This is a genomic window from Alistipes montrealensis (genome assembly GCF_018362775.1).
GTDB classification, from domain to species: Bacteria; Bacteroidota; Bacteroidia; order Bacteroidales; family Rikenellaceae; genus Alistipes; species Alistipes montrealensis.
The window spans coordinates 1-115,343 of record NZ_JAGYXY010000008.1; the positions used below are offsets into that span (position 1 = coordinate 1).

The window sequence follows — 115,343 nt, forward strand, 5'->3', positions numbered from 1 at the left end:
CTCAGCGAATCGGAGATCGCCTCGGGCTGGGAATTGCTTTTCGACGGGAATAGCCTTGATCAATGGAAAGACTTCAACGGGGACTCTCTGACGCAGCCGTGGCACGTTGTCGACGGATGCATCCAGGCTAACGGCGACGGGAGCGACCTTTCGGGCTATATCGTCACCAAGAAACAATACGAAAACTTCATCGTAGACTGGGACTGGAAGCTCTCCTACGGAGGCAACAGCGGCATGCTTTACCACGTCGTCGAGAATCCTTATTTCAAGGTTCCCTACGTCACGGGTCCCGAGTACCAACTGATCGACAACGATGGCTGGGAGTCTCAGAACGCTCCGACGAAGCTCGAAGAGTGGCAGAAGCTGGGCGTGGACTACGCGATGCACCTTCCGACTGCTGATTCCCTGTTTGTCAATCCGCAGGGCGAGTGGAATAATTCGCGCATCGTGTGCGACAACGGGCACGTGGAGCATTGGCTCAACGGGCACAAGATCCTTGAGTTCGAAGCCTACACCGATGACTGGTTCTCACGCAAGAACAGCGGCAAATGGGAGACTGCACCCGAATACGGTCTGGCGCGGCGGGGCGTTCTGTGCCTGCAGGACCACGGCTATCCGGCCTCTTTCCGCAACCTGAAGATCAAGGAGCTTCCCCGCAAGGCAGGCCGCGAAGTGGAACTCTTCAACGGCCGGGACCTTACGGGCTGGGAAGCCTACGGCACGGAGAAGTGGTATGTGGACAAGGAGGGCTGCCTGGTCTGCGAGAGCGGTCCCGACAAGCAGTACGGCTACCTGGCCACGCGCGAATACTACGATGATTTCGACCTCACGGTCGAGTTCAAGCAGCTCTCCAACGGGAACTCGGGCGTCTTCTTCCGTTCGTTCATCGAGCCGCCGGTGAAGGTTCACGGCTGGCAGTGCGAGGTCGCTNCCGAAGAACCACGACACGGCGGGCATCTACGAATCCTACGGCCGGGGCTGGCTGGCCCGGATCCCCGACGAGAAGGAGTCGATCCTCAAGGAAGGGGATTGGAACACGCTGCGGCTGAAGGTCCAGGGAGACCGTGTTCAGACGTGGCTCAACGGCGAAGCGATGGTGGACCTCACGGACGCGAAGATCGGCGCAGCGCAGGGACGCATCGCGCTTCAGATTCACGACGGCGGCGGCATCAAGGTCCTGTGGCGTAACCTCCGGCTGACGACGCTGTAAAACAGGGCCGGGGTTTCGTTATGCGGAATCCCGGCTTTCAACCTCTTCAAACTAGCACCTAAAACAAAGAGATAAAATGAGTAACCGCAGAGATTTTCTGAAAAAGGTAGGCGGACTGGCGCTGCTGACTGTTGTCCCGCGCAGCGTTCTGGGAGGCTCCAGATTCGTCGCCCCGAGCGACCAGCTCACCAAGGGCATCATCGGCGTGGGCGGCATCGGCAAGAGCAGCTACCACTTCACGTCCTCGGACGCGTGCCGCCTGGTTGCGGTCTGCGACGTGGACCGCAAGCACCTCGAAAGCGCCGTCGCGCTGGGCCGCAAGAAGTTCGACAAGACGCTCGAAAGCTACCACGACTACCGGGACCTGATTACCGATCCCAACGTCGACATCGTACATATCGCCACCCCGCCCCACTGGCATGGCATCATGGCCGTGGAAGCGGCCAAAGCCGGCAAGGACATCTGGTGCGAGAAGCCCATGACGCGTACCATCGGCGAGGGTAAACGCGTAGTGGAGGCCGTCCGGCAGAACGGGCGGATCTTCCGCCTGAACACGTGGTTCCGCTTCAAGGATACCTTCTACGGACTGGGCACGACGGTCGAGCCCCTGAAGAAACTCGTCGACAGCGGCCTGCTGGGCTGGCCCCTCAAGGTGACCATCTCGGGGGCTACGGGCTTCACGTGGAAATTCTTCTGGGTGGGGCAGGAAAACCTCCGGCCGCAATCCGTCCCGGAAGAACTGGACTACGACATGTGGCTGGGCCCGGCGCCCTATAAACCCTATAACAAACACCGCGTGCACCAGACCTTCCGCGGTTACTGGGACTACGACGGCGGCGGACTGACGGACATGGGCCAGCACTACATGGACCCCGTTCAGTACCTGCTGGGCAAGGACGAGACGTCTCCGGTGAAGATCGAGGTCGACGCCCCGCAGCAGCATCCCGACGCCGTGGGCATCTGGCGCAGGATCGTCTACACCTACGACGACGGCTGCCAGATCGTGCTCGAAGGCGAAGGCTACGAGAGCAAAGGCAAGGTTCCCTATATCGAAGGTCCTTTGGGCAAGGTCTACCAGGGCTTCGAGTGTACGATTCCCGACGTGATGGAGAAGATCGCCGAGATGCCCGACCCCGAGCCTCAGAACACCGACTTCCTGCAGTGCGTCCGCAGCCGCGAGCCCTTCGCCCTCGACGAAGCGAAGGGACACCGCAGTTCCACGCTGGTCAACCTGGGCGCGTGCGCCCTGCGGCTGAACCGCACGCTGCATTTCGACCCCGACAAGCAGCTCTTCGTCGGCGACGAGGCCGCCAACCGCCTCATCGACCAGCCGATGCGCACTCCGTGGAAAATCTGATAACGTCCAAACCTGAAAAAACCATGAAGAAGTTATTCATCGCCATACTCCTGCTCGCCCTCGTGCCTTTCGCCGCCGGAGCGCAGGATGCCCGCCAGCGTACCGCCGAAACGATCGTGGCGGATGCCCTGGCCCAACTTCCGGCCCAGACGCCCAAGGCGTTCGACAGCCTGATGCAGGAACTCGCGGCAACCGGAGCCGACGGAATCCGGATGATGGCCGGGATGCTCGTCCCCGCCTCCGAAGGCAAGAACGCCGTGGTCGAATACGCCCTCGGCGGCGTAGTGAGCTACGTCTCGGCCCAAGGCCGCGAGGCGCTCGCCCGGGAGGTCCGCACCGGACTGGCCGACGCCGTCGCCGCCTCGACGGACAAACCCAACCAGGCCTTCCTGCTCTCGCTGCTCCAGTTGTGTGCAACGGCCCGGGAGGCTCCCGTCTTCGTGAAGTACGCCGGGGACGACTACCTTGCGGATTACGCCGTGCGGGGCCTGATCTCCACGCCGGGAACCGAAGCGACCCTCCTGGCGCTGATCGGCGAAAGCCCCGCTCCGAACGCCCTGCTGGCTTATGCCGCGGCGGAGAAAGGCCTTGCGGCCGCGGAGCCCGCGCTGCTGAAATGGGCCGCCGACCCCACGGCCGACACCCCCGCCAGGCAGGCCGTTTACAACGCGCTGGCCAAATGCGGCACGCACGCTTCGATAGCGCCGCTCGCCGCAGCCGCCAAAGCCGACGGCTATGCGTTCACGAAGAGCGACGCCACGGGGGCTTACGTGAACCTGCTGGCACGGCTCGCCGCAGCGGGCGGGCAGAAGGCACTCTCCGCGGCCAAAGCCCTGCAAAAACCCGCCCTGCCGCAGAACGTCCGCGCCGCGGGATTGGAAATCGTCCTGGCTGCGGATGCCAAAAAACGGACACAGACGGTGCTCGCCGCGCTCAAAGACGCCGACAGGGCCTACCGCTGCGCTGCGCTCGATTACGCGAATGCCTTCGCCGACGAGGCGCTCTATGCCGCCCTCGTCAAGAAGCTCCCGTCGCTGAGCGACGCCGCGAAAACGGATGTCGTAAGCTGGCTGGGAGCGCGCCACGCCGCATCGCAGAGCGCCGCCGTGGTTGCCGCCATGTCGTCGCCGGACGATGAGCTGGCCCTGGCAGCCGTCCGCGCCGCCGGGAAGATCGGCGGACAGCAGGCGCTCGACGCATTGATAGCACAACTGGGAGGCGCACATGCCAAAGAGGCTTCCGCGGCCCTCGCGGCTTTTAACGGAAAGCCCAACGCCGCATTCGTCGCGGCCCTCGACGGCGACCCCGCCACGCAGGCCAATGCGCTGAAGCTCGTCGCCAAGCGGCGCATCACGACCGCGGCCGACAAGGTATTCGCCCTGCTCGGATCCGGCGACAAGGCCGTACGCACGGCAGCTTACGACGCGCTGGCCGGCGTCACGACCGCCGGCGATTTCGACCGCCTGTGCGACCTGCTGGACAAGGCGCAGGGAGACGACGTGAAGGCCCTGCAGGCCGGACTGAGGAACGCCCTGGCGCCGGCGGCTCCCGACATGCAGTACAAACTGGTGGCGGGACGCATGGCCGCAGCCCCGCAGAAGGCCCGCTACTACCCCCTGCTGGCGCAGGCCGCCACCGATGAGGCCATCGGCGCGCTGCTGAAAGCCGACGACCCGAAAGCCGCCTTCGCAGCCCTGCTCACGGTGAAGAACCCCGTGATGATCGACGTGCTCTACGAACTGGCCGGGAAGAACCCCGACTGGACCGATGCCGCCATCTCGCGTTACACCGATTTCGCAACGGCCTCCGACAATACGCCGATGCGCAAATACCAGCTTTACCGCAAAGGACTGGAAGCCAACCCTTCGGCCAAAACGCAGAACAAACTGCTCAAAGCGCTCTCCAGGACCCCCGTATTCCCCGCCCTGGTACTCGCCGTGAAGTATATGGACGCTCCCGCGACGGCCGAAACAGCGGCATTGGTCGTGAAGACCGTCGCCGCGAAGAACCCCGGCATGGGTGGTCAGACGGTAGCCGCAGCCCTGAAAAAGGCCCTGGAAGTGTACGTCGAACTCGCCAAGGCCGACGCCGATGCAGGATATGCCGTAGACGAGATAAAGGGACTTATGGCAAAACTCCCCGAGGCCGGATTCGAGCCCCTGTCGCTCGAACCGGAGAACCGGAAAGCCGTAGTCGGAAACCCCGAGACCCGCAAGGCCATGAAGCCAAAGGCCCTGGCAAAGGCACAACTGGAGGCTGACGCAGCAATGGCGCAAAAATGGGTCCTGACAGACGGTATCCTCACGGCCCAAGCAAACGCTCCCGCGATCCAATTCCCGAAGCAATACGAAAACTTCGAAATGATTCTCGACTGGAAAACTCCTGGAGAAGCCGGTATCGCGGTAAGGTCTATTCCGCAGATCGCCCTCGGCGGCAAAAACTCCGGAGCCCTGACGGGCAACATGCTCCACGACAACACCGCGCCCAAGGCGGCCGCGAACAAGCCCGGGGAGTGGAACACGATGCAGGTAAAAGTGGTGAACGACCGCGTAACGGTCATCCTCAACGGCGTCACGACCTGCGAGAACGTCATCCTCGAAAACACCTGCAACCGCGAAATTCCGGCATATGCCAAGGGGCAAATCCTGTTGATCGCCGGCGGTGCGCCCGTCAGCTTCCGCGAAATGTATATCAACGAACTGCCCGCCACACCGCGCTTCGAGTTGTCGGCGGAAGAGGCTGCTGAAGGATTCGAAGTGCTTTTCGACGGTCGGTCGCTCCACAAATGGACCGGCAATACCACCAACTACGTTCCGGTAGACGGTACGATCTACGTGACGGCGCAATACGGCGGCTCGGGCAACCTCTACACCAAGAAAGAGTACGACGATTTCATACTGCGTTTCGAATTCGCATTCGACCGCGAGGGCGTCAACAACGGTATCGGCATCCGAACGCCGATGGGTGTCGACGCCGCTTACCACGGCATGGAAATCCAGATTCTCGACCACGATGCGCCGATCTACAAAAACCTGCGCGTCTACCAGCAGCACGGGTCGGTCTACGGCATCATCCCGGCCAAACGCGTGAAATTCCCCGCTCTGGGAACCTGGAACGTCGAGGAGATCCGCGCCGTGGGCGATCGTATCACCGTGACGGTCAACGGCGAGGTGATTCTCAACGGCAACATCCGCGAAGCCTGCCAGGGCCACAACGTAGCGCCCGACGGCGCCAAGGAGAACCCTTACACCGTGGACCACAAGAACCACCCCGGACTTTTCAACACCTCGGGCCACATCGGCCTGCTCGGCCACGGCGCAGGCATCAAGTTCCGCAACATCCGCATCAAGGAACTGCCTGCACCAAAGCGAATAAAGTAAATTGCACACGGTCCGGCGAAAACCCGTCCGAAATTCGGACGGGTTTTCCCGGCCTGCAAGTGCAGCGAATCGCAAAAATAGTGTTATATTTGCGGAAAATAGGCCGGACAGAGTTCCGGCGTTATCGAATTCCGAATAAGAAACCTAAAAGAAAAAACTTATGTTTATCCCTTGCGCGATCGGTTACGGACAGGTCATCGTAATCGTATTGGTAGTCATCCTGCTCTTCGGAGGTAAAAAAATTCCCGAACTGATGCGCGGACTGGGCCGTGGCGTCAAAGAATTCAAGGATGCCGTCAACAAAGACTATACAGCTGATGACAGCAAACCCGGGGACAAATCCGTTTCCGACAAAAACGAATAATCACCACAACTCCGCTGCGGCAAAAAACTGAACATGAAAAAAAAGGATCCAGAGCCGTCGGAGATGACTTTTTTCGAGCACATCGACGCCCTGCGCCCTCATCTGGTGCGGGGTGTGATGGCAATCGTAGTCATCGGACTGGTGGCCTTCTTCTGTAAGAGCTTCATTATCGACACGGTGCTGTTCGGCCCCCAAAGCCCGGACTTCCCTACGAACCGGATGCTGACGTGGGTCGGCGCCCAGTGGGCGCATATCGCCGAATGGATCAACGGGGTGCTGGGCACGTCGTTCGACTCTAATCCGGAAACCTTCCGCATTGCGAACGACCGTTTCTCGATCATCAACACTTCGCTGTCGGGGCAGTTCAACCTCCACATGAAAATATCGCTGGTGACGGGTATCGCCCTCGCCATGCCCTATGCGCTGTGGGAGTTCTGGCGCTTCGTACGCCCGGCCCTCACGCCGAAGGAGATCGACGGAACCCACTGGTTCGTCTTCTGCGTATCGCTGTGTTTCTTTTCGGGGCTGCTGTTCGGCTACTACGTCATGGCGCCGTTGTCGATCAACTTTTTCGCCAACTACCAGGCCAGCGCCGCCATAACCAACATGTTCGACATCAGCGACTACCTTTCGACGGTCATCGTCGTCTCGCTGGCCTGCGCCTTCATGTTCGAGCTGCCGCTGCTGATTTATTTCCTGACCCGCATGGGACTGGTTTCGGCAACGTTCCTGCGCAAATACAGGCGCCACGCCTTCGTCGTGCTGCTCGTCGTCGCGGCGATCATCACCCCGCCCGACATTTTCAGTCTGGTGCTGGTGATCCTGCCCCTGTACGGACTCTATGAACTGAGCATCAAGCTCGCATCGCGGACCGAGCGCAACCGCAGCCACGAAGACCAGCCGGAAACCGCGGAATAGGAGGAACGATGGAGAGACCGGGCGAAGCGAAACCAATCACGATCGTAGCCATCGGAGCAGGCAACCGCACCAACAAATATTTGGAATATGCGGTCCGGAACCCCGACCGGCTGAAATTAGTGGGCGTCGCTGAACTCAACGACATCCGCCGCCATGCCGTCGCTGCGAAATTCGGGCTGGCTCCCGAATGCTGTTTCGCCGATTACGACCTCTTTTTCGAAAATCCCGTCCCGGCGGACGCCGTGCTGATCGGCACGCCCGAAAACATGCACTTCGAACCCTGCATGAAGGCCATCGAAGCGGGTTACAACGTCCTGCTCGAAAAACCGATCGCCCAGTCGCTGCCCGAATGCTGCCGGATCGCCGAAGCGGCGCAGCGCAAAGGGGTCATCGTAGGGGTCTGCCATGTCCTTCGCTACCACCCTTATTTCATCAAGATCAAGGAGATCGTCGATTCGGGCGAACTGGGCGAAATCATCTCGATCAGCCACCTCGCCGCCGTGGGACTCGACCGCACGACACACGGATTCGTCCGCGGCATGTGGCGCAGGGAGGAGATCACCAATCCGATGCTGATTTCGAAATGCTGCCACGACATCGACTTCCTGCTGTGGCTCACCGAAGCCCGCTGCCGGAAACTCTCGTCGTTCGGGTCGCTGCGCTGGTTCCGCTCGGAGAACACCCCGGCGGGGAGTACCGCACGGTGCATCGACTGCCCGCTCGAAAAGGAGTGCCCCTATTCGGCCGTGGACCTCTACTACAACCGCCGCGACTGGATTTCGAATTTCGACATTCCCGAAGGTTCGACGCTCGACGAGGTTATTCTCCGTGAATTGCGTTCGGGCGACTACGGACGGTGCGTGTTCCGCTGCGACAACGACGTGGTGGACCACCAGATCGTCTCGATGGAAATGGACAACGCCGTCACGATCTCGTTCTCGATGGACGCCTTCACGCTGGGCGACCAGCGCGAAACCCACATCCGGCTGACAGCAGGAGAGATCGACGGCGACGAACGCACGCTGCGCGTGCGCAAATTCCGCGGCGGGAAAGAACAGATCTACGACTTTTCGGGCATCCTCGGCAAGCCCTTCCACGCCGGGGCCGACCTCAACCTGGTCGAAGATTTCGTCGACACGCTCAGCCGCCGGGAGCACCATTTCCGTACGACGATCGGCAACTCGGTCGAAAGCCACCGCATCTGCTTCGAGGCGGAGCGGAGCCGCCTTACGGGGCAGACCGTCATCCTCGAAGAGCGCTGACCTGCCGACCCTAAAAAAAGCGGGCTGTAACCGAAGTTACAGCCCGCTTTTTCGTATTCGGATTATTCGATCGTCAGCACCCGGTCGATCTGGTCGGCCATGTAACGGCAGAAACTGCGCGTATCGGCCAACGGGGCCGAGGCAGCTCCCCGCCGGTACATCGCTTTCATGTCGAGCAGCAAGCCGTAGAACAGGTGTTCCCTGAAAGCCGGAATCACACGCGGCGCCCGGTAACCGTAAGCAGCCGCCCGTTCGCCGCCGAGGCCGCGCGGCGCAAGGTCGTCGGCCCCGCGTTCGGGCGATGCGGCCCAGAGCAGGTCGTCATCGTCAGCCAGTGCAAAGGCGCTGCCCGATCCGGAGGTCTCCTTACCCTTGACATTGGCAACGGAAATCGTCGACTTGAGCAGCGACTGCTGCAAATTGCGGGCATGGGCCGTGAGGGGTTCGCGCGAACGTAACTGCTCTTCGAACCAAACGATGAGGTCTTTCGCCATGCGGTCGGCCGTATAGGGATTATCGCTCTTCGAAACCGCAAGGTCCAGCCTGCCGAGCTTTTCGAGCAAAGCCCGTGCGGCACGGCGCTGGAGATATTCGCACGCCAGCACGCGGTTGTAGACATTCTTCGACACCCCCTGCCGGTCGATCCAATCGAGGCCGGCAGTCAGGCCGAGTACCTCGCGCAGGGCACGCTGCTGTACCTCGCGCGGCACGGCCGTGCAGGCCGGCTGTACGGACCCTTCGTAAACCGGATTCATATAGACGCCTCCGATGTAGCGCATCAACTGCGAGGAGAGCGTATTGACCCGCAGGACCATCTCCATGAGCAGATCTTCGCGAAACTTGTAGTCGCCGTCACGCCCCGAAAGCCACTCGTCGCCATGTTCGGCAACGTATTTCAGGTTGGCAAGCTGGAGGGCTACGCCCTTGAACAGGTCGTCGCCGAGGTCCTCCGTGCCCACACGGGGGTCGTAAGCCCCCGAAGCATACTGCGCGAAGAAATAGCGCGGATCGCCCTCCTTCGCGGCGAGCCAGCGGCGCAGCTCCGGAGCTTCGTCCTGCGGCGTCGCGGCTCCCGGAACAGGCTTGTAAAGCCACTCTACGGCCAGATAGTCGTAGGGTCCCAATGCATCGGCCACCAGTTTCACTCCGCGCTCCTTATCGCCCGGCTGCGCGAGGATGTTGTAGAAAACGTCGTCGGTGATCGACGCCGCCAGGCCGTTTTCCTGCGTGAACGAGGGCGAACGCAGCGAGTCGGTCGGATAGGCCGACGAAGCGGCGTAATTGGGCATTACTCCCAAAGCCGAAGCCGCGCGGCGGGCAATCGAAGCCGTCAGGGCGTCGGCGACCTGCCGGGCCGAAGGCTGCGTGGTGCGCGCCTCGGGATCGGCGGCCGACAGCGTAAGAAGCAGTTGGCGCTGGATCGCAGCCGTGAAATTGAAGGGTACGAAGATATCCGTTCCGAGAATCTCGCCGCTGCGCGGGTCGACCCACGAAGCGGTATAAAGCTCCGAATTGGAGGTTCCCGTACGGCGCACGCAGTTGTTGTAAAGGCTGTTGTCGTTGAAAGCCGGATCGGCCGGGAACGGCTCCACCCGGATAACGTCTTTGTAACCGATCTTTGCGAAAGCATCGTTCCACAGCAGGATGCCGCGTTCGACGGCAGCATAGGCCGAAGCGTCGAAGGCCGTGTCGACGTAGAAAACCACGGGACGCACATTCCCGGCGCTGTCGAGAATCGAACGGCGGCAGGCGTAATAATCGGTCTTGGCCTCCTGCTCCTTGTCCGAGAAGCGTTTGACCGCCTTGGCCGCAAGGCCTAACCGCTGATCGCAGAGGCGCATCCGCCGTTCGGGATCACCCAGCGGGCGGAGCGTGCGGCGGGCGACAATCGACTGGGGTTTGTCGGTCCACAGGTCGAGCAACCCGAGGAAACTGACCGTCGTGCCGAAGGAAAGTTCCCCCACCACCGACACGCACCCGTTCCCGCCCGTCACACCGGTCAGCATCGAGCGGTCCTTCTTGTATTCGGCCTTGGCCGTCATCCAGCCGCCGTAGGTATTGCCGCCGTCGGGGTCGATGGGCCGCAGGCGTTTGGTGTCGCCGACAAAAAGCGCCGTCAGGTCGACGACCGCCGCCTGCTTGTCCGGCGTGCGGGCTTTCACGGCATACGAAGCCACGATCGGGCCGATGTTGCTCCGGTCGACAGCCTCGCGCATCGCGGCGCTGCCGTCGACGATCACCACGGGAGCGAACTCCCGCATGTAGAGGAGCGTGTCGCTCGCACTACGGCTGAATTCGACCATATAAGGCGGCACAGGCTGTTGGAGGGCCAGTCCGTCGCCGGGATCGCCCGTGCGTTCGATCGTCGTCGTAATCATCAGTCCCCTGTCGAGCAGCGAATCGGGCAGTTCGAGGTAGAGTTTGTCCTCGACCAGGTGCAGGGTCAGCCCGCCGCCGCGGACGGTTCGGACTTTTTTATCCTTGAACAGTTTTTCGTAGGGAGTCGTCTTGCGGACGGTATCCGCCTCATGCTTCTTTTTCTTGCCGCGTTTCGGTTCCTTCGCCTTGGCTTCCGCGACGGCCGCACCGGCCGCCCGGACCGGCAGGGCCGGCAGGGCCGCTACGGGCAGCAGCATCCCCGCCAGCAGCGAAAGAAAAGCTATTTTAAACAGTTTCATCATAATCCGGGGGAGTTATTTTTTCAACGCTTTCTCGATGTTGCGCAACAACAGTTCGTAGTGCAGGCGGGCTTCGCCGGTCGACGACGCGCTCTTCGAGCGGAGCATCGCGCGCAGTTTCAGCAAGGCGGCATAATCCCCGGCCTCGGTATTGCGGGGATCGTAGTAGTTCAGGCGCGGGGAACTGTAACCCAGCAGCGGCGCAGTATCGATCCGGTGCGCCGCGGAGAACGCCTCGAAAGGGTCGTGGCAGCAACATCCCCCGCAGGCAGTAAGCCCCGCCGTGCGGGCCGCATGCTCCTCCAGGAAGGCGGGAACGGGGATCAATCCTTCGTCGGAGACGATTTTCTTCTCCTCGCGGGCTCCAGTTCCGGTGTATTTCAGCCCGGCCGAGAGGCTCAGGCTGCGGACGTATTCGCGCTGGAGCATCATCTCGACCGGGTCGGGCGTGCGACCTTTCAGTGTCGGGGCCCATACGAAATCGTAAACATCCTTACGGCACTCCCCGGGCGTGTAGGCATCCTTTTCGGCCAGTGCGGCACTCAGGGCCACGCGTGCCGGGGCGGCCACGGCCACGGCCACCAGCGAGGCGGCAATCGATTCGGCAGGCGAAACCATCAGCGGCATGTTGCGCATCAGTTCGGCATTATCCAGCCATTTCAGATCCTTGAGCTGGGCGAGGCAGAACAACAGCGACTCACGCTGGCGTTCGCGCGGCACGCTACGGTAGGCCTCCACCGGATCGCCCTCCATCTTCTCGGCGAAGTAGATGCCGCCGACATTAGCCAGAACGTGGTTCAGGTAGCGGATATACTGGGTGAGGAGCTCATCGTAAAGGGTTCGCCGCTGGGAGAAATCGGGGTCCTGGTCCCCGATCCAGGCATTCATGTTGCCCAGAATGTATTTCAGGTTGGCGATGCCGTAGGTCGAGGCCTTCACGGCGTCGTCTCCCAGGTCCTCCGACTGTGAGCGGGGATCGATCGAGCGGCTGAACTGCTGCTTCCCGAAACGGTAGACCGAATCGACAGCCGCCTCGGTCATCCATTTCGAGGTGACGGCATATTCGTCGGCCGCCGTCGCCGTGTCGGGCAGCGGTGTGTAGAGCCATTTCACGGCATAATAGTCGTAAAGGCCGAAGCGCGGCGGGGTGAGCCGTACGCCGCGCTCCCGGTCTCCGGGCTGGGCCACGTAGTTGAAACGGGCATAGTCCATGATCGAAGTGGTCGTGCCGTACTTCTGCGTGAACGACGGCGAGCGCAGCGAATCGACCGGAATCACCGCCGAAGCGCTCATGTTGTGCATGTAACCCAGGCAGTGCCCGACCTCGTGGGCCAGCACATAGCGCAGCCCGTCGCCGATCACCTCTTCGGGGATGGTCACGGCGCGCACCCGCTCGTCTGCCTGCGCGGTCTGAACGAAGAGCCAGTTGTTCAGCAGCTTCATCACGTCGTGGTAGACGTAAACCGAGGCGTTGAGTATCTCGCCGCTGCGCGGATCGACCCACGAGGGACCCATGGCGTTGGCAATGGCGATCGGGGCATAGCGGATGCAGGAGTATTTGATGTTGTCGGGGTCGAATTCGGGATCGTCCGCCGGATAGGGTTTCGCGGTGATGGCATTTTTGAACCCGATACGTTCGAAAGGCTCGTTCCATTGGTCGACGGCCTCGAAAATGTGCTTTTTCCACATCTCCGGGAATCCGTTGTCGACGTAGAAGACGATCGGCTTCTTCGGCTCGACCTTCTCGCCGCGCTTCCACGCAGCCATGTCCGACGGCTCCAGCCGCCAGCGGTGGGCGTAGTAGATCACCTTGGCGCGCTGCTCTCGCTCGCTGAAAAGCACCTTGCCGGTCGGGAAAACCGACATGCGGCTGTCAGTGATGCGCGGACGGTAGGCTTCGCGCGGCAGCAACACCAGCGAACGGGTCATCACCGCCGTCAGCGGCTGGTCCTTGACGAGCGTCGTGCGACCGCGGTTGAGCGAAAAAATGTAGCTCAGCGTACTGCGTATCACCACATTGTCGCTGAAAGCCTTGATTTCGCCCAGCATCGAACGTTCCTTCTGGAAGGTTTTCTTGAGTTCGAAAGCCGTATAAAGCCCGTAGGCCGAGAACGGGGACATCTCCGCCACGTCGGCCACGAACAGGTCCGTAGCATTGACCACTACGGCCGTGCTGTCCTTGTTCCAGGCTTCGATCTTGTAGTTGCGCAGGATGGGGTCGGCGGTGTTCCGTTTCACGGCCTCGGCCAGTGCGCGGGAGGCCCCCACCTCGTCGGTGATGTTCTCGCAGTTGACCGTCCGCAGTTGGACCGAGCGGTCGTTACGCGTGAAGACCACGTGCAGCGGGTAGTCCGACTTGGAACCGGTCGTCGCGGCAGCGTTGTCCGAGACCTCCGAAATGGTCGATCCCAGCAGCATCTCACGGCCGAAAAGCGAATCGGGAATTTCGAAATAGAGCTTCCCCTTGACATCGTGCAGGCGGAACATGCCGTCGGCAACGGTGTGTTTCTCTTTGAAAAGTTTGTCGTAGTCGCTTTCCTTCGGTTTCTCGGCCGAACTCTCCGTCTTCTTCGAAGCGGAGGATTTGGGCTTTTTAGCCGTTGCCGTCACAGCCGTGAAGCAGAGCAACAGCACCAATAGTTTTCGGATCATCTGCTGAAATTTAGAATTGTGTTCGAGGTTCTTTCGTCCCGGTCTTGCGGCCGGTCTATAATAAAGAGGGGATTTGCCCGGAAACGACATACACGACGACCGAAAAAAATGGGCCGCGTCTTACGACACGGCCCGCTCATCCCTGATTCTCAGCGGATCAGTACATATACTCGGTTTTGGATGGGTTGCCTCCCAACTGCGACCACGACGCGGCACAGCCCTCGGCCGAGCCCTTCACCGCGAAGACGGTGGGTTTGTCGTCCTTCATGCCGCTGACGTAGATCGTACCGTCGGAGGAGATCGCCGGGGACGAACGCAGTTCGTCGGCCAGTTTGATCTCCGCCACGCGCGAACCGTCCGTCGGACGCAACTTCACCAGCTTGCCCGTGGTCTTGTCATTGTAATAAACATAACCCTGGTCGTCGACGGCCGGAACGCCGTTGATATCTCCGTCGGCGGCATGTTCCCAAACGACGGAACCCATCGGGGAGATGGCCGTGACGTGGGCGGCGACATCGCCCGTTTTCTGCGTCGAGGCGTAGACCGTGCCGTCCTCGCCCAGCACGACACCCATGCCCGACTGTCCGCAGTCGCCCTTGAGGCCGCACACCCATTCGGGAGCCGGTTGAACCCCGACTGCGGCCTTCTTCGTGTCGTAGCAATAGACAATGGCTTTGGTCGTGGTGGGAATCTGGACCCCGCTGCTATTTTTATACAGGATGTAGACCTTCCCCGAAACGTCGGCCGCCGGCTGGCTTCCGTTCGACTCGTCTTTCCAGCCATAGTTGTAGCCGTATCCGGCATTGGTTCCGTCGGGCGACAGGTATTTCCAGGCGCCCTCACCATTGGGCAGCAGCACGCGCGAGCCGTATTTACCGCCCGTTCCGGCAACGATGATCCCGCTCTTCAGGGCGAGAAGACCGCCGTAGGAACCGCTGTTGCAGTGCAGGTTGACAACCAGTGCACCCGACCGTTTATCATAGACGTGAAGCTGGTTAGACGGCGCGTTGCGGTCGAGCGTTATCACGTATTTTTCCGTAATGACCGGCGAGAGGAAGCGGAAAGAGGTGTTCACGCCCGTATTCGTATACCACAACTGCGAGCCGCCCGAAGCGCCGCCGCTGACGGCGTAGAATGCACTGCCGCCCTGGCCCTTGTTCGGCTCGTTGAAGCCTGCGAGCGCATAGACCGTACCGTCGGCGTCGACCGAAGGCGTCGGCGACTGGACCTTGATCGAACCGTTGTTGTTCTCAGCCGAAGCACCGTCCTTGCCGATGTCGAAGGCCCAGAGGCGCTCGCCCGCCTTGGTGAAGCAGACCAGCGAATAGCCCGTCGAGGTCACATAGACGTACTCGCCGTCGGGGCTGACCGCGGGCGACGTACCATAGACATAAGCATCTTTCGTATCGTCGTAGGGATACGACCAGAGTAGGTCGAGGTTGATGGCGCCGCGGCCCACCTCGATGGTCACCGTCTTGGTATTGCGCCCCTTCTTGTTGTCGGTCACAGTGAGCGAAACCTCCGTGGAACCCTGCGCCGCAAAGGTGAACTCGGGGTTCTGCTTGTCGGAAGTCGTTGTTCCGAATTTCCACTCCCAGGCCACCACTTCGCCGTCCTCGTCGGTCGAGAGATCGGTGAACTGCACGGGTTCCCCGGCCACGACCTTCTCGGGCGACCAACTGAAGTCGGCCACGGGCCGGATGTTGTTGTCCACGACGACGATCGTCTTTTCGAACGACGATTTCTTCACCCCGCGGTCGGAGGTGACGGTCAGTTTGATGACATACTCCCCGGCCTGGTCGTAGGAGATATTCTCCGGAGTGGTTTCATAGGAGACGACGCCTTTGCCCAGTTCCCATTTGTAAATGGCGATCAGGGCATTCTCAGCCGTCGACGTGTTGGTGATCACGACCGGATCGCCCACGTCGTAGGACTCTTTGTCGGTGGTAAAACCGGCATGGACCGCTACCTCCGCATCCGGTTGGCAGGAGGTCGCCCCCAAAAGGGCGAAAGCGGCCAGCATATAGATAAATCGTTTCATTTCAATCGGTTTTGAGTTTTAGCTATCTGTTTACTTGAACTCCAGCACGGCCACGATGGGATAGTGGTCCGAAATGTAGGGAACCTTCTCGTAACGCTGGTCGATAGTGGCGAAGCGCAGGGGCGTGAATCCCGAACTCGAACTGAAGATGTGGTCAATGCGCGGATAGTTGGTCGTACCTCCGAAATTGTTGAACGACGCCTTGTTGTCGGAAACGGGAGCGTTCGTGCGCGCGTCGAGCATGAATTTCTTCACACCGTCGAAGATCGGGCTGTCCAGCATCTTGTTAAAGTCGGCGGTCAGCAGCGTCGGGTAGTTGCTCGGATTGAGCGACTTCATCTTGGCCTCGATCAACTCCATCGACTTCTGGGCCGCCACCTGACCGACGTGGTCGATGTGGGTATTGACGTAGAAGAACTTACGACCCGACTTGTAGTGGGTGAACAAGGCCCAAGTCGCCGTGCGGTAAGTCGAGGCATCCCAGCCTACGGACGGCGTGTCGGGTGTCTCGGAGAGCCAGAAGGTCCCCCATTTTTCGAGTTTCACGGCATCGCCGAGGTAGTAGATGGCCATAAACTCGCCGGCATTCTTACCGTCGGTACGGCCCACGCCGACGCTCTTGTAACCCGCACAGTTCTCGTCCATGTAGGTCTTCTGGTCGAGGCGCGCTTCCTGTACGCCGAGCACCGTCGGCTGCTGGTCGGCGAACATCGCCGGAACGGCCTTCTTGCGGTTGTCCCAACTGTTCGCGCCGTCGTCTCCCGCGCTGTAACGGACATTGAACGACATGACCTTCAACTGGTTGTCCTCAAGGCCGGGATTGATCGGCTCCTCCGGCCCGTCGCCGGGCTGAGGCTTATAGAACTCCGAGTAATCGGGCTTCGGATCGCTGCACCCGGCGGCGAAAACGAAGGCGAAACTCAGCGAAAACGTCAGTAAATAACGGAATATCTTCATGGTCTGGCTTTTTATTTATTCGTTGTTCCACTCGGGATTCTGCGAGATCGTATAACCGGCATTTCGGTAATCCCGGATCACCTTGGCGGGAATCGGATAGAGGTACTGGCGGCCGTCGGGATACCAGTAACGGTCGCCCGCACCGGTCTTGTAGACCAGGTCGCAGCCTCCTGCGGCATTCGGCTCGGCATAGAGGCCCACGTTGTCCTGGTTGACGCGGATGGCGATATTCTTATAGGACGCGGGGGCCGACGCGACCTCACCTTCGGTGAAATAATAGTCGTTCACCCCGTCGCCGTTGACATCGACGGGCTGTTCCAGCCCGGGGATGTGGATGCCCGTCCACGGCAGGGTTTCCATCAGCGAACCGCATTTCCAGCGGCGCAGGTCGTCGAAGCGCATGCCCTCGGCAACGAGTTCGATGGCCCGTTCGCGGCGGATTTCGAGCAGCACGGGATCGGTCACGTCGGGATAGAACGTACTTTGCAGATAGCTGTCGACAGCCGTAGGCAGCGACTCCGTGCCGCCCGTGATGCCGGCGCGCTTACGCAGCGCACCGATCGTAAACGCCCATTCGGCATCGGTCAGCACACCCAGTTCGGCCTGCGCCTCGGCATAGTTCAAAAGCACCTCGGCATAGCGGATCAGCGGAATGCTGTTGATGTTCTTCGCACCGCCGTCGTACTTCGACTCGTCGAGCGTGTACTTGATCACCTGGTAACCCGTGAGCGAAAGGTTTTTGATGTCGGCGACGGCGGCCTTGCCGTCCCACAGGAAACTGCGCCCGCGGACGGTCTGTTCGAGGCGCAGGTCGCGCCCCTCCATCTCCTCGGCAAAGGACTTGGCCCCGTAGCCGGGCACGGCGGTGAAAGGCGTGCCGTCCTGTTTGAGGTAGGTATGGACGAACGAGCGTACAAGGCTCCAGCAGAGCCCGTAGGAGCGGGCGTTGAACCACCAGTTCTGCTCGCCGAAGATGCCCGACTTCTCGTTGGCGCAGACGGCGAGGATCACCTCCTGCGTCAGCGGCGTTTCGCTGTAAAACAGGTCGCGGTAGGCGCCCTTCTTCCCGGCGGCGGTATTGAGCGAGCACCCGCTGTTGTCGATCACCAGTTTTGCGGCTTTGGCGGCCTCCCGATACAACTCCTCGGGAGTCATTTCGAGCCCCGTGAGGTTGTGGTAACGGCGGTAAGCCGCTTCGAAGAGGCAGACGCGCGACTTGAGCGCTGCGGCGGCCCAGCGGGTGAGCGTCGAACTTCCGGTCGACGAGGTGGCCTGGATGTGCTCGTAGGCGAAATCGAGGTCGGCGATCAGGTTGCGGATGATCACGTCGCGGCTGTCGCGCTCCTTGTACATCACGTCGTTCTGGTAGGACTGGATGTCGTTGGGGAACCAGGGCACTTCGCCGTAGGTGGTCAGTTTGTCGTAGTAGAACCACGCGCGGAACCAGCGGGCGATGCCGAGGTAGTTGTCGCGCGTCTCGGCGTCGACGGTGCAGTATTTCGGATCGTTGCAGCCGTCGATGAAATAATTCACGTTCTTGAGCGTCCCCCAGCTCCAACTGGTCGCAGTCTCGGTGTTGTAGGCTCCCTGCTTGATGAAGGTGTCGGTATTGCTGACAGCCCCTACATCGCACATTTTGTCCTGCATAAAACCGTTCTTGAGCGTCGGCAGGGCTTTGTAGAAGGAGTTGGAATAGAGTTCGAGGCCCGATTTCGATCCGAAGATCATCGACTTGTCGGCCTTCACCTGCACGTTCTCCGTCAGGTCGCACGAAGTGGCGAACGCAACGCAGCCCACGAGCAGACTCCATATATAGGTTGATCTTTTCATAGCACGAAACAGTTTAATAGGTGATCGAGATGCCGAAGCTGAAGCTGCGCATCACGGGATAGTTATGTCCGTCGCCCTTGTTGTCGGAGGAAGAGGTCTGGAGGTCGGTGTCGGACTTCTTGTTGGCCACCGTCACGTCGAAGTCCTTCGTATAGCGGTAGAGCGGCGACCAGCTCCAGAGGTTCTCGCCCGAGAAGTAGACCGAGACCTTCGAAAGGCCGATCTTCGAGATCCACCGTTTGGGCAGTTCGTAGCCGAACTGGAAGTTCTTCAGGCGGATATACGACACGTCCTGCAGGTAGCGCGTGTTGATGTTGGCCGTACCGGCGTTCATCGGGCCGTAGTAGCCCACGTAACGCGGCAGGTAGGCGTTCGGGCGCTCTGCGGTCCAGTAGTTTTGCAGATGCCACGTCGGAACCTGGTTGTAGGGACGGTTGTACATGCCCCAGAAAAGACTCTCGTCGCTGGGGAACCACTGCTGCTTGCCCACGCCGTCGAACAGCGCCGAAAGGAAGAACCCGTTCCAGGAAGCATTCAGCGAGATCGTATAGAGATAGCGCGGATCGGAGTTGCCGATGATCTTCCGGTCACCCGGGTCGTCGACCGTATCGCTGCCGCGGTCGATGGCGTCGTTACCGTTCAAATCCTCGAAACGCATGTCGCCCGGATAGGTGATATACTTCTCGGAGGTCTGCATGATGCTGTTCGTGTAGCCCTTGCCGCCGAATGCCGCGTCGATCTCGGCCTGGTTCTGGAACAGCCCGTTGCAGACGAAGCCCCAGATTTCGCCGACGCGCATACCTTCGTAATACTGGTAGGCGCCGGTTCCCAGCTTGCGGGCCGCGTTGTTGTATTTGTCGATGACGGAATAATAGTCGGCCAGCGTGGCTTTGATACCGAAATCGAAAGGCTTGCCCGCCAGCTTGAACGAATCGTTGTAGCTCAGCGAGATTTCATAGCCGTAGGTGCTCATGTCTGCGTAGTTGCCCTTGGGAGCCGAAGCGCCGAAGGTGTCGGGAAGCGTCGGGCCCACGGTGTACATGTCGACCGTCTTGCGAATGTAATAGTCGGCCGTGAGGTTGATGCGTCCGTTCAGGAAACCTGCGTCGAGGCCCACGTCGAAGGTCTTCGAGGTCTCCCAGCCGATGTTGTCGGGAATCTGCCCCGGAAGGCTCGTGTAACGCAGTTTGGCCTGCCCGAAGAGGTAGCGTGCGGCATCGCCCGAACCGGTTCCGAAGGTCGACAGGCCGAAGGTTTCGAGGTAGGTGTAGGGATCGACGTTGCTGTTGCCCAGCGCACCGTAGGAGGCGCGCAGCTTGAGGTTCGAAACGGCCTTGGGGCTTACGTCCCAGAACTTCTCCTGCGAAACGCGCCAGGCGGCCGACGCCGAGGGGAAGAAGCCCCACTGCGAATTGTTGGGAAACTTCGACGAGCCGTCGTAACGGCCGTTGACTTCCAGAAGATAGCGGTCGTCGTAGGCGTAATTGAGGCGGAAGAAAGCGCCCACGTAACGCCAACGGCTGCCGCCGCCGGTAATCGACATCACGTCGCCCAGGGCGAAGTTGATGTTGCCGGCATCGGGCATCAGCAGGCCGTTGCGCTCGGAATAGGTCGACTTGTAGTCCTGCTGCTCGTAGTTGTAGCCGGCCAATGCCTTGAAATAGTGCTTTTCAGCAAAAGTATCCTCGAACTCCGCATAGGCGTTGGTGGCGATGTAGGTCGTCAACTGCAACGATTCTTTCATCACGTCGTCGGTCTCGGGCGTACCGAGGTAGATGGTTTCACCCTCGTAAGCGCTGTAAGGAATAGCCGTGGTCTTCTTGGTCTCGGTGTAGTCCTTGGTACGGAACGAGAAGTCGCCCGTCAGGCGCAGGCGGTTCTGGAGCATCGTGACGTTGAACGTCGTCGTATTTTTCAGCGTCTTGGTCGTGCGGTCGAGCCAGTTGTTGCCCGTGACCAGGCCGCCGACGGCGTAAGCTCCCGACTTGGTGAGCGTACCGTCGGGGTTGAAGATCGGCGACGAGGGGTGTCCCTGGTCGTTGACCGAGCGCCACAGCACGCCGCCGCCCTCCTTCGAGTAGCCCATCGGCTGGCGGTACTTGTCGTGCGTATAATCGAAGTTGTTGGAGATTTTCAGCCACTTGAATACCTGCGAGGAGACCTTCGAACGGAGGTTCATCGTACGGTAGGTGTCGGGCGTGAAATTGAACAGGCCGTTGTAGTCGTAGAGACGCCCCGAAAGATAGTGGCTGATTTTGCCGTTCGAACCGCTGATCGAGACGTTATGCGTCTGGGCGATCACCGTATCCTTGTAGAGCGCGTCGTAGTAGTTCGTGTTACCGTAGTAAACGTATTTGCCGTCGGGATCGACGGTCGTTTCGAGTTTGTTGCCCGCGAGTTTGCGCTGGCGGAAGGTATCGAGCCACGCACGCGAAAAGTCCTGCGAGTTGTTGAAACCCGTCGGTTCGTTGAAACGGTAATTATACCACGCGTCGTAGAAGAGGCGCGAATAGACATAGCCGTCGTCCACGACATCGGGAACGGCCGTCGGCTGCTGGATAGCCACGTTGCCCGTGTAGTTGACGGTGAATTTGTCGGTGAGTTTACCCGGGTCCTTGGTGGTGATAAGCACAACGCCGTAAGGAGCGCGCGAGCCGTAGATGGCTGCCGAAGCGGCGTCTTTCAGGACCGACACCGACTCGATGTCGTTGGGGTTGAGCATCGCGGGGTCGCCCTCGACGCCGTCGATCAGGACCAGCGCCGATCCGCCTGCGCCGATCGAGGTTTTACCGCGGATGTTGTACGACGCCGAACGGTTGGGTTTACCGTCGGCCAACGAGATATTGAGGTTGGGAACAGCGCCCTGCAACAACTGCGTGACGTTGGCTACGGGGCGGTTTTCCAGGAGTTCCGAAGAGACCTGGTCGACGGCGCCCGTCAGGTTGGCCTTCTTCTGCGTGCCGTAGCCCACGACCACCACTTCGTCGACGAGCGTGGCATCCTCTTTCAGTTCCACCGCGACGAACGAGCGGTTGCCGACCGGGATTTCGGCGGCGGCGTAACCCAACGCCGAGACCTGCAGCACGGCATTGCCCGCCAGGTCGTCGAACGAAAACGAGCCGTCGGCTCCCGAACTCACACCGCGGGTCGTGCCCTTGACAATCACCGCAGCGCCGATCACAGGTTGCCCCGCGGCATCCTTGACGACGCCTTTAACGGGTTGCGACGAAGAGGCTTTCCGCTGCGGAGGGGAAAGATAAATCTTGCCGTCGCGAATTTCAATCTCGACCTTGTCGGCTGCCAACAGTTGTTTCAGGGCCGCCCGCACGTCGACATCCTCGACGGCGATGCTGACGACCTTGTCGGGATTGACCGTCGGACGCGCATAGTAGAACGTATAGCCCGTCTGCTCGGTAATCCGCCCGAATACCTGTTCGAGCTTGGCATTCCGGAAATTCAACGTCACTTTCTGCGCCCGGGCCGTCAAAGCGGTCCCGGCAACACAAAGCAGCATCAGAAATAGTAGTCTGATTCGTTTCATACAGATTAGTTTAGGTAGTTGTTTACTAAAAAGCCCGTTTGCGCGCTTTTCGTATAATAGACACGCAAACGGGAAAAAACGATGAGCCGGAACTCTTTTTTTTATCTGAAGCTAACCTTTATTTCGGATTTAGAGCGTTCGAAGCGTACCGGGGAGATCAGTTCCATTTCGCGCAATACGTTATCCAGCAGCGTATTGTCGGTCGTAAACGTATAGGATATGGGGCGATCGGGCTGTCCGTCTATTTCGAACCGCACGTCGTACCACCGCGACAGGATTTCGAGCACCTCTGCAAGGGGCGTATCGCGGAACGAGATCACGTCGTCTTTCCAAATCGAATAACGCATGGCGTCGGCGCCGCGGACGATCCGCCCCTCGCCCGAGCGACGGTCGTAAAGCAACTGTTCCGAAGGCGCCAGTTCGAAACGCCCGCCGTGACGGTTGTCGAGCACCACACGGCCCTCGTCGAGCGTTACGGCGACGATGTCGTCGCCGTGGTAGGCCTTGACATTGAACGATGTGCCGAGGACCTGTATTTCCCCGCCCTCGAACTCCACGACGAACGGCCGCCGGGAGTTGTGCTTCACCTCGAAATAGGCTTCGCCTTCGAGGCGGATGCGGCGTTCGAACAACCCGAACTTCACGGGATAGTGGATTTTCGACTCGGAATTGAGGTAGGCGACCGTGCCGTCCTGGAACAGGCACTGTGTACGCCGGCCCCGGTCGACGACGAATTCGCTGTACTCCGCGCCCGAGAAGATGCCCCCTACCTGCCGGTCGAGGCGCAAGGCAACGGCCAGGATCAGCGCGACGGGAATCACAACGGCGGCAACCCGGAAAAGGATGCGCCGGCGGCGGCCGCGCGTGAGGGCCAATTTGATCCGTGCGAAGATGCGGTCCGAAGCGACCTCGGCCTGTTCGTAATCGCCGCACTCCTCCTGCCGGTCGAAGTCGCGGCCGATGTAGCGGCTGGCCCACGCCTGGCCCGAATCGGTGGCGAGCCATTCGGCAACCAAAGCAGCCTCCGCAGGGGTAGCGCTGTTTTCGAGCGTCTTATGCAATAGTTCTTCCGAAGGTCTGTTCATAAAAATAGGGTTTGCAAAGTAACGATTAACAGGATAATATGGCCGAGCCGGCTTTTCAGGAGTTTGACACCCTCCTGGTAGTGCGAACGGACGGTGTTGACCGAGAGGTTGAGCATCTCGGCAATTTCGGGATTCGAATAGCCCGCCTTGCGCAGGTACATAACCTGCCGCTTCTGGGTCGGGAGTCCGGCGATCACCGTATCGAGCACCTCCGAAAGATTTTCGCGTTCGATCTGCGCATCGAGCGGATCGGAAGCTACGGGTATAAGCTGCGCCAGGCGGTAGCTGTGCACCAGTTCGGTATTGCGGCTGCGCAGGTAATTGAGAATGTAGTTGCGGGTCATCGTGTAGAGGTAGTTCCTCAGGCTGAGCATCACGGTCATGTCCTGCCGCCCGGTCCACAGTTTCACGAAAACGTGCTGTACGGCATTCTCCGCGGCGGAGTTATCCTTCAGCATCTTCAGGGCCACGGCGTAGAGTATCCGGTGGTACTTCACGTAGACCTCCCGGAAAGCCTCTTCGCTTCCCTGTTTGATCTGTCGGAACAGCTCCTGATCCTGGTTTTCCGGGATGAAATTTTCAGTCATAATTATGGCATAGACAGCACAGGCCAAGTGCAGCGGCAGGTATCGGAACGCGGAGAGCCGCCGGTCCAGGCAAAAGGTTATCTTTTCGGCAAAGATAACATTAATTTCAATTTTACAACTTTCGGCCCATAAAACAAAAAGGCCGCAACCCGGAAGTTGCGGCCTTTTCAGCCTATGGTCAGCGGATTCCGTATTTCTGGAAAATTTTACGGAGCTGCGGTTCGAGGTGGCGCGTCATGTACATGAAACCCTGGTCGGAAGGGTGCGAACCGTCGACCGTTCCGAGATGATCGGAGCCGATCATCCCCTCGGAGTCGATGAAGTAGATGTTCTTGTCGGTCTTCATCAGCCGCCGGATGCCGGCTTCAGCCGCAGCACGCTTGTCCTCTTCGAACTTCCGGGCCCGGAGATTGAAATTCCCGGTCTCGCGGACCTCGGTCTGGATAAAGATCAGCGGTGTGGCGGGATGCGCCTTGCGGACGGTCGCTACGAACGAGTCGAGCCGTTCGTCGATCTCCTTGGCGCTCGGGTTGGAGAAAGCGTCGAAAACGAAGGCATCGGCCTCCATTTCGGCCAGCATCCGCGCAAACTCGGGTTGCAGCTTACACTGCCCGCTGTAACCGAGGTTCAGGAAATCGAGCCCCATTTCGCGGGCCAGCCGCGCTGTCCAGGTCATGCCGGGGCGGCCGGCCGAAGCTCCGTGGGTAATGCTCGACCCGAGCACCACGATCCGGTGGCGGAATGGGTTGGGAACAGCCTCGATGCGGCTGCCTTCGTCGACTCCCACCTCCAGCGACAACACCTCGTCCCACAGGGGCAGGTACAGCAGGCAGGTTTTCTCGCCCTCGTCCATATATTCGACCAGCGCACTGTCGTGATTGTCTCCCTTGGGCCATCCGAAACCGGCGTAGACCCACTCCCCGCCGCGCTCGATGTAGAGGTCGAGGCCCTTGCGGGCAATGGCGGTCATGTTGTGGCCCAGTCCGTAGCCGCCGGTTTTCCATCGGGCCCGGATGTTTTTGCTGTCGGTTTTAAAGACGACGGCCAGCCCCGTAGAGAAGGCCGAATAATTCTTTACGGGCTGCCACAACTCGTAGCGTGCGGTATCGACCCGCTGGTAGAGTTTGGGCGTAGGCATGGTCTTGCCGATAACGGTCAGCGTCGAAGCGTCGACATAACGGATCGGAGCCTTCGCCTGCGCGCTGGCGATATTCGACGCCAGCAACAGCGACAGCAGCGCGAGACTGCGGAAAATCTTCGGAAAGTTCATCATTTATGCGAGTTTGGTTGTATCGAAATTATCGGCCGACGGCCGGATTCACAGTTTGTAGAGTGCATAGACGGGATTGTGGTCCGAAAGGAACGGCACGCCGTAGCGTTCGGAGTCGGTAAGGGTACGGTAAGCCAGCACACGGGCGTTACGGCCGAAGATGAAATCGATCCACAGCGAACGTTTGCCGAAGTCGTTGAACGTCGGCAGTTCGTCGGTCACCGGAGCCGCATGGCGCGCCGACTGCATCCACGCTTTCAGCGGGTCGAGCAAGGCATTGTCGTAGGTCGTATTCAGGTCGCCCGAAAGGAAAACGGCGGCCTTTTCCCCGGCAATCTCCTTCATCCGGGCAACCACCATCCGCGCCGATTCGACGCGGGCCTGCTTGCCGACGTGGTCGAAATGGGTGTCGAAATAGAAAAACTCCTTCCCGGTTTTCCGGTCTTTGAGCCGCACCCATACCGTGACGCGGCGGCACATGGCGTCCCAGCCCCGCGACGGGCATTCGGGTGTGGGGCTGATCCAGAAAAATCCGCTGTCGACGAGAACGTATTTCGAACGGCGGTACATGATCATCAGATGCTCGCCGCCGTCGGGTTTCTTTTCGATGTCGGTCGCGGCGTCACGCCCCATGTCGACCTCGGCGTATTCGGGAAGGTTGACCTTCAGGTAGTCGATCTGGGGCCGGTGCGGCTCCTGAAACCCGACGACATCGGGCGACTCCGCACGGATCATCTCCAGGCAGGCAGCGCGGCGCGCAATCCAGCCGTTGTCGCCGTCGGCGCCGGGCTTGTAGTAACGGATATTGAACGACATCAGTTTCAGGTCGGCTTTCGCCGCAGCGGCGGCCAGCGCCTTGTCGTCCTGCGCCCGCAGGGGCATCGCCAGCCCCAGCAGCGCGATAAAAAGCAGTAACTGTTTCATGATGAGCAAAGATAATCGAAAAAAAGCGAAAATGTGCAAACTCCTTTCTGCTTTTTTTACACAGCCAACGAACCGCCGTTTGTTGCAACGCATCGTAAACCAGGCCGGTACACGGCCCTGCACCCGGGCCTGTCTTCGAGAAAAGCTGTCGGCAGCAGCACCGGAACTTGCGGGCGGCAACCGGAGACGCAAACGTTTTTTTCCGCAGAAAAGACTCTGATTGTCCCGAAAAATTGCTACCTTTGTGAAAAATAAACCCGATTTATACTATGGAATTCGAAGGAACAGTTTTCAAAATACTGCCCGTGACGAAAGGAACGTCGGCACGCGGTGAGTGGCAGCGTCAGGACGTGGTTTTCGAAATGAACGAAGGTTCGTTCGCGCGTAAAATCTGCGTTACATTCTTCAACAAACCCGAAGACGTGGCCCGCCTGCAGGAAGGTTCGACCTACAACGTCTCGGTGAACGTCGAGTCGCGCGAATACAACGGCCGCTGGTACACCGACATCCGCGCATGGCGTCTGCAACCCAAGCAGGAGACCGCAGGGGCCGCCCCGATGCCCGACATGCCGCCCATCGCCGAGGAACCGTCCTATGCGTCGTCGCCGGCGCAGGTCGACGACCTGCCGTTCTAAATACGGAGGGGAGGGGCTGAAAGAAGGCTGCCCAAAACACGGAATCCGGGTTCGGCAAGAATCCGCCCGCCTGAAATTCAAAAACTCCGGTCCCTGAGGACCGGAGTTTTTCATATACCTTATTATAAAAAAATCCGGATGCGCACACGGCACATCCGGATTCGATTTATTCCCGGGAATTATTTTGCGGGAGCAACTTCGGGAGTCTCGGCCGTTGCGGTCGAATCTGCCGGAGCGGGCTCTTCGTAAGGAGTAACGTCGACCAGTTCGACTTCGAACTCCAAAGCCTCGTTGGGACCGATGTCACGGCCTGCGCCGCGTGCACCGTAAGCCAGGTCGGCGGGAATCCAGAGCGTGATCGTACCGCCCTTGCCTACCAGTTGCAGACCCTCGGTCCATCCCGGAATCACACGGTTGAGCGGGAACTCGACGGGTTCGTCCTTGTCGAAATCGTCGGGACGCTGCTTCTTGAGCATCTCCTGCTGCTCCTTCGAGCGGTTGGCGAACTTCGAGGTATCGAATACCTTACCGTCGCGGGTGCGGCCCGTATAGTGAACCTTCACCACGTCGCGCGGATCCTTCGGCATCACCGAAGCGTCGCCGGCCTTGGTAACCTTATAAAGCAGGCCCGACTCGGTCTTCTTCACGCCCGATTTCTTCTCCATTTTCTCCATCCACGCCTTCGAAGCCTCGGCATTCTCGGCCGGACGCTTTACCATGAAATAGTACTGCAGGTACTGGTTTACCTCGTCCTCGTTCATCTTGGCATTGTTGTCGCGCACGTTCTGCATAGCCTCGCCGATCCAAACCAGTTGGATAGGCATGCCGCTCTGTGCGATGTTGTAACCGATGTCGTTACCGAAAGCATAGGAAATTTCGGCACGCTCCTCTTCGCTCTCGAACATTTCGGGATCGGCTGCGGGATACTCCACCTTGGTCGAGTCGCCGCCGGCCAGGCGTATGCTGTCAGCCTGGGCACGCTTCTGCGCGATAGCCTGGGCACGCTCGCCGCGCTTCGACATGAAATACTCGCGCAGCATATCGAGCGATTTGTCGTGTTCCTGGGTAGCCTTGCCCAGGGCTCCTTCCTGAACACCCTTGTCAACGGCCTTGAAGTCGAACGGAATGTCCTTCATTTCGTAGCTCAAGCCGTAGCCGATGTTAGCTCCGAGCGAATACGACAACGAGTCGAATTCGGACAGGCTGCCCATCTGTACCCCGCCTTTGTTTCCTCCGCAGGAGGCGAGCATTGCAGCACCCGCAAGCGCCGCCGCAAAAAAGATTTTTTTCATTGTTGTTTTTACTATGTTTTGATGTTTGGCTTTTATCGCAATTCGTATGCGCAAAGATAGTGCAAGCCGGGCGCAGAGGTGAATTTATTCGACTCTGCCGGGGCGCCGCCTATCTAAGCGGGGGTTTATTCCACGCAAAGATATAAATTTTTTGTTAACGAAATGATTCTTAGCAACTATATTTTAAAGAGCCCCAAGCGGCGACAAACACGAATGCCGCCACGGCCCGGCGGTTTTTCCGGGTTAGCGCCGCCGCGACCGGATTGCATATTTGTCGAGGTCGACGAGTTCGATCTCGTAATAGAGCGTCGCATTGGGAGCAATGCCCAACTCCTTGTCGCCTTCGGCGCCGTAGGCTGCCGAAGAAGGCATCCAGGCGTTGATCTTGCCGCCCTTGCCGATGAGCTTGACGCTCTCCTGCACGCCGCGCCGCAGGTCGCGGACCAGCGAACGCACCGTATCGCCCCGCTCGTAGGAAGAGGCGATCTCGTCGCCCGCCGCCGTGCGGATCACCCACCGCAGAGCCACGCTGTCGCGCTCGGAGACGGGAATCTGGTCCTGGTCGCCCACCGCTGTTACCGTATAAGTCACGCCCGACGAAGTGCGGGCATAAGAGCGGTTCGACTTGGCGATGTCCGCCAGGAACTGCTCTTCGTAATTGCGCGCCTTCTCGGGAAGGGCGTAATTCACATAGCTCAGGTAGAACGTCTCGGCATCAGCCGCCGTGAGTTTGGGATTTTCGCGAAAAACGTCGCGGATACCTTCGCAGACAGCGTTCACATTGATCGTCGAATCCATTTTCAGCAGGTTCATGCCCACATTCATGCCGAGGACGTAAGCCACCGAATCGGTATCGCTCTTGAGTTTCACACCGCCTCCGCCCGAATTTTTCGAGCAGGCTCCGGCCAGCAGCAACACGAGGGCCGGAAGGATCGGGAAGGTCTTTTTCATAGTTATCAAACTCCTTTTTTTACAAAAATAGTGCAATCTGCGGCAATTTATACTATTTAATCCGGCGTTTGCGTCCGGAGAAGGCCAGGATCAGCATGCAGCCCAGAACGGCGGCCGCCGTCGAACCCATCAGGATCGCGATCTTGCCGCGGTCGACCAGGTCGGGATCGGTATAGGCCAGCGAATCGACGAACAGCGACATCGTGAAACCGATACCGCCCAGGCAGGCTACGGCCAGCAGCATGCGCCACGTCGCCCCCTCGGGCAGCTCCGCAAGTCCGGTCTTCACGGCGCCCCAACTGGCGAGAAAGATACCCAGCGGCTTACCGATGACCAGTCCGAAGAACACGCCCATACCGACCGAACCGATCTCGGGCGAATAATGGAAAATATTGAGGTATTCGAGCGACGAAATCTCGACGCCGGCATTCGCCAGTGCGAAGACGGGCATGATCAGGAACGTGACGTAGGGCGCAAGGCCGTGCTCCAGGCGGTAGCTCATGCCGACCGAATTGGACGAAAGGTCGTGCATGCGGCGCAGGTAGAAGCGCTGCTCTTCGTTGGGGAAATCCTCATGGGAGGCGGCCCGGAGCATCAGCGCATTGAGCCAGCGCATCTTATGGGCGAAATACTCCTTGCTGTAACGCGGCTCCATCGGGATCAGCAGGGCCATCGCCACACCCGAAATGGTCGAGTGAACGCCCGAGTAGTAGAACAGCCCCCAGACCACAAAGGCCGGGACCAGGTAGGAGAACATGCGTTTCTCGCCCATCTGCTTCATGAAGTAAACCCCGAGCATGATGACCAGCGCCACCAGCAGACAGCCGATCTGCACCTTGCCGCCATAGAACAGCGCGATGACCAGGATAGCCCCGAGATCGTCGGCAATAGCCAATGCCGTAAGGAAGATTTTGAGCGATACGGGAACACGCTCGCCCAGCATCGAAAGGATGCCGATGGCAAAGGCAATGTCCGTAGCGGTGGGAATACCCCAACCGTTGGCGGCCATCGTTCCGTGGTTGAAAGCCGTGAAGAAGATCGCGGGGACGAGCATGCCGCCCGCAGCGGCCAGCACCGGGAGAATGGCCCGCCGGGTGGACGAAAGCTGCCCGCAGACAATTTCGCGTTTGATTTCGAGCCCCACGGCGAAAAAGAAAATCACCATCAGGCCGTCGTTGATGAACTTCTCGACGGTCATTCCCCGCGGGAAGATCCAGTCGATCACTCCGTCGGGCGAGCGGACCATCAGCGAAAGGTCGGTTTCGAGCAGGTGGTGGTAGTAGAGTTTGGTCGCTGGCAGGTTGGCCAGCAACATGGCGGCGATGACGCACACCAGCAGCACGACGCCTCCGGCCCAGGGAGCTTCCAGGAAACTACGGCCGCGAAGCCCCATCATGTGTCGCTGGCGAACCCAGCGGTACATTGAAAACAGTCGCATTTATCGTTCGTTGTTTTTGGCGGCCGACCTGAGCGTCTGCCCGCAGAGCTTCCACAGCATGCGGGCGCCCGTAATGGCGTCGATTCGTTCGTCGGCTACGGGACACACCTCCACCACGTCGAAGCCGATGATGCGGCGTCCCGAGCGAACCAGCGTGTCGAGCAGGTAGACGGCCTGGTTGAATGTAAGTCCGCCCGAAACCGGCGTACCGGTATGGGGGCAGTTTTCGAAGGTGAGTCCGTCGATGTCGAAACTCACGTAAACCTCCTGCGGCAGCACGTCGACGATGCGGCGGCACTGCGCGTCCCACGTCTCGCCGCGAAAAGCGGCGGCAGCGAGCGAAAGGTCGTCGAAGGAGGCGATGCGTTCCGACGAGGCCGCCAGCGCAGCCTCCGTCTCACTGAAGTCGCGCACGGCGACCTGGGCGATCTTCACGACCTGCGGCACGTCGCGCAGGACGTTGAACATGATCGAAGCATGGGAAAACTCGAATCCCTCGTACGCGTCGCGCAAATCGCAGTGGGCATCGACATGCAGGATGCCGAACTCCGCGTGCCGCGCGCCCAGCGCCCGGATCAACCCGTAGGGGGTCGAATGGTCGCCGCCGACGAGCCCCACCGTCTTGCCGGCGTCGAGCCAGCGTGAAGCCTGCGCCTCGATGTTGGCGTTCATCGCCATACATCCCTCGTTGACGCGGCGGACCTTGCGCACGACATAGTCGTCCTCGAGGCAACCGCCCCCTTCGAGGTGGTCGATCACCCGCGTAGCGTCGGCCCGCAGGCGCTGCGAAGATTCCTGCAGCGAATAGTCCACGTCGGCCGTGGCGATACCGCGGCGCCAGGCGCCGGGAGCCAGCGGATCGTGGAAATCCAACTGTGTCGAAGCTTCGATAATGGCATCGGGCGCATAGGCCGCTCCCGCTCCGTAAGAGACCGTTACGTCCCACGGCGCCGAAATCAGCACCAGTTCCGCCGTTTCGGGATCGAACGGAAGCCCGAAATAGGTCCCGTTGTCCACACCGACACCATCCGGATCGAAGGGTTTCTGTTCCATAACGTTCATCATTCTTTTGCCGTTTTCGCCGTCAGCCCGGGACCATGCAGGCCCGGACTTTGCATTCACCCGGCGAAAACGTTCCGTTTTGAACGGCAAAGGTACGAAAATTTTAATTTTTACCTATCTTTGTTCACCCGAATGACGAGAAACGGAGATAAATACACCAAATTATGAAAATCATTGCCGACAGCGCCATACCCTTTCTGCGGGGTGTCCTGGAGCCGTTCGCCGAGGTGGAATACCTCCCCGGGACGGCAATTTCGGCCGCCGACGCACACGACGCCGACGCGCTGGTGATACGCACCCGCACCCGGTGCGACGAAGCGCTCCTGGCGGGTTCGCGCGTACGAATGATCGCCACGGCGACCATCGGGTTCGACCACATCGACCGGGCCTGGTGCGCGGAGCACGGAATCGAGGTCACCACGGCCGCCGGCTGCAACGCCCGGGGCGTCCTGCAATGGGTCGGCGCGGCACTCGCTCACCTCGCACGCACACAGGGCTGGGAGCCTGCCGAACGGACGTTGGGCATCGTGGGCGTGGGACACGTCGGATCGCTCGTCAGGGAGTACGCCGAGGCGTGGGGATTCCGCGTCATTTGCTGCGACCCGCCGCGTGAAGAGCGGGAACACTGCGGGTTCAGGCCCCTGGAAGAGGTAGCCGGCGAAGCCGACATCCTCACCTTCCACACACCGCTCGACGACACGACGCGGCATATGGCCGGCCGGCAACTGTTCGCCCTAATGAAACCCGGCGCCGTCGTGATCAACACTTCGCGCGGGGAGGTGGTCGACGGCGACGCCCTGCTGGCGAGCGGACTCGACTGCGCGCTCGATGTCTGGGAGCACGAACCGCACCTCGACCCGGCCCTGCTGGCCCATGCGCTGCTGGCCACGCCCCACATTGCAGGCTATTCCGAACAGGGCAAAGCCAACGCCACGGCTATGTCGGTCGCCTCGCTGGCCCGCCGTTTCGGGTTCCCGCTCGAAGGATGGTATCCGCCCGAAGCCGCCCCGGCGACCCCGCGGCCGATCGGTTGGCAGGAGTTATGCGCAACTATCGGAAAGGCCTACGACATCGGAGCCGAAAGCCGCCGCCTGAAGGAGCGGCCGGGCGATTTCGAGTCCATGCGCGACCATTATGCCTACCGCCGCGAATATTTTTAGCGGATTCACTCTTTTTTAATTACCTTTGCCCGCGATAAATAGCGGCTCAGACAGGCAGCATCCCGGTCCCGTGAAATAAATTCGGCTCCGCGCCCGGCTTGCACGATCTTTGGCTTCGCCTCAGACAGACGGCGGCTCGGCAAAAGCAAATAAATTTGGCTCCGCCGCCGGATTGCACTATCTTTGGCTTCGCCTTAGATAGGCGGCGGCTCGGCAAAAGCAAATAAATTTGCTTCTGCACTCGCCTTGCACTATCTTTGCGGCAATTACTTCGAAAAAAAATGTACCGGAGATTTATAAAGCCCGTGCTTTTCTCGCTCACCATCGAGCGGGCCCATCATGCGGTGCTGCTGTTGCTGCGCATCATCGGGCTGATTCCCGGCGGCCGCTGGCTGCTGCGCAAGTGCTACGCCGTGAAGCACCCGGCGCTCGAACGCGAGGTCTTCGGCATCCGCTTCGCCAACCCCGTCGGGCTGGCGGCCGGATTCGACCGCAACGGCGAAGCGTTCCGCGAACTGGCCGCACTGGGATTCGGATTCATCGAAGTGGGGACCGTGACGCCCCGTCCGCAGGCGGGCAATCCGCGGCCGCGGGTCTTCCGCCTGCCCAAGGACAACGCCATCGTCAACCGCATCGGACTTTCGAACCGCGGTCTCGAAGCCACCATCCGCCACCTCCGGCGTCCGCACAACGGGGTAATCGTAGGCTGCAACATCGGCAAAAACACCGCAACACCCGCCGAGAACGCCCCGGCCGATTACCTGAAACTCTTCCGCAGCCTTTATCAGTACGCGGACTATTTCACCGTGAACATCAGCTGCGACAACGCCTGCCGGGAAGGGCTGACACATACGCGCGAACATATTCTCCAGATACTCAACCCGCTGTTCGACTTCCGGCGCGGCCAGAACCAGTTCCGGCCGATCATGCTCAAAATCTCGCCCGACATGTCCGACGAGGTGATCGACCAGATCACCGACGTGCTGCTCGAAACGCCGCTCGACGGCATCGTGGCAACCAACGGAACCCACAGTCGCGAGGGGCTGCACACGAGCCGGGCGTCGCTCGAAAAGATCGGCAGCGGACGCCTCAGCGGCGCTCCGCTCACCCGCCGCGCCGTGGAGGTCGTACGCCGGGTGCACACGCGTTCGGGCGGAAACTACCCCATCATCGGCGTCGGCGGAGTGATGTCGGCCGACGACGTGCGGGCAATGCTCGACGCCGGGGCTGACCTCGTACAACTCTACACCGGCTACGTTTACAACGGCCCCGGAATCGTCAAAGAGGTGTGCCGCGCGCTGATCACCGACGCGGAAGCCCGGCAGGCCGAGGCGACCGCAGGAACAGCAGCAGCTCCGAAAACCGGCGATTTGGAACTCCCCGAAGCCGCCAACACCCCGCAAACGCCGCAGGAACCTGCGGAAAATCAGTAACCATCCGGCCATGAAAGCGACAATCATCACCATCGGCGATGAAATACTCATCGGACAGATCGTGGATACCAATTCGGTTTCCATTGCCAAACACCTCAATGCAGCCGGCATCGTGGTCCGCGAGAAAATCTCGATCGGCGACGACCGGGCACAGATTATCCAGACCGTGGAAAACGCCCTCGCGGGCTCGGAGGTGACCATCGTCACGGGAGGCCTCGGCCCCACGAAGGACGACATCACCAAGAAGACCCTCGCAGAGATGTTCCACTGCGAAATGCGCTATGACGAGCGGGTAGCGGAGCACGTCGAGAAAATGCTCACCGAGCGCGGCATCGGGTTCAACGAGCTCAACCGCTCGCAGGCAATGGTTCCCGCATGCTGCACGGTCCTGTTCAACGCCCACGGCACAGCCCCGGGCATGTGGTTCGAACGCGACGGACACGTGATCGTCTCGCTGCCAGGCGTACCCTTCGAAATGGAACACCTGATCGAAGACGAGGTGATGCCCCGCCTGAAGGCCCATTTCGCGCTGCGGCAGATCGTCCACCGCACGATGATCACCGCCGGACTCGCCGAGTCGATGCTCGCCGAGCGGATCGAAGCATGGGAAAACGCCCTGCCCCCGTACCTGAAACTGGCTTACCTGCCCAATCCGGGTGCGGTACGCCTGCGCCTGTCGGCCTATGAGGTGGAAGGAGAGAGCGTCGCCCGCGAAATAGAGAGCCAGTTCGAGGCGCTGCGCAAGATCATTCCCCACAACATCCTCGGGTTCGAGACCGCGACCATGCAGGAGGTAGTGCACGAAATACTCACCCGGCGGGGACTGACGCTCGCCGTGGCTGAAAGTTGCACGGGCGGTTCGATCGCCGCGCGGTTTACAGCCATGCCCGGCGCATCGGCTTACTTCCTCTGCGGCGTAGTGTCGTACAGCAACGATTCGAAAACCAGGCTCCTGGGCGTCGATGCCGCGGACATCGCACGTTACGGCGCCGTGAGCGAACAGGTAGCCCGCCAGATGGCCGAAGGGGCCCGCCGTGCGGCCGGCGCCGACTACGCCGTCGCCACCACCGGCATCGCAGGCCCCACGGGCGGCTCGGCGGAGAAACCCGTCGGCACGGTCTGGATCGCCGTGGCCACCCCCGAACAGACGGTCGCCATCCTCAAACAGTGCGGAACCGACCGGGGACAAATCATCGACCGCGCCAGCGCCTTCGCCCTCGGCCTGCTGCGCGACTGCCTCAATGGAAATTAAAACTTCAGCCATGAATAAATTACTCGCCCTACTGGCCGTAATCGCGCTGACAGCCTCCTGCAACAGTTTCAAGCCGGAAAAAAACGTACACCGGCTGCTGATCGACCGTACACAGACCCTCGCTGTCGCCGAAAGTTGTACGGGAGGTTCCATCGCGGCCCGGTTTACGGCCATGCCCGGCGCATCGGCCTATTTCAAAGGCGGCGTGGTAGCCTACTGGAACCAGACAAAAGAACTGTTGCTGGGTATCTCGCGCGACACCATCGCCCGCTACGGCGTGGTGAGCGAGCAGATCGTACGCAAAATGGCCGAGGGCGTCCGCCATGCCGCCGACGCCCACTACGGAATCGCCACCACCGGCATCGCAGGCCCTTCGGGCGGCACGCCCGAACTCCCGGTAGGCTCGGTCTGGATCGCCGTCAGCTCACCCGAACGCACCGTATCGCGGCTGATTCACGTAAACGGCAGCCGCAACAAAGTCATCCGCAAAGCCGGTACGGCTGCCGTCGCCCTGCTCGAAGAAGAACTGTTGACAGAGAAAACGGCCCGATATAATCCCTAAATAAGCGAATTTACAGCCTTTTTATTTGGTTTTTATGGTTTTTACGGTTAATTTTGAGCGTTTTTAGCCCAAAAAGTAATGAAAAACGCCCTGCTGCTTTTAGCCATATTGGTAGCGTCCGTATCGTCTGCTACCGCCCAAACCGCAGCCGACGGGCTCGACACTATGCTTGTAGCCTATTACCGCTGGTGCAACCGCCACAAACAAGATCCGGAAATGCCGCTCAAAGCCGACACCATGTTCCGGCTGGCGGGCGAGAAACAGAACCGCCGCATGCAATCCGTGGCGATGTGCCTGAAAACCGACTATTACTACTATACCGGCAACTTCGACTCGGTCAAAGTGTGGGTCGCACGCACCCAGCAATTCACCCGGGAGCACAACCAATTGACGCACTATTATTTCGTCTGGACACGGCTGATCACCTATTACACCAAATACAGCAAATACACCCTCGCACAATACGAACTGGAACGCTTCCGCGACCAGGCGATCCGGGACGACTACAAACCGGCCATCGCCGAGGCATACAAGCAGTTGGGGCATATATACCGAACCAAATCGCTTTACGACACAGCGATCGACTCCTACCGCAAAGCCATCGGGATCGCCGGTCCGAACGGGCTGAAAGAGGTCGATATCTCCTACCTCTACCTGCAACTGGGCGAGATGTATACCCTGCAGAAAAAATACGACCAGGCCGACGAGGCGCTCCGAATGGCCGAAAAAACCATTCTGCTCCCCGAGCATATCTGGCGTGTCCGCATCGCCCGGGCCAACCGCTATGCGAACGAAGGGGATTTTTCGCACGCCCGGCAGCTCCTGCGCGAAATCCGCGAGGGGAACAACGGCTACGTCTCGGAAAACAAGATCGAGGAGATCGAGATCGCCATTTACCGGGGCAGCGGCGAACTGAACAAAGCGCTGGCAATCGTCAACAAGCAGTTGGCCGCCTACGAAACGCAGCAGGACAGCACGTCCAGCATGCATTATTTCTATATCCCGATGCTCGGGACCCGGGCTGCGATCAATTACGAACTGGGGAATTACAGGGCCGCAGCCGAAGACCTTTCGCAGCAGACAGCGTTGGCACAGGAGAGGTACGAGCACAATAACCGGGAGACGCTCAACGAATTCGCCACGCTTTTCGATGTCGAACGCCTCGACCGCGAAAAGATCGAAGCGCAGCAGCAGGCCCAGGCCGAACGGCTGCGCCGCTCCCGCATATTCGAAATCGGACTGGGCGTCATCCTGCTGCTGGCCACGGCATTCATCGTCATCCTGACGCGCCTCAACCGCCGCCTGGCCCACGCCAAACGTGCCGCCGAGGAGGCCAACCGGATGAAAAGCCATTTCATCCGCAACATCACCCACGAGATCAACACGCCGCTGAACTCGATTGTCGGATTCGCCGAATTGGCCGCAACGACTGCGGACGACGATCCCGAACGCAGCGTCTATATCGACATCATCTGGGAAAACAGCGGCAATCTGCAAAAACTGGTGAGCGACGTACTCTATATCGCCGACCTCGAATCGTCCGACAATCCCCCGGCGGCCGCTCCGGTCGAAATCAACGCCTGCTGCCGGGAGTGTATTCACAACCTGGCGAAAAGCGAACGGCAGCAGGCTGAAATCCAGTTCCTGCCAGGACGGGAAGCGTTCCGGCTCAGGACATCGGAGCTTCTGCTCTCCAAAGCGCTCACCGAATTGCTGCGCAACGCCGTCCGTTTCACCGACCCGGCGAAGGGCGTTACGCTCTCCTACGACCTGTCCGAAGACAGCCGCAGCATCACCTTCGCAGTTACGGACTTCGGTCCCGGTGTGCCCGAAGGAGAGCACGAGCATATTTTCGAACGGTTCGTCAAGCTCGACACCTTCACCCAGGGCCTCGGGCTCGGACTGTCCGTCAGCCGGCTGATCGCACGCGCGTTGGGCGGCGATGTACGCCTCGACACGGGACATGCCTCCGGGGCACGGTTCCTGCTGACAATCCCCGTCAAATAGCCCCTATCAGCTTCCGAATCGGGCTTCCGGCCGAAAAAAAAGGGGACCGCCTTTGCTATTTGCCGAAAAGGTTGTATATTTGCACTCCCTTAACCGGGTTTTAACCAAAAAAAATCAAACAATGAAAGTTTGCGAAATCACAGGCAAGGTGGCGATTGTGGGCAACAACGTCTCGCACTCGCACCACAAGACCAAGCGCAAATTCAGTCCCAATCTGAAAACCAAGCGCTTCTGGTCCGAGCAGGAGGGCCGCTGGATTACCCTGAAGGTATCCGCTGCCGGAATGAAAACAATTAACAAGAAAGGGCTCGCAGCCGCTCTTCGCGAAGCTGCCGCACCCAAAAGCGTGTACTAAAAACAACGAGTAACAAATGGCAAAGAAAGGCAACAGAGTTCAGGTCATCCTCGAGTGCACCGAACAAAAAGAGAGCGGCGTTGCGGGAATGTCCCGTTACATCACCACCAAGAACAAGAAAAACACCCCCGATCGTCTGGAGCGTAAGAAGTACAATCCTTTCCTCAAGCGGGTTACCGTTCACCGTGAAATCAAATAGTAAAGAAGCTCTATGGCAAAGAAAGTAGTCGCAACACTGAAAACCGGCACGGGTAAGCAATTCACCAAGTGCATCAAGATGGTCAAGTCGGACAAAACCGGTTCCTACATGTTCAAGGAAGGCGTCATTCCCAACGACCAGGTAAAGGATTTCTTCGACGAGAAGAAATAAGTATTTTAAGAGACCACTCTTAAATACAAAGGGCATCTTTCGGGATGCCCTTTGTGTTTTTCACCAATATGGAGACCGCTAACGTCGCAATGCGTTCTCACGAATCAGGCTGCGGGTGTTGCGGATAAACTCCCCGACGCCGTGCACGGTCCTTACATACTCACGCGCCGCAACGGACAACTCCTTGCGCCGCGCTTCATCCTTGATCAGCGTACGGACCGCATCGACGAAAAGATCGACCTTGTCATATCCGTCGCCCAACACCGGACCCGTATAAATACCGAAACGGGAAGTCATTCCGTCGGGATCCTGGCAACTCACCAGCAATGTCCCGCAAGCCAGGGCTTCGAGGAACGTCACGGGCAGCGCCTCGTGAATCGACGTATTGATCAGAATTTTGGCATCCTTGATATGGCGGAATTTCTCTTCGCCTTCGAGATGCCCCGTAAAATGCAGGTTGGGAATACCGGTACGATAAGGCGCCATAATCTCATCGTTGCGGTCCTTTTCGATCTGCGACTGTCCGATCAGGTAGAAATCATATTCGGGAGTACGCTTCGCGATCTCGCAGAACAACCACGCCCGCTTGACGGAAGCGATGCGTCCGACAAAAATCACCATATCCTTTTTCGGATGGCTTTCGACATCGAACCCGGGTTCCACGTCGATCGGATTAGGCAGGTATTCTACAGGGGTTTGACCGGAGAGCCGGTAAAGGATACGGGCCTTCTCGGCAAGGTAACGCCCCTGAGTCACGAACGACACCCGTCCCTGCTTGAAAAGCCGGTGTACGGATTCGTAAATCCGGGTGTTCCAGTAACAAGTTTCGGGATACATGCCGACCGTCTGGATTTCGAGCCAATCGGTCCAGGGCCGCGGGTCCTGCACCCAGAGCAATAACGGAATGTTGCTTTTCCCCTCGTAATGCAGCATATCCCAAGTCATTTCGGGAGAGAAATAAAGATCATAATGTTTCCGCTTCAGCCACCGGGCGATGAAATGACGCCCCGGCAGGCGATACAGAAAAACATTGTCCACACGAATCCGCGAGGCCATCGAGAGACCGTGATGCCGTCCGATCAGCACGTCGATCCGGATATCGTCGCAGGGAATATACCGGGCGATATAATTGCGGGCAAGAAATCCGATGCCGCCGATAGCCGTACCCCCGCCGCCGAAAAATTCATTGACAATCAGTGCGACCCGGATGGGTTTCACCCCAGTCGGTTTTTTACGCAAAAATGCGGGAAGCATCTTCTGCACGGCCTGGCGGAACTGTAATCCATAGCGGGCCGATGCATAGGGTGTCCGGGCAAGATACTGGTAATAAATTCCTTTCAACGGATTGGGACAAAACGCCGCCGACCAAGGTTTCCGGGCCCCGGTATAGTGAACGATGACGGCCTCGGCACGCCGGGCAGGGAAAGCCCGGGTATGCTCCCAGGTGAAATTAAACCGCTCGGGCAATTCGAGAATCCGCCCCCGGCAGACGATATTGATCACATCCTGATCCTGAAAGCGAATCCGCCCTTCCAATTCGGCGGTTTTATCGCACAACCGACGGAAAAGGCCCTCCCGGCGCATCTCCGCAAGATTAAGCAACAACACTCCGGCATTGATATACAACTCGTCCAATTCGAAACCGATCTCCGGCTTATAATGAAGCTCTTCGATTCCCAGGTCACGCACGCCGGCGCACAAGTACCCGGCGAGGTCGGTATTCCACAACTCCGCAAGGCTTCCCCGGACCACCAGGTCGGCATCGAGATAAAGGGCTTTGTCGAGCTGAGGATAGAGTTCGGCGATGGCATACCTATAATAAGTATGGCGCGAAACGTGCGGGATATTGAGTTTGAGATCCCGAAAATCAGCGTCATCGACAAGACGGACATCCAACCGGCAATCCGTATGGCGTTTGGCTACCGATTCGAGCCGGCTGCGGCTGTGCTCCGAGAGGCCGTCGGTCAGTATGTGGAAATCAAATGCCTGGTCCGGATTGTTTTCCAATACCGAAACCAACATCACACAGCAATGCTGCGCATAACTTTCGTCGATGGCGACGAAAAGATTTATTCGCTCCAAAGAAGGCATAAAAACGTCAGAATTTGTGTACGGCGCGCACGAGGAATTTATTGTACTTCGGGATTTCGATCACGTAGGGAGGTTCAATACCCATATGGGTCGTGTAGGCGTTCTTCTCGTCCATTTCGGTCGAGGAGAAGTAGTACACGAGGCGGTCCATACGCTTACCCCCGGCATCCTTGAGTGCATCGTTGAACTTATTGCGCGCCTGGCGGTTGTTCGTCACACGGGTTCCGCCGTTATAGTTGTGGCCGATGGTCAGCAGTTCGTCGATGGCGGGCAGATACCAGCCCTCGCCCTTGTCGCGACACCATTTGAAAGCCGGAAAATCATCCCACGAAAGGTTGTTGGCCGCAATATACTGCGCCACCTTCTCCATATTCTCCACACCGTCGGTACGGTTGTCGGCGCCGGCCACGCGCAGGTCGGGTTTGCGGAACTCGCTCCAATGGAGGTAAATTTCGTCGAGCGACACCACCAGGCCATGCAGGCGGTCGTCCGAAAGCTGGCAAATCACCCCCTTGATACCGTTCTGATCATAGAGTTCGCCGATCTCATACAGCTTGAGCACATACTGGCCGGAAACAGGCTGCGCAGGAACAGCGGGAGCCGCAGGAACAGCCGGGGTTGCCGGAGTCTCGGGAACCGCAGGAGTTGCAGGAGTTGCAGGAGTTGCAGGAGTTGCAGGGACAGCCGGGGTCAGCGGCGTTGCGGGGATACTCTTGGTATAATACTCCTTTTCGCCGTTGGCATACTGGATGTAATGAATCTCCGCAACGGGAAGCACGTAAGTCGGACCGTCGGGATTCGAGAAACGTTTGTAACGCACCGCATCGGGCGTAATTTCAATCACTTTGGCTTCGATCTTCGTGGCGTCGGTCTTGACGATCAAGTCCTGGGCGGCGGCCGTCAGTACCCCGCAAAGCGCTGCGAACAACAGCAGAATGGTTCTTTTCATCATTATAGATAAAGGTATATACGACAAATATAACGTTTTTTTCCAAACTTTCTTGTTATCTTTGCCAAAAGAAAAACTTTCACACAGGCAGGCGGCGCCCCGGCAAACCCAGGCAAACCTGGTTTGCAGCCGGCTTACGCAGCCTTTCCAAAGAAATTCATAACGACATGGCATTTTTCGATATTTTCAAAAAGAAACAGGATACGCCGCCCACCGGGGAGCAGGCGCAGAAACAACAGGAAGAACTCAGCGCCGGACTGGAAAAAACGAAAACGGGGCTTTTCTCGAAACTGGCGCGCGCCGTGGCGGGCCGCTCGACGATCGACGCCGACGTGCTGGACGACCTCGAAGAGGTGCTCATCTCGTCGGACGTGGGCGTGGAAACGACCGTGAAGATCATCCGCCGCATCGAAGAGCGCGTCGCCCGGGACAAATACATGAACGCCTCGGAATTGCAGTCGATCCTGCGCGAGGAGATTATGACGCTGATGGAGGACGCACACGGTTCGTCGGAGCATTTCGGACTGGACGCCACCGAGGGCCAGCCCTATGTGGTGATGGTCGTAGGCGTCAACGGCGCCGGCAAGACCACGACCATCGGCAAGCTGGCGGCGCAACTCAACAAAGCGGGGCGCAAGGTCTGGATCGGCGCGGCGGACACGTTCCGCGCGGCTGCCATCGACCAGTTGCAGGTGTGGGCCGACCGCGCGGGAGCTACGATGATCCGCCAGCAGATGGGATCGGACCCTGCATCGGTGGCTTTCGATACGCTCACATCGGCCAAGGCCAACGGCGCCGACGTGGTGCTGATCGACACCGCCGGGCGTCTGCACAACAAGGTCAACCTGATGAACGAGCTGACGAAAATCCGCAACGTCATGGCAAAGGTAATCCCCGGCGCACCGCACGAAGTGATGCTCGTACTCGACGGCTCGACGGGACAGAACGCCTTCGAGCAGGCAAAACAGTTCACGCAGGCCACACAGGTCACCTCGCTCACGATCACCAAACTCGACGGCACGGCCAAGGGCGGTGTCGTGATCGGCATCAGCGACCAGTTCCACATCCCGGTACGCTACATCGGCATCGGCGAGGGCATCGACCAACTGCGGATCTTCGACCGCAAGGAGTTCGTCAACGCACTGTTCGGCGAAAGCAAGTAACCCTCGATGAAAAAAATTAACGTCATAACGCTCGGCTGCTCGAAGAACACGGTCGACAGCGAGCACCTGATGGCACGGCTTTCGGCGGCCGGATACGAAGTGCTGTACGACAGCGACCGCACCGATGCCAAGGTCGTGGTGATCAACACCTGCGGATTTATCGGCGACGCAAAACAGGAATCGATCGACATGATCCTCCGGGCCGCGGCGGCCAAAAGCGCCGAAAAGATCGAAAAGCTCTTCGTCGTGGGCTGTCTTTCGGAACGTTACGCCGACTGCCTGCGGACCGAAATCCCCGAGGTGGACGACTATTTCGGAGCCCGCACCTGGGACGGCATCGTCCGCGCCCTGGGGGCCGCCGAGGACCCGGCGCTGGCTACCGAACGCTGCCTGACGACCCCGAAGCACTACGCCTACCTGAAGATTTCGGAGGGCTGCAACTGGAAATGCGGCTACTGCGCCATTCCGCTCATCCGCGGCCAGCACATTTCAGTTCCGATGGAGGAGCTGGAGGAGGAGGCCCGCAAGCTGGCCGGACGGGGCGTCCGGGAGTTGATGGTCATCGCGCAGGACACGACCTACTACGGCATCGACCTCTACGGCAGGCGGATGCTCGCCGAGTTGCTGCGCCGCCTCTGCCGCATCGACGGCATCGAATGGATACGGCTCCACTACGCCTACCCGGCGGCTTTTCCCGACGAGGTGATCGAAGTCATGGCTTCGGAACCGAAAATCTGCAAATACCTCGATATTCCGTTCCAGCATATCTCCGACGCACAACTCGCGTCCATGCACCGCCGCCATACCAAGGCCGAAGCGATGGAGCTGATCCGCCGCCTGCGCGGGGCGATTCCCGACCTGGCGCTGCGCACGACACTGCTGGTGGGTTATCCGGGCGAAACGGAGGCCGATTTCGAGGAGTTGCTGGCATTCGTGCGCGAGGTGCGCTTCGAACGGCTGGGCGTCTTCCCCTACTCGGAGGAAGAGGGAACGTGGTCGGCCGAAAAGCTCCGGGACAACGTGCCCGAAGCGGTCAAGCAGGAGCGTGTGGAGCGCATCATGGCCCTGCAAAATGAAATTTCGCTCGAAAACAACCGCAGCCGCGTAGGACGCACCGAACGGGTGATCGTCGATTCGCGCCAGGGCGATTTCTACGTAGGGCGCACGCAGTACGACTCACCCGAAGTGGACCAGGAAATCCTGATTCCGGCATCGGGACGACGGTTGCTGCGCGGGCATTTCTACGACGTAACGATCACCTCGGCCGCCGACTACGACCTTTACGGAGAAGCGGTAAATGCGAGGCCGTAACCAGAAAGCCCCCGCCAAGGCGGGGATTTAGGGGTGGGTTAAATCTGTAAACGCAGCCGGAGGCTGCGAGTGCGTCTGCGCGGATTGTAAAGCGGCGGAGTCGCCCCTCTTGAAATATTATTTGTAATTTACCGTTCTTTTTCGTACCTTTGAAAGGTAAACCGGAATTATACCCGAAGGCCATGGCCGACAAAAGCGTGATAACGAACATCGAAGCCCGCGTGCGGCAGTTGATCGACGACCATAAACGGCTGTCGGATCTTTGCGCCGAACTGACTGCGCAGCGCGACACGCTCCGCTCCGAGAAGCGCACGCTCGAAGAACGCGTCAGGGAACTGGATGCCGAAGTAGCGCGCATGCAGTTGACCGAGGGACTTGCAGGCGAAAGCCGCAACCGGGAAAAAGCGCGGGCACGCGTCAACCGTCTTATGCGGGAGGTGGACAAATGCATCGCACTGCTGGGCCAGCCGCTGGCGGCCCCGGCGGAACAACAGGCCGAATAGAGGCCAAGACGAGGAAAACGGCCGGGAGGCCCCAACGAAGAGGAAAGCATAATAAACGAACCGAAAAATGGCAAAACAGGCGATAACCCTCAAAATAGCAGGCAAGAGCTATCCGTTCAATATCGAGAGCGGGAAAGAGGAGGTATACCGGCTTGCCGAACGGGAGGTGAACAGCTACCTCGCACTGATAAAACAACAGAATATCAAGAACTGGACCGACCAAGACTATCTGTCGATGGCCGCACTGAAATTCGCTATCGCGAACGTCGGAATGCGGCAGAGCCGGGAGGTGGACAACGAAGATCTCCGGCAGCTTGAAAAAATCGGCACGGAAATAGATGCGTATCTGAACGACCCGAAGAAGTAACCTCCGGGGAAGTCTGCAAAAAGGGGCGGCGCAACGAAGCGAAGCCCGGCGGCGGACAATATGCATGTTACGAAAAACGTTCTTTTACATATAAGAATCTACCCGCATAGATTCCTTAAAGCTTTGCGAAACTGAACACTTTTTAAATTGGGGCAACTCAAGGCGCTTCAAAATCAGGCCTTACTACCCTCACGGGGAGTACGTTACGGCGTACCGTTGGAAGATTGCGATTGCCGGAGCCCCCACACATGACTGATCGGCAGATTCGTCAAACGAGACTAAGGAATCCTATGCGGTTTTTTTATGGCTACACAATAAGAAACCCTAATAATAATTAAAAACAAGTAAAGACCAATGTATAGTATCATTTTGGCTGCCTCAATCTCTGCCGTGGTCGCCGTCGCAGTCTACGCGGTCGTAACGAACCTCGTGGCCAAGACCTCGATCCGCAAGCGCCGCGAAGCCGCCCTCAAGGAGGCCGAGGCCGAGGGAGAGATGATCAAGAAGGAGCGTATCCTTCAGGCAAAAGAGAAATTCATACAGCTCAAGAGCGAATACGACCGCCAGGTCAACGAGCGGAACCAGAAGATCGCACAGAGCGAGCAGCGCGCCAAGCAGATCGAGCAGAACCTGCAAAACCAGCAGCGCGAACTGGAGAATAAACTCCGCGAAAACGACCGGCTGAAAGAGCAGATGCAGAATCAGTTGCAGATCCTCGAGCACAAAAAGGAGGAGGTCGACCAGATGCAGCGTGAACAGAACACGCGCCTGGAGCAGATTTCGGGCATGAGTTCGGAAGACGCCAAAAATATTCTCATCGAAAACATGAAGGCCGAGGCCAAGACCGAAGCCGCTTCCTATATCAACGAAACCGTCGAAGAGGCCAAGCTGACGGCTACGAAAGAGGCCAAGCGCATCATCGTAGCGTCGATCCAGCGTGTAGCGACCGAGACGGCCATCGAAAACGCCGTGACGGTGTTCAACATCGAGAGCGACGAGGTCAAGGGCCGCATCATCGGCCGCGAGGGCCGCAACATCCGCGCCCTGGAGGCTGCGACGGGCATCGAGATCATCGTCGACGATACGCCCGAGGCCATCATCCTCTCGGGATTCGACCCCGTACGCCGCGAGATCGCGCGTCTGGCCCTGCACCAACTGGTAACCGACGGCCGTATCCACCCCGCACGTATCGAGGAGGTAGTCGCCAAAGTCCAGAAACAGATCGAAGAAGAGATCGTCGAAGTCGGCAAACGCACGACGATCGACCTCGGAATCCACGGACTGCATCCCGAGTTGATCCGCATGATCGGCAAGATGAAATACCGTTCGTCCTACGGCCAGAACCTGTTGCAGCACGCCCGTGAAACGGCGAACCTCGCAGGCATCATGGCGTCGGAACTGGGCCTCAACCCCAAAACCGCCCGCCGCGCAGGCCTTCTGCACGACATCGGCAAAGTGCCCGACGACGAACCGGAACTGCCGCACGCAATTATCGGCATGAAACTCGCCGAGAAATACAAGGAGAAACCCGAGATCTGCAATGCCATCGGCGCCCACCACGACGAAGTGGAGATGACCTCGATCATCTCCCCGATCATCCAGGTTTGCGACGCCATTTCGGGCGCACGTCCCGGTGCACGCCGCGAGGTGGTCGAGAGCTACATCAAGCGCCTGAAGGAGATGGAAGACATCGCCCTTTCGTATCCCGGCGTGATGAAGACCTATGCCATCCAGGCCGGCCGCGAACTGCGTGTGATCGTCGGAGCGGACAAACTCACCGACCAGGAGTCGGAAGGACTGTCGCACGATATCGCCAAGAAGATCCAGGACGAAATGACCTACCCGGGTCAGGTGAAGATCACCGTCATCCGCGAAACCCGCGCCGTATCCTACGCGAAATAACCAATCCCGCCCGGATACGCCATCCGGAACTTCGGCATCCAGTTGAATCCCTCCTTTGCAGGAGGGATTCTTTTATACATGCCATACGCCCCTCAGCCCGGAACAGCGAGAGCGAATACGCCCATAACACGATCCGTTAATCCGGGACTTTTTTATACCTTTACACCATGAACCAGGAACTCGAACAATACATCGAACGGGAGATCATCCCCCGCTATGCACATTTCGACGCAGCACACCGCACGGACCACGTACGGACAGTCATCGCACAAAGCCTCGGCCTGGCCGCGCATTACGACGTGGACGCCGACATGGTTTATACCATCGCCGCCTACCACGACACGGGCCTCGTGAACGGGCGCGAACAGCACCACATCGACGCAGGGCGCATCCTCGCGGCGGATGCGGAGTTACGCCGTTGGTTCACGGAGGAGCAGATCGCCGTGATGCGCGACGCCGTGGAGGACCACCGGGCCTCGTCGGACCACGAGCCCCGCACGATCTACGGACGCATCGTGGCCGAGGCCGACCGGGTAATCGACCCCGCGACGATCATCCGCCGCACCGTGCAGTACGGACTGGCACACTATCCGGAGCTGGACCGCGAAGCCCAGTACGACCGCTGCCTCGCACATTTGCACGAGAAATACGCCGAAGGCGGTTACCTGAAGCTCTGGATCGCAGAATCGGAAAACGCCCGGCGGCTCGAAGAACTGCGCAGCGTGATTCGCGATCCGCAGCGGCTGCGGACGATCTTCGACACGGCATTCGACGCGGAAACCACTGCGAAATAGGCCCGCTGCACAGGCCGGAATGACAGCCGCCAAAAGCCGGGCGCAAAACAGCCTACCGCAACCCGAAACCCCGCAAAAAATCCCGGAAACCGACAAACGGCATCCGGGATTTCTGGTTTCAGGCACGCGAATTTACTCCGTATCGTGCGGGAAATATTTCATGTATTGCACACGCTGGTAGAACTCGCCCTCCGAGGAGCCGTAGTCCATGCGTCCGCGAAACTCGCCGAGCGATTCGAAGCCCTGGCGGGCAGCCCATGCGTCGACGAAACGGTTCATCTCCCCGATCACCTCGTAACCGTATTTATGGATCGCCGTGCAGACCTGCACGGCAGCCGCGCCGCAAAGCAGCGACTTGACCACAGCGGCCCCGTCGTGGACACCCGTCGAAACAGCGATGTCCAACTGCGGAAGCGCATGGGCGCACAACGCCGTACTGCGCAGCACATTGCGCAGTTCGCTCGGCTGGCTGAAAGGATCGCTGTTCTCGAAGCACATCTTCTCGATGTCGATGTCCGGTTCGAAGAAACGGTTGTAAAGCACCAGTCCGCTGGCCCCGCGGCCCAGCAGCGCATCACCGACCGACAGCACGTTGGTCAGGCGCATCGGCAGTTTCACCGACACGGGGATCGTCACCGCTGCGGCGACCTTGCGCACGATGTCTGCATAATGCTGTTCGATCTGCTGCGCCCCGGCCAGCCGGTCGGTCGGCAGCAGGAAAATGTTCAGTTCCAGCGCCGAAGCCCCGGCCTGCTGCATGGCCGTAGCATATTCGATCCACACGTCGCCCGCACCGGCGCAGTTAATGCTGCCGATAACGGGAATACCCGTCTTGGCGGCGTCGGAGACCAGTTCCAGCAACTCGGCCTTATAGGCTTCGCCCAGATAGCGTTCGAGGTATTCCCCGGCATCGCCATACCCTTCCATACGGTCGAGCGAGGCGGCCTGGCGGTAAATCTGCTCTTCGAAGATCGACTTCAGGACTACGGCGCCCGCACCGTTGCGGACGCACTGTTCGACATTGCGGATCGTCGCCGTATAGGGCGAACTGCTGACTACGACGGGGCTCGAAAGGTCCAGCCCGAGATATTTCGTTTTCATAGTAAATCGGTTTACGGTTTATACGAACGGAATCTTCACTACTTCGGCTTTTACGGGCTTTTCGCGGATCACCACGGCGATTTCGGTCCCGGGTTTGGCAAAGGCCGACTCGACATAGCCCAGCGCGACGCCGACTTTCAGGCAGGGCGACATGGTTCCCGAGGTGACGCGGCCGATTTCGGTCCCGTCGGGCGCGGCGATCGGATAGCCGTGGCGCGGAATGCCGCGCTCGATCATCTTCAGGCCCACCAACCTGCGTGCCACGCCGTCGGCCTTGAGTTTCTCCATCGCGGCGCGGTCGATGAAATCCTTCCCTTCGGCGAACTTCGTGATCCATCCCAGCCCGGCTTCGAGCGGCGAGGTCGTGTCGTCGATGTCGTTGCCGTAGAGGCAGAAACCCTTCTCCAGGCGCAGCGTATCGCGCGCCCCGAGGCCGATATTTTTCAGACCGAACTCTTCGCCGGCCTCCCACAGCGCCTTCCAGAGTTTGTCGCCGTCTTCGTTGGCCACGTAAATTTCACAGCCCCCCGAACCGGTATAACCCGTAATCGAAAGAATGGCGTCGCACCCGGCGACGGACATCTTCTTAAAGGTGTAATACTCCATGTCTTCGACCGGCTCGGCGCACATCTTCTGCACGATCTTCATGGCCAGCGGACCCTGCACGGCCAACTGGCAAATCTCGTCCGAAGCGTTGTACAACTCCTTGCCGCGGCCCGCCTCCATGCCGAAGGCTTTACCCTCCGCGCAAATATGGTTCCAGTCCTTGTCGATATTGGCGGCATTGACGCAGAGCAGGTAGGTTTCGGCATCGACCCGGTAGACCAGGATGTCGTCGACGATACCTCCGCGGCCGTTGGGCATGCAGGTATACTGCACCTTGCCGTCGAAGAGTTTCGAAACGTCGTTGGTCGTGATACGTTGCAGCAGGTCGAGGGCTTTGGGACCCTTGACCCAGATTTCACCCATGTGGCTCACGTCGAAGACCCCTGCGCCGTTGCGCACGGCCATATGTTCGTCGGTGATGCCCGTGAACTCGATAGGCATGTTATAACCCGCAAACTCGGCCATTTTGGCCCCCGCGGCTATGTGATACTTGGTAAATGCGGTAGTTTTCATATTTCAGGCGGTTTTTATTCGGAACGACGTTTGACTCCCAGACGCGGACAGCGGTGGAACTCCTTCGTCCGGTCGAACAGGTAGCGGTAAGTGGTGTGCATCTTGTGACGCGTAGCGCAGACATAGCTCTCGATCATGCGGTTCATCACGGGGTTGAAGTCGCCGATCCATGCGAACTCGATCGTCTTGTAGCGGTTGCGGTCGGTGCGGATGTAATCTTCGAGAATGTAGCACATCATGCCCGACTCGACGCCCTTGCCGTGAAATTCCGGCGTGATGCCGAAGATGATGCCGAAGATGCGGTCGCTGGCCTTGCGCACCTTGAGGTCCCACATCAGGCGCAGTTTCTGCCACAGCCCGAACTTGCCCTTGAACTTGCCGATGATGCGGTTCAGGTCGGGGACCATGATGAAGAACCCGATAGGCTCGTCGTTGAAATAGGCGAAGAAGATGATGTTGGGGTCGATGATCGGTTTCATCGTCTGCATGATCTTCAGCGCCTCCTCCTGCGACATAGGCTTCACGCCCGAGAAGAGCGACCAGGCCTTGTTGTAGATGACGCGGAAACTCTCGGCGGCATCGTCCAGATTCTTGATATTGAGGTGTTCGAAACGGTAGCCCGGCGTGGCGAACAGGCGCTTGGCGCGGTCGTGTACCATGGCATTCACGTCATCGTCGTAAATCTTCCAGATGTAGGTGTTCTGGTTGAAATAGTTCTTGAAACCGTAGTTTTCGAACAGCTCCTTGTAATAGGGCGGGTTGTAGGGATTCTCGTACAGCGGCTGGAACTCGTAGCCCTGGACCAGGAGGCCCCACCACGCGTCGCGCTGGCCGAAGTTGACCGGGCCGTCCATCGCCTCCATGCCGCGGCTTGCCAGCCATATGCGCGAAGCTTCGAACATCATGTCGGCGACCTGCTGGTCGTCGATCGACTCGAAGAAGCCGCAGCCGCCCGTGGGCTGCTCCTCGATCAGGGCTTTTTCGCGGTTGTAGAACGCAGCGATGCGGCCCACGACCTCGCCCCGGCCGTCGCGTACCATCCAGCGGACAGCCTCGCCGTCGGCGAAGAGTTCGTTCTTCGAAGGGTCGAAAATCTTGCGGATATCGGGGTCCAGCGGACGGACCCAGTTGCGGTTTCCTTTGTAAATCTTTTCGGGAAAGTCGAGCCACTCGCGCTCCAGGGCGGGAGTGGTGACCTCTTGCAGGGTATATTTATCCTTACTCATCTTATCTGAGGTTATTTTCAGCGTTTCCGATTTCAAAGGTAACAAATTTTTCCTTATTTTTGTTGGAAGATCAAAAATCGCATCCGAATGAATAAAAGCCTTGAGCAATACATGCCCGACGGGAACAAACTCCCCTACCGCTTCATGAAATACCGTATCCACAAAATCCTGCTCGTATGCTGCAGCTACGACGGATACATACTCGAAGAGGACGGGCATATCGAGTCGCAGATCAACCAGGAATACACCGACCTCAACATGTCGAATCCGCCGTCGCTGACGCGCGTCAGTTCGACCGCCGAAGCACTGGAAGCGCTGGCCAGGGACGATTCGTTCGATTTCATCCTCACGATGTACAACGTCGGCGAACCCGACGTTTTTTCATTCGCCAAAATCGTCAAGGAGCGGCATCCCAATACCCCGGTAGCGCTGCTGACCTCCTTTTCGAAGGACATCTACCGCCGCATCGAGGAGCAGGACCGTTCGGGGCTGGACTACATCTTCTCGTGGCACGGCAACACGGAACTGATCATCGCCATCATCAAACTGATCGAGGACAAGATGAACGCCGACGAGGACATCCGCGAAGGGGGCGTGCAGGCCATCCTGCTGGTCGAGGACTCGATCCGCTTCTATTCCACCTATTTACCGGAGTTATATAAACTGATCCTGCTGCAAAATACCGAGTTCCTCAAGGACGCCTTCAACGAGCAGCAGCAGGTGCTGCGCAAACGCGCCCGTCCGAAAATCCTGCTGGCACGCTGTTACGAAGAGGCCGTGGAACTCTACGAACGGTATAAGAAAAACCTGCTGGGCGTGATCTCCGACGTGGGATTCGTGCTCCACCGCAACGACCCGCCCGAGAGCGAGAAACTCGACGCCGGCATCGACCTCTGCCGCCGTATCAAGCAGGACAACCCCCTGATGCCCGTGCTGCTGCAATCGTCGCAGGTGGCCTTCGGCAAGCAGGCCGCGGAACTGGGCGCGGGATTCATCGCCAAGAACTCCAAGACGCTGCTTTCGCAACTGCACGACTACATCGCCATCGAATTCGCCTTCGGGGACTTCGTCTTCAAAGACCCCGACACGGGCGCCGAGATCGGCCGCGCAAAAGACCTGACGCAGATGCAGCAGATGATCGCCACGATCCCCGACAAGGCGTTCGAGTACCACACCTCGCAGAACCACCTCTCCAAGTGGCTCTATTCGCGGGGACTGTTCCCGCTGGCGGCGTCGATCCGCCAATACAACAAAAGCCACTTCACCTCGGTCGAGGAGCACCGCCGCGTGCTGGTGGGCCTGATCCGCGACTACCGCACGCTGCTCGGACAGGGCGTCGTGGCGCGCTTCGACACGGAGACCTACTCCGACGCCGTGGCCTTCGCCCGCATCGGCGACGGCTCGCTCGGCGGCAAGGCCCGCGGCCTGGCGTTCATGAACTCGATGCTCATGAAGCACCGCCAGTACGACAAACACGAGAACGTGCGCATCATGATTCCGCGGTCGGTGGTGATCGCCACGGAGTTCTTCGACGATTTCATCCGCCACAACGGACTGAAATACATCATCTCGCAGGACTTTTCCGACGAGGAAATCCTGTCGGAATTCGTCAGTTCGGTGCTCCCGTTCCGGTTGCGCGAAGCCCTGAAAAGCTACATCCGCACGGTGCGCACGCCGCTGGCGATCCGCTCCTCATCGAAACTCGAAGACTCGCATTACCAACCTTTTGCGGGTATCTACTCGACCTACATGATTCCCTACGTCGACAACGAGGACCAGATGCTGCGCCTGCTGCTCAAGGCGGTCAAAAGCGTCTACGCCTCGGTTTACTTCGCAGCGTCGAGGGCCTACATCCAGTCGTCGCAGAACCTCATCTCGGAAGAGAAGATGGCCGTGATCGTCCAGGAGGTATGCGGCACGGAACAGGACGGGCTCTACTTCCCCACCTGCTCGGGCGTGGCCCGCTCGATCAACTACTACCCCATCGGCGACGAACAACCCGGCGACGGGGTCTGCAACGTGGCGATGGGACTGGGCAAGCTGGTCGTGGACGGCGGGCGGACACTGCGTTTTTCGCCCCGTTACCCGCAGAAGGTATTGCAGACCTCGACGCCCGAACTGGCATTGCGCGATACGCAGAACGAGGTACTGGCCCTGAGCCTCAAACCCGAGGAGTTCCGCACGTCGATCGACGACGCGGTGAACCTGCGCCGGCTGAGCCTTACGGAAATCGCCGACTTCCGCAACTCGAAATTCGTCTGCTCGATCTGGGACCGCGAGAACGAACGTATCTCGGATAGCCCCTTCGACCGGGGCCGCAAGGTAATAACGTTCAACAACATCCTAAAATACAACACCTTCCCACTGGCCGAAATCATCTCCGACATCCTCCAGATGGGCGCCGAGGAGATGCGCTGCCCCGTGGAGGTCGAATTCGCCGTCAACATGGACGTGCCGCCCGGACAACAGCAGATTTTCAACCTGCTGCAAATACGCCCGATCATCGACAACCAGGACAACCGGGCCATCGACTGGGACAAGGTCGACACCTCCCGGGCGCTGGTCTACGGCGAGCAGGCCCTCGGCATCGGACAGATGACCGACATCGCCGATATCATCTACATCAAGTCCGACGCCTTCGATTCGCTCTCGACCGAGAAGATCGCCGACGAACTGCTGATGCTCAACAACCGCATGCACGACGAAGGAAGGTCATACATCCTCGTGGGACCCGGCCGCTGGGGCTCCTCGGACCCGTTCCTCGGCGTACCGGTCAAGTGGAACCACATCTCCGAGGCCAAGGTGATCGTCGAATGCGGGATCGAGAAATTCGACGTGGAGCCCTCGCAGGGCACACACTTCTTCCAGAACGTCACCTCATTGGGCGTGGGCTACCTGACGATCAATCCCTTCCGCGGCGACGGCATCTTCCGCGAACAGGAACTCGACGCGCGGAAGGCCCTGTTCGACGGAACCTACCTGCGGCAGGTGCGTTTCGACCGCCCGCTGTGGGTCTGCATGGACGGGCGATCGAACAAAGGCATGGTACGTGAAGGAGAAAAGGAGGAAAAAGATTAGGAATTAAAATAAATTTCACGAAAACAGTTACAATCTATAAGAAATATTTTTATATTTGTAAAGAGATAAAACTCCAATCAGGCAAGCCAACCAACCAAAAACGATAGAGCTATGAACGTTAACAAAATTATGGCGGAACTCGAGCGCAAGCACCCCGGCGAAAGCGAATATTTGCAGGCCGTGCGCGAAGTTCTCATGACTGTGGAGGATGCTTACAACCAGCACCCGGAATTCGAAGCCAACCGCATCGCGGAGCGCATCGTGGAACCCGACCGCACCTTCACGTTCAAGGTGGTATGGGTAGACGACAAAGGCGACGTACAGGTTAACACGGGCTACCGCGTGCAGTTCAACAACGCGATCGGCCCCTATAAGGGCGGGCTTCGCTTCCACCCCTCGGTAAACCCCTCGATCCTCAAATTCCTCGGCTTCGAGCAGATTTTCAAAAACGCGCTGACGACCCTTCCGATGGGCGGCGCGAAGGGCGGTTCGGATTTCAACCCCAAGGGCAAGTCGGACCGCGAAGTGATGCGCTTCTGCCAGGCCTTCATGCTCGAACTCTGGCGTCACATCGGTCCCGAGACCGACGTTCCGGCCGGTGACATCGGCGTCGGCGGACGCGAAATCGGCTATCTCTACGGCATGTACCGCAAGCTGGCCCAGGAGAACACCGGCGTGCTGACGGGCAAAGGCATGACCTACGGCGGTTCGCTGATCCGTCCCGAGGCGACGGGCTTCGGAGCCGTCTACTTCCTGCGCCAGATGCTCGAAAAAGCCGGCATGGACATCAAGGGCAAGACGATCGCCATCTCGGGTTTCGGCAATGTGGCCTGGGGCGCAGCGACGAAAGCTACCGAACTGGGCGCCAAGGTGGTGACCATCTCGGGACCCGACGGTTACATCTACGATCCCGACGGCCTCGACACCGAAAAGATCGCCTACATGCTCGAACTCCGGGCGTCGAACAACGACGTGGTGGAGCCGTATGCCAAAAAATTCCCCAACTCGAAGTTCTTCGCGGGCAAAAAGCCGTGGGAGGTCAAAGTCGACATCGCCATGCCGTGCGCCACGCAGAACGAACTGGACGGCGAGGACGCCAAGCGGCTGCTGGCCAACGGCGTGAAACTCGTGGCCGAAGTGTCGAACATGGGATGCCGCCCGGAGGCCATCGACGCCTTCATCGCGGCGAAGATTCCCTATGGACCGGGCAAGGCCGTGAACGCCGGCGGCGTGGCTACGTCGGGCCTCGAAATGACGCAGAACTCGCAAAAACTCAACTGGACGGCCGAGGAGGTCGACGCCAAACTGCACCAGATCATGTCGTCGATCCACCACGCCTGCGTGGAGTACGGCACGGAAAAGGACGGCTACCTCAACTACATGAAGGGCGCGAACATCGCGGGCTTCATGAAGGTCGCCAAGTCGATGGTCGAGCAGGGGGTTCTGTAAACCGAAACCCTGTTCATACGAAAAAAGCGGAGCTTCAGCACGAAGTTCCGCTTTTTTTCGTATATTTCTCCTACCTAACTCTTAGCGTCATGCGTCACTACCTCCTGATCGCCAGCATCGCACTGTCGTCGTGCGCCGCCTCGCAATGCCCGCAGCTTTACATGAACCGGACGCGGGGGTCCTCCCCGTGTTATTTCACCGACGAGTACGGCCGCGTCGCCTTCAACAACGCCCATTACGAAGACGCCCGGCAGTTTATCGGCGACCGGGCCGCCGTACGGCGCGACGGCAAGTGGGGCTTTATCGCCCCCACGGGCGAAACGGTTATTCCGCTGCAATACGACTGGTGCAGCAGTTTCGGGGAATACGGGTTTGACAGAAGCGTCGCGATAGTCAAAAACGAAGTCGACAAATTCAAAGTTCCGATTCTCTCGGACTGCCCGACGGCCCTGATCGACCGCAGCGGGAAGCTCGTTACGCCGTTTTACGGATTCATCTTCCCGGTCATGGGTAAGCGGGCATTCGTGAACGACGGCCACACGGATTTCGCGGATACCCGGTTCCAGAACCTGGGCTTCGCCGATGGGAAATGGGGCTGCATCGATCGGAAAGGCCGCCCCGTCGTGCCGTGCGTCTACGAACTGGCCTACCTGCTCCAGCCTACCTGGGGATTTACAATCGTACGGCGCGACGGCAAGTGGGGCGTACTCGGCGACAACGGCCGACCGATAATTCCATGCGTCTACGACGCGGTCTATTACAAGGCAGGACATCTCGTCATCGACACGCTTGCCGACACGGCCGAAACAGGACAGGCTGCCTCCGCGCCGGACGGCGGGTTCCGGGAGAAGTTGATTTACATGCAGAAAGACGGCCGGACAGAAGTCTTCACCCCGAACGGGAAACGGGTACGCGGTGAATAAGCACCGCGGCCAATAAAAAAAGCCAATCCACGGAGGATTGGCTTTTTCGGTATCGGCTTTAGAAACCAGCCGGATGGAAGCGCAGAAACAGATCGAAAACACCCCTGTCGCCTCTAAATCCCGCCTCTTAGGCGGGTTATAAACGGGCCTTGATGGCTTTCGAAGCCTCTTCGTAGCCGGGTTTGTCCAGTAGGGCGAACATATTTTTCTTGTACGCCTCGACGCCCGGCTGGTCGAAGGGGTTCACGCCGAGCATGTAGCCGCTGATGCCGCACGCCTTCTCGAAGAAATAGAGCAGGCCGCCGATCACACCCGCCGAAATCTCGGGAATCTCGATGCGGATATTGGGAACGCCGCCGTCCACGTGGGCCAGTTGCACGCCCAGTTCGGCCATGCGGTTGACCTCGGAAATGCGCTTGCCGGCCAGGAAGTTCAGCCCGTCGAGGTTCTCCTTGTCGGCCTCGATCAGCACCTTCGCAGCGGGTTTGGCCACCGAGATGATCGTCTCGAAAAGCGTACGCTCGCCGTCCTGGATATACTGTCCCATCGAGTGCAGGTCAGCCGTCAGCGTGACGCTCGCCGGGAAGATGCCCTTGCCCTGCTTACCCTCGCTCTCGCCGTAGAGCTGCTTCCACCACTCGTTGATATACTGCAATTTGGGTTCATAGGAACCCAGAATTTCGATCTTCTTGCCATCGGCATAGAGCATGTTGCGCACGGCGGCATAAACGGCGGCCGGATTCTCCTTGAAAGGCACGCCTTCGGCCGTAGCCTTCTCCATTTCCTGCGCGCCGTGCACCAAAGCGGCGATATCCACGCCAGCGGCGGCCAGCGGTAGCAGCCCCACGGGGGTCAGCACCGAGAAGCGTCCGCCCACGTCGTCGGGAATGACGAACGTCGGATAGCCCTCCTGCGTGGCGAGCGTCTTGAGTGCGCCGCGCGCCTTGTCGGTGATGGCCACGATACGCTCGGAAGCCTCCTTCTTGCCGTAACGCTTCTCGATCTCGGCCTTGATCAGGCGGAACGCGATGGCGGGTTCGGTCGTCGTGCCCGATTTCGAAATCACGATAGCTGCGATCGAATGTTCCTTCACGGCTTCGAGCATTTCAGCGGTGTAGTCCTCCGAGATGTTCTGCCCGGCGAAGATGACCGTGGGGTCCTTCTGTTCCTTGTGCAGCAGTTTGAAGGGGTCGCTCATAGCTTCGAGTACGGCCTTGGCGCCGAGGTACGAGCCGCCGATGCCGATGCAAATGATCACATCGGCCTTCGAGCGCAGTTTCACTGCCTCCTTTTCGATGGCGGCGATCTCGGCGTCGGAAATCGACGAGGGGAGTTTCACCCAGCCCAGAAAATCGTTGCCGGCGCCTTTGCCCGAATGCAGCAGGGCGTTGGCTGCCTGCGCCTTGGCCTCGACATCGGCAGAAATCTCAATGCCCGTTTTGGCAATGTCCAATTTCACATTTTTCATCATATCGCTAAATTAATTTGGTAGTCAGTTCTTTCATGCACTTGCGCGGCGAGGCTCCCTCATAAAGCACCCGGTAGACCATGTCGGCGATGGGCATATCGACCCGGTGGCGGGAGTTGATATGGCGGATGCAGTCGGCGGCGAAATAGCCTTCGGCGACCATCGTCATCTCGTTCAGGGCGCTCTTGACCGTGCACCCGTGGCCGATCAGCAGCCCCAGCCGGCGGTTGCGGCTGTAAACCGAATAGCAGGTCACCAGCAGGTCGCCCAGGTAGGCCGAAACCTGCGTGTTACGCTCGTCGGGATAGCTCTCTTCGAGGAAACGCGTCATCTCGCCCGCCGAATTGGCGATCAGCACAGCGAGGAAATTGTCGCCGTAGCCCAGGCCGACGGCGATGCCGACCGAAAGAGCGTAGATATTCTTGAGAATAGCACCGTATTCGATACCGTAGAGGTCGGTCGAATAGCTGAGGCGGACGTTGTCGCCGGCGAACTTTTCGCCGATGCGCCGTGCGTTTTCGGGGTCCGTACAGACGACCGTGAGGTAGGAAAGCTTGCCGCGCGAAACCTCCTCGGCGTGCGAAGGTCCGGTCACCAGCCCGATCTGTTTGTACGACAACTCGTAACGGTCGTGGATATATTCCACGACGGTCTGGTAGTCGCCCGGGACGATGCCCTTGATGGCCGAGACGATGAATTTATCGCGCAACGGAACGCTCAGCGGGGAGAGGAAATCCTTGAGATAAGCCGAAGGGGTCGCCAGGATTACAATGTCGGCGCCGCGCACCACGGCATCGAGGTCGGAGGAGGGTGCGATGCAGTCGCGGTCGAATTCCAAATCGCTCAGGTAGCGCGGATTGCGCCCTTCTGCGAGCAATGATTCGAGGACCTCGGGATTGCGGACATACCACCCTACGCGCTGCCCGGCAGCCGCAAGCAGTCCGACGATAGCCGTCGCCCAGCTTCCATAGCCGATGACCGCACAGCGGGCTTCGGTTCCGATTTTATATTCCATGCGGAGATTCAGTTTTTCCAGCACAAATGTAATTAAAAAAAATTAGAATAAAATACAAAAATTTCCGGGGCTTTTTAGTACCTTTGTCCGGATATGTCATCCGCCGGGACCCGAAGCGGCGCTGCGGATAGGTATTCGATTGAAAATAAAGCATTTCACAAAATAGAACAGTTGGGTGTAGGAGTATGGGAATTTTTTCGCTGACACAGGAGCTGGCCATCGACCTCGGAACGGCCAATACGCTGATAATTTACAACGGCAAGGTTGTCGTCGACGAACCTTCGATCGTGGCTTTGGACGTGCACACAGGCAAACTCGTGGCCATCGGCCAGCAGGCCCGCCAGATGCACGAGAAAACCAATCCGAACATTAAAACGATCCGTCCGCTGAAGGACGGCGTGATCGCCGATTTCAACGCCACGGAGCTGATGCTGCGCGGCATGATCAAAAAAGTCAAGACCTCGGGCAGCCTCTTCGCCCCCTCGCTGCGCATGGTGATCTGCATTCCTTCGGGCTCGACGAACGTCGAAATACGTGCCGTACGCGACTCGGCCGAGCACGCCGGAGGCCGCGAGGTCTACATGATTTACGAACCGATGGCCGCAGCGCTCGGCGCAGGCCTCGATGTCGAGGCCCCCGAAGGCAACATGGTCATCGACATCGGCGGCGGCACGACGGAGATCGCCTGCATTTCGCTGGGCGGCATCGTCTGCTCGGAGTCGATCAACACCGCAGGCGATGTCTTCACCAACGACATCCAAAGCTACGTCCGCCAGCAGCACAACATCCGTATCGGCGAACGCACGGCCGAGGCGATCAAATGTTCGATCGGCGCCGCCGTTTCGGATTTGGAGCAGGAACCCGAAGATTTCGTCGTGACGGGCCCCAACATGCTCACGGCACTGCCGCAAACCGTATCGCTCTCGTACAGCGAAATCGCCTACGCACTGGAGAAATCGCTCACGAAGATCGACGCAGCGCTGATGAAGGTGCTGGAATCCATGCCGCCCGAGCTTTACGCCGACATCGTGAAGAACGGCATCTACCTCGCCGGCGGCGGTGCGCTGATCAAGGGCCTCGACCGGAGGCTGAACGAGAAGACCGGCATTCCGTTCCACATCGCCGAGGACCCGCTGCGGGCCATTGCACGCGGAACGGGCATCGCGCTGAAGAACATCAACCGCTTCTCCTTCCTGATGAAATAGTTTTCGGATTCAGGGAAGACCGATTGACGAATATTTTGAATAGAACGATTGCGGGCCCCGGTCCGCAATCTTAAATTAACAAGGGACTTTGCGCAAGCTGTTCGAGTTCATACGAAGCGTCTACGTCGTAGTGCTGTTCGTGGCGCTGGAGGTCGCGGCCATCAGCTACTACGCCCACTCCACGTACTATACCCAGGCGCGGCTGCTGGCCCGGTCGAACCAGGTGGCCGGCGGCATGCACGGACTCTTTGCAGGCGTGCGCCGTTATTTCACCCTGGGACGCGAAAACCGCCTGCTGCTGGGGCGCGTGGCGCAGCTCGAAGAGCGCCTCGCCCAATACGAAGAAGCCGGGACTAAAGCGCGGCTGGACAGCTACATGCAGGACATCGGCGAATCGAAATACCATTTTGCGACGGCGTCGGTCGTGGCCAACACGATCAACCGGACGCAGAACCTCATCACGCTCAACCGCGGCCGCAAGGACGGCGTCATGGAAGAGATGGCCGTTCTCTCGTCCGACGGCGCGATGGCCGGCTATATCGTCGATTGCACGGAGCGTTATTCGGTGGCCATGTCGGTGCTGAACACTTCGTTCCGCGCCAGCGGCAAAATCGCCGACACCGAGTATTACGGCTCGATCTACTGGGACGGGCTCGACCAGGATATCGTTATTCTCGGCGAACTGTCGAAATATGCCGATCCGCAGCCCGGACAGGAGGTCGTGACCACCGGATTCTCGCAGTATTTCCCCGCCGACGTGTTGATCGGCTGGGTCGAGAGCGCCTCGCTCAACGAAACCCGCACGGCCTACACGGTGCGCGTACGGCTCGCGGCAGAAATGTCGCGGCTGGGCGAAGTCGTACTGGTCGGCAACCGCGACCTCTATGAAATCCGCAACCTGCAACAAAGCGAACAAATCGAACAACACACCCGGCCCGAATAAATGCATCGCACACTACCATACCTCGGACTTTTTGCGGCGGCAGTGCTGCTTCAGGTTTTCCTGTTCGACAACCTGACGATCAGCATTTACCTCAACCCGCTCATATACATCGTCTTCATCGCCCTGCTGCCGCTCGACACGCCGCCCGTAGCGGTGCTGGGAGCCGGGCTGGCGCTGGGCGTCACGATGGACTTCGCCATGGGGGCCGCCGGAATCAACACGATCGCAACGCTGCTGATCGCCTTCCTGCGCCCGACCCTCGCCGGGATGATCTGCGGCCGTGACAACGTCCGCGAAGGAGGCATTCCCTCCCCGGCACGCCTGGGCCAGCGCAAATTCATCACCTACCTCGTGGTGCTGACGCTCGTGCACCACATCGTCTTCTTCTGGCTGGAGACCCTCTCGCTGGCCCACGTACTCCACATGCTGCTGCGCATCGTCGTCAGCACGGCGGTATCGGCGGCCTTCATCTGGATCATCGCCCGCATCTTCACCGCGAAAATTCCCGTGCGCATATGAGCAGTTCCGAGAGTTTCATGCGGATGCGGACCCTCCAGGTCGTCGTCCTGCTGATCTTCGCGCTGATCGTCGGCCGGCTGGCTTACATCCAGCTCTTCGATTCGCGCTACAACGAACTGGCCCGCGCAAACGTACTGCGCCACGTGGTGCAATACCCGCCGCGCGGCGAGGTCTTCGACCGCAACGGGGAATACCTGGTACAGAGCCGCGAGTGCTACGACCTGATGGTCATATCGAGCGAAATCGGCAAACAGGGATTCGACACGACCCGCATGTGCGAAGTGCTGGGACTTTCGCGCGCCAAACTCGAACGCGAACTGGCCAACGCCCGGATGCGGCCGCGGGCGGCGCGTCTGGTGACAAGCTACATCTCCAAAGAGGACAAGCTGCGCTTCGACGAATGCAACTTCCGGGGCTTCTACACCGTCTACCGCACCGTGCGCCAATACCCGCGCGAAGTGGGCGGCAACCTGCTGGGCTACGTGAGCGAAGTGAACCCCGACTACCTGAAACGCAATCCGGAGTACAAAACGGGCGACTACGTGGGCATGAGCGGCGTGGAATCGGCCTACGAGCCGCAGCTCAGGGGGCGCAAAGGGGTCAAGATACAGGAGATCGACACCCACGGAGCGATCAAAGGCTCCTACATGAACGGACGTTACGACTCGGTCCCCGAACCGGGACGTTACCTGATAAGCACCATCGATGCCCGGCTCCAGTTGCTGGGCGAGGAACTCATGCGCGGCAAAGTCGGCGCTGCGGTGGCCATCGAACCGGCGACGGGCGAAATCCTGATGATGGTCTCCTCGCCGACGTACGACCCCGACGAACTGGTGGGCCGCGAGCGGGGCAACAACTACATGAAGATGCTCTACAACAAGCGCAAGCCGCTGTTCAACCGCGCCGTGAAAGCCAAATATCCCCCGGGATCGACGTTCAAGCTCGTGCAGGGACTGATCGGCCTGCAGGAAGGGGTGCTCCGGCCTTCGGACATGCACTCCTGCCACATGGGCTACCAGGCAGGCCGCCTGAAGATGGCCTGTCACGCCCACGCCTCGCCGCTCGACCTGCGTTTTGCCGTGGCGACCTCGTGCAACGCCTACTTCTGCTACGTTTTCCGCGACATCCTCGACAACCCCAAATACGGAAGCGTGAAAGAGGGTTACGATGTCTGGAAAGAATATGTCGAGAGTTTCGGATTCGGCCGCAAGCTGGGTTCGGACTTCCTCGACGAAGGCAACGGCTACGTGCCCGACCGGGCCTACTACGACCGCCAGTACCGGGGTTCGTGGAATTCGCTGACGGTGCTGTCGCTCTCGATCGGGCAGGATGCGCTGGGATGCACTCCGCTGCAGCTGGCCAACCTCGCGTGTATCGTCGCCAACAGGGGCTATTACTACATCCCGCACATCGTGAAGAAGATCGAAGGCCGGGATTCGCTCGACGCCCGTTTCTACGAACGCCACTACACGAAGGTCGACGCCAAACACTTCGAACCGATCGTCGAAGGCATGTGGCGCGGCGTGAACGTCGGGGGAACCTCGACCCGCGCCCGGCTCGACGGATGGGATGTCTGCGGCAAAACCGGAACGGCCGAGAACCCGCGCGGACGCGACCACTCGACATTCCTCTCGTTCGCTCCGAAGGACAACCCGAAGATCGCCATCTCGGTCTACGTCGAGAACGGCGGGTTCGGCGCTTCGTCGGCCCTGCCGATCGCCAGCCTGCTGGAAGAGTACTACCTGACCGACACGATCCGCCGGCCCGAACTGGTGGAATACATCAAGAACGCACCCATTTATTACCCCGCCTATGACAAGTAACCGACATAGCGGCATCTTTTACGGGGTGGACCTCTGGACCGTCCTGCTCTACGTGCTGATCGTCGTGGCGGGATGGATCTCGATCACCTCGGCATCGTACGACGACAGCACGGCCGACCTGTTCTCCTTCTCGCACTTCTACATGAAGCAGTTGATGTGGATCGGCGTGGCGTGGGTCACGGCCCTCATCGTGCTGCTGCTCGACGAACGCTTCTACCACATGTTCGCCTACCCGGCCTACCTGGGCGGCATCGCACTGCTCGCCGCTGCGCTGCTGTTCGGCCGCGAAGTCAACGGCGCAAAGGCGTGGTTCGAGTTCGGTTCGTTCCGCGTGCAGCCCGTCGAATTCGCCAAGATCGCCACGGCACTGGCCCTGGCCCGCGTGATGAGTGAATACTCCTTCTCGATCAACCGCGCCAACGACCTTTTCAAGGTCGCCGTCGTGATCTGCATCCCGCTCTTTATCATCGTCCTGCAAAACGACACCGGTTCGGGCATCGTGCTGGGGTCGTTCCTCTTCGTGCTCTACCGCGAAGGACTGAACAAATGGCTCTGCATCCCGGTGCTGCTGATCGCCGGACTGTTCATCGTTTCGTTCCTGCTCTCGCCGATGACGCTGCTCGTGACACTGATCCTGGTCTGCACGCTCTCGGAGGCGATGATGAACGGACAATGGCGCTCGCGCCTCGTGTTCCTGGCCGCGCTGATGCTGTCGAGCATCCTGCTGTGCCTGGCGATGGCATTCATCGCCCCGGGGACACTCGACCTCTACCACAGCCTGCTCACGATGACCCTGCTGGGGGTGGTTTTCGTCGCGGCCTACGCCTATCGTTCGAACCTTGCGAATATCTTCATCACGCTGGGGCTGTTCGTCGGCTCGCTGATCTTCCTGCCCACCACCGACTACATCTTCAACTCGATCCTCAAACAGCACCAGCGCGACCGTATCTTGAGTTTCCTGGGCATCATCAGCGATCCGCTCGGAACCGACTACAACGTCAACCAGGCCAAAATCGCCATCGGATCGGGCAACTTCTGGGGCAAAGGCTTCCTCGAAGGAACCCAGATCAAATACGGATTCGTCCCCGAAAAACACACCGACTTCATCTTCTGCACCGTGGGCGAAGAGTGGGGTTTCGCGGGTTCGGTCGTGGTGCTGACGCTGCTGTGCCTGCTGATCCTGCGCCTGATGCGCATGGGCGAGCGGCAGCAGGAGCCCTTCGGGCGCATCTACTGTTACTGCGTGGCGGCAATCCTGCTGTTCCACGTGCTGGTCAACGTGGGCATGACCATCGGCCTGATGCCCGTGATGGGCATTCCGCTCCCGTTCATGAGCTACGGCGGTTCGTCGCTGATCGCCTTTACCATCCTGCTGTTCATCGCCGTAAGGCTCGACGCCTCGACACGGCAGTTTTCCGTGCAGAAAATCTAACCCTCACACATGATACACTACAATCCCAAGGGCCTGACCTCTCAGGAAGTCGACGAAAGCCGCCAGCGTCACGGCGACAACGTCATCACCCCGCCGAAGGACGATTCGGTCTGGCGTCTGCTGCTTGAAAAGTTCCGCGACCCGATCATCCGCATCCTGCTGCTGGCCGCCGTGCTGTCGCTGGCCATCGGATTCATCCACAAAGACTTTACCGAGTCCGTAGGCATCATCTGCGCCATCATCCTCGCCACATGCGTCGGATTCTGGTTCGAATGGGACGCCCAGCGGCGTTTCCGGCGGCTCAACCAGGTCAACGACGATATTCCCGTAAAGGTGATGCGCGAAGGTTCGATCCGCGAAATCCCGCGCCACGAAGTGGTTACGGGTGATGTGGTCTATATCGAAAGCGGCGAGACGATTCCGGCCGACGGCGAACTGGTCGAGGCGGTGTCGCTGAAGATCAACGAATCGACGCTCACGGGCGAACTCGAAGTGGACAAAACCGTCGACGAAGCCCATTTCGACGCCGAGGCGACCTATCCGTCGAACACCGTACTGCGGGGCACGACCGTGGCCGACGGCTACGGCGTAGCGGTCATAACGGCCGTGGGCGACTCGACCGAAGCCGGACGCGTCACGGAGCAGTCGACCGTACAGAGCGACGAACAGACGCCCCTCGACCGGCAACTGACGCGCCTTTCGCGCCTGATCGGCCGGCTGGGCATCATCCTTTCAGCGCTGATTTTCTGCGTGATGCTGGGCAAGGCGGTCTTCGTGGGCGGACTGCTCGACAGCGACTGGCTGACCATTTCGCAGCAGGTGCTCAACATCTTCATGGTCTCGGTAGCCATCATCGTCATGGCCGTGCCCGAAGGACTGCCGATGTCGATCACGCTGTCGCTGGCAATGTCCATGCGGCGGATGCTCAAGACCAATAACCTCGTACGAAAGATGCACGCCTGCGAAACGATGGGCGCCGTGACGGTCATCTGCACCGACAAGACCGGAACGCTCACCCAGAACCGCATGCACGTACAGGAGCTCATCCGCTACGACGCGCTTCCCGAACGGGAATTCGCCGAAGTCGTGGCGCTGAACACCACGGCGTTCCTCGACGCCGAGGGACACATTATCGGCAACCCCACGGAAGGGGCCCTGCTCGAATGGCTCCGTACCCAGGGCGAAGATTACGAACCGCTGCGCGCCGAAGCGAAGATCGTCGACCGGCTGACCTTCTCGACCGAACGCAAATACATGGCGACGATCGTCGAAAGCGGCATTTCGGGCCGCCGCATCCTCTGTGTAAAGGGCGCCCCGGAGATCGTACGCACGATGTGCGCCCCGGACGGAAAGGACACCCAGGTTGCCGAGCAACTCCTCGGCTTCCAAAGCCGCGCCATGCGTACGCTGGCCGTAGCATGGGCTGAAACCACGTCGGACGACTGCCTCGAAGCGGTCAAGGCGGGCGGATTGCATTTTGCTGCCGTGGCGGCCATTTCGGACCCGGTCCGCGAAGACGTTCCGGCCGCCGTGGGACGTTGCCTGCAAGCAGGAATCGGCGTAAAAATCGTCACGGGCGACACCCCGGCGACAGCGCGTGAGATCGCCCGCCAGATCGGGCTGTGGGACGACGCCGTGGACGGCGACCGCAACCACATCACCGGTACGGAGTTCGCCGCAATGAGCGACGAAGAGTTGCTCGAACGGGTGCAGGAGATCAAAATCATGTCCCGGGCCCGCCCGCTGGACAAACAACGCCTCGTACAATTGTTGCAGCAGCGGGGCGAGGTGGTGGCCGTGACGGGCGACGGCACGAACGACGCCCCGGCGCTCAATTTCGCCAACGTGGGGCTCTCGATGGGTTCGGGAACCTCCGTAGCGAAGGACGCTTCGGACATCACGCTGCTCGACGACTCGTTCGCCTCGATTGCAACGGCCGTCATGTGGGGACGTTCACTCTACCGCAACATCCAGCGGTTCGTGCTGTTCCAACTGACGATCAATTTCGCGGCCATCACCATCTGCTTCATCGGCGCGGTGTTCGGAACCGAAATGCCGCTGACCGTGGTGCAGATTCTCTGGGTAAACATCATCATGGACACCTTTGCGGCGATGGCAATGGCTTCGCTGCCGCCCAATCCCGAGGTAATGCGCGACAAACCCCGCCGGCGCGACGAATTCATCATCACCCCGGGCATGGCCCGCACGCTCTTCACGTGCGGCATGGTGATGGTGGTCGTACTGCTGGGTATGCTCTTCCGGTGGACGATCACACAGGGCGGACTCACGATCGGCCAGTTGACCGTATTCTTCTCGACATTCGTCTTCCTGCAATTCTGGAACATGTTCAACGCCAAAGGATTCGAGACACGCCATTCGGTCTTCACATGCCTCGGCGGCTGCCGCGAATTTTTCCTCATCCTCGCGGCCATCGGCGTAGGGCAGGTGCTGATCGTGGAGTTCGGAGGCGAGGTATTCCGCACCGAACCGCTCTCATGGACGCAATGGGCCGAAGTAATCGGTTTCACCTCGCTGCTGGCCATCGGTGGCGAAATCATCCGTGCAATCCGTAGAAAAAGGTAGTTCATTACATACATGCTCAAACGTCTTACCGCCGTCTGTCTGCTCTCGTTCGTGGGCCTGGGAGCGTGGGCGCAGCTGCCCGACAGCACGGACATGAGCGCCGGCGGTGCATTCCGCCAGCGCATCGACCGTCACACTTCGACCAAAGCCTACCGCATGCTCTTCATCGGCACACCGCTGATCGTGGGCGGCGTGGTGATGCAGGCTTACGACGCCGATTTCCGGCGCCTGCGCAACGGTTACAGCCGTTCGTTCCGCCAGAACTACGACGACTGGCTCCAGTACGCCCCGGCAGGGGCGATGGTCGCCTTGAAGGCCTGCGGGGTCAAGAGCCGCAGTTCGTGGGGCCGCATGCTGGTCTCCGACGCTTTTTCGGCAGGACTGATGACCATCGGGGTCAACTCGCTCAAATACTCCTGCCGCGTGATGCGCCCCGACGGGTCGTCGCGCAACTCTTTTCCCTCGGGACATACAGCCACAGCCTTCATGACCGCCACGATGCTCCACAAGGAGTACGGCCACCGCAGCCCGTGGTACAGCATCGGCGGCTACACCGTGGCAACCGTCACGGGCGTCACCCGCCAGCTCAACAACCGCCACTGGATGAGCGACATCATGGTCGGCGCGGGCATCGGCATCCTTGCCACGGAGTTGGGGTATTACCTTGCAGACCTGATTTTCAAGGAAAAAGGCCTCAACGTCACGGAAACCTATTCCATTTACGACCGTTACCGCCGCCCGTCGTTCCTCGGGTTCAGCCTCGGGTTCTCGACCGTTCCTGGAAGCTACACGCCCTATCCCGACATGCACATGCAGTTTCTTTCGGGTCCGGCCGTCTCGGTACAGGGAGCCTGGTTCGGATCGCCCTACTGGGGTGTCGGCGGGCGCATGTCGTGCACCAACCTGCGCATGAAGGTCAACGGCATAGCCCAGAACGACAACCTGGAGTGTGCGTCGATGTACGCCGGACCTTATTTCTCCTACCCCTTCTCGATGCGGTGGCTCGTGGGCGGCAAACTGCTCGGCGGATGCGAGATTTACAAACCGGCCCGCACGGACCTCCGAAGATTGGAAGGCCGGGCCGGATTCTCATTCGGAACAGGAGTGTCAACGACCTACCTCGCCACGCAGAATCTCGGCGTACGGTTTACGACCGATTACGACGTAGCGCCGCCCGTGGTGACATCGTCGCGCCAACGGCTCCACAAGCTCACCTTCAGTATGGAGGTCTGCGCCGTCTTTTAACCGAAAAAGGGCGGACCCGCGGGTCCGCCCTTCCTATTTATCCCGGTTCGTTTACAGGAACGCTTTCGTCTCCACAGCCATACGCAAGCTTTTGCCCGTAATGCCGTCCTTCACCAAAGCGGGAATCGTCACCCCGGAATAGACCGAAACGATACCGTCCTTCTGCGCACGGAGCCTCAGCTCCTTCTTCGTCATTTTTTCGACCACATAAGTGTTGTCCAACGGTGTTCCGTCGGTATACGTTCCCGAAAGCACCTGTCCGGCCTCCGGCACGGCGCTGATGGTGTAGGTCCCGGTATATTTAGCGTAGCCGAACGTCTTGATGCTCTGGTAGAGGGTGAACGTCCCGTCCTCGCCGAGCTGCAGGTAGACCGTGCCGGCCAAGGCATCGCCGCCTTTCCACTCTGTCAGCACCCAGCCGTCGTAGTTCGACTCGTCCTCACCGCCTTTATCGCTACTGCCGCAACCGCCGGCCAGCAGGGCCACAACGACGGCAGTTAAAATTTTCAGTCCAATTTTCATAGATACGGCCGCCCTGTTCCTGGTTTTCCGCAGGGACGGATTTACAAATATAGGAATTGGAATCCGAAAACCAAAGCCGGGCCGCAAAAATTCCCCGGCGGCATAAAACCAGCGATCCGTTGGCATAAAAAATGCACGTTCCGAACTACGGCTTTTCCCCGGATTAAAATTATGAAACTGCGTCTCGGCCTGATACTTTCGCTCTTCGTAGCATCGGCAGTCATCCTCGTCTGGCTGTACTACGCGGCGACGCGCGAACCCCGGACACCGAAAAGTTCGCCGTGGACCGAAACGCTCGCAGACCTCGACGCCTGCTGCCGCCGCAAACACGTCAAATCGGCACAGTACGACCATTTTGCAAACATTGCCGCCGACGAGGAGCGCCGCGAAGCCGAACGGCTGTTCCGGGCCATGGCCTTCTCCCAGCGCCTGCAGGAAAACAACTGTGCAACAGCGATCGTACATCTCGGAGGACACTACGCACCTCCGGGCAAAGTCGTCATCTTCGGGGGTGCGACCGACGGCAACCTCGACCGGAGTATCGATTACGAGCTCAAAAGCTACGGCGAGCGCCGCGGGGCGGACATCCGCCGTGCGATGGAGCGCGGCAACCGTTACGTGGCGCGGGTGCTGACCTGGGCATCGGCCGGCGACCGGCACAACATCGTCCTGCTGGAACGCTGCCGCCAACATGCCGCCAACCATTCGGACACATGCCGGTTCGCCGTCTGCCCGCTCTGCGGCAACCTCTATTCGTCGGAGTACGTCGACTACTACTGTCCCCACTGCCTGACGGACGACGGAAGGTTCGTTTGGTTCGAATAACTCCTTTTATCCCGCAAAACAACATTCACTACGACACAGGCCACAGAGCAGTTCGCAAGCCTGTTTTTGAATTCAGGCAAAGGAGTTTCGAGCATCGTAAAGAACGGGGCGGATGGATAGTACATGAGGTACACTCCATTCGCCCCGTTCAAGGGATGTGCGGAAATCTCCGCCTGCAATCGGGAACTACTCTTCGTCGGGCTCCTTCATCGTGTGGTAAACATTCACCACATCGTCGTCCTCTTCGAGTTTCTCGACCAGTTTCTCGACCGATTCGCGGCCTTCGGCGTCGAGTTCCTTCACGTCGGTCGGGATGCGTACCGATTCACCCGATACGATCTCGAAACCTTTGTCGTCGAGCCACTTCTGGATGGCGCCGAACGACTCGTAAGGAGCATAGACTGTGATGCCGTCCTCCTCGGGATAGAACTCGTCGACACCCAGGTCGATCATCTCCAACTCCAGTTCTTCGGGATCGACATCAGCCGCAGACTTGAACTTGAAGACGCATTTGTGGTCGAACATGAAGCCTACCGAACCGCTGTTGCCCAGCGTACCGCCGCACTTGTTGAAGTACATACGTACGTTGGCTACGGTACGGTTGGTGTTATCGGTAGCGGTTTCGACCAGGAACGCGATGCCGTTGGGACCGTATCCTTCGTAGATCACCTCCTTATAATCGGCGGCATCCTTCTCGGTGGCACGCTTGATGGCGCGCTCGACGTTCTCCTTCGGCATGTTCTCGGCCTTGGCATTCTGGATCAGAATACGCAGGCGGGTGTTGGCCGAAGCATCGGGACCTCCGGCCTTGACGGCGATTTCGATCTCTTTTCCCAGTTTGGTGAAGACACGGGCCATGTGACCCCAGCGTTTCATTTTTCGCGCTTTGCGATACTCAAAGGCTCTTCCCATACAATTATCGTTTTTTCGGTTTTTTCTTTCAGTGGTGCAAAGGTATAAAACAATTCAGAATTCATAATTAAGAATTCGCATTTTTTTGCCTATTTTTGTGCGAAACAAAAACAAGCGATCATGGAAATCAAAAGTCGTTTCGACCATTTCAACATCAATGTAACGGACCTCGAACGCAGCATCGCCTTTTACGACAAGGCACTCGGACTGAAGGAAGTGGGCCGCAAGCAGGCCTCCGACGGCTCGTTCACACTCATCTACCTGGGCGACGGGCAAACCCCGTTCCGACTGGAACTCACCTGGCTGCGCGACCACACCGAAGCCTACGAGCTGGGCGAGAACGAGAGCCACCTCTGCATGCGCGTGGCGGGCGACTACGACGACGTACGCGAATATCACCGCGCAATGGGCTGTATCTGCTACGAGAATCCCGACATGGGACTTTATTTCATCAACGACCCGGATGACTACTGGATCGAAATCTTACCTATAAATTAATCCGGTCATGCAGAAAGAAACCGAAATGCAGAAAGAGGCCGACGAAGCCGTGCGCGTAATGCGGGCGGGCGGGATCATCCTCTACCCCACCGACACGGTCTGGGGATTGGGATGCGACGCGACGAACGCCGCCGCCGTGGAGCGAATCTACCGCCTCAAGCGGAGCGAGAACAAAAAATCGATGCTCGTGCTGTGCGCTTCGGCCGACATGACCGTGCGCTACGTCAACAAAGCCCCGGGCATCGCCTTCGAGGTGATGGAAATGGCGACGAGTCCCCTGACTGCCATCCTGCCCGGAGCCGCAGGCGTCGCCGAAAACCTAATTCCCGACGAAGGGACGCTCGGCGTGCGCATCCCCGACCACGAATTCTGCCGCCGGATGCTCAAGGGACTCGGGAAACCGATCGTCTCGACCTCGGCCAACATCTCGGGCGAAGCGACGCCCGTGGGGTTGCAGGACGTGGACAAAGAGGTCGTCGACGGCGTGGATTTCGTCGTCAACCCCCGTTTCGAAGGCAAACCGACCCGCAAAGCCTCGTCGATCATCGCATTCGGCGAAGGCGGCGAGGTGAAAATCATCCGCGAATAAGATGGCGCGGACCCTCGAAACCCCCATCCAGAAACGCTTCTCGGATGTCGACCCCTTCCAGCATGTGAACAACGTTTCACAGCAGATGTATTTCGACGTAGGCAAGATGGAGTACTACGAAAAGGTGCTGGGCGCGGAGGTGCTGCTGGGCGACCTGCGGATTCTCACCGTTTCGACTTCGACCTCCTACCAGGGGCAGGTGCGGATGCACGACCCCGTGCGGGTGACGACCACCTGCGAAAAGGTGGGCACGAAGAGCCTGACGCTGTTTCAGCAGTTGCTGGTCGGCGGCGAGGTACGCAGCGAAAGCCGTTCGGTGATGGTCGTCTTCGACTTTGCCCGGCAGCAGAGCGAACCGGTTCCCGGCGCCTGGCGCGAACGGCTGCTGGCCGACTAGTGTTCCAGCCGCCCGTCGCTGCGCAGTTTCGGCAGCCCGTGGCGGACATAATATTTATAACCGACGACCACCAGGATAACGCCCGCAAAGATAAAGATCATCGCGGTGACGTTCGCCGCATCGAAATGCGCCTGCCCGCGCGTAATGGCCAGGATGCCCGCGATCACGGGCTGGATGTAGCGGTAAAGCGCCGTATGGACGGAGGTCAGCTTCTCCGTACCGCGGTAAAGCAGATACATCGGCAGGACCGTTCCCAGGATGATGATATAGGCCAGTTCGGCCTGCGCCTGCAACGGAAGCCGCAGGAACTGCACATGGTCGATGTATTTCCAGAAGAAGGGCGCCGTAACGGCCAGTCCGATGATGTAGTACCATCCCATGACGACCAGTGTGCCCAGTTTCTCCAATTGAGGCTTGATAATCACCGTATTGATGGCGATGGCCACCACGGCCACCAGCACGAACAGGTTCCCCTGCGCACGGCTGCCGTGGGTGAGCGAGAATCCGTCGCTGAAAATCAGGATTCCCGCACCGATAAGCGCGCAGACCACCCCCACGATACGCGCCTTGATGTATTTGCGCGGATGCATCAGGTGGTCCATGATCAGCGTCACGGCGGGGCCTAACGTGGCGATGACCGACGCATCGATGGGCGAAGTGTAGGACGATCCCCACAGCAGCATGTACATCCAGCCGTAGACGATCAGCAGCGTGACGATCAGAATATTGCCCGCATCGCGCCACGTGATGCGGTAGGAATAGCGCGAGAAGAGCGCAAAGGGAATGAAGAAAACCGCCGCCGAAAGCACTTGCAGCATGAAAATCTGCTGAAAGTCGAGGTAATTGCGCGTAAGCGAGACGTAGAACGAGAAATTCGCCCCGAAAAAGACGTTGGCAAAGACCAGATCGAGATTATAGCGCGTTTTACTCACAAAAGGCCTACGAGGCAATTATTGCACCAAATTTTACCGCCCGCCTAAGAGGCGGGTTTTAAGGGCAACGGCAGGAATCGCGGGTCAAGACCTGATAAGTGCTGCGATTCCGTTAAATGCAAAATAAAAATGGATAAGGGAAAACTGAAAGGACATGCGGCCCTGCTGGCCGCCAACATCGTCTGGGGACTCAACGCCCCGATCGGCAAGAGCGTGCTCTGGTCCGAGGCCAACCCCGGAGGGGTCAGCCCCTTTGCGCTGAGCGTCTACCGCATGGTGGGCGCCGCACTGCTCTTCTGGACAGTCTCGCTCTTCCTGCCCCGCGAACGTGTAGCACCGCGTGACATCGTATTGCTGCTGTTCGCCTCAGTGTTCGGCATCCAGCTCAACCAGATGCTTTTTCTGTGGGGACTGTCGCTCACCTCGCCCATCGACACGTCGATTATCGCCACGATAGTCCCTGTACTGACGATGGTGCTGGCGACGCTGTTCCTGCGCGAACCGATCACATGGCTCAAGGCCGGAGGCGTCTTTCTGGGATGCGCCGGGGCGCTGATCCTGATCCTCGTAAGCCAGCACGGGGCGGGCCACACGTCGAGCATCAAGGGCGACCTGCTGTGCATCGTCAGCGCTATCAGTTTCGCTACCTATCTCACGGCATTCCGCAACGTGATCGTCCGCTACTCGCCCGTGACGACGATGAAATGGATGTTCCTTTTTGCCGCCGTGGTCGCCGTGGCGATCTACTACCGCCCGCTGACCGAGGTCGACTATGCCGGACTGGCGGCCAAAACGTGGGCCGGAATCGGCTACGTCGTGGTCGGCGCGACCTTCTTCTCCTACCTGATGGTCCCCGTCGCCCAGCGTTACCTGCGGCCGACGGTCGTGTCGATGTACAACTACGTACAGCCCATCGTGGCCGTACTGTTCACGGTGGCCATCGGCCTCGACACGTTCGGGTTCACCAAAGCGGCCGCCGCGCTGTGCGTCTTTGTCGGGGTATGGCTCGTCACCAAGTCGAAATCGCGGGCCCAACTGGAGGCCGAGAAACTTAAAATGCCGGATTCCAAAGAAACCGGCAGGTCGTAGCGCCGCGAAACGGGAACCGCGCCCCGTTACCGCGTCACCCGGGTCAGGCCCCGCTCGGCCGCCAGCCGCTCCATCAGGGCGTAGGCCGCATCGTAGTCGTTGGGGATTTCGCCGTCGAGAATGGCGTTCTTGAGAATCTCCTTGATATCGCCGATCACACGGCCCGGCCCGACGCCGTAGGTCTCCATGATCAGCTCGCCCGAGATCGGGGGCTGGAAATTGCGGACACGGTCGCGCTCCTCCAAATCCTTCATTTTACGGCGCACCAGTTCGAAATTCGCCAGATAGCGTTTCACCTTGGCGTCGATACCCGAGGTGATGTCCGCTTCGCACAAGGTCATCAGCGCCTCCACGTCGTCGCCCGCTTCGAACAGCAGCCGCCTGACGGCCGAGTCGGTCACGAGGTCTTCGGAGAGGATAATGGGCCGCAGATGAAGGAAAACCAACTTCTGCACGAATTTCATGTGCTCGTTCAGGGGCAGCTTCAACTGGCGGAAAACAGCCGGAACCATTTTCGAGCCCAACACTTCGTGGCCATGGAAGGTCCAGCCCACCTTGGGGTCGTAGGCCTTCGTCTGCGGCTTGGCGATGTCGTGCAGCACGGCGGCCCAACGCAGCCACAGGTCGTCGGAGCGGCGCGCCACGTTGTCCAGGACCTTGAGCGTATGGATAAAATTGTCCTTATGGGCATGCTTGCCCCGTTTCTCCACCCCTTTGAGGTTGTGCATCTCGGGGAAAATAAGTTTCAGAAGCCCGGTCAGTTCGAGCAGTTCGAAACCCATCGAGGGAACCGGCGAAAGGACGATCTTGTTGAGTTCGGTGGCGATGCGTTCGCGCGAAACGATTTTGATGCGCTGCGCATTGCGGCAGATGGCCTCGAAAGTCTCCTCCTCGATGGTGAAACCCAACTGCGACGCGAAGCGCACGGCGCGCATCATACGCAGGGGATCGTCCGAAAAAGTGACATCGGGATCGCACGGGGTACGGATGATGCACTCTTCGAGGTCGGACATTCCGTCGAAAGGGTCGACCAGTTCGCCGAACGTAGCGCCGTTGAGCGACCACGCCATGGCATTGATCGTGAAGTCGCGCCGCCGCTGGTCGTCTTCGAGCGTTCCGGGTTCGACCTCGGGCTTGCGCGAATCGTGCGTATAGGACTCTTTGCGGGCTCCCACAAATTCGACCTCAATACCCTTGGCGCGGACCATCGCCGTCCCGAAAGTCTTGAACACCGATACTTTGGCTTTCAGTTCACGCGCGAGCGCTTCGGCAAGCGCAATGCCGCTGCCCACGACCACCACGTCGATGTCGGTCGAAGGACGCCGCAGGTAGTAGTCGCGCACGTAGCCTCCGACGACGAAGGCCCTCACACCCTCGGCGTCGGCAAGACGCGAAATCCGCCGGAATATGGGATTCGACAACGGCACGCGGCTACCTCACGTGTTGCTTGATGGCATCCCGCCACACCACATAGCCTTCGCCCATCAGGTGCAGGCCGTCGTTGGTGTAACGCTTGTCCAGCCGTCCGTCGTGGTCGGCCAGCGCACCCCACACGTCAAGGTAGGTGACGCCCTTCTCGTCGCACAGGGCTTCGAGCAGTTTGTTCGTCGGCACGATCAGGTGGCTGTGCGCGTAGTGCCCCTTGTATTTCGAGAAAGCCTCGCCGTTAACGGGCAGGATGCTCTGCACGTAGATTTTGGTCCAGCGCGACTCGGCCTGGAAACGGTCAATCAGCCGGGCCACGTCGGCCACGATCTGTTCTGGCGAAGCGCCGCCGGCCAGGTCGTTGGTTCCGATCATCAGAAAGAGTTTCTTGGGATGTCCCGCGATAATCGGGTCGAGGCGGTCGAGCAGCCAGCCCGAGCGGTCGGCGCTGATGCCGCGGTTCTTGACGTGGCGGTTGTTGAACAACTCGGCCCACTCGCAGCCGTCGGTGATCGAATTTCCCAGGAACACGATGTCGCTCGAAAGCACCGGAAGGACTTCGAAAAGGCTGCGCCGCTGGAGGTTGTATTCACTCTGTGCAAAGGCCGCACCTGCGGCAAGCAATGCGGCGGCAAGAATCAGGATGCGTTTCATAATCGTCAGATTTTAAGTTCGCGTCGGTAGAGCTGCACGGTGTTTTCCAATCCGTAATAGAGGGCGTCGCAGATCAACGCATGGCCGATCGACACCTCGTCGGTCCACGGAATGCGGCCGACGAACCAGCGCAGGTTCTCCAGCGAGAGATCGTGACCGGCATTCAGCCCCAACCCCTGCCGGCGGGCCTCCTCGGCGGCGGCGGCATACGGAGCCACGGCCTGTTCCGGGCCGTCGGAATACTCGCGCGCATAGGCTTCGGTATAGAGCTCCACGCGGTCGGCGCCGCATGCCTTCGCCCCGGCCACCATCTCCGGGACAGGGTCCACGAAGATCGAGACCCGGATGCCCTTTTCATGGAAACGCTCCGTGACGCCCGTCAGGAAATCACGGTTGGCGACGGTGTCCCATCCGGCGTTCGAGGTGATGGCGTCGTGCGCGTCGGGCACGAGGGTCACCTGCGCGGGAACCACCTCCAGCACAAGGTCGATGAACCCCGGAATGGGATTGCCCTCGATGTTGAGTTCGGTCGCAAGCACCCGTTTGAGGTTGCGCACGTCGTCATAGCGGATGTGGCGCGCATCGGGGCGCGGGTGAACCGTGATGCCGTCGGCGCCGAACCGTTCGATGTCCAGAGCTGTCCGGACCACGTCGGGCAGATTGCCGCCGCGCGAATTGCGCACCACGGCAATCTTATTGATATTAACACTTAACTTTGTCATAAATTTCGCTATATTTGCTGGCGATATGCCAAACCTCGGCGCATTGCCGGGCCGCAAAGGCCCCGGAGTCGCTCCGGCGTGGTAAAGTTACTTATTTTTTCGAAACTCCGCCGATGAAAATCATACTTTTTTCCCGTTCGCAGATCGCCCACACCCCCGAGGAGATCCGTCAACTGATCGAGGCGATCGGGATGTTCGGCTTCGATTACGCCGTCAACGAGGAGTTCGCACCCCTGGTCGAGCAGGCCACGGGTACGAAACTTCCGCCGGAAAAAGTCTACGGACGATACATAGGCAAACAGCCTGCCGAAACTGTCATGGTCTGCTACGGAGGCGACGGAACACTGCTCGAAGGGGTTCACCGCCTCTGCGGCGCACCGATTCCCGTCATGGGCATCAACGCCGGCCACCTGGGTTTTCTCACCAGCGCCCCGAGCGACGGGCTGAACCTCATTTTCCGGGAAATCGCCGACGGAAACATTTCGACCGAGCCGCGCTCGATGCTGCGCGTCACGGGCGAATTCGCCCGCCAGCCCGAATCGCAGCTGGCGCTCAACGAATTCACCGTCCAGCGCCACGGCGCAGGCATGATCTCGGTGGAGACCTATGTAGACCACCAGATGGTAGCCACCTACCACGGCGACGGGGTGATCGTTTCGACCCCCACCGGATCGACCGCCTACTCGCTCAGCGCCGGAGGCCCCGTCGTAGCCCCTACGTGTCAGTGCCTCATCATTTCGCCCCTCGCGCCCCACAACCTCACGATGCGCCCGGTAGTGGTTCCCGACACGAGTATCATCACGCTCAACGTACATGCCCGCCGGTCGGATGCGTTCGTTACGCTGGACAACCGGACCTACCCGATTTCGCACGGCGCAACGTTCACCGTGGAACGCGCCGAACAGACGATTTTTTTGGCCGTACCGCACAATATATCATTTTACGACACGTTACGGAATAAGATGATGTGGGGAATCGACATCCGCAGTTAATCATTTATTGTATTTTTCCATAGTTAACAGAATTTTTCCCTATATTTGTGCCCTAATATGAGCGATCAGAAACGCATACCGCAACACGTCGCCATCATCATGGACGGCAACGGCCGCTGGGCCGAGTTGCGCGGCAAAGAGCGTTACGAAGGCCATGCGGCGGGTGTAGAACCCGTGCGGGCATCGTTGCGCGCTGCTGCGCGGTGGGGTGTGAAATACCTGACGCTTTATGCTTTTTCGACCGAAAACTGGGGCCGGCCCGCCGAAGAAGTCGACTCCCTGATGGAACTTTTCTGCCAAAGCGTCATCAACGAAACGCCCGAACTGATCCGCCAGGGCGTCGAGGTACGCATGATCGGCGACCGGAGCCGCTTTTCGGAAAAGGTGCAGAACTACCTGGCCCAGGCCGAGGAACGCACCGCGGGAGGGCGGACGCTGACGCTGATCCTGGCGCTCAACTACTCGTCGCGCAGCGAAATAACGCACGCCGTGCAGCAAATCGCGCGCCGCGTGGAGGCCGGAGAGATCGCCCCATCGGAGATTTCCGAGGGCACGATCAGCAGCGCACTCGATACGGCCCCCTACCCGAACCCCGACCTGATCGTCCGCACCAGCGGCGAGCAGCGGCTGAGCAACTTCCTGCTGTGGCAGGCGTCCTATGCCGAACTTTGGTTTCCCGAAGTACTGTGGCCCGATTTCACGGAAGAGGAATTCGACCGCGCAATGGAGGAATACGCACGACGCGAACGCCGCTTCGGGCTGGTAAAATAAATGACCTTAGATTAGATTTAAATAGATGAATTATTCCGGTAAGATATTCACGGCAGCAGCGGCCCTTGTGCTATGCTGCTCGAATATATTCGCCCAGGAGCAGAATCCGCAGGATACGACGGCGGCTCCGAAGCCTGCGATTTCAGAAGATGCCCCGATGTTCAAGAACGAGGGTGCACCCAAGCTCTACTACATCCGCAACGTCGGTGTCCACGGCGTGCAATACCTCAACCCCGACATTCTCAAGTCGTCGGCCGGACTGATCGAAGGCGATTCGGTCTACCTGCCGAGCAACTTCATCTCCAACGCCATTTCGCGGCTCTGGAGCCAGCGGTTCTTTTCGGACGTGAAGATCGGCGCCGAGATCGAGGGCGACAGCCTCGACCTGGAGGTATTCCTCAAGGAGCGTCCCCGCGTCTACAACTGGGAGTTCGAGGGCATCTCGAAGGGCAAGAAGAAAGACCTGCTGGAGAAACTCAAGCTCAAGCGGGGCAGCGAACTTTCGGACTATGTCATCGACAAGAACAAAAAACTCATCCATAACTACTGGGCAGAAAAGGGCTTCCGCAACACGGAGGTGGACGTGCGCATCGACAACGATACGCTGCGTCCGGGACAGGCCGTAACGGTTACCTTCCTGATCGACCGCAAGGACAAGGTGAAGATCGGCAAGATCAACTTTATCGGCAACGAGCAGTTCAAGGACAAGCGGCTGCGCCGCACGTTCAAAAAGACCCACCAGAAGTCGATCAACTTCTTCAAGGGTACGAAACTCAACGAGAACGACTACGAAACCGACAAGGAGTTGCTGATCGACTTCTACAACTCGCGCGGTTACCGTAACGCCACGATCGTGCGCGACTCGATCTACCCGATCAACGAAAAACGCCTGGGGATCGACCTCGAAGTGTCGGAAGGCAACAAATACTACATCCGCAACGTGTCGTGGGTAGGCAACTCGGTCTACCAGACCGAGGACCTGCAACGAATGTTCGGCGTCAGCAAAGGCGACATCTACGATAAAAAGACGATGCATAAACAGTTGGGTATCGGCAAGGAGACCGACCCCGAGGCTTCGTCCGTGTCGTCGCTCTACCAGAACGAAGGCTACCTGATGTCGCAGATCGAACCCGCGGAGACGATCATCGCCCCCGACTCGATCGACATCGAAGTCAAAGTCTTCGAGGGTAAACAGTTCACCATCAACGAAGTCGGCATCACGGGCAACCAGCGCGTCGACGACGAAGTGATCCGCCGCGAGCTGGATACCCGCCCGGGCGAACTCTACAACCGTGCACTGCTGATGCGTACCATCCGCCTGCTGGGTTCGATGGGACACTTCAACCCCGAGGCAATCATGCCCGACATCAAACCCGTTTCGAACGAACTGGTAAACGTCAACTGGCCCCTCGAGGAGCAGGCTTCCGACCAGTTCAACATCGCCGGCGGCTGGGGCTCGGGAACCTTCGTGGGTTCGGTGGGCATCACGCTGAACAACCTTTCGATCAAGAACACCTTCAAAAAGGGCGCATGGCGCCCCTACCCGATGGGCCAGAACCAGCGGCTCTCACTCTCGGCGCAGACCAACGGTACTTACTACAAGGCCTTCGCCTTCAGTTTCACCGACCCCTGGATGGGCGGTAAGAAACCCAACTCGTTCACCCTCTCGGCGCACTTCTCGGAGCAGAACAACGCCTACTACGTATGGCAGACCTCAACGCAGTATTTCCGGACCTACGGCGTCGCAGCCGGCCTGGGCAAGCGTCTGAACTGGCCCGACCCCTACTTCACATTCTACGCCGAAGCCAGCTACGAACGCTACGCACTGAAAAACTGGTCGTCGTTCGTGATGACGAACGGTGCAGCCAACCTGGCATCGCTCAAACTGGTGTTCGCCCGTAGTTCGGTCGACCAGCCGATCTACCCGCGCCGCGGTTCGGAATTCAGCGCCTCGGTGCAGGCCACGCTCCCCTACTCGCTCTGGGACGGCAAGGATTACAAGAAACTGGAGCAGATCGCCAACAGTTCCAATTCGACGACCGCCGAGGCCGACCGGGCCAACCAGGAGCGTTACCGCTGGGTCGAATTCCATAAATGGGCGTTCAAGGCACAATGGTTTCAGTCCTTCCTGAGGAACTCGAACCTCGTGCTGATGCTCAAGGCTGAAATGGGCTACCTGGGCGCCTACAACAAGTATAAGGTTTCGCCTTTCGAGCGTTACGAAGTCGGCGGCGACGGTATGTCGGGATATAATATTTACGGTATCGACATCATCTCGATGCGCGGTTACGAGGACGGAGCGCTCGATCCTTCGAACAACTACTCGCGCGGCTATAACAAATACACCGCCGAGCTGCGTTACCCGATCATCCTCAAACCCTCGTCGCAGATTTACGTGCTCGGATTCCTCGAAGGCGGTAATGCGTTCGACTCGTGGAAAAAGTTCTCGCCCTTCAAGATCAAGCGTTCGGCCGGCTTCGGCGTCCGCCTCTATCTTCCCGTGGTGGGTATGCTCGGCATCGACTGGGGTTACGGATTCGACGCTCCGGCCAACTCCTCGACCAAGAGCGGCAGCCAGTTCCACTTTGTGCTCGGACAACAATTCTAAGCCAAACCCCGGATTGCACGTCACCAGCGACAGCCCGGTTGGAATTCCCTTCGCCTGATGGAACGTAAATTAAGGCGGTGATGGCAATATATTTGAAAGAAAAGAGTTATATTTATAGCAAAAATCCGGGAAACCGGAAGGAATATTAACTTTAAAACAAAGGATTATGAAACGGCTGATTTTAATTGCGGCATTCGTTCTGACGGCAGGAACCCTCGCAGCACAGAACTACATAATCGTCAACAGCGAGAAAGTTTTCAAATCGATCGACGCCTACAATACGGCGATTTCCGACCTGGACAAACTCGCCAAGCAGTACCAGGATCAGGTAGACGCCAAGTTTGCCGAAGTCGAAGCACTCTACAACAATTACGTAAACCAGAAAACCACGCTTTCGTCGGCAGCGCGCCAGGTGCGTGAGAATGCCATCCTGACCAAGGAAAAAGAGGCTCAAGAGTATCAGGAAAGCCTGTTCGGACAGGACGGAACCCTGATGAAAAAACGGATCGAGATGATCAGCCCGATCCAGAAGAAGGTCTTCGCCGCCATCGAGGCCTATGCCAAGCAGGCGGGAGCCGACCTGGTTCTCGACTCGGCGAACAACCCCACGCTGCTCTACACCAATCCTTCGGTGGAGCGGACGCAGCAGGTGATCGACGCACTCAAGAAATAAGCGACATCAAAACATTAACTGATAAAACTGTATGAAAAAAGCAATTAAACTAACCCTTGCGGTTGTGCTGGTGATGGGCTCCACGTCGCTCTTCGCTCAGAAATTCGGACGCATCAATACCCAGGAGATCATCATGGCGATGCCCGAGACCAAAACGATGCAGGAGAACATGGACACCTTCGCCAAGGAGTTGTCGGACAACATCGAGACGATGAACGTCGAGTTCAACACCAAACTGCAGGATTTCCAAAAGAACTTCAACACTTACAGCGACGCAATCAAGGAGATGAAGCAGAAGGAACTGGAGGATATGCAGAACCGCACCCGTGAGTTCCAGGAGCGTGCACAGCAGGACTACCAGAAGAAGCAGAACGAACTGCTCGCCCCGATCATCGACAAAGCAAAAGGCGCAATCGACAAAGTATCGGCAGCCGGTGGATTCACCGTTGTATTCGACACTTCGACGGGTTCGCTGGCGTACTTCGACGAAGCTACGCTGACCGACGTTGCACCCGCTGTGAAGAAGGAGCTGGGCATCACCGACGCTCCCGCAGCAGCACCTGCCGCCAAATAATCAAGCCATCTCGCGGAATCTTTCCGCAGAGCGATAAAAACGCCGACTCTTTGCAGAGTCGGCGTTTTTATTTAGAGGTGTTCCAGGTCGAAATGGAGGTTGTACTATTCAAAAAGTCGTATAATCGAACTTATTGAATATTTCATTACAGATTATTATTACATTTGTCCAAATTCAAGAATAAAATGAACAAGACACCCCAGGAAATGCCCATATCCAACTTCACCCTGAACGAACTGGTCACGATGGCCGGAGGCGAAAGTCGCCCGGGGGTAATGGGCGAATGTATCGCAGCCAACAGCGAATCGGAAATGCAGGCCTTCCGGTTCCCGAGCCGTATCGACGCCTTTGTCATCGGCGTGGGTACGCAGGGCGAAAACACCGGAACACTCAATCTCCAGGAATACCGCCTCAAAAAGGATTCGCTGTTTCTCTTCGGGCCCAAAAACATCCTGCAGATACAATCCAACAACCAGTTTCGGGCCCACGTCATCGTGATCTCACCGGAGTTGCTGGGGCGTATAAATATCGACACCAAACGCATGATGCCGCTCTTCCTGCAATTCGCAATGCATCCCTGCCTGGAACTCACCCCGACGGAAAGCCACGCACTCCGCAGTTTCATCGCGATGGTCGAGCAGGAACTCCGGAATCCGGAGACGGATTTTTCGCAGGATATTATCGGCGGACTGATTGCCGCGACAATCTACAAAGTAGGCGACATCCTGAACCATTACCTTGCCGAACACCCCGAGGTGGACAACCCGGTGCACAATCGTGCGGAGGAGTATTTCAAGCAGTTCACCCAGTTACTCGGCGAACACTATATCCACGAGCGCAGCGTGGGATTCTATGCCCGGCAGTTGTGCATCACGCCCAAATACCTCACCACGCTGATCAAACGCATCAGCGGCAAATCGGTGTCGGAATGGATCGACAGCTACGTTATTCTCGAAGCCAAGACACTGCTCAAATATTCGAACATGAGCGTACAGGAGATCGCCTATTACCTGAATTTTCCCAACCAATCGTTCTTCGGGAGCTACTTCAAGCGCAATACCGGCATGTCGCCGTCGCAGTACAAGGCAAAGCAATAGATGTATTTCCCGTTCGTGGTAAAAGAAGAAAGCCCGAAACGGGCCCTGAAAAATTAAAACGGGTAGCCGACGCCGAAATTGAGGGCCGTATTCTTCCACCTGAAATCGTGAATCCACCGTTCGCCCACAGGATTGTTGGGGTTGTGCAACTGAATACCCCAGTCGAGGCGCAGCACGGCGAATTTGATATCGAAGCGCAAGCCGAGACCCGTATTGAATCCCAACTGTTTGTAGAAACTGTCGAAATGGAAAACCGAATCTTCGGACTCCCCCGAATAGCGCCGGATATACCAGATATTGCCCAGGTCGAAGAAGGTCGCACCGTGAATCATGCCCCAGATCGGAAAACGCAGTTCGAGGTTGGCTTCCAGTTTCATGTCGCCCGTCTGGACCGGGAAGTCGTTGTGGGGATTGGCCACCGACCCCTGTCCCAAGGTTCGGGGCGTCCAGCCGCGCATGCCGTTGCTGCCGCCGCAGTAGAACTGACGGTCGAAAGGCACGGACGTTGAGTTTCCGTAAGCCATCGCCACACCGCCGTAGAGCCGTCCCACCAGCGCCGAGACATCGCCGAGCATGATTTTACGGCTCAGGCTGAGGTCGGTACGGAAATACTGCGAATACTGGATGCCGAAAATCGTATAGTAATCCTTATTGCGGGCCGGAGAGAAAAACAGATGTTCGACGGCATCGATCAGGTTGCCCGCAGTCTCGGCGTTGAAGCGGATGTTCGTGGCGTTCCCGCCGAGGTTCTTGCGCTGGTTGTTGTAACCGTAACCGAACGAAAGGCCGCCGATGAACTGGGTTTTAAAACTGTTTATCAGGTACTTGTTGGAGGTCTCGCCCAAAAACTCCGGATCGACCGGCCGCGTCATGTCGATCACATTGATGTCGACCGGTCGCAGCGAGAACGTCGAATAGCGGTTGTTGGTCCACATGTAGGTGATGCCGGCACTCGAAAGCGTACGGGCGTAATAAGGCCTATCCTGGAAATTGACGGACAGTTCGATTTTCGTTTTCGGCTGGTTCACCGTACGGAACCGCCCCGTACGCCAGGGCACGAGGAAACGCGGGAAGGTCAGTCCGGTCGTGACGCCGAACTCCGTGGCCCGCTTGCGTTTGGCGTCGGGCGCTTTCATGAACTCGTAACCCGCCGTGAAGGAGACATCGAACGATTCGGCGCCGCGGAAGATGTTGCGGTTCTGGTAGCCGACGGTGGCCTTCAGCCCGTAGAAACTCGACGTAGTGCTTCCTTCGAGGTCGACCTTGACGCTCTGTTTGAGCGTCGGGGTACAGAGGATATTGCATGTCAGGTAGCCTTCTCGGGTATAGAGCGTCTGTGTCGAATCGGCCGAAGCGCCGATGAAGGAGACGATATTGGTGACATCGGCCGTCTGGGGTTGCTCCTCGAAGGCGATTTTGGCGCTCTTGAAATAGCCCAGCGCCATCAGGTCGGAGTAAGCGCGGTTGACCTGCGCCGAGTTGTAGACGTAGTTGGGATAGAGCGGCACGGCCTGCCGGAGCACCGAGGGGCGCAGGTTAGGCCGTTTTTCGTAGATGATGTTCAGACCGCGGTAGTAGACCGTATCGAGCCGTGAAAGCAGCGTCGTATCGGTCCGGGCGACCGTAGGGTCGTAATTGGCGAAGATATTGATCCGGTCGATACGGTAGACCATGTTGTTATCCATGACGGCCTGTCCGCGTTCGTTGTAGCCCGTAAGATATTGTTTGACGACCAGCCGCAGATCGATCAGCCGCTCCTGCTCGAACATCCGGGCGCTGTAATAGATGTTGTTGACCGAGAAGTTGTAGTATCCCCGCTCCTTGAGGTAAGCGGTGATACGTTCCCGCTCGGCATCGAGCACCGACACATCGTAAATATCGCCCGTGTGCAGCAGCGTATGTACGGTATCGGGCAGCACGATCTGTTCGAGGAACTTGTCCTGGAATTCGTAGGAAATCGAGTCGATGCGGTAGGGTTCGCCCTGTTGCGTCCGGAACGTGACCGTCGCCCGCTTGCGGCGCGAAGTGGTGTCGACCTGATAGGTCGCCTGCGAGGAGAAGAATCCCTTCGAGTCCATGTAGACCTTCAGGTTTTCGGCGCTCTTCTCGGTCAGCCCCATGTCCAGCGTCACGGGCGCCTGCCCGATCTTGCGCTTCCAGTTGTTCCAGCGGTTATCCTTTGCAGGGTTGGCCTGCTCGTAGAGCCAGACATAGAAATTCGTCCCGAGGAAACGTTTGTTGGGCGTTTGCCGCACGTACTTCTCCATGTCGTAAGCCGTGATGCGCTCCTTGCGGGGCGTGGACTTGTCGTCCTCGATCTTTACCTTTTGCAGGAAATATTGCCCTTCGGGGATGTGGCGCGTGACGCTGCAAGCCGAGCAGAGGAGGCCCAGCAGCACGGCGGTGAATATGCGATACCATCCCTGCACCCCGTCAGTTGTTGAAGAATCCCTTCTCTTTCAGCAGCGCAAAATACGACTGCGAAATAGCGAGGTTGTCCTTACGCACGTAACGGCGCTCGGTGAAGACCTTCGCCAGGTTCGGCAGGTCGTTCTCGGCAAGCAGGCGCTTGGTGAGTTCCGACTCTTCGCGCTCAGCCCAAAGTTCGTCGATTTCGGCAGCCGTATAATCGGTGTATTTCTCGTAGTGGACCACAGCCTCCAGCGGCAGGCGGTCGGTCAGCTCGGGCGACTCGTCGGGGTAACCCATGACGACGGTGGTGAGCGGAATAACACCTTTCGGAAGTTCCAGTATCCGCGAAATGTCGCCCGCTGTGTAGATCGTCGTTCCCAGGATGCAGATACCCAGTCCGTGCATTTCGGCCTCGACGCAGAGGTTCTGCGCCGCCAGCAGGGCGTCGGCCGAAGCGTTGAGGAACCACGCGAAATTGTCGTAGGCCGGATCGGCATCGCGCTGCTCGCACCACATCGTAAAGCGGTGCACGTCGGCGCAGACAGTCACCACGCAGGGAGCCTGGCGGACCATCGGCTGGTTGAAATGGCATGGCGAGAGTTTCTCGCGCAACGCCTCATCGCGGGTCACCACCAGCGAATAGAGCTGCATGTTGCCGCACGTCGAGGCGCGTGAGGCAGCTTCGAGGCATTCATGCAACACCTCTTCGGGAATGGGCGTCGGGCGGAATTTACGTATCGAACGATGCTTGAAAAGCACACTTTTCATAAGGGAATATTTTTGAATCCTGTTGTACAAATAACACAACCGCCTGCCGTTGCGTGTCTTGGCGGATATTTTGTCACAAAATTAGCAAAACTTTTAGAAGTTTTACTATTTTTGCCGATACATAACCATTCAAAAAGTGCAGACGGCATTTGCAAAATACGAGGGTGCAGGCAACGACTTCATCCTGATCGACAACCGCGAAGGCGGCTTCACACCCCGTGCGGAACTGATCGCAGCCCTGTGCGACCGTCATTTCGGCATCGGGGCCGACGGACTGATGACCCTTGCGCGCAGCGCGGAGATCGACTGCTCAATGCGTTACTACAACGCCGACGGATCGGAAGGCGAGATGTGCGGCAACGGGGCGCGTTGTTTCGCGCTGTTCGCCGCACACCGGGGCATCGGCGGAGAGACCAAGTTCTTCGACGCCGCAGACGGGCTTCACACGGCCCGTATCCGCCGCGTTAAAGGCATGTCGGGCGAGATCGAGCTGGGCATGATCGCCGTACGGGAAATCCGCACGGGCGACGGCTGGTGGTTTCTCAACACGGGCGTTCCGCATTATGTGGAATTTGTCGACGACCTCGAAGCGACCGACGTAATCGGCCGCGGGCGGGCCATCCGCCACGATACGGCACGCTTCCCGCAGGGTACGAACGTCAATTTCGTACAGGTTGCGGGCGACGGCGCGATCCGCATGCGCACCTACGAACGCGGTGTGGAGAACGAGACCCTTGCCTGCGGCACGGGAGCCACAGCGGCAGCCATCGTAACTGCCTTCGCTCACCAGCCGCTGACGACCGATTTCCGGATTACCGTACCCGGAGGAGCGCTTACGGTACGGTTTTCGCATGAACAGGGAACACAAACCTATACGGACATACGCCTGACAGGACCGGCACGCCGCGTTTTCGAAGGGGTGTTCGACAGCGAAAATTTCTAAAATCAACCTTTTATTTCCCCATGAAAACACAAAAGGGAATTCGCGAACACGACGCGGACGAACTTCGGAAAGCCAAACGCCTCGACCCGATCCGCAAAAGCGGCAAGGAGCGCCACTCGCTGTACAGCAGCATCGACGAGGAGGACGAAGAGGAACCGATATTCCCCCTCAAACGCGAATCCGTTCTCGATTACCTCGACGAGGAGGAGGAATAAATTCAGTTTCAATGATCGAAAAATTTATCATGGCGGGCCCCACCGCCCTGCACATCTGTGACTCCCAGAAAGGGGACAAGTGCGTAGTGCTCCTGCACGGATACCTCGAATCGATGCTCGTCTGGGAGGATTTCGTACCCTATCTCTACAAAGAGGTCCGCGTGGTAACGCTCGACCTGCCCGGTCACGGCATTTCGGTCGTGGAGGGCGAGGAGCATTCGATGGAGTTCCTGGCCGACACGGTGGCCGACGCCCTGCGGGCACTGGGAATCGCACGCTGCACGCTCGTGGGACACTCGATGGGCGGTTATGTGGCTCTGGCTTTCTGCGAACGCCATCCCGAAATGCTCGACGGCGTGGTGCTGCTCAGTTCGACACCCAATGCCGACACCCCGGAAAAGGCCGAAAACCGCCGCCGCGAAATCGCGCTCGTGAAGGCGGGGAAGAAAGATACGCTGGCTCGTGTGGCTCCCGAAGCAGGATTTGCCGAGGACAACCGTGCCCGCATGAAAGATTACATCGAAGACCTCGTCGAACAGGTTGCCGTCACCGAAGACGAAGGCATCGTAGCCCTGCTCAACGGCATGATCGCCCGCAAGGACCGGAACGAGATGCTGCGCGCCTCGAAGGTTCCCCAACTCTTCATCCTCGGACGCAAGGACGGCTATATCCCGGTCGAGGCGGCCGAGAAGATGGTAAAAGAGCACCCGCAGGCCCGAGTCGTATGGCTCGAACATGCGGGGCACATGGGATTTCTGGAGGAGCCGGAAACGACCGCCCGGGCAATCCTCGGTTTCGTGAACGGCGAATAACGCAATCCGCTATTCGATATAGACGTTGAAGTTCTTCGGACGTTTCATTGTTTCGGTATACACCCTGCCGAAACGGTCCGTTACGGTGATATGGAGCGTCGACGACGGGTCCGATGCCTGTACGCTGAACAGGTGTCCCATCTTGTTGGCCGTGAACGAGGGCCTGCTGCCCTTGTTCAGGCGCGGAATCACATACGTGATCAGGTGCAGGGGATCGTATTCCCAGAGCCGCGTCACGGCAAGGCTGCCGCGCCCCTCTTCTACCACCTCGATCTTCCACTCCGGATCCCAGTTCCAGCAATTGATATACACGCAGTTATCACTGCGCAGCCTGTTGAAAGACTGCCCATAGGCCTGCTGCGAAAACCAGTCGCGGATCGTAACGGGAGTGCCGTCGACCGTGATGGTCCGGTCGTCCAGATAGGTTTCGGGATCGAGCCAAAGCTTATTCATGTCGTAGGTGCGGAACTGCACGTCCCGGCTGATTCCCGTCCCCTTGTAATACCACGTCAGGTCACGGTCCTCCAACTCGTAGACCGCATATCCGCCCGGCGTACCGTCTTTGCAGATATGACGGCCCGAATAGCCATCCGACCACCACCAGCAGGCGCAGACAGCACCCGTATTGTGGTCCATGACAGCATCCGTAAGCTGGCAGTTACGGTTGTCGTGGCTGTGTCCCGTGAGCACGTGAACCTCCGAAAACCCTTCGAAACAGGCCAGCAGCTCCCGCGCATGCGCTTCGTCGTAAAATGTATTGCCGAACGAGGCGTTGGGATAAGCCAGCGGCGCGTGCATCATGATGAACAGCGGAGCGGCCTTGTCTTCGACGAGCGCGAGGTCCTTTTTCAGCCACGCGATCTGGTCCTCGGAGACGTAATTATGATAGCTCTTGTCCCCGATCGTTCCCACGGCCCCGCCGTTGTTGACGTAGACGATATCGTCGAGGCAGACGAAATGGGACTTTCCGATGTTGAACGAATAATAGGCCGGCATCACCAGGTCGCGCCATTGCCGCGTGGCGGCCAGGTCTTCGGTGTAATAGGGATCGTGGTCGTGGTTGCCGATGCAATGGAAGGCGACCGTATTGAAATCCTTCATCTCGGTGATGAAATCGCTGAGCGTAAAGTAATTCTTATACCAGTACTCGTCCCACGCCAGATCGCCCATCGTCAATACATAGACCGGACGCTGTTCGGTCAGGATGAAGCGGTTGACATCGTTGACAAAATCGCGGAACTGTTCCAGGTCGTTGTTGCGGCGCGCCAGGTGGTAGTCGGTGGAGGCGATCAGTACGCAGCGGTCGTTATTCACGGGCCGAAGCGTGAAATCGAACTGCTCGACCGAAAGGTTCGTCGCCATGAACCGGCGCGAAATCTGCGGAATGTTCATCACCGTTTCGGGCATATACCCCGAAGGCAGCGAAATGAACACCCTGCCCAGCGATTTGTCCGAATAGAAATAGTAACGCCCCTCTTCGTCGGTGGTCACGACTTCGACGCCGTCGGAAACCGCCACGCCGGGCAGCGGATTCCCGTTCTTGTCACGCACAACACCTTTCACATTCATTCCGGCAATGTCAGGCAGTTCCTCCAGCACGTCCACATTGCGAATACGGACACTCAACTGTCCGAGCCGCTGTTCCTGCTCGGCCCGCCGCACGACGGCGGCATAGGTTCCGTCGGGCAGGCCCTGCGGGATTGTCACCACGGCTTTGTCGGCAGCAGCCTCCATCGGCAGGAAATAGGCTTTCTTCGTACTGCCGCCTTCGACGACCAGTTGAAAAACATCCTTATCGCCGAAGCCCTGCCCACGGACTTCGAAAGTCTCGCCCACGGCTGCCACGACCTCGTCGGCGGGCAACTGGACGCCTGTAATCCAAACGGTTTCGGCCGCAGGAGGCCGGATTTCGCGGGTATTGTCCCGCTCACAGGCGACACTGGCCAGCAAAACGGACAGGATCGCAAAGAGGGTTATTTTCCGGGAAAAGAACGAACTGAAATTTTCGACGCGTTTCATAATGTGCATTTTTCGTTGAAATTACTCCATGAGCGATACCGAAGGCTGGCGTTCCGTTCCGTCGCCGTCGACATTGACAATACGCATGCCCGTATTCTGGGGTTTGCTCGCCGCGGCTCCCTGCGTCATGATTCCCGACATGCAGCGCATGCGGAAACGTGCCACGCCGTCCGGCGCCGGGGCAGAGAGCGCAACGTCCTGGGAAACGACGCTGTACGCGTCCTGTACGAAAGCCATATTGTAGGAGAGTTCCGAACCGTCCTCGACCACAGCGGTTTCGACGCTCTGGGCGGGTTTCCAGGCGCCGCCGTCCTCGTATTCGAGCATCCAGTATTTGGGACACTTGTTCCCGAAGATCATGACGAAGTCGAGCTTCACGCGCACCCCGGCCGTGAGGCCGTCGAGCGGCGCTTCGAAGAGCCAGTAATCGCCGATCCAAGCATAGGTGACATTGGGACACGACACGGGCGCCTTACCGGTTAACGTCCATTTCGGACTGGTCTCCGAGACGCCGCCCGCGACATAGGAGAGACGAGCGGAAGAGCCCCCGCGCTCGGCGGCGACATGATGCTCCGACACCCAGGTCGATTCGTAGTCGGAGAGGTAATCGGCCCCCAGCCACCACTGAACCCGGGTAACCGACTGACCGTGCACGGCCTGCACCACCTCGGCTTCGGAAGAAAGCCCCTCGGCGGCATTGAAGAACCGAACATGACCCACACGCTTTTCACCCGTGGTGTTTTCCGAAGCCCGGAATTTATAGGTAACACGCTGTCCCGACCCGAAGGCGACGGAAGTTGCAGAGAGTTGCGAAACCCACGACGGCATCTCCACCGAAACCTCCGTATTGCAGTTCACGTCTATCTCGAACGTACCGTCGGAAGCTGCCGCGGCACTTCGGGTCACGCAAATAATCTGTCGCGTCGGTTCCATGACGATGCCCGGCACGGCATCGCTGCGCAGGGAGGTGACCCGTACGTCGTCCAGATACCAGCAGCAGTCGGTCTCGCTCTCCGAACGGATGTGCAGGCGGCAGCCGCGCGTGGCGCCCGTAATGTTCAGCGTTACGTCGTACCAGTCCTGAAACGGATCTTCGGCCCACTTGCGGCCCACGGGGACCCGTTTGAAATCCATCGCATCGTACGTTCCCTGGTCACAATAGACTTCCAGCACAGCCTCGTAATCGCGCATGGTCAGCGCCCGGAAAGTTACCGTCAGGTCCATTTTCGTCTCGATTTCGGCGAATACAGGGGTCGTGAAGCGACCCAGCGAATTCGCCGTGCCGAATTTCAGGCATCCGCCGCGCGTGTATCCCCGCATGATCTCGCAACCCGTACCGAGCGGGTCGGTTATCACGCTCGACACCGGAGGATAGAGGTTGGTGAGGAGTATTCCGGCGCCCTGATCCATCGCAGCGACGTTGAACATCGCATCCGTAGGCGTCGTCGCCCACGCGAAATCATCTTCGAAAAGCACCCAGCCGCAGCCCGCCGCAGGAGCCTGCACGACGGACAACGTCTCGGTGGCAGCGCCTTCTATCCCGACGGCGGTGATCGAGAAACGCCCCTTGCGCGAATCACCCGTATTGGATCCGGGTTTCACCTCGACGGTCACCGTCTCGCCCGCCGCACCCCCATCGGGTGTGATCGCAATCCAGTCGGGGCTACCCGTACGGTCGACGGTCCAGGCATAGTTGGATTTCACGCGGAAACGGACCGGAGCGTCTCCGGCAGTAAGGCGCACGTAATTATCGGCCAATCCGTCGATAGCGATAACAGGGCTCTGCGGTTTGTGCTGCTGGCTGACGGGGATGTGCCGTTCGGCGGCGGCGGCTTTGATGATCAGCGTGCCGCTCCGTTCCGGGCCGTCATTCTCTTCGGGAGTGACTACGACGCGCACGGTCGTACCGCCGCTGCCTTTCGAAGGTGCGACGGTAAGCCAGTCGAGATTCTCCGTCACGGCTTCCCAGGCTACATTGGCGTTGACCCGAAAACTCTGAGGCATACCCTCGGCATCGTAGACGATGCTCCCGTCGGTCAGTCCTTCGATGACGATCGAAGGGCTGTCGGACGAGGGCTGCTGATGAATCGTAATGGTGTGCTCCTGCGATCCGGCTCGGACGGCGATCGTGCCCGTACGCAGGTCGCCGATATTGGAATAAGGAGTAATCTTCACCTGCACCGGAATGCCTGCTGCTCCGCTGGCAGGGCTGACTTCAGCCCATTCCAGACCGGACTTCACGAGTTCCCACGCCCGGTTGCTTTCGACCGTGAAGGAGATTTGCGCCACATCCGAAGCTGCAATGGTGAACTCCTGTTCGACTCCCGAAACACGCAGTTCGTCGGCTTCGGGCGCAATCCCGTCGTCTCCGGAACAGGCCCCGAAGAGGATCGGTGCAAAAACCGGAAACAAAGCGGTGAAAAGGTTAAATTTGAAGGGGTTCATAATGCGTTGAATTGTAGAATTTAGGTTGTTGTTCCGAGCAAAAATAAAATTAAAATGCGGCATCGGCAAGCCTGCGCAAGGGGCCCGGAAAGCCGCCCGCGATCCCCTTCGGGACTACCGAAATGGCCACATGCGTACGCCTTTATCGGGGGTACAACGCCGTCCGGAGCCGGTTTTTCACTCATACCGCGGACATACACCCCGGCGCCGCGGCCGACTGCGCCTGAACGGAAAGACAAAATTTTGACACGGGCAGACAAAAATAAACCCCGGGGAATACCTTTCTTTGTACGAAGCTCCAAACTGCCGGAATCGCGGCGCTCCCCGGTTTTACGACACACGGTCTGACATCGGAAAATAACAACTTCAGTATACCATTTATACCCGAAAAAGTCCCTACATTTGTTATAGCCCTTCCCAAGCTACTGGCCCCATGAACCGACACCTATCCGACAAGATACCTGCCCCGACCAGCGGACGCCTGCTCCTGCTGGCGCTGCTTCTCTGCATTTGCGGGGGCGTCTCCGCAGACCCGCAGGCTGTACAACACCTGCCGAACCTGACGATTCGCAATTTTGCGCAGGACAAGGTCGGCTACATCTGGATCGCAACCGACAACGGACTTTGCCGCTACAACGGACAGACCTATTATTACTACCAGAGCGAGCCGGACGATCCGGCATCGCTCCCCGCCAACCGGGTCCACGACATCCGCACCGACGACGACGGCACGCTCTGGATCGCCACAGCAGGCGGCATCTGCATCTACAACCCGCTGTACGACAACTTCGAGCGCCTGCTGACGGAACGCGGACTGCACCACATCACCCGCAGCGGTCCGCAGATCGTCTGTTCGGGACCTGCGGGCATGGTGCTCTTCGACGCCGCCAGCCGCACGATACTGGCCCGGAAGGATTCGCCTTACCACCGTCCCCTGGTGCTGGAAGCCGACCTGCAGGGTTATTTCTGGGGCGGAAGCGCCGATGGACAGAACGTCTTCAAATACGACCGGAAACTGGGCCTCTGCGACTCGGTGGTCCTCGCACGCCCGGCAAAGTTCCGTTGCGGATGCTGCGACCGACAAGGCCGTATCTGGTTCGGCACGGAACAGGGCATCGTAGTCCTCGACCCCGCGACAGGACGCCCCACGACCGACCCCCGGCTGCTGCGGTGTCTGTCCCATGCAGCGGAATTCAACGTCACGATGCTGGCCCCGGCGGACGACGCCACCATTTACATCGGCACACAGGGCGACAACCTCCATGCAATCGACCTTTCGAACCACGTCTTCGACCACAACGTCGTAAACCGGTTCTACAAACTCAACTATACGAGCGATTTCAGTTGCGGGTTCTGCGACCGCGAAGGAAACGTCTGGGTCGGTACGGCCGACCGCGGATATTCGGTGCGCTTTGCCTACAAAAAGAACTTCTCGCAGATGGCGCGCCTCGGCAAGCAGACGCTGGGCAAATACATCAACGCCATCACGATCGGGGAAAACGGGACACTCTGGATCGGCAGCCACTACAAAGGCCTGCTGGGCTACAACAACCGGGAATACGCAACACGGTGGCATACGACGGAGAACAGCCCGCTCATGCAGCAACTCGGAAGCAACGGCATCACGGCGCTCCATTACGACTCATCCGGGCGGCTGTGGGCCAACATCGACGACCGGATCGCGGTGTGCACCACGGAACTCGTAAACATCCGCAGCCACACGCTGCTGCCCGACCGGGTCCTTGTCAACCGATTCTGCGAAGACGCCCGCCGGAGGGTATGGGCCGCCACGCGTTCGGGACTCGTCTTTTGGGAAGGAACCCGGCTGCAGGAAGCCGGGTTCAAAGAGTGCGACGTGCAGGATGTCGTGCGGCTCGACGACTCCACGATGCTGGCCGCCGTGTCCGGACAGGGTATCTACACCGTCGATACCCGGCAATTCGACGCCCGGCCCTGCATCGAAACGGCCGACAGCATGATCGCCACAGCCCTGCGCCGCCCCACCTGCCTCTATTGCGGCAAAGACGGTTCGCTCTGGATCGGTACGCGCTCGGGAGGACTGCTGCGCTACCACCCGCAGCAGGGATTCCGAAGCTACACGCTCCGGGACGGATTCGCGAGCAACGAGATCGCCGGCATTACACAGGACCCCCAGGGCAACACCTGGGTCGCCACCTCCTACGGACTTTCGCTCATCACGGCCTCGACGGAGCGGGTCACCACCTACTTCCAGTCCGACAGGCTCCAGACCCAGCAGTTCTACCCCCACTGTTCGCTCAACACGTCGGCGATGATCTACTTCGGCGGCAACACCGGACTGGCGCAGTTCGCGCCGGGCCGCGTCATCCCCAAAATCACCAAGTCGCCCGTGCCGTTGGTGCTGACCGAAATCAGGATCAACAGCATCGTCCAGCATCCCTCGGAAGGCAAAGTCCTCACCAAACCGCTGAACGACACCAAACGCATCGTCCTCAACCACAAGCAGCGCAACATCGACATCAACTACGAAGCCGTGACGTTCCTTTCGCCGGAGAAGGTCAGCTACGCCTACCGGCTCTACGGCGGCGAGATCGACGAGGAGTGGAATTATGTCGAAAACCGCCGCAGCGCCAACTACGCACACCTGCCCGCCGGGCACTACACCTTCGAACTGAAGGCCCAGAACCCCGACGGATTCTGGAACGAAGAGCCGCAGCGGCTGGAAATCGTCATCAAGCCTTCACCGTGGCTGACGTGGTACGCCTTCCTGTTCTACATCGCCGCGGCAGGCGGAGCCGCCTGGTTTGCCAACCGGCTTTACCTGCGCCGCCGGCTGCAAAAAATGGAGCTCGAACTGGCCCGCACGGAGCTGGAACGCGAAAAGGCACTCACCAACATGAAGATCGACTTCTTCACCAACATATCCCACGAACTGCGCACGCCGCTCTCGCTGATCTACGGTCCGGTAAACATGCTGCCGGGCATCACCGATGAAAAACGCTCGCGCGAACTGGTCAACCTGATCAACTACAACATCCAGCAGTTGCTCAAACTGATCGACCAGACCCTCAGCCTGAGCCGCATCGAAAACGACACCCTCCCGCTGTCGGTCTGCCGGCAGGATATCATACCCTACGTCAACCGACTGACGGACGGCTTCGCCTGCCTCGCCCGGGAAAAGAACATCGACCTGCAAACGACGAGCGTACCGCCGGGACGGATGGTCATCGCCGTCGATGCCGACAAATTCAGCAAAATCCTTTCGAACCTCGTCTCCAACGCCCTGAAATATACACCCGAACACGGTCACGTCGACGTTGCGCTGGCACTCACGGACTCGCTCCCCGAAAAACTCGCGGGAGCGGCCGCATCGTCCCGCTACCTCGTCGTCAGCGTCACCGACGACGGTATCGGTATGAGCCAGGAGGACGTAGGGCGTATTTTCGAACGTTACAAACGCCTGACCCAGAGTGAACGCAACACAACCGGAACCGGCATCGGCCTGCATTATGTCAAACAACTGCTGCTTGTACACAAAGGCAGCATCGCAGCCGAAGTGCGGCCCGAAGGCGGCATGTGTTTCACCTTCGCGATCCCGGTCGACGAAACGCTGTACGACCTCGTCGGCGAGCCCACCGTTTCCGCCGAATTCATCGACGGCATGACGGCGGCCGCTGCCCGGGAAATATTCTCCGGCGACGAACTGCCCGGAAGGCTGGGGGGGGGTCATTCGGAATCGCGGCCGAAAATCGTCCTCGTCGAAGACAATCCGCAACTGCAACTCTACTGCCGCTCGATCTTTGCCCCGCGGTTCGATGTTTTCGTTGCCGACAACGGCGTCGACGGGTTCGACCTGATCAACGCCGAAATGCCCGACGTGGTAATCACCGATGTCCTGATGTCGAAGATGGACGGATACGAACTCTGCCGCAAGGTCAAGAACGACGTAGTGCTGAGCCATATTCCCGTCGTGATCCTCACGGCGAAAGTCACCGACCAGGACAAAATCGTCGGTTACCAGGAGGGCGCAGACGTGTATATGACCAAGCCGTTCAACCCCGAATTGCTGCAAACCGTGGTCGACAACCTGCTGACTACGCGCAGCAAACTGCGCGACATGATTCTTTCCGAATCGGGGAAAACGTCCGACGGGGCAGAAACCGAGGAGGTGAAACTCTCGGCCGCCGACCGGGCCTTCGTGGACAAACTGCGCCAACTGATCGACAACAACATTTCGGACAGCACACTCAACATCAATGCCCTCAGCAGTGAGATGTGCATGAGCCGCGCCAGCTTCTTCCGCAAGATCAAGTCGCTGACGGGTGTCACACCGAACAATTTCATCCTGATCTACCGCCTCAACCGGGCGGCCGAAATGATCCGCAGCCGGGACTACCGCCTCAACGAAGTGGCCGACCTGCTGGGATTCAGTTCGCAGTCGCATTTCTCGCGCTGCTTCAAACAGCATTTCGGTATTACGCCGAAAGATTACGCGACGCGGGGGGGGTCTGACCCCTCCCGGAGGGCCGATTGAGATTCTCGGACATATTTTTAAGACTGCCGTACCGAAGGTTTAAACGCCGCCGGAATACCTTTGCATTGACAAAACCAACCCCCAAAAACATGAAACAAACGCTTCGACTCGTACTGACCTTTTGCCTGCTCGCATTCATCGCAGGAGATGCCGCAGCGCAGCGCATCGTCCGCAAATCCTTCGCTCGCGCCGAACGGCAGACCGCCCTGCTGGACTCGCTGCTCACCTCGCCCGACCTGTTCCCGGCTTCGTGGAATACGGACGGAACGATCAAGACCAATTCGGCGAGGGGCTGGATCAGCGGATTCTTCCCGGCAAATATCTGGTTCCTTTATGAATATACCCGCGACCCGAAATGGCTCGACATGGCCCGCCGCCGAACGGCGCCCCTCGACACGCTGCGCCGCTACACCAAAACCCACGACCTGGGGTTCATGGTGGGCTGTCCCTGCGCCGCAGCCTACCGGCTGACGGGAGAGAAGGCGTACAGGCAACTGCTGATCGACGCTTCCGACGCCCTGCTCACCCGCTTCAGCCCGGCCGTCGGGCTGATCCGTTCGTGGGACAACAAAAACGGCGACCCGAATCCCTACCGGGTCATCATCGACAACATGATGAACCTCGAAATGCTGTTCACGGTCTCGAAACTCACCGGCGACAAGCGCTACTACGACATCGCCGTTTGCCATGCCGACAACACGCTCAAAAACCACTTCCGCCCGGACAACAGTTGTTTCCACATCGTCTGTTACGACGCCGGAACGGGACGTGTCACCGGACAGCGCGGCGGACAGGGTTATTCGGCCGCGTCGGCCTGGTCGCGCGGTCAGAGCTGGGCGCTCTACGGCTTTACGATGTGTTACCGCGAAACGGGCGATCCGCGCTACCTGGACCGCGCGGTGAAATGCGCCGAATATTTCATCAACCATCCCCGCCTGCCCGAAGACCTCGTGCCTTACTGGGACTACGACGCCCCCGGGATTCCCGACGAACCGCGCGACGCTTCGGCAGCAGCCATCACCGCTTCGGCCCTGCTCGAACTGGCCAAATACGTCCCCGGAAAGGAAAAATCCTATTACGGGACCGCCCGGAAAATCCTCACGTCGCTCGCTTCGGACCGTTACCTGATTCCCGCCGGGAAGAAGTGCGGCTTTCTGATCGACCACAGCGTAGGGTCGAAACCTTCGGGTTCGCAGGTCGACGTGCCGATCATCTACGGCGACTATTATTTCCTCGAAGCTTTGCTCCGGCTTAAAAACTACAAAACACAGAAATAACCATGAAAAAGATTTTAGCGTCACTGGCACTCGTTCTCACGGTATGGGCCGCGGGAGCGCAGGAACACACATCAATGGACAATCAAACCGCCGACGGATACCGCGGCATCTGGTTCACGATCGGACAGGCCCGTTCGGCCTACGGAGCCAAATATTCGGGCGGACTGGGAACCTACACGATGAAACACATCCCGATGGCGGTCTATGCACCCCTGGTCGACAAGACCTTCTTCGTCTACGGCGGCACACCCTCCGAGGAGCAGAAATACCTGCTCTGCATGGCGGGCTGCTACGACCATAAGACCGGAATGCTGCGCCGTCCGGTCGTGGTCTTCGACAAAGGGGTGGACGGCGTTTGCGACCCCCACGACGATCCCACGATCCAGATCGACCGGGAAGGATACATCTGGGTATTCGTCGCCGGCCGGGCCAACAAGCGCCCCGGCATCCGCTATCGCAGCAAAAAGCCCTATGACATCTCCGAATTCGAGTATGTCAACGAAAGCATCATGACTTACCCGCAGGTGCATTACCACCCCGAAAAGGGATTCTTCCTCTTCTTCACCCGTTACGACGGCGTGCGGCAGTTGTTCTACCAGACAAGCCCCGACGGCCGCAAATGGTCCGACTACCGGCAGATCGCCTCGATCATCGACGAGGGCGAGACCAAATCGGGACACTACCAGTTCTCGAACCTCTGCGGCGACAAGTTGATGTGCTGCTTCAACCGCCACATCAACGGCAGTGTCGACACCCGCACCAATATCTATTATATCCAGTCGGAGGATTGGGGCCGGAGTTGGACGACGATCGACGGGAAACCGGTGGAACTGCCGATCACGCGGTCGAAAAACAATGCACTCGTACACGACTACCAGTCGGAACAGCGCAACTGCTACATCAAGGACATCAATTTCGGAACGGACGGACAGCCCGTGATCCTCTACCTGACGAGCGACAACCACCTGACGGGCCCCGACGGCGGAATCCGCCAATGGCACACCGTCCACTGGAACGGCCGCGAATGGGTTTACAGCAAGATCACCACCTCGACGCACTGCTACGACAGCGGCAGCCTCTGGATCGACCGCAACGACGTATGGACCGTCGTCGCACCGACCGACGCAGGCCCCCAGTACTGGGGCACGGGCGGCGAGATGGTCATGTGGCGCAGCCGCGACAAGGGCCAAACGTGGGAACGCGTCCGTACGCTGACCCACGACAGCCCGCGCAACCACGGCTATGCCCGCCGGCCGCTCAACGCCGACCGGAAATTCTATGCGTTCTGGGCCGACGGCAATCCCGACAGCCTGAGCATCTCGTACCTCTATTTCTGCAACGACAAAGGCGATGTTTTCCGCATGCCTTACACCATGAAGGCCGAGTGGCAGAAACCCGAGCCCGTTCCCGGCGGCAAACCCCGCAATTAGACAACCCATTCCAATACGACACACCATGTATAAACGACTTATCACGTTCCTGCTGCTCACGGCGGCAATCCTCGGCGCCCCGGCCAGCGCCGAAGCCGGGAAACGCGACACGCAGATCGCCAACCGCGTAGCGCAATGGCAGATCGACAACTTCGGCCGTTACCTTTCGAAAGGCGACCGGCGCAGCGACCAGCACTGGGCCAACGGCGCCCTCTACCGCGGAATGGTCGTCTGGGCCGAAACGTCGGGTTACAAACCCTGCGAAGAGTTCGTACTCGGCATCGGCCGCCGCAACGGCTGGTGTATGGGACGGCGGCAGTACCACGCCGACGACATCTGCGTCGGGCAGGCTTACCTGATGCTCTACCAGCGCTACGGCGACACGGCAATGCTCCGTCCCGTCCTCCAGCGGGCCGATTCGGTCATTGCGTTCCCGGCGAAGACCAAACTGCACATCAAAGCCAAGAACGGGTCGAAACGCTGGAGCTGGTGCGACGCGCTGTTCATGGCCCCGCCGGTTTATGCCCTGCTGACCCGAATCACGGGCGACCCGAAGTACCTGCAATTCATGAACAGCGAATTCTATGCTTCGACGGCAGCGCTCTACGACCCCGCCGAGCGGCTCTACTACCGCGACGCCCGGTTCATCCCCAAGCGGGAAAAGAACGGCGAGAAGGTCTTCTGGAGCCGCGGCAACGGCTGGTGCTACGCAGCGCTGGCAATCCTGCTCGAAACCGTCCCCGAAACCGATCCGATGTACGGGTACTACCGGCGGCTTTTCGTCGAAATGTCCGAATCGGTCGTGGCCTGCCAGGACCGGAAAGGGTCGTGGCATCCCAGCATGCTCGATCCCGAAACCTATCCGATGCCTGAAAACAGCGCCTCGGGATTCTTCACCTACGGACTGGCATGGGGCGTGAACCGCGGCATCCTGACCGGAAGCACCTACCGGAAAGCCGCACGCAAAGGCTGGAAAGCGCTCTGCTCCCACGTGCGCAGCGACGGACGCCTCGAATACGTGCAGCCGATCGGCGGATCGCCCGCTTCGGCGACACGCGACATGACCGAAGTTTACGGCGTCGGAGCCTTCCTGATGGCGGCTTCGGAGATCGTGAAGATGTAATTCCGCACTGCATGCCCTGCGCAAAGCCGGATGCGACTTTGCGACAAAAAACAAAGACACTCGTGAAAAACGAATCGGATGCTTTGAGATACTTTTGACCACCGAACCTAAACAACCATCAGAATGACGACCTTAAAAATTGCATGCGCGGCGATGCTCCTGCTGTCGGGAGTCGTTGCGGCGTCCTGCTCCTCGGACCCCGCCACCGAAGCCGCCGACCGGGTGGAGGTCAGCGGACTGGACGACGGGGTGAGATTCACCTGCGACGCCGAGGAGAACATCACATTCACCATCGTATCGAACAAAACGTGGTCGATCGCCAAAAGCGGCCTCGACTGGCTCACCGTATCGCAGATGAACGGCGGCTCGAAACTCCCGGCGACGATCCGTCTCTCGGCCGAAGCGAACGACGACCTGGAACGCAGCGGGGAACTGACCATCTACGCCGGAGCCTGCGTGCAAACGGTGACCGTAACGCAGGACGCCTATCCCATCACGCCGGCCATCACCCTGAGCGGACTCACGGACAACACGCTGGCGTTCGAATTCACCGACATCCAGCCCGTCACCTTCAAGCTGTACAGCAACGTCGACTGGACGGCCGACAAACAGGACCTCGGCTGGGCCGAAGTCGCCCCGCTGTCCGGCTCGCGCAAACAGGAAGCCACGATCACCGTGACCCCGACAGCCAACGGCGGCGACGCCCGCGAAGGTTCCGTTTCATTCCGCGCCGCGGGCATGGAACCGGTCGTCGTAACGGTCCGCCAGACGGCCTACCGCGACGAGCCGATGCTCGTGGTCACGGGAGCCGAAGAGAACGAACTCGCCTTCGCCAATGCACCGGAAACTCCCACGACCCTGCACATCCAGAGCAACCGCAACTGGACCGTCACCAAAACGGACCTCGACTGGCTCACCGTATCGCCCGCCGAGGGCGCAGCATCCGCGGCCCCGGCAGAAGTGACGCTTACGGCAGAACCGAACGGCGGCGCGGCGCGCAACGGCACGCTGACCATCCATGCCGACGACCCGGCGCTGGAAGATGTCGTGATCGCTGTTTCACAGGAGGCGAAAGGCAACCTCCTGCTGGCCTGGTGGACGCTCACCGACGAAACGCTGAAAACCGTCAACGCCGACTGGCCGGCAAGCGGAAAAATCCTTCCGGACCAACCTGTCGGAACGACGGCTTACGGACAGTGGAACCACGTCGCCGAAACACCCGACTATACGACCTCGTTCATCATCAGCAGCGACGGCAAAGGTCATTACGCCATCAAGCAGATCTGGACCGGAGACAATATGGAGTTCGTCATCCCGGTCAAGGACTTCGCGGCCGGAACGTCGGTCAATTTCCGCTGCGGTCTGAGCGGAACGGGAACAGCGCCCAAATACTGGTCGATCGATTATTTCGACGAAGGGGAATGGAAAGCCTCCCGCACGCAGGAATTCATCTTCCCGGTCGACAATACGACGGTGACGGCGGGCTTCGAACTCGTGAAGGCCGACGAAGTGATCGACATCAATGAGACCATCACCTTCGCCCAGCCCATCGCCGACGGCAATGTCCGCATACGCCTCCGCTGCGCCGCAGGAGCCTGCCGCACGGACGGTAAGGCGCTGCTGGCCAAACCGGGCAGCGCTGGAACGATCCGCCTGCGCCAATGGTCGACGGGCGAACTCGACGCCATCGCCTTCTACCGGATCGACCCCTGAAAAACCAGGCCGCAGGGACTGCCGGCCGGCCTTCGTACCGGCCGGCGGTCCGCAGCCACATCCCCGAACCTAAATAAACTTCATACATGGAAAAAATCTACCTCAACCCGTTTTCAATAACGTCCGCCAGGCTTCGCTGCCTGGGCGCGACGCTGTTGATGCTGCTGTTCGCAGTCGCGGCAGGACCGGTTGCCGCCAGGGAACAGGCTGCCGAGGCGCAGCAACCGACGATCCAGGCCAAAGGGCGTGTCGTCGACACCAACGGCGCAGCGATCGCAGGCGCAGCGGTCACGATAAAAGGAGGAACCGCCGGCGGCACGATCACCGACGGACAGGGAGCATTCTCGCTCCGCGTCCGCAAAGGCGCCGTACTCCATATTTCGTTCCTGGGCTACCAGGCGCGGGAAATAGCCGTCGTCGACACCTCGCCCCTGAAGGTGACGCTCGCCGAAGAGGCCCACAAGGTCGAAGACGTAGTCATCGTGGGCTACGGCGTGCAGAAGAAGGAGAGCGTGCTGGGCGCCATCTCCCAGGTGAACAACGAACAGCTCGTCAATTCCGGCACGACCAACATCACCAACGCCATTACGGGTAAACTCTCGGGCGTGACGACCATCCAGGCGAGCGGCCAGCCGGGCAACAACGACGCCGACATCTTCGTCCGCGGCGTTTCGAGCTGGAACGGCTCCAAACCACTGGTACTGGTCGACGGCGTGGAACGCAGTTTCACGGACCTCGACCCCAACGAGGTGGCGTCGATCTCGGTGCTGAAAGACGCTTCGGCGACTGCCGTATTCGGCGCCAAAGGAGCCAACGGCGTCATCATCGTGACCTCCCGTACGGGAAAGACGGGCAAGCCGCGCATGAACGTATCGCTCTCCTACGGTCTCGACTTTCCGACGAAAATTCCCGACCACATCAGTTCGGCGCAGACGGCCTCGCTGCTCAACGTGGCGCTGAAAAACGCCCAGAGCTACGGCTCGCTGATCCCCCAGTCGCAGATCGACGAATACGCCCGGCCTTCGTCGCGGCTCAACACGATCCGTTATCCCGACAACGACTGGTTCGACATCGTCATGCGCAACTGCGCCCAGACGATCAATGCCAACTACAACGTCTCGGGAGGCTCCGAGCGCGTCAAATACTTCCTCTCGCTGGGATACACCCACGAGGGTTCGATCTTCAAGGATTTCTCCGAATGGAGCAACGCCAACTTCCGTTACGACCGCATCAACTACCGTTCGAACCTTGATTTCGACGTGACGAAAACGACCAAACTGTCGGTCAAGGTGGGCGGCGTGCTGGGCATCCGCGATAAACCCACGGGAGCGAGCGTCTCGGGACTTTTCAACATGATGTATTCCGCCTCTCCGATGATGTACCCGGACTACTTCCCGGCCTGGGTGCTGGACGAGATTCCCGACACGGACTATCCCGACGCCACGGGAGGCCGCATTTCGAGCCACCGCACGGCTTACTTCAAGAACGCCCGAACGACGCTCTCGACGGGCGAGTTCGACCAGATTACGGATAACAAACTCTACACCGACCTCAATTTCGAACAGAAACTCGACTTCATCACCAAGGGACTCTCGCTGAAAGCCAACGTTTCGCTGAGCACCTACTATTCGCGCATCTCGCAGACGGCCGCCAACAGCAATCCCACGTTCTACATCGACTGGGACCGGTACGACTCGGGGGTAGGCAATCCGTGGATTTACTCCGCGGCCAGCGAGGTCGTTTACGAACAGACTCCCTATTCCGTGACGCGGGGTTCGATGGAGAACACCTACTACGCGACCTTCTACTGGGAGGGAGCGGTGGATTACAACCGCACGTTCGGCGATCACACCGTCACGGCGCTCGCCCTGTTCAACCAGCGCGAAAACATCAAAACCACGAACTTCCCCTACCGCACGCAGGGACTCGTGGGCCGCGTAACGTACGATTACAAGCACAAATACCTGTTCGAATGCAACCTCGGATACACGGGATCGGAGCAGTTCTCGCCCGAGAACCGGTACGGATTCTTCCCCGCCGTAGCCGTGGGATGGGTTCCGTCGCAAGAGGGATGGTGGAAACGCGCCATGCCCTGGTGGTCGAAGTTGAAAATCCGCTATTCGGACGGCCTTGTCGGCAGCGACAGCTCTGACTCGCGCTGGCTCTATTTCAGCAGTTATTCGAGCGGCAGCGACGGCTACATCTACGAAAGCGCGGCGGCCAATCTCGTCGCACAGTGGGAAGAGGCCCGCAAGCGCGACCTGGGTATCGAAATGGGGTGGCTGAACAACCGGCTGACGCTGAACCTCGACCTTTTCGACGAAAAACGTACCAACATGCTCGTTTCGCCCAACGTTACGATGCTGGTGGGAACCTCCTACAAAGAGGTAAACCGCGGCAGCATGAAGAAACACGGCATCGACATCGAACTGGGCTGGGCCGACAAAACCGCTTCGGGATTCGGCTACAACCTCTCGGCAATGGTCTCGCTCAACGAAAACCGCATCACCAACTACGAGGATGCGCCCTATGCGCCCGACTACCAGAAAACCGCCGGAAAACCCTACAAGGGACAAACCAGCGGCGTAGACATCGTCGACTCGGGTTACTACGAATCCATCGACGACATCCACAACTACCCCGCCTACACGACCGACTGGAACTTCGTCAACATCGGCGCCTACAAATACCTCGACTACTCGGCCGACGGACAACTCTCGGACAAGGACCTGCACGCCATCGCCGGCAGCCAGTACCCGCTGGCCATCTGCTCGTTCAACGCCGGGTTCAACTACAAGGGATTCGAATTCAGCATGCTGTGGTACGCCAACTTCGGCAAGTGGGTCGAATACAACAAGAGCTGGGAAATCGAATTCAACAAGGGCGATTACCGCATCACCAAATCGCAGCTCGACTACTGGCGTCCGGACAACCGGGACGCCAACCACGCCACACTGGTTTACGGCGGCACGTCGGGCCACCCGATGTATATGTGGGCGGGCGGCAGCGGCGACGCCGGGGTCAACATGATGCTTGCGGGCCGCACATGGCGCAAGGCCGACTATGTGACCCTGAAAGAGGTCTACTTCGCCTATACGTTCAACGCCAAGCGTCTCCGCCAGCGTGTGGGTTTCCGCAGCCTGAGCCTCTACCTCACGGCGACCAACCTGTTCTCCTTCTCCAGCCTGGTCGAAGGCGATCCCCAGAGCACGACCTTCACCTCGGGATTCTATCCGCAGATGACCAGCGTCAAACTGGGTGTCAAAATCGGATTCTAAAAACGGAAAGCATATGAAAAAACTGATACTATCCCTCCTGCTGGCCTGCACGCTCTCCGCTCCGGGCTGCCATTACCTCGACATGGATCCCGAAACCGGACTCGACGAGAACCAGGTCTTCTCGACCTGGGACAACTTCAAGGCCTATTTCAACAACGTCTACGAAGGACGTACGGGACAGAAGGACAGCGGCGACAACATCAACATCAAATTAGGTTATCCGCTCTACATCGACTTCAACACCCGTCGCTTTACGTGGTACGCACTGACCGACATGAGCGACGGCGGACGCTGGCTGCGCGCTCAGCAGATCAAGGCCGGAGCGTTGGGCGCCAACGTCACGGAGTGGACAACCAGCACTTCGCTCCGTCCGATCTCCTACTCGATGTTCCGCATTATCCGCGTCGCGAACAAGTGTATCGAAAATATCGACATGGTGCAGAACGCCAAGCAGATCGACAAAGACGACCTCATCGGGCAGGCTTATTTCGTCAGGGCCTTCGCCCACTTCACGCTCTGCCGCGTCTTCGGCGGCATGCCCTACCTCGATAAAGCGCTCGAAGCCGACGACAGTTGGGACATGACACGCCTCTCGGCCTGGGAAACCTACGCCCGCTGCGCCGAGGACCTCGACCGCGCCTACGACTACTTCGTGGCCGCCGGAAAAGTGCGCCGCGACGCCCTGCCCGGTTCGGAAGGACACCTCACGAGCAGCGACATGGCTTATCCCAACGGCGTGGCGGCCAAGGCCCTCAAGGCCCGCTGCCTGGTTTACGCCGCCAGCGAACTGAACAACCTTCACGGCCAGAGCGACTGGCAGAACGCCGCCGAAGCCTGCGCCGAAGCCATCCGCCTGGCCGGGCAATACGGATACGACCTGGTTCCCTTTGCGGAATGGAACAGCAATTTCTACGGCACGAAATACACCAACGAACACATCTGGGCCTGGAACTACGGCAGCAGCAAGATCAACACCTCCACGTGGTCGGCCAGCTTCGGCTACCCCGTTTCGAACTACACGAATGCCAGCGGCGACTGCCCGACGCAGAATTTCGTCGACCGCTTCGAAACCCTCGACGGCGATCCGCTCCTGACCGAAACCGACCGCATTGCAGCCGCAGCCGCGGGCCACTACAACGAACAAGACCCCTACACCAACCGCGACCCGCGCCTGGACAAGACGATTCTCCACGACGGCAGCGTCGTGGCGGGATGCCCGTCGGGCGTCAACATCCACTACGACCCCGCCACGGGAACCTATCCCACCTCGTCGCTCAACAACAACGCCCGCACGTTCGGCATCGCCTGGGGTTCGAACGACCAGAAAGGCTACTCCAACACGGGCTATTACGTCAACAAACTGTGGAACGGTGCGCTGGGAACCTCGGCCGCCCACCAGCACACCGACCCGCTGATCCGCATGGCCGAGCTCTACCTGAACTACGCCGAAGCGGTCAACGAAGCCTATGGCCCGAACGGTACGGCAGGAGGCCTGGCCCTCACGGCCACGGAGGCTGTCAACAAAATCCGGTCGCGGGCCGGAATGCCGGACGTACTCGCCAAATTCACGGGCGACGCCCTGTCGATGCGCGAGCGCATCCGCAATGAGCGCTGCGTGGAACTGGCCTTCGAAGGACATCACTACTACCACGACATCCGGCGCTGGAAGATCGCCCCGCAGACGATGACTCAGCCCCTGATGGGCATGTACATCGAGAAAACAGCCGTCTCGGCCGAATACCCCCGGGGACGCCGCTACATCCGCCGGGTCATCCCCTCGAACCGCCAGGCCAACTGGAAGAACGCCATGTATTACCTGCCGTTCCCCGCCGAAGAGGCCAACAAGATGCAAAACTTCGTCAACAATGAACTTTGGTAGCCCCCGACCGACTATGAAAAACAGCTACAAATACCTGATGGGCACGGCGTTGCTGCTCTTTGCAGCGACGGCCTACGGCGCAGCGCGCCACGCCGGACCGGATTCCAGCGAGGCCATAACGACCGCGGAAGCACTCCGGACCGACTCGATCGTCAAGGCCGACCGGGCAATGCGCATCTACCAGAAACTCGACATGCCCTATGGCCGTACGACCCGCAAGGCGGTCGCGACCGGCAACGCCACGACCTACTACGAGCAGGACATCGACAAATACCCGACCAACGATTTCCGCAACTCGCTCACGGGCGTCATCGCCGGACTCGCCGTCCGCGAACAAGCCGGTATTCCCGGCGTAACCTATGCCGGAGGAACGGCACGCACGGTCCTCTACACGCGCAGTTTCTCCCCGGTATACGTCGTCGACGGTATGCCGGTCTACATGACCCAGTTGCAGCTCGATCCCGAGGAGATCGAAAGCATGACGCTCATCCGCGACGTGGCCGACAAGGCGCTGTTCGGATCACGGGCGGCAAACGGCATCCTGAACATCACCACCAAGCGAGGGCTGACCCACGGCCGGAGCATCAAATTCGGGTTCGAAAGCGGCGTCAGCGTCGTCGACCGGTTTCCCGAATGGGTCGACGGCGTCGAATACGCCCGGCTCAACAACCAGGCGCGCATCAACAGCGGCTATACCCCGCTCTACTCCGACGAAGCGATCGCGGCCTATGCCCGCAAGGACCCCAACGACCTGCAATATCCGAACGTCGACTACCGCAGCATGATGTTTTCGGACACGAGGCCCTATTACAAGGCCAACGTATCCATCGACGGAGGCACGCAGAAGCTCCAGTACAGCAGTTACATCGGCTATACGGGCGAGGGCGACATCTACAAGGTCGGGAGCAAAGCCGATTTCAACCGCATCAACGTCCGCACCTACCTCAAAGCCGCCATCACGAAAGACCTCGACATCGACTTCGGGTTTGCCGGAGGGCTTACCTTCCGCCGCCAGCCCCGCTACGGCTACGGCAGTTCCGCGACGATCGAGTTCGAAAACGCCATCAGCGAAGTCCTCACGGTTCCGGCGCTGGCCTTCCCGCTGGTCGTTTCGCGCGACGAGGAGACGGGCAACACCATTTACGGTGTCAGTTCGACCTACCCGAACAACCCCTACGCCTCGCTGACCGAAAACGGATTCTCGACCGACCGCGGGCGTTCGGGCGTAGTCAACGCCACGCTCACCTACGACCTCGGGTCGCTGGTCAAGGGGCTGAAATTCCAGTCCTACGTAGGTCTGAACCTCTTCAACATGACCCGCATCGGTAAAAATCCCGACTACACGGCCGTAATCTACGACCCGGCTACGGGCGAGAGCGTCAAGACCTCGCACGAAGGCACGCAGGTATCGGGCAAGTCGAACATGGGGAAATGGACCCACCAGGGACTCTACCTCCATGAGAAACTGAGCTACGAATACCGCAACGACAACCACCGCGTCGGCGCGTCGGCGACCTACTACCTCGAATCGGTGGACCGCTCGGGCAACAGTTTCCGCGAACGCCAGCAGACGCTCATCGGGACGTTCGACTACGCCTTCCGCGACAAATACCTGTTCCAGGCCGTAGTCAACTACGCCGGATCGTCGATGTTCCAGCGCGGCAAGCGCTACGGGACCTTCCCGTCGTTCGGAGTGGGTTGGGTGATCTCCGAGGAGGGTTTCATGCAGGACGTAAAATGGGTTAACTACCTGAAACTACGCGGCCAGGCCGGAATCATCGGCCACGACACCTTCGGGTCGCAGGAGCTCTACGAGGATTACTACGTCAAGAGCAAAGGCATCAACTTCGGCCCCTATACCACCGGCTACCAGTGGATCGGCTCGACGAACAGTTACCAGTCCTACGTCAACACCATCTCGCGGCTGGGCAACCCCGACCTCACGTGGGAGAAACGCAAGGAGGTCACCGTGGGCATCGACGCCATGCTGTTCGGCAACCGCCTTTCGGTCGAGGCCAGCTATTACAACGCCCTGCGCGACGGCATCATCACCGACATGAGCGGCACGCTGCCCGCCCTCTACGGCATGGACGGCATCAACACCTACGAGAACTACAACCGCATCCGCTACCAGGGCTGGGAGGCGGCGCTCTATTGGTCGGACCGGATCGGCGACGTGCATTACACCATCGGCGGAAGCCTTACGACCACGAAGGGCAAGTACCTGCGTTACAACGAAAACGTTGTCTACGACTACCAGCGGGTAACCGGCACGATGACCGGAGCCTACCGCGGATATGTCTGCCTGGGCAAATTCACCTCCCGGGAAGAGATCGAGACCTCGCCCCGGCAGCTTTTCGACGACAATGTCGAAGTAGGCGACCTGAAATACGCCGACCTGAACGGCGACAACCTGATCGACAGCAACGACACGCGCGTGATCGGCAACACCTCGCCGAAGGTGGACTACTCGCTGAGCATCAACGTGCGCTACCGCAATTTCGATTTCACCGTCGTCGGGACCGGACGTGCCGGCTACGTTACGGCTATGACCAACCGCTATTTCTGGAACGGCTGGAGCACCGGCAGCATCTCGAATTTCGTCCGCGACAACATCGGCGGCGACTACCCGCGCCTGACCTACATCAAGGCCACGAACAACTTCCAGGGTTCGGACTTCTGGCTGCGCGACGGCGGATTTTTCAAAATCCAGAACATCGAACTGGGCTATAACGTGCGCTTCCGCAGCCAATCCGCCGTCAAGGGGCTGCGCATTTTCCTGCGCGGCGCAAACCTCTGCACGATCAGCGGCATCAAGGATGTCGACCCCGAGAATATCAATGCAGGCGTCTCGACCTACCCGCTCTACCGGACCTTTACCGCCGGATTCAAATTCACCTTTTAACCGAACATGACCATGAAAAGATTCCTGATCGTCCTGTTTGCCGCACTGCTGTTCGCGGGCTGTTCCGATTTCCTCGACCCGCTGCCGAACGGCCACTATACCGACCAGAACCTGCTCGACTACCCCTCGATGATCCGGGGATTCGTCGAAAAGAGCTACGCCCTGCTGCCCACGTCCTATTCGGGCGGCGAATACGTCTACCTCGACGGGGCGACCGACGATGTGGTCATCACCGCCCAGACCAACGCCATGCGGCGTTTCGCCGTCGGTTCGGGCACTCCGGCGAGCGACCCCTTCAAAACCTACTGGATACGCGACTACAAAGGCATCATGTACGCCAACAAGTTCCTCGACAAGTTCCTGGGGCTCAACACCCGCTACATGATCGACAACGAACAGAACCTCCGCGTACAACGCTCCCTGCAGGGCGATGCTTATGCGCTCCGGGCATGGTATCAACTGGACCTGCTCCGCAAATGGGGCGGCAGGGGCACGGACGGGCGCCTGCTCGGATTCCCGATCGTCACCGAACCGATCGACGTTTTCGATGCCGATGCCGGAGATTTCACGCGCGCCTCCTACGACGAATGCGTCGAGCAGATCCTGCGCGACTGCGACTCGGCGCTCTACTACCTCCCGGCGGCCAACCGCGACTGGCTGGCCGGGGACATTGCCGTCGAGGGAGCCGTGCGCTGGCTCCGGTTCGACGGCCTGGCAGTCAAAGCCATGAAAGCCATGACCTACCTGCAATGGGCGTCTCCGGCCTTCAACCCTTCGAACGACGAAGAGCGCTGGAAACAGGCCGCCCGCTATGCTGCCGAAGTGATGGATTTCAAACTCACCCAGGACGGTGCGCATGGATTCAACCCGGCGGCATCGTTCTCGTGGACCGACCCGAACAGCCCCGAGATCATCTGGTCGTCGGACTATTCGAAAAGCAGCACGATGGAAAACCTGTTCTATCCCGACGGGTTCCTCGGCTCGGGCGGCGTGGGTCCGACACAAAACCTCGTCGACGCCTTTCCCGCCGCCAACGGCTATCCGGTGGGCCATCCGTCGGCCGACAACGACCCGCAGAACCCCTACATCGGCCGGGACCCGCGGTTTTACAGCACCATTTTCTACAACGGGGCCCAAGTCCGGCGCATCACGAACAACGAAGTGATGTACACCTTCGATACAAAGGTCGGCGGACGCGACGAAGCGGGCGGCGTCAACAACACGATGACCAACTACTACATCCGCAAATTCGTCTACCTAGGCTGGAACAAAGCCGACGACAAGATCCAGACGATGCCCAAGTCGATCTTTTTCCTCCGCTGGACACAGATGTGCCTGACCTTCGCCGAGGCCGCCAACCGGGTTTCAGGCCCCACGACACCCCTTTACGGCTACACGCCCAAACAGGCGATCGCCTACCTACGCAGCCGCCCCACGAACGACGGAACGCCGGGCGTCGGAGCTACGGCGGACCCCTATCTCGACGAATGCGCAGCGGCCGGCAAAGAGGCTTTCGAGACTCTCGTACGCAACGAACGCCGCATCGAACTCTGTTTCGAAGGACATCGTTTCTACGACCTGCGACGCTGGGCGTCGAACGTCGCGGAACTGAACGAGACGATCCGCAAACCCGTCATCACGGGCTCGGGCACGTCGTTCGCCGAAGTCGAGAAGCGGAATTACACCTCGCTGTACGTTCCCATTCCCTACTCGGAGATGATCCGCATGAAAGGCCTCGTCCAGAACGAAGGATGGTCCAACTGGGAATAAATCCGAAAAACATGTTGTCTATGAAAAAGATATTTGCTGCATTACTGGCCAGCGCAGTCCTCACGGGCTGCTACGAAAAATACGTCAAGGATTACGATTACAGCGGCGTATACATCGCCTACCAATACGACCTGCGCACGTTCGTGGTCGGGGAAGGCATGAAATTCCAGATCGGTTCGGTGCTGGCCGGGGTCCTGTCGAACGACCGCGACCGTTCGGTCTATTACCTGCTGGACGATGAACTGGTGACCGGAAACCTCGCGCATTACAACGGCCTGGACGAACTGGGGCAACCCTCCGAGCCGTTCACCGCCTTCGAGGTGATGAGCGGCGCATCGACATCGGGAAACGTCAGCCAAAGCTACGTCACCGAAGCGATCAAGTCCAGCGGAATCCGGGAACTGACACCCCTGCCGCGCGAATATTTCCGGGTGAGCCAGGAGGAAAAAATGACCGTTTCACGAGGCCGTCATACGGGAACAATCACCGTCAAGGCCGATTCGGCGGCATTCCTCGCCGACGCGCAGGCAAGCAACAAACCCTACTACGCCTTCGGATTCCGCATCACGAGCGCCGACGCCGACACGATCCTGCTCTCCAAATCGTTCGAAGTAATCGCCGTACGCTACGAAAACATGCTCTTCGGCAACTATTACCACGGCGGCACAACCTCCGTCGTAGATGCCGCAGGCACGGTGCTTTCGTCCGAGGTATATCCCACGAAGATTCCCAGCGACGAAGGTACGCACGGCGTTTACACGCTCACGACCGTAGCGCCCGACGCCCTCACGACGAATTTCAAAGGGACGCAGGAAGGGTCGCTGCGGCTGACGCTCGACGGAGCCAACGTCTCGGTCGCCACGACCGACGCCGCACAGCCCATCGAGGACCTCGGCAGCAGTTTCAACCGGGCAAGGCTGCTCCAGAACCGGAAAATATTCCTCCACTACCGGTACGCCAACGGCGATAACACCTACACGGTCGTCAAGGATACGCTGACTTTTCGCAACCGCATACGCGACGGCGTAAACGAATGGCAGGACGAAAATCCGAAAAATTACAACTGATCTCGAATTTTCCGGACAGAACGACCTTCGGCAGGATACCCCTCCCGGAGGTCGTTTTTTGTATCGCCGAAAACAAATTCAGGCCCCGGACAGTTCCGGAGTCCCGGAATTGGTTATCTTTGTAACGGAGCCGCCTTCCGGCGGGCTGCACAAAAACAACCGATCCCGGCAATAACGGTCTGCCGCGGATACAAAACAAAAGCCTATGAAGATGGATGAGATGATTTTTTGCCAGTGTTGCGGGATGCCGCTGCAGGCGGCAGCCGATTTCGGCACGGAAGCCGACGGAACGGCAAGCGCCGATTACTGCGTCTACTGCTACAAGGACGGAGCCTTCACGCAGGATTGCACGATGGAGGAGATGATCCAGCATTGCGCACAGTTCTACGAAGAGTTCAAGCACGAGGACGGCAGCAGCTACACCCGTGAAGAAGCGGTTGCAGGCATGCAGCAGTTTTTTCCGAGCCTCAAACGATGGCGGAAATAATGAGAACCCGGGCTTAGGTCCGGAGTTTTTAAGGGAAGTGTTCACCCACAGAACCGGAAAGACAGCAGTCCGACAGGAAAGCTTTCGGTTTCGGATCCCCGCCCTCTTCTTCATTTGTGAAATCGGCTCCAAGCAGGCAAATCAACGCGGCATTCCAGGCAATTTTCCGAGGATCAATCGCGTCATAAACCTCACGAAAAAAGAGCATTACACGACAATTTCGGA

At 59.1% G+C, this 115,343-nt stretch carries 88 protein-coding genes and 1 pseudogene; 57 read left to right on the plus strand and 32 right to left on the minus strand.

The annotated features are described in order from the left end of the window. The 6 genes and pseudogenes from KG007_RS12970 to KG007_RS12995 all read left to right on the plus strand — a co-directional run. Positions 1 to 1,210: pseudogene (locus tag KG007_RS12970) on the plus strand (3-keto-disaccharide hydrolase); the annotation flags it as partial. A 76-nt stretch (positions 1,211 to 1,286) separates the two neighbouring features. Beyond that, the gene (locus KG007_RS12975) at positions 1,287 to 2,567 is read left to right on the plus strand and encodes a Gfo/Idh/MocA family oxidoreductase (RefSeq protein ID WP_195462052.1); all 1,281 of its coding nucleotides are present in this window, start codon (positions 1,287 to 1,289) and stop codon (positions 2,565 to 2,567) included. A 23-nt stretch (positions 2,568 to 2,590) separates the two neighbouring features. Then, positions 2,591 to 5,947: a DUF1080 domain-containing protein gene (locus KG007_RS12980; RefSeq protein WP_213349451.1), complete on the plus strand. Its 3,357-nt coding sequence runs from the start codon at positions 2,591 to 2,593 to the stop codon at positions 5,945 to 5,947. Positions 5,948 to 6,107: 160 nt separating this feature from the next. Then, positions 6,108 to 6,311, plus strand: coding sequence for a Sec-independent protein translocase subunit TatA/TatB (locus tag KG007_RS12985; protein ID WP_195461573.1), 204 nt, complete (start codon positions 6,108 to 6,110; stop codon positions 6,309 to 6,311). Between the two features lie 33 nt (positions 6,312 to 6,344). Next, positions 6,345 to 7,229 carry a twin-arginine translocase subunit TatC gene (gene tatC / locus KG007_RS12990; protein ID WP_249413362.1) on the plus strand — a complete coding sequence of 295 codons (885 nt, stop codon included), beginning with the start codon at positions 6,345 to 6,347 and terminating at the stop codon, positions 7,227 to 7,229. 8 nt (positions 7,230 to 7,237) lie between these two features. Continuing rightward, a complete protein-coding gene (locus tag KG007_RS12995; RefSeq protein WP_213349453.1) occupies positions 7,238 to 8,491 on the plus strand; it encodes a Gfo/Idh/MocA family protein in 1,254 nt (417 codons plus the stop codon). Between the two features lie 62 nt (positions 8,492 to 8,553). Here KG007_RS12995 and KG007_RS13000 read toward each other — a convergent pair whose 3' ends face one another. The 10 genes from KG007_RS13000 to KG007_RS13045 all read right to left on the minus strand — a co-directional run bounded on the left by KG007_RS13000 (position 8,554) and on the right by KG007_RS13045 (position 26,056). Continuing rightward, positions 8,554 to 11,172 (minus strand): zinc-dependent metalloprotease, encoded by a 2,619-nt coding sequence (locus tag KG007_RS13000; RefSeq protein WP_213349456.1) that lies wholly within the window; start codon positions 11,170 to 11,172, stop codon positions 8,554 to 8,556. 12 nt (positions 11,173 to 11,184) lie between these two features. Then, positions 11,185 to 13,821 carry a zinc-dependent metalloprotease gene (locus tag KG007_RS13005; protein WP_213349459.1) on the minus strand — a complete coding sequence of 879 codons (2,637 nt, stop codon included), beginning with the start codon at positions 13,819 to 13,821 and terminating at the stop codon, positions 11,185 to 11,187. Between the two features lie 157 nt (positions 13,822 to 13,978). Continuing rightward, on the minus strand, positions 13,979 to 15,862 hold the full coding sequence (locus tag KG007_RS13010; protein ID WP_213349461.1) for a PKD domain-containing protein: 1,884 nt from the start codon (positions 15,860 to 15,862) through the stop codon (positions 13,979 to 13,981). A 30-nt stretch (positions 15,863 to 15,892) separates the two neighbouring features. Next, entirely contained in the window at positions 15,893 to 16,819 is a 927-nt protein-coding gene (locus KG007_RS13015; RefSeq protein WP_213349465.1) for an endonuclease/exonuclease/phosphatase family protein, read from the minus strand. A 15-nt stretch (positions 16,820 to 16,834) separates the two neighbouring features. Beyond that, positions 16,835 to 18,649, minus strand: a complete 1,815-nt coding sequence (locus tag KG007_RS13020) for a RagB/SusD family nutrient uptake outer membrane protein (protein ID WP_195461567.1) — start codon at positions 18,647 to 18,649, stop codon at positions 16,835 to 16,837. Between the two features lie 13 nt (positions 18,650 to 18,662). After that, positions 18,663 to 22,190 (minus strand): TonB-dependent receptor, encoded by a 3,528-nt coding sequence (locus KG007_RS13025; protein WP_213349468.1) that lies wholly within the window; start codon positions 22,188 to 22,190, stop codon positions 18,663 to 18,665. A gap of 101 nt (positions 22,191 to 22,291) precedes the next feature. After that, on the minus strand, positions 22,292 to 23,275 hold the full coding sequence (locus KG007_RS13030) for a FecR family protein (RefSeq protein ID WP_213349469.1): 984 nt from the start codon (positions 23,273 to 23,275) through the stop codon (positions 22,292 to 22,294). Then, entirely contained in the window at positions 23,272 to 23,862 is a 591-nt protein-coding gene (locus tag KG007_RS13035) for an RNA polymerase sigma factor (protein ID WP_195461564.1), read from the minus strand. The genes KG007_RS13030 and KG007_RS13035 overlap by 4 nt, the downstream gene beginning before the upstream one ends. Positions 23,863 to 24,040: 178 nt before the next feature. After that, the gene (locus KG007_RS13040; RefSeq protein WP_213349472.1) at positions 24,041 to 25,135 is read right to left on the minus strand and encodes an SGNH/GDSL hydrolase family protein; all 1,095 of its coding nucleotides are present in this window, start codon (positions 25,133 to 25,135) and stop codon (positions 24,041 to 24,043) included. Positions 25,136 to 25,180: 45 nt separating this feature from the next. Continuing rightward, positions 25,181 to 26,056 carry an endonuclease/exonuclease/phosphatase family protein gene (locus KG007_RS13045; RefSeq protein ID WP_249413363.1) on the minus strand — a complete coding sequence of 292 codons (876 nt, stop codon included), beginning with the start codon at positions 26,054 to 26,056 and terminating at the stop codon, positions 25,181 to 25,183. Here KG007_RS13045 and KG007_RS13050 point away from each other — a divergent pair. Both KG007_RS13050 and KG007_RS13055 read left to right on the plus strand, forming a co-directional pair. Beyond that, on the plus strand, positions 26,055 to 26,276 hold the full coding sequence (locus KG007_RS13050; protein WP_195461562.1) for a hypothetical protein: 222 nt from the start codon (positions 26,055 to 26,057) through the stop codon (positions 26,274 to 26,276). The two genes, KG007_RS13045 and KG007_RS13050, sit on opposite strands and share 2 nt — an antisense overlap. A gap of 49 nt (positions 26,277 to 26,325) precedes the next feature. Next, positions 26,326 to 26,691, plus strand: a complete 366-nt coding sequence (locus KG007_RS13055; RefSeq protein ID WP_195461561.1) for a DUF3127 domain-containing protein — start codon at positions 26,326 to 26,328, stop codon at positions 26,689 to 26,691. 179 nt (positions 26,692 to 26,870) lie between these two features. Here the strand turns inward: KG007_RS13055 and KG007_RS13060 are convergent, their stop codons facing one another. The 4 genes from KG007_RS13060 to KG007_RS13075 form a co-directional block, all read right to left on the minus strand. Further along, the gene (locus KG007_RS13060; RefSeq protein ID WP_213349474.1) at positions 26,871 to 27,983 is read right to left on the minus strand and encodes an FKBP-type peptidyl-prolyl cis-trans isomerase; all 1,113 of its coding nucleotides are present in this window, start codon (positions 27,981 to 27,983) and stop codon (positions 26,871 to 26,873) included. 243 nt (positions 27,984 to 28,226) lie between these two features. Continuing rightward, complete coding sequence (locus KG007_RS13065) at positions 28,227 to 28,934, minus strand: FKBP-type peptidyl-prolyl cis-trans isomerase N-terminal domain-containing protein (RefSeq protein ID WP_213349477.1); 708 nt, start codon at positions 28,932 to 28,934, stop codon at positions 28,227 to 28,229. A gap of 52 nt (positions 28,935 to 28,986) precedes the next feature. After that, entirely contained in the window at positions 28,987 to 30,372 is a 1,386-nt protein-coding gene (nhaA, locus tag KG007_RS13070; RefSeq protein ID WP_249413364.1) for a Na+/H+ antiporter NhaA, read from the minus strand. After that, complete coding sequence (locus KG007_RS13075; RefSeq protein WP_195461576.1) at positions 30,373 to 31,425, minus strand: agmatinase family protein; 1,053 nt, start codon at positions 31,423 to 31,425, stop codon at positions 30,373 to 30,375. 173 nt (positions 31,426 to 31,598) lie between these two features. On the opposite strand from KG007_RS13075, the gene KG007_RS13080 reads away from it, so the two are divergent. From KG007_RS13080 to KG007_RS13115, 8 genes are all read left to right on the plus strand, one after another. Then, positions 31,599 to 32,594, plus strand: coding sequence for a 4-phosphoerythronate dehydrogenase (locus tag KG007_RS13080; RefSeq protein ID WP_213349479.1), 996 nt, complete (start codon positions 31,599 to 31,601; stop codon positions 32,592 to 32,594). 281 nt (positions 32,595 to 32,875) lie between these two features. After that, positions 32,876 to 34,027 (plus strand): quinone-dependent dihydroorotate dehydrogenase, encoded by a 1,152-nt coding sequence (locus KG007_RS13085; RefSeq protein ID WP_213349482.1) that lies wholly within the window; start codon positions 32,876 to 32,878, stop codon positions 34,025 to 34,027. 10 nt (positions 34,028 to 34,037) lie between these two features. Beyond that, entirely contained in the window at positions 34,038 to 35,279 is a 1,242-nt protein-coding gene (locus KG007_RS13090; protein WP_213349485.1) for a competence/damage-inducible protein A, read from the plus strand. 10 nt (positions 35,280 to 35,289) lie between these two features. Beyond that, a complete protein-coding gene (locus tag KG007_RS13095) occupies positions 35,290 to 35,841 on the plus strand; it encodes a CinA family protein (RefSeq protein WP_213349488.1) in 552 nt (183 codons plus the stop codon). 78 nt (positions 35,842 to 35,919) lie between these two features. Further along, positions 35,920 to 37,848, plus strand: a complete 1,929-nt coding sequence (locus KG007_RS13100) for a tetratricopeptide repeat-containing sensor histidine kinase (RefSeq protein ID WP_213349491.1) — start codon at positions 35,920 to 35,922, stop codon at positions 37,846 to 37,848. A 121-nt stretch (positions 37,849 to 37,969) separates the two neighbouring features. Then, positions 37,970 to 38,203 (plus strand): 50S ribosomal protein L28, encoded by a 234-nt coding sequence (gene rpmB, locus KG007_RS13105; protein ID WP_022062508.1) that lies wholly within the window; start codon positions 37,970 to 37,972, stop codon positions 38,201 to 38,203. A 16-nt stretch (positions 38,204 to 38,219) separates the two neighbouring features. Next, positions 38,220 to 38,402: a 50S ribosomal protein L33 gene (gene rpmG / locus KG007_RS13110; protein WP_015547264.1), complete on the plus strand. Its 183-nt coding sequence runs from the start codon at positions 38,220 to 38,222 to the stop codon at positions 38,400 to 38,402. Between the two features lie 12 nt (positions 38,403 to 38,414). Next, entirely contained in the window at positions 38,415 to 38,573 is a 159-nt protein-coding gene (locus tag KG007_RS13115; protein ID WP_213349494.1) for a DUF4295 domain-containing protein, read from the plus strand. A 78-nt stretch (positions 38,574 to 38,651) separates the two neighbouring features. Here KG007_RS13115 and KG007_RS13120 read toward each other — a convergent pair whose 3' ends face one another. Next, complete coding sequence (locus KG007_RS13120; protein ID WP_213349496.1) at positions 38,652 to 40,664, minus strand: glycosyltransferase; 2,013 nt, start codon at positions 40,662 to 40,664, stop codon at positions 38,652 to 38,654. A gap of 7 nt (positions 40,665 to 40,671) precedes the next feature. Then, positions 40,672 to 41,613, minus strand: coding sequence for a hypothetical protein (locus tag KG007_RS14010; RefSeq protein WP_249413365.1), 942 nt, complete (start codon positions 41,611 to 41,613; stop codon positions 40,672 to 40,674). A 167-nt stretch (positions 41,614 to 41,780) separates the two neighbouring features. Here KG007_RS14010 and ftsY point away from each other — a divergent pair, with 167 nt between their 5' ends. The 6 genes from ftsY to KG007_RS13160 all read left to right on the plus strand — a co-directional run bounded on the left by ftsY (position 41,781) and on the right by KG007_RS13160 (position 47,653). Continuing rightward, a complete protein-coding gene (gene ftsY, locus KG007_RS13135; protein WP_195461549.1) occupies positions 41,781 to 42,776 on the plus strand; it encodes a signal recognition particle-docking protein FtsY in 996 nt (331 codons plus the stop codon). A 6-nt stretch (positions 42,777 to 42,782) separates the two neighbouring features. Then, positions 42,783 to 44,087, plus strand: coding sequence for a 30S ribosomal protein S12 methylthiotransferase RimO (gene rimO, locus KG007_RS13140; RefSeq protein WP_213349502.1), 1,305 nt, complete (start codon positions 42,783 to 42,785; stop codon positions 44,085 to 44,087). Positions 44,088 to 44,269: 182 nt separating this feature from the next. Next, positions 44,270 to 44,590: a hypothetical protein gene (locus tag KG007_RS13145; protein ID WP_195461547.1), complete on the plus strand. Its 321-nt coding sequence runs from the start codon at positions 44,270 to 44,272 to the stop codon at positions 44,588 to 44,590. Positions 44,591 to 44,657: 67 nt separating this feature from the next. Beyond that, positions 44,658 to 44,957, plus strand: coding sequence for a cell division protein ZapA (locus KG007_RS13150; protein WP_195461546.1), 300 nt, complete (start codon positions 44,658 to 44,660; stop codon positions 44,955 to 44,957). A gap of 354 nt (positions 44,958 to 45,311) precedes the next feature. Next, positions 45,312 to 46,859, plus strand: a complete 1,548-nt coding sequence (gene rny, locus KG007_RS13155) for a ribonuclease Y (protein WP_195461545.1) — start codon at positions 45,312 to 45,314, stop codon at positions 46,857 to 46,859. Positions 46,860 to 47,026: 167 nt separating this feature from the next. After that, the gene (locus KG007_RS13160; RefSeq protein ID WP_213349505.1) at positions 47,027 to 47,653 is read left to right on the plus strand and encodes an HD domain-containing protein; all 627 of its coding nucleotides are present in this window, start codon (positions 47,027 to 47,029) and stop codon (positions 47,651 to 47,653) included. Positions 47,654 to 47,785: 132 nt separating this feature from the next. Here KG007_RS13160 and KG007_RS13165 read toward each other — a convergent pair whose 3' ends face one another. From KG007_RS13165 to KG007_RS13175, 3 genes are read right to left on the minus strand one after another with little or no spacing between them, the layout of a single operon-like run. Then, positions 47,786 to 48,754 carry a dihydroorotate dehydrogenase-like protein gene (locus KG007_RS13165; protein WP_213349508.1) on the minus strand — a complete coding sequence of 323 codons (969 nt, stop codon included), beginning with the start codon at positions 48,752 to 48,754 and terminating at the stop codon, positions 47,786 to 47,788. Between the two features lie 18 nt (positions 48,755 to 48,772). Next, positions 48,773 to 49,873 (minus strand): glycine cleavage system aminomethyltransferase GcvT, encoded by a 1,101-nt coding sequence (gene gcvT, locus KG007_RS13170; RefSeq protein ID WP_213349510.1) that lies wholly within the window; start codon positions 49,871 to 49,873, stop codon positions 48,773 to 48,775. 14 nt (positions 49,874 to 49,887) lie between these two features. Further along, on the minus strand, positions 49,888 to 51,099 hold the full coding sequence (locus KG007_RS13175; RefSeq protein WP_213349513.1) for a hypothetical protein: 1,212 nt from the start codon (positions 51,097 to 51,099) through the stop codon (positions 49,888 to 49,890). 87 nt (positions 51,100 to 51,186) lie between these two features. Here KG007_RS13175 and KG007_RS13180 point away from each other — a divergent pair, with 87 nt between their 5' ends. The 3 genes from KG007_RS13180 to KG007_RS13190 all read left to right on the plus strand — a co-directional run bounded on the left by KG007_RS13180 (position 51,187) and on the right by KG007_RS13190 (position 56,549). Further along, a complete protein-coding gene (locus KG007_RS13180) occupies positions 51,187 to 54,177 on the plus strand; it encodes a PEP/pyruvate-binding domain-containing protein (protein WP_195461540.1) in 2,991 nt (996 codons plus the stop codon). Positions 54,178 to 54,288: 111 nt separating this feature from the next. Then, positions 54,289 to 55,626, plus strand: coding sequence for an NADP-specific glutamate dehydrogenase (gene gdhA, locus KG007_RS13185; protein ID WP_195461539.1), 1,338 nt, complete (start codon positions 54,289 to 54,291; stop codon positions 55,624 to 55,626). Between the two features lie 89 nt (positions 55,627 to 55,715). After that, the gene (locus KG007_RS13190) at positions 55,716 to 56,549 is read left to right on the plus strand and encodes a WG repeat-containing protein (protein WP_213349516.1); all 834 of its coding nucleotides are present in this window, start codon (positions 55,716 to 55,718) and stop codon (positions 56,547 to 56,549) included. Positions 56,550 to 56,685: 136 nt separating this feature from the next. On the opposite strand, the gene KG007_RS13195 is transcribed toward KG007_RS13190, so the two are convergent. Both KG007_RS13195 and KG007_RS13200 read right to left on the minus strand, forming a co-directional pair. Continuing rightward, positions 56,686 to 58,017 carry a glucose-6-phosphate isomerase gene (locus KG007_RS13195; RefSeq protein WP_213349613.1) on the minus strand — a complete coding sequence of 444 codons (1,332 nt, stop codon included), beginning with the start codon at positions 58,015 to 58,017 and terminating at the stop codon, positions 56,686 to 56,688. A gap of 7 nt (positions 58,018 to 58,024) precedes the next feature. Then, positions 58,025 to 59,032 (minus strand): NAD(P)H-dependent glycerol-3-phosphate dehydrogenase, encoded by a 1,008-nt coding sequence (locus KG007_RS13200; protein ID WP_195461537.1) that lies wholly within the window; start codon positions 59,030 to 59,032, stop codon positions 58,025 to 58,027. Between the two features lie 185 nt (positions 59,033 to 59,217). Between KG007_RS13200 and KG007_RS13205 the strand changes: the two genes are divergently transcribed. From KG007_RS13205 to KG007_RS13235, 7 genes are all read left to right on the plus strand, one after another. Continuing rightward, positions 59,218 to 60,237, plus strand: coding sequence for a rod shape-determining protein (locus tag KG007_RS13205; protein ID WP_195461536.1), 1,020 nt, complete (start codon positions 59,218 to 59,220; stop codon positions 60,235 to 60,237). Between the two features lie 88 nt (positions 60,238 to 60,325). After that, positions 60,326 to 61,180, plus strand: a complete 855-nt coding sequence (gene mreC / locus KG007_RS13210) for a rod shape-determining protein MreC (protein WP_195461535.1) — start codon at positions 60,326 to 60,328, stop codon at positions 61,178 to 61,180. Beyond that, entirely contained in the window at positions 61,181 to 61,699 is a 519-nt protein-coding gene (locus KG007_RS13215; RefSeq protein ID WP_195461534.1) for a rod shape-determining protein MreD, read from the plus strand. Beyond that, the gene (locus tag KG007_RS13220; protein ID WP_213349519.1) at positions 61,696 to 63,522 is read left to right on the plus strand and encodes a peptidoglycan D,D-transpeptidase FtsI family protein; all 1,827 of its coding nucleotides are present in this window, start codon (positions 61,696 to 61,698) and stop codon (positions 63,520 to 63,522) included. The genes KG007_RS13215 and KG007_RS13220 overlap by 4 nt, the downstream gene beginning before the upstream one ends. Next, positions 63,512 to 64,954, plus strand: coding sequence for a rod shape-determining protein RodA (rodA, locus tag KG007_RS13225; protein WP_195461532.1), 1,443 nt, complete (start codon positions 63,512 to 63,514; stop codon positions 64,952 to 64,954). Before KG007_RS13220 ends, rodA begins: the two co-directional genes overlap by 11 nt. A 9-nt stretch (positions 64,955 to 64,963) precedes the next feature. After that, positions 64,964 to 67,537, plus strand: coding sequence for a calcium-translocating P-type ATPase, PMCA-type (locus KG007_RS13230; protein ID WP_213349522.1), 2,574 nt, complete (start codon positions 64,964 to 64,966; stop codon positions 67,535 to 67,537). A 12-nt stretch (positions 67,538 to 67,549) separates the two neighbouring features. Then, complete coding sequence (locus KG007_RS13235) at positions 67,550 to 68,782, plus strand: phosphatase PAP2 family protein (RefSeq protein WP_195461530.1); 1,233 nt, start codon at positions 67,550 to 67,552, stop codon at positions 68,780 to 68,782. Positions 68,783 to 68,833: 51 nt separating this feature from the next. Here the strand turns inward: KG007_RS13235 and KG007_RS13240 are convergent, their stop codons facing one another. Next, positions 68,834 to 69,304, minus strand: coding sequence for a hypothetical protein (locus KG007_RS13240; RefSeq protein ID WP_213349524.1), 471 nt, complete (start codon positions 69,302 to 69,304; stop codon positions 68,834 to 68,836). 171 nt (positions 69,305 to 69,475) lie between these two features. Here KG007_RS13240 and KG007_RS13245 point away from each other — a divergent pair, with 171 nt between their 5' ends. After that, a complete protein-coding gene (locus tag KG007_RS13245) occupies positions 69,476 to 70,129 on the plus strand; it encodes a rubrerythrin family protein (protein ID WP_213349527.1) in 654 nt (217 codons plus the stop codon). A 186-nt stretch (positions 70,130 to 70,315) separates the two neighbouring features. On the opposite strand, the gene KG007_RS13250 is transcribed toward KG007_RS13245, so the two are convergent. Next, positions 70,316 to 71,041 (minus strand): YebC/PmpR family DNA-binding transcriptional regulator, encoded by a 726-nt coding sequence (locus KG007_RS13250; RefSeq protein WP_213349530.1) that lies wholly within the window; start codon positions 71,039 to 71,041, stop codon positions 70,316 to 70,318. 120 nt (positions 71,042 to 71,161) lie between these two features. Between KG007_RS13250 and KG007_RS13255 the strand changes: the two genes are divergently transcribed. From KG007_RS13255 to KG007_RS13265, 3 genes are read left to right on the plus strand one after another with little or no spacing between them, the layout of a single operon-like run. Next, on the plus strand, positions 71,162 to 71,539 hold the full coding sequence (locus KG007_RS13255) for a VOC family protein (RefSeq protein WP_195461516.1): 378 nt from the start codon (positions 71,162 to 71,164) through the stop codon (positions 71,537 to 71,539). Positions 71,540 to 71,546: 7 nt separating this feature from the next. Next, the gene (locus KG007_RS13260) at positions 71,547 to 72,128 is read left to right on the plus strand and encodes an L-threonylcarbamoyladenylate synthase (protein ID WP_195461515.1); all 582 of its coding nucleotides are present in this window, start codon (positions 71,547 to 71,549) and stop codon (positions 72,126 to 72,128) included. 1 nt (position 72,129) lies between these two features. Further along, positions 72,130 to 72,525 (plus strand): acyl-CoA thioesterase, encoded by a 396-nt coding sequence (locus KG007_RS13265; RefSeq protein ID WP_213349533.1) that lies wholly within the window; start codon positions 72,130 to 72,132, stop codon positions 72,523 to 72,525. On the opposite strand, the gene KG007_RS13270 is transcribed toward KG007_RS13265, so the two are convergent. After that, positions 72,522 to 73,430: a DMT family transporter gene (locus KG007_RS13270; protein WP_213349615.1), complete on the minus strand. Its 909-nt coding sequence runs from the start codon at positions 73,428 to 73,430 to the stop codon at positions 72,522 to 72,524. The genes KG007_RS13265 and KG007_RS13270 overlap by 4 nt on opposite strands. Before the next feature lie 156 nt (positions 73,431 to 73,586). Between KG007_RS13270 and KG007_RS13275 the strand changes: the two genes are divergently transcribed. After that, positions 73,587 to 74,546: a DMT family transporter gene (locus KG007_RS13275; protein ID WP_213349536.1), complete on the plus strand. Its 960-nt coding sequence runs from the start codon at positions 73,587 to 73,589 to the stop codon at positions 74,544 to 74,546. A 26-nt stretch (positions 74,547 to 74,572) separates the two neighbouring features. On the opposite strand, the gene KG007_RS13280 is transcribed toward KG007_RS13275, so the two are convergent. The 3 genes from KG007_RS13280 to KG007_RS13290 are packed head-to-tail and all read right to left on the minus strand — an operon-like array spanning position 74,573 to position 77,347. After that, entirely contained in the window at positions 74,573 to 75,973 is a 1,401-nt protein-coding gene (locus KG007_RS13280; protein ID WP_213349539.1) for a CCA tRNA nucleotidyltransferase, read from the minus strand. A 4-nt stretch (positions 75,974 to 75,977) separates the two neighbouring features. Beyond that, positions 75,978 to 76,625 carry a GDSL-type esterase/lipase family protein gene (locus KG007_RS13285; RefSeq protein ID WP_195461511.1) on the minus strand — a complete coding sequence of 216 codons (648 nt, stop codon included), beginning with the start codon at positions 76,623 to 76,625 and terminating at the stop codon, positions 75,978 to 75,980. A 5-nt stretch (positions 76,626 to 76,630) separates the two neighbouring features. Beyond that, the gene (locus KG007_RS13290; protein WP_213349542.1) at positions 76,631 to 77,347 is read right to left on the minus strand and encodes a pyridoxine 5'-phosphate synthase; all 717 of its coding nucleotides are present in this window, start codon (positions 77,345 to 77,347) and stop codon (positions 76,631 to 76,633) included. Positions 77,348 to 77,460: 113 nt separating this feature from the next. Between KG007_RS13290 and KG007_RS13295 the strand changes: the two genes are divergently transcribed. From KG007_RS13295 to KG007_RS13320, 6 genes are all read left to right on the plus strand, one after another. Further along, entirely contained in the window at positions 77,461 to 78,339 is an 879-nt protein-coding gene (locus KG007_RS13295) for an NAD(+)/NADH kinase (protein ID WP_213349545.1), read from the plus strand. Between the two features lie 57 nt (positions 78,340 to 78,396). Beyond that, a complete protein-coding gene (locus KG007_RS13300; protein WP_213349547.1) occupies positions 78,397 to 79,110 on the plus strand; it encodes an isoprenyl transferase in 714 nt (237 codons plus the stop codon). Between the two features lie 25 nt (positions 79,111 to 79,135). Further along, a complete protein-coding gene (locus tag KG007_RS13305) occupies positions 79,136 to 81,718 on the plus strand; it encodes a BamA/OMP85 family outer membrane protein (RefSeq protein ID WP_213349551.1) in 2,583 nt (860 codons plus the stop codon). Between the two features lie 166 nt (positions 81,719 to 81,884). Beyond that, a complete protein-coding gene (locus KG007_RS13310) occupies positions 81,885 to 82,391 on the plus strand; it encodes an OmpH family outer membrane protein (RefSeq protein WP_195461506.1) in 507 nt (168 codons plus the stop codon). A gap of 31 nt (positions 82,392 to 82,422) precedes the next feature. Continuing rightward, positions 82,423 to 82,965 (plus strand): OmpH family outer membrane protein, encoded by a 543-nt coding sequence (locus KG007_RS13315; RefSeq protein ID WP_195461505.1) that lies wholly within the window; start codon positions 82,423 to 82,425, stop codon positions 82,963 to 82,965. 185 nt (positions 82,966 to 83,150) lie between these two features. Then, positions 83,151 to 84,062 (plus strand): helix-turn-helix domain-containing protein, encoded by a 912-nt coding sequence (locus tag KG007_RS13320; RefSeq protein ID WP_213349553.1) that lies wholly within the window; start codon positions 83,151 to 83,153, stop codon positions 84,060 to 84,062. A 53-nt stretch (positions 84,063 to 84,115) separates the two neighbouring features. Here the strand turns inward: KG007_RS13320 and tamL are convergent, their stop codons facing one another. Further along, positions 84,116 to 86,491: a translocation and assembly module lipoprotein TamL gene (gene tamL / locus KG007_RS13325; protein WP_213349556.1), complete on the minus strand. Its 2,376-nt coding sequence runs from the start codon at positions 86,489 to 86,491 to the stop codon at positions 84,116 to 84,118. 4 nt (positions 86,492 to 86,495) lie between these two features. Next, positions 86,496 to 87,242 carry a nitroreductase family protein gene (locus KG007_RS13330; RefSeq protein ID WP_195461502.1) on the minus strand — a complete coding sequence of 249 codons (747 nt, stop codon included), beginning with the start codon at positions 87,240 to 87,242 and terminating at the stop codon, positions 86,496 to 86,498. A gap of 136 nt (positions 87,243 to 87,378) precedes the next feature. Between KG007_RS13330 and dapF the strand changes: the two genes are divergently transcribed. The 3 genes from dapF to KG007_RS13345 are packed head-to-tail and all read left to right on the plus strand — an operon-like array spanning position 87,379 to position 89,212. Next, the gene (gene dapF / locus KG007_RS13335) at positions 87,379 to 88,185 is read left to right on the plus strand and encodes a diaminopimelate epimerase (RefSeq protein ID WP_213349559.1); all 807 of its coding nucleotides are present in this window, start codon (positions 87,379 to 87,381) and stop codon (positions 88,183 to 88,185) included. A gap of 20 nt (positions 88,186 to 88,205) precedes the next feature. Continuing rightward, positions 88,206 to 88,400 (plus strand): hypothetical protein, encoded by a 195-nt coding sequence (locus tag KG007_RS13340; RefSeq protein ID WP_195461500.1) that lies wholly within the window; start codon positions 88,206 to 88,208, stop codon positions 88,398 to 88,400. Positions 88,401 to 88,411: 11 nt separating this feature from the next. After that, positions 88,412 to 89,212, plus strand: a complete 801-nt coding sequence (locus tag KG007_RS13345; protein WP_213349562.1) for an alpha/beta fold hydrolase — start codon at positions 88,412 to 88,414, stop codon at positions 89,210 to 89,212. A 9-nt stretch (positions 89,213 to 89,221) separates the two neighbouring features. Here the strand turns inward: KG007_RS13345 and KG007_RS13350 are convergent, their stop codons facing one another. Next, positions 89,222 to 91,231, minus strand: a complete 2,010-nt coding sequence (locus KG007_RS13350) for a calcineurin-like phosphoesterase C-terminal domain-containing protein (protein ID WP_213349565.1) — start codon at positions 91,229 to 91,231, stop codon at positions 89,222 to 89,224. A gap of 21 nt (positions 91,232 to 91,252) precedes the next feature. Further along, entirely contained in the window at positions 91,253 to 93,676 is a 2,424-nt protein-coding gene (locus KG007_RS13355; RefSeq protein ID WP_213349568.1) for a BACON domain-containing protein, read from the minus strand. Positions 93,677 to 94,109: 433 nt separating this feature from the next. On the opposite strand from KG007_RS13355, the gene KG007_RS13360 reads away from it, so the two are divergent. From KG007_RS13360 to KG007_RS13410, 11 genes are all read left to right on the plus strand, one after another. Next, the gene (locus KG007_RS13360) at positions 94,110 to 98,189 is read left to right on the plus strand and encodes a hybrid sensor histidine kinase/response regulator transcription factor (protein WP_213349571.1); all 4,080 of its coding nucleotides are present in this window, start codon (positions 94,110 to 94,112) and stop codon (positions 98,187 to 98,189) included. 89 nt (positions 98,190 to 98,278) lie between these two features. Further along, the gene (locus KG007_RS13365; RefSeq protein WP_213349574.1) at positions 98,279 to 99,466 is read left to right on the plus strand and encodes a glycoside hydrolase family 88 protein; all 1,188 of its coding nucleotides are present in this window, start codon (positions 98,279 to 98,281) and stop codon (positions 99,464 to 99,466) included. Between the two features lie 2 nt (positions 99,467 to 99,468). Further along, a complete protein-coding gene (locus KG007_RS13370) occupies positions 99,469 to 100,896 on the plus strand; it encodes a BNR-4 repeat-containing protein (RefSeq protein ID WP_213349577.1) in 1,428 nt (475 codons plus the stop codon). A gap of 25 nt (positions 100,897 to 100,921) precedes the next feature. Then, on the plus strand, positions 100,922 to 102,019 hold the full coding sequence (locus tag KG007_RS13375; protein ID WP_213349580.1) for a glycoside hydrolase family 88/105 protein: 1,098 nt from the start codon (positions 100,922 to 100,924) through the stop codon (positions 102,017 to 102,019). A 123-nt stretch (positions 102,020 to 102,142) separates the two neighbouring features. Further along, complete coding sequence (locus tag KG007_RS13380; RefSeq protein ID WP_213349583.1) at positions 102,143 to 103,732, plus strand: BACON domain-containing protein; 1,590 nt, start codon at positions 102,143 to 102,145, stop codon at positions 103,730 to 103,732. A gap of 86 nt (positions 103,733 to 103,818) precedes the next feature. Then, entirely contained in the window at positions 103,819 to 107,010 is a 3,192-nt protein-coding gene (locus KG007_RS13385; RefSeq protein ID WP_213349586.1) for a SusC/RagA family TonB-linked outer membrane protein, read from the plus strand. A 13-nt stretch (positions 107,011 to 107,023) separates the two neighbouring features. Then, positions 107,024 to 108,889 (plus strand): RagB/SusD family nutrient uptake outer membrane protein, encoded by a 1,866-nt coding sequence (locus KG007_RS13390; protein ID WP_213349589.1) that lies wholly within the window; start codon positions 107,024 to 107,026, stop codon positions 108,887 to 108,889. A gap of 13 nt (positions 108,890 to 108,902) precedes the next feature. Beyond that, on the plus strand, positions 108,903 to 111,794 hold the full coding sequence (locus KG007_RS13395; RefSeq protein WP_213349592.1) for a SusC/RagA family TonB-linked outer membrane protein: 2,892 nt from the start codon (positions 108,903 to 108,905) through the stop codon (positions 111,792 to 111,794). Positions 111,795 to 111,806: 12 nt separating this feature from the next. Further along, complete coding sequence (locus KG007_RS13400; protein ID WP_213349595.1) at positions 111,807 to 113,564, plus strand: RagB/SusD family nutrient uptake outer membrane protein; 1,758 nt, start codon at positions 111,807 to 111,809, stop codon at positions 113,562 to 113,564. Between the two features lie 20 nt (positions 113,565 to 113,584). After that, positions 113,585 to 114,631, plus strand: a complete 1,047-nt coding sequence (locus tag KG007_RS13405) for a hypothetical protein (RefSeq protein ID WP_213349598.1) — start codon at positions 113,585 to 113,587, stop codon at positions 114,629 to 114,631. Between the two features lie 205 nt (positions 114,632 to 114,836). Continuing rightward, a complete protein-coding gene (locus tag KG007_RS13410; protein ID WP_195461486.1) occupies positions 114,837 to 115,118 on the plus strand; it encodes a zinc ribbon domain-containing protein in 282 nt (93 codons plus the stop codon). A gap of 28 nt (positions 115,119 to 115,146) precedes the next feature. Here KG007_RS13410 and KG007_RS13415 read toward each other — a convergent pair whose 3' ends face one another. Further along, on the minus strand, positions 115,147 to 115,326 hold the full coding sequence (locus KG007_RS13415) for a hypothetical protein (protein ID WP_213349601.1): 180 nt from the start codon (positions 115,324 to 115,326) through the stop codon (positions 115,147 to 115,149). Positions 115,327 to 115,343 lie beyond the last annotated feature (17 nt).

Coding starts and splice junctions, on each gene's coding strand:
- KG007_RS13230 (WP_213349522.1), top strand. CDS start 64,964: ATGATACACTACAATCCCAAGGGCCTGACCTCTCAGGAAGTCGACGAA.
- KG007_RS13090 (WP_213349485.1), top strand. CDS start 34,038: ATGAAAGCGACAATCATCACCATCGGCGATGAAATACTCATCGGACAG.
- KG007_RS13120 (WP_213349496.1), bottom strand. CDS start 40,664: ATGCCTTCTTTGGAGCGAATAAATCTTTTCGTCGCCATCGACGAAAGT.
- KG007_RS13240 (WP_213349524.1), bottom strand. CDS start 69,304: ATGAAAATTGGACTGAAAATTTTAACTGCCGTCGTTGTGGCCCTGCTG.
- KG007_RS13080 (WP_213349479.1), top strand. CDS start 31,599: ATGAAAATCATTGCCGACAGCGCCATACCCTTTCTGCGGGGTGTCCTG.
- KG007_RS13005 (WP_213349459.1), bottom strand. CDS start 13,821: ATGATCCGAAAACTATTGGTGCTGTTGCTCTGCTTCACGGCTGTGACG.
- KG007_RS13320 (WP_213349553.1), top strand. CDS start 83,151: ATGAACAAGACACCCCAGGAAATGCCCATATCCAACTTCACCCTGAAC.
- KG007_RS13395 (WP_213349592.1), top strand. CDS start 108,903: ATGAAAAACAGCTACAAATACCTGATGGGCACGGCGTTGCTGCTCTTT.
- KG007_RS13365 (WP_213349574.1), top strand. CDS start 98,279: ATGAAACAAACGCTTCGACTCGTACTGACCTTTTGCCTGCTCGCATTC.
- KG007_RS13340 (WP_195461500.1), top strand. CDS start 88,206: ATGAAAACACAAAAGGGAATTCGCGAACACGACGCGGACGAACTTCGG.
- KG007_RS13040 (WP_213349472.1), bottom strand. CDS start 25,135: ATGATGAACTTTCCGAAGATTTTCCGCAGTCTCGCGCTGCTGTCGCTG.
- KG007_RS13405 (WP_213349598.1), top strand. CDS start 113,585: ATGAAAAAGATATTTGCTGCATTACTGGCCAGCGCAGTCCTCACGGGC.
- gdhA (WP_195461539.1), top strand. CDS start 54,289: ATGAACGTTAACAAAATTATGGCGGAACTCGAGCGCAAGCACCCCGGC.
- rpmG (WP_015547264.1), top strand. CDS start 38,220: ATGGCAAAGAAAGGCAACAGAGTTCAGGTCATCCTCGAGTGCACCGAA.
- KG007_RS13345 (WP_213349562.1), top strand. CDS start 88,412: ATGATCGAAAAATTTATCATGGCGGGCCCCACCGCCCTGCACATCTGT.
- rpmB (WP_022062508.1), top strand. CDS start 37,970: ATGAAAGTTTGCGAAATCACAGGCAAGGTGGCGATTGTGGGCAACAAC.
- KG007_RS13000 (WP_213349456.1), bottom strand. CDS start 11,172: ATGATGAAACTGTTTAAAATAGCTTTTCTTTCGCTGCTGGCGGGGATG.
- KG007_RS13055 (WP_195461561.1), top strand. CDS start 26,326: ATGGAATTCGAAGGAACAGTTTTCAAAATACTGCCCGTGACGAAAGGA.
- KG007_RS13075 (WP_195461576.1), bottom strand. CDS start 31,425: ATGGAACAGAAACCCTTCGATCCGGATGGTGTCGGTGTGGACAACGGG.
- KG007_RS13180 (WP_195461540.1), top strand. CDS start 51,187: ATGAATAAAAGCCTTGAGCAATACATGCCCGACGGGAACAAACTCCCC.
- KG007_RS13400 (WP_213349595.1), top strand. CDS start 111,807: ATGAAAAGATTCCTGATCGTCCTGTTTGCCGCACTGCTGTTCGCGGGC.
- KG007_RS13330 (WP_195461502.1), bottom strand. CDS start 87,242: ATGAAAAGTGTGCTTTTCAAGCATCGTTCGATACGTAAATTCCGCCCG.
- KG007_RS13145 (WP_195461547.1), top strand. CDS start 44,270: ATGGCCGACAAAAGCGTGATAACGAACATCGAAGCCCGCGTGCGGCAG.
- KG007_RS13035 (WP_195461564.1), bottom strand. CDS start 23,862: ATGACTGAAAATTTCATCCCGGAAAACCAGGATCAGGAGCTGTTCCGA.
- KG007_RS13360 (WP_213349571.1), top strand. CDS start 94,110: ATGAACCGACACCTATCCGACAAGATACCTGCCCCGACCAGCGGACGC.
- KG007_RS13060 (WP_213349474.1), bottom strand. CDS start 27,983: ATGAAAAAAATCTTTTTTGCGGCGGCGCTTGCGGGTGCTGCAATGCTC.
- KG007_RS13215 (WP_195461534.1), top strand. CDS start 61,181: ATGCATCGCACACTACCATACCTCGGACTTTTTGCGGCGGCAGTGCTG.
- KG007_RS12980 (WP_213349451.1), top strand. CDS start 2,591: ATGAAGAAGTTATTCATCGCCATACTCCTGCTCGCCCTCGTGCCTTTC.
- nhaA (WP_249413364.1), bottom strand. CDS start 30,372: ATGCGACTGTTTTCAATGTACCGCTGGGTTCGCCAGCGACACATGATG.
- KG007_RS13380 (WP_213349583.1), top strand. CDS start 102,143: ATGACGACCTTAAAAATTGCATGCGCGGCGATGCTCCTGCTGTCGGGA.
- KG007_RS12985 (WP_195461573.1), top strand. CDS start 6,108: ATGTTTATCCCTTGCGCGATCGGTTACGGACAGGTCATCGTAATCGTA.
- KG007_RS13255 (WP_195461516.1), top strand. CDS start 71,162: ATGGAAATCAAAAGTCGTTTCGACCATTTCAACATCAATGTAACGGAC.
- rny (WP_195461545.1), top strand. CDS start 45,312: ATGTATAGTATCATTTTGGCTGCCTCAATCTCTGCCGTGGTCGCCGTC.
- KG007_RS13095 (WP_213349488.1), top strand. CDS start 35,290: ATGAATAAATTACTCGCCCTACTGGCCGTAATCGCGCTGACAGCCTCC.
- KG007_RS13350 (WP_213349565.1), bottom strand. CDS start 91,231: ATGAAACGCGTCGAAAATTTCAGTTCGTTCTTTTCCCGGAAAATAACC.
- KG007_RS14010 (WP_249413365.1), bottom strand. CDS start 41,613: ATGAAAAGAACCATTCTGCTGTTGTTCGCAGCGCTTTGCGGGGTACTG.
- KG007_RS13260 (WP_195461515.1), top strand. CDS start 71,547: ATGCAGAAAGAAACCGAAATGCAGAAAGAGGCCGACGAAGCCGTGCGC.
- KG007_RS13220 (WP_213349519.1), top strand. CDS start 61,696: ATGAGCAGTTCCGAGAGTTTCATGCGGATGCGGACCCTCCAGGTCGTC.
- KG007_RS13375 (WP_213349580.1), top strand. CDS start 100,922: ATGTATAAACGACTTATCACGTTCCTGCTGCTCACGGCGGCAATCCTC.
- KG007_RS13295 (WP_213349545.1), top strand. CDS start 77,461: ATGAAAATCATACTTTTTTCCCGTTCGCAGATCGCCCACACCCCCGAG.
- KG007_RS13160 (WP_213349505.1), top strand. CDS start 47,027: ATGAACCAGGAACTCGAACAATACATCGAACGGGAGATCATCCCCCGC.
- KG007_RS13195 (WP_213349613.1), bottom strand. CDS start 58,017: ATGAAAAATGTGAAATTGGACATTGCCAAAACGGGCATTGAGATTTCT.
- KG007_RS13385 (WP_213349586.1), top strand. CDS start 103,819: ATGGAAAAAATCTACCTCAACCCGTTTTCAATAACGTCCGCCAGGCTT.
- KG007_RS13235 (WP_195461530.1), top strand. CDS start 67,550: ATGCTCAAACGTCTTACCGCCGTCTGTCTGCTCTCGTTCGTGGGCCTG.
- KG007_RS12975 (WP_195462052.1), top strand. CDS start 1,287: ATGAGTAACCGCAGAGATTTTCTGAAAAAGGTAGGCGGACTGGCGCTG.
- gcvT (WP_213349510.1), bottom strand. CDS start 49,873: ATGAAAACTACCGCATTTACCAAGTATCACATAGCCGCGGGGGCCAAA.
- KG007_RS13305 (WP_213349551.1), top strand. CDS start 79,136: ATGAATTATTCCGGTAAGATATTCACGGCAGCAGCGGCCCTTGTGCTA.
- KG007_RS13415 (WP_213349601.1), bottom strand. CDS start 115,326: ATGCTCTTTTTTCGTGAGGTTTATGACGCGATTGATCCTCGGAAAATT.
- KG007_RS13315 (WP_195461505.1), top strand. CDS start 82,423: ATGAAAAAAGCAATTAAACTAACCCTTGCGGTTGTGCTGGTGATGGGC.
- KG007_RS13150 (WP_195461546.1), top strand. CDS start 44,658: ATGGCAAAACAGGCGATAACCCTCAAAATAGCAGGCAAGAGCTATCCG.
- KG007_RS13250 (WP_213349530.1), bottom strand. CDS start 71,041: ATGGGAAGAGCCTTTGAGTATCGCAAAGCGCGAAAAATGAAACGCTGG.
- KG007_RS13020 (WP_195461567.1), bottom strand. CDS start 18,649: ATGAAAAGATCAACCTATATATGGAGTCTGCTCGTGGGCTGCGTTGCG.
- KG007_RS13175 (WP_213349513.1), bottom strand. CDS start 51,099: ATGAGTAAGGATAAATATACCCTGCAAGAGGTCACCACTCCCGCCCTG.
- KG007_RS13410 (WP_195461486.1), top strand. CDS start 114,837: ATGAAGATGGATGAGATGATTTTTTGCCAGTGTTGCGGGATGCCGCTG.
- KG007_RS13370 (WP_213349577.1), top strand. CDS start 99,469: ATGAAAAAGATTTTAGCGTCACTGGCACTCGTTCTCACGGTATGGGCC.
- KG007_RS13200 (WP_195461537.1), bottom strand. CDS start 59,032: ATGGAATATAAAATCGGAACCGAAGCCCGCTGTGCGGTCATCGGCTAT.
- KG007_RS13300 (WP_213349547.1), top strand. CDS start 78,397: ATGAGCGATCAGAAACGCATACCGCAACACGTCGCCATCATCATGGAC.
- KG007_RS13050 (WP_195461562.1), top strand. CDS start 26,055: ATGATGAGCAAAGATAATCGAAAAAAAGCGAAAATGTGCAAACTCCTT.
- KG007_RS12995 (WP_213349453.1), top strand. CDS start 7,238: ATGGAGAGACCGGGCGAAGCGAAACCAATCACGATCGTAGCCATCGGA.
- KG007_RS13390 (WP_213349589.1), top strand. CDS start 107,024: ATGAAAAAACTGATACTATCCCTCCTGCTGGCCTGCACGCTCTCCGCT.
- KG007_RS13045 (WP_249413363.1), bottom strand. CDS start 26,056: ATGAAACAGTTACTGCTTTTTATCGCGCTGCTGGGGCTGGCGATGCCC.
- KG007_RS13245 (WP_213349527.1), top strand. CDS start 69,476: ATGAAACTGCGTCTCGGCCTGATACTTTCGCTCTTCGTAGCATCGGCA.
- KG007_RS13205 (WP_195461536.1), top strand. CDS start 59,218: ATGGGAATTTTTTCGCTGACACAGGAGCTGGCCATCGACCTCGGAACG.
- KG007_RS13190 (WP_213349516.1), top strand. CDS start 55,716: ATGCGTCACTACCTCCTGATCGCCAGCATCGCACTGTCGTCGTGCGCC.
- rimO (WP_213349502.1), top strand. CDS start 42,783: ATGAAAAAAATTAACGTCATAACGCTCGGCTGCTCGAAGAACACGGTC.
- KG007_RS13030 (WP_213349469.1), bottom strand. CDS start 23,275: ATGAACAGACCTTCGGAAGAACTATTGCATAAGACGCTCGAAAACAGC.
- KG007_RS13100 (WP_213349491.1), top strand. CDS start 35,920: ATGAAAAACGCCCTGCTGCTTTTAGCCATATTGGTAGCGTCCGTATCG.
- KG007_RS13025 (WP_213349468.1), bottom strand. CDS start 22,190: ATGAAACGAATCAGACTACTATTTCTGATGCTGCTTTGTGTTGCCGGG.
- KG007_RS13165 (WP_213349508.1), bottom strand. CDS start 48,754: ATGAAAACGAAATATCTCGGGCTGGACCTTTCGAGCCCCGTCGTAGTC.
- KG007_RS13115 (WP_213349494.1), top strand. CDS start 38,415: ATGGCAAAGAAAGTAGTCGCAACACTGAAAACCGGCACGGGTAAGCAA.
- KG007_RS13010 (WP_213349461.1), bottom strand. CDS start 15,862: ATGAAACGATTTATCTATATGCTGGCCGCTTTCGCCCTTTTGGGGGCG.
- KG007_RS13015 (WP_213349465.1), bottom strand. CDS start 16,819: ATGAAGATATTCCGTTATTTACTGACGTTTTCGCTGAGTTTCGCCTTC.
- rodA (WP_195461532.1), top strand. CDS start 63,512: ATGACAAGTAACCGACATAGCGGCATCTTTTACGGGGTGGACCTCTGG.
- KG007_RS13065 (WP_213349477.1), bottom strand. CDS start 28,934: ATGAAAAAGACCTTCCCGATCCTTCCGGCCCTCGTGTTGCTGCTGGCC.
- KG007_RS13290 (WP_213349542.1), bottom strand. CDS start 77,347: ATGACAAAGTTAAGTGTTAATATCAATAAGATTGCCGTGGTGCGCAAT.
- KG007_RS13285 (WP_195461511.1), bottom strand. CDS start 76,625: ATGAAACGCATCCTGATTCTTGCCGCCGCATTGCTTGCCGCAGGTGCG.
- tatC (WP_249413362.1), top strand. CDS start 6,345: ATGAAAAAAAAGGATCCAGAGCCGTCGGAGATGACTTTTTTCGAGCAC.
- KG007_RS13355 (WP_213349568.1), bottom strand. CDS start 93,676: ATGAACCCCTTCAAATTTAACCTTTTCACCGCTTTGTTTCCGGTTTTT.
- KG007_RS13275 (WP_213349536.1), top strand. CDS start 73,587: ATGGATAAGGGAAAACTGAAAGGACATGCGGCCCTGCTGGCCGCCAAC.
- KG007_RS13265 (WP_213349533.1), top strand. CDS start 72,130: ATGGCGCGGACCCTCGAAACCCCCATCCAGAAACGCTTCTCGGATGTC.
- KG007_RS13310 (WP_195461506.1), top strand. CDS start 81,885: ATGAAACGGCTGATTTTAATTGCGGCATTCGTTCTGACGGCAGGAACC.
- KG007_RS13085 (WP_213349482.1), top strand. CDS start 32,876: ATGTACCGGAGATTTATAAAGCCCGTGCTTTTCTCGCTCACCATCGAG.
- ftsY (WP_195461549.1), top strand. CDS start 41,781: ATGGCATTTTTCGATATTTTCAAAAAGAAACAGGATACGCCGCCCACC.